The organism is Rhizobium sp. Leaf311, assembly GCF_001423445.1.
Classification (GTDB): Bacteria; Pseudomonadota; Alphaproteobacteria; order Rhizobiales; family Rhizobiaceae; genus Agrobacterium.
The window spans coordinates 347,760-434,291 of sequence record NZ_LMNZ01000008.1; the positions used below are offsets into that span (position 1 = coordinate 347,760).

The 86,532-nt window shown below is 57.0% G+C and carries 76 protein-coding genes and 1 pseudogene (1 of these 77 cut by a window edge); 43 read left to right on the top strand and 34 right to left on the bottom strand.

Annotated elements, in window-relative coordinates:
• A protein-coding gene (locus ASF69_RS13460) for a DNA-3-methyladenine glycosylase (protein WP_062588250.1) crosses the window boundary here: on the top strand, positions 1–120 show its 3' end. Its footprint begins 441 nt before the window's first position; only the last 120 of its 561 coding nucleotides appear in the window; the start codon falls outside the window, past its left edge; the stop codon is at positions 118–120.
• 146 nt (positions 121–266) lie between these two features.
• Here the strand turns inward: ASF69_RS13460 and ASF69_RS13465 are convergent, their stop codons facing one another.
• From ASF69_RS13465 to tkt, 3 genes are all read right to left on the bottom strand, one after another.
• Positions 267–2,174, bottom strand: a complete 1,908-nt coding sequence (locus tag ASF69_RS13465) for a HAMP domain-containing methyl-accepting chemotaxis protein (protein ID WP_062588251.1) — start codon at positions 2,172–2,174, stop codon at positions 267–269.
• A 255-nt stretch (positions 2,175–2,429) separates the two neighbouring features.
• Complete coding sequence (locus ASF69_RS13470; protein WP_062588253.1) at positions 2,430–3,197, bottom strand: helix-turn-helix transcriptional regulator; 768 nt, start codon at positions 3,195–3,197, stop codon at positions 2,430–2,432.
• 256 nt (positions 3,198–3,453) lie between these two features.
• Complete coding sequence (gene tkt / locus ASF69_RS13475; protein ID WP_062588442.1) at positions 3,454–5,511, bottom strand: transketolase; 2,058 nt, start codon at positions 5,509–5,511, stop codon at positions 3,454–3,456.
• A 288-nt stretch (positions 5,512–5,799) separates the two neighbouring features.
• Here tkt and gnd point away from each other — a divergent pair, with 288 nt between their 5' ends.
• Both gnd and zwf read left to right on the top strand, forming a co-directional pair.
• Positions 5,800–6,816, top strand: a complete 1,017-nt coding sequence (gene gnd, locus ASF69_RS13480; protein ID WP_062588255.1) for a phosphogluconate dehydrogenase (NAD(+)-dependent, decarboxylating) — start codon at positions 5,800–5,802, stop codon at positions 6,814–6,816.
• Positions 6,817–6,834: 18 nt separating this feature from the next.
• Positions 6,835–8,212 (top strand): annotated as a pseudogene (gene zwf, locus ASF69_RS13485) (glucose-6-phosphate dehydrogenase).
• Positions 8,213–8,222: 10 nt separating this feature from the next.
• Here zwf and ASF69_RS13490 read toward each other — a convergent pair.
• From ASF69_RS13490 to ASF69_RS13525, 8 genes are all read right to left on the bottom strand, one after another.
• Positions 8,223–9,347 (bottom strand): acyltransferase, encoded by a 1,125-nt coding sequence (locus ASF69_RS13490; RefSeq protein ID WP_062588257.1) that lies wholly within the window; start codon positions 9,345–9,347, stop codon positions 8,223–8,225.
• 106 nt (positions 9,348–9,453) lie between these two features.
• On the bottom strand, positions 9,454–11,574 hold the full coding sequence (locus ASF69_RS13495; protein ID WP_062588259.1) for a carboxy terminal-processing peptidase: 2,121 nt from the start codon (positions 11,572–11,574) through the stop codon (positions 9,454–9,456).
• A gap of 150 nt (positions 11,575–11,724) precedes the next feature.
• Positions 11,725–12,033 (bottom strand): hypothetical protein, encoded by a 309-nt coding sequence (locus tag ASF69_RS13500; RefSeq protein ID WP_062588261.1) that lies wholly within the window; start codon positions 12,031–12,033, stop codon positions 11,725–11,727.
• A gap of 88 nt (positions 12,034–12,121) precedes the next feature.
• Positions 12,122–12,532: a TIGR02588 family protein gene (locus ASF69_RS13505; RefSeq protein ID WP_062588263.1), complete on the bottom strand. Its 411-nt coding sequence runs from the start codon at positions 12,530–12,532 to the stop codon at positions 12,122–12,124.
• Positions 12,533–12,539: 7 nt separating this feature from the next.
• Entirely contained in the window at positions 12,540–13,388 is an 849-nt protein-coding gene (locus tag ASF69_RS13510) for a TIGR02587 family membrane protein (protein ID WP_062588265.1), read from the bottom strand.
• Between the two features lie 43 nt (positions 13,389–13,431).
• Complete coding sequence (locus tag ASF69_RS13515; RefSeq protein WP_062588267.1) at positions 13,432–14,250, bottom strand: DUF1206 domain-containing protein; 819 nt, start codon at positions 14,248–14,250, stop codon at positions 13,432–13,434.
• A 91-nt stretch (positions 14,251–14,341) separates the two neighbouring features.
• The gene (locus ASF69_RS13520) at positions 14,342–14,539 is read right to left on the bottom strand and encodes a hypothetical protein (protein WP_062588269.1); all 198 of its coding nucleotides are present in this window, start codon (positions 14,537–14,539) and stop codon (positions 14,342–14,344) included.
• A 128-nt stretch (positions 14,540–14,667) separates the two neighbouring features.
• Entirely contained in the window at positions 14,668–15,333 is a 666-nt protein-coding gene (locus ASF69_RS13525; protein ID WP_200939081.1) for a TetR/AcrR family transcriptional regulator, read from the bottom strand.
• 429 nt (positions 15,334–15,762) lie between these two features.
• Here ASF69_RS13525 and ASF69_RS13530 point away from each other — a divergent pair, with 429 nt between their 5' ends.
• Genes ASF69_RS13530 through ASF69_RS13570 form a run of 9 tightly spaced genes read left to right on the top strand, consistent with a single transcriptional unit; the run spans position 15,763 to position 24,448 of the window.
• Positions 15,763–17,424 carry a bifunctional 3-(3-hydroxy-phenyl)propionate/3-hydroxycinnamic acid hydroxylase gene (locus ASF69_RS13530; RefSeq protein ID WP_062588271.1) on the top strand — a complete coding sequence of 554 codons (1,662 nt, stop codon included), beginning with the start codon at positions 15,763–15,765 and terminating at the stop codon, positions 17,422–17,424.
• 29 nt (positions 17,425–17,453) lie between these two features.
• A complete protein-coding gene (locus ASF69_RS13535) occupies positions 17,454–18,512 on the top strand; it encodes a maleylacetate reductase (protein ID WP_062588446.1) in 1,059 nt (352 codons plus the stop codon).
• Between the two features lie 31 nt (positions 18,513–18,543).
• Positions 18,544–19,806 (top strand): ABC transporter substrate-binding protein, encoded by a 1,263-nt coding sequence (locus tag ASF69_RS13540; RefSeq protein WP_062588273.1) that lies wholly within the window; start codon positions 18,544–18,546, stop codon positions 19,804–19,806.
• A gap of 59 nt (positions 19,807–19,865) precedes the next feature.
• Entirely contained in the window at positions 19,866–20,585 is a 720-nt protein-coding gene (locus ASF69_RS13545; RefSeq protein WP_062588275.1) for an ABC transporter ATP-binding protein, read from the top strand.
• On the top strand, positions 20,582–21,295 hold the full coding sequence (locus ASF69_RS13550) for an ABC transporter ATP-binding protein (RefSeq protein ID WP_062588276.1): 714 nt from the start codon (positions 20,582–20,584) through the stop codon (positions 21,293–21,295). The genes ASF69_RS13545 and ASF69_RS13550 overlap by 4 nt, the downstream gene beginning before the upstream one ends.
• Positions 21,292–22,155 carry a branched-chain amino acid ABC transporter permease gene (locus tag ASF69_RS13555; RefSeq protein ID WP_062588278.1) on the top strand — a complete coding sequence of 288 codons (864 nt, stop codon included), beginning with the start codon at positions 21,292–21,294 and terminating at the stop codon, positions 22,153–22,155. Before ASF69_RS13550 ends, ASF69_RS13555 begins: the two co-directional genes overlap by 4 nt.
• 8 nt (positions 22,156–22,163) lie before the next feature.
• Positions 22,164–23,240, top strand: a complete 1,077-nt coding sequence (locus ASF69_RS13560; protein WP_062588280.1) for a branched-chain amino acid ABC transporter permease — start codon at positions 22,164–22,166, stop codon at positions 23,238–23,240.
• A 26-nt stretch (positions 23,241–23,266) separates the two neighbouring features.
• Positions 23,267–24,106 carry an intradiol ring-cleavage dioxygenase gene (locus tag ASF69_RS13565; protein WP_062588281.1) on the top strand — a complete coding sequence of 280 codons (840 nt, stop codon included), beginning with the start codon at positions 23,267–23,269 and terminating at the stop codon, positions 24,104–24,106.
• A gap of 9 nt (positions 24,107–24,115) precedes the next feature.
• On the top strand, positions 24,116–24,448 hold the full coding sequence (locus ASF69_RS13570; protein ID WP_062588283.1) for a hypothetical protein: 333 nt from the start codon (positions 24,116–24,118) through the stop codon (positions 24,446–24,448).
• A gap of 117 nt (positions 24,449–24,565) precedes the next feature.
• Here ASF69_RS13570 and ASF69_RS13575 read toward each other — a convergent pair whose 3' ends face one another.
• On the bottom strand, positions 24,566–25,039 hold the full coding sequence (locus ASF69_RS13575) for a MarR family transcriptional regulator (protein ID WP_162238078.1): 474 nt from the start codon (positions 25,037–25,039) through the stop codon (positions 24,566–24,568).
• A 443-nt stretch (positions 25,040–25,482) separates the two neighbouring features.
• Here ASF69_RS13575 and ASF69_RS13580 point away from each other — a divergent pair, with 443 nt between their 5' ends.
• From ASF69_RS13580 to ASF69_RS13605, 6 genes are all read left to right on the top strand, one after another.
• A complete protein-coding gene (locus ASF69_RS13580; protein ID WP_062588285.1) occupies positions 25,483–26,322 on the top strand; it encodes a p-hydroxycinnamoyl CoA hydratase/lyase in 840 nt (279 codons plus the stop codon).
• Positions 26,323–26,332: 10 nt separating this feature from the next.
• The gene (locus tag ASF69_RS13585; protein ID WP_062588286.1) at positions 26,333–28,474 is read left to right on the top strand and encodes an acetate--CoA ligase family protein; all 2,142 of its coding nucleotides are present in this window, start codon (positions 26,333–26,335) and stop codon (positions 28,472–28,474) included.
• Between the two features lie 71 nt (positions 28,475–28,545).
• A complete protein-coding gene (locus tag ASF69_RS13590) occupies positions 28,546–29,991 on the top strand; it encodes an aldehyde dehydrogenase (protein WP_062588288.1) in 1,446 nt (481 codons plus the stop codon).
• Positions 29,992–30,199: 208 nt separating this feature from the next.
• A complete protein-coding gene (locus ASF69_RS13595) occupies positions 30,200–30,634 on the top strand; it encodes a pyridoxamine 5'-phosphate oxidase family protein (RefSeq protein WP_062588290.1) in 435 nt (144 codons plus the stop codon).
• A gap of 12 nt (positions 30,635–30,646) precedes the next feature.
• Positions 30,647–31,162, top strand: a complete 516-nt coding sequence (locus ASF69_RS13600) for a DUF1810 domain-containing protein (protein WP_244475473.1) — start codon at positions 30,647–30,649, stop codon at positions 31,160–31,162.
• Between the two features lie 89 nt (positions 31,163–31,251).
• Positions 31,252–31,884 (top strand): hypothetical protein, encoded by a 633-nt coding sequence (locus ASF69_RS13605; protein WP_062588293.1) that lies wholly within the window; start codon positions 31,252–31,254, stop codon positions 31,882–31,884.
• Between the two features lie 10 nt (positions 31,885–31,894).
• On the opposite strand, the gene ASF69_RS13610 is transcribed toward ASF69_RS13605, so the two are convergent.
• The 3 genes from ASF69_RS13610 to ASF69_RS13620 form a co-directional block, all read right to left on the bottom strand.
• Positions 31,895–32,179, bottom strand: coding sequence for a hypothetical protein (locus ASF69_RS13610; RefSeq protein ID WP_062588295.1), 285 nt, complete (start codon positions 32,177–32,179; stop codon positions 31,895–31,897).
• 2 nt (positions 32,180–32,181) lie between these two features.
• Entirely contained in the window at positions 32,182–35,526 is a 3,345-nt protein-coding gene (locus tag ASF69_RS13615) for a PAS domain S-box protein (RefSeq protein WP_062588297.1), read from the bottom strand.
• A 128-nt stretch (positions 35,527–35,654) separates the two neighbouring features.
• Positions 35,655–36,581, bottom strand: a complete 927-nt coding sequence (locus ASF69_RS13620; protein ID WP_062588299.1) for a LysR substrate-binding domain-containing protein — start codon at positions 36,579–36,581, stop codon at positions 35,655–35,657.
• A 125-nt stretch (positions 36,582–36,706) separates the two neighbouring features.
• Here ASF69_RS13620 and ASF69_RS13625 point away from each other — a divergent pair, with 125 nt between their 5' ends.
• The 7 genes from ASF69_RS13625 (at position 36,707) to ASF69_RS13655 (ending at position 44,903) form a co-directional block, all read left to right on the top strand.
• Positions 36,707–37,627 (top strand): ABC transporter permease, encoded by a 921-nt coding sequence (locus ASF69_RS13625; RefSeq protein ID WP_062588301.1) that lies wholly within the window; start codon positions 36,707–36,709, stop codon positions 37,625–37,627.
• Positions 37,628–37,637: 10 nt separating this feature from the next.
• Positions 37,638–38,477 (top strand): ABC transporter permease, encoded by an 840-nt coding sequence (locus tag ASF69_RS13630; protein WP_062588303.1) that lies wholly within the window; start codon positions 37,638–37,640, stop codon positions 38,475–38,477.
• Positions 38,478–38,506: 29 nt separating this feature from the next.
• Positions 38,507–40,084, top strand: a complete 1,578-nt coding sequence (locus ASF69_RS13635; protein ID WP_062588305.1) for an ABC transporter substrate-binding protein — start codon at positions 38,507–38,509, stop codon at positions 40,082–40,084.
• A gap of 63 nt (positions 40,085–40,147) precedes the next feature.
• A complete protein-coding gene (locus tag ASF69_RS13640; RefSeq protein WP_062588307.1) occupies positions 40,148–41,791 on the top strand; it encodes an ABC transporter ATP-binding protein in 1,644 nt (547 codons plus the stop codon).
• Positions 41,788–42,465, top strand: a complete 678-nt coding sequence (locus ASF69_RS13645) for a 4-hydroxy-4-methyl-2-oxoglutarate aldolase (protein WP_062588309.1) — start codon at positions 41,788–41,790, stop codon at positions 42,463–42,465. The genes ASF69_RS13640 and ASF69_RS13645 overlap by 4 nt, the downstream gene beginning before the upstream one ends.
• Positions 42,465–44,012 (top strand): gamma-glutamyltransferase, encoded by a 1,548-nt coding sequence (locus tag ASF69_RS13650; RefSeq protein ID WP_062588311.1) that lies wholly within the window; start codon positions 42,465–42,467, stop codon positions 44,010–44,012. Before ASF69_RS13645 ends, ASF69_RS13650 begins: the two co-directional genes overlap by 1 nt.
• Positions 44,013–44,024: 12 nt before the next feature.
• Entirely contained in the window at positions 44,025–44,903 is an 879-nt protein-coding gene (locus ASF69_RS13655) for an N-formylglutamate amidohydrolase (RefSeq protein ID WP_062588312.1), read from the top strand.
• A 166-nt stretch (positions 44,904–45,069) separates the two neighbouring features.
• On the opposite strand, the gene ASF69_RS13660 is transcribed toward ASF69_RS13655, so the two are convergent.
• Positions 45,070–45,579 carry a sigma-70 family RNA polymerase sigma factor gene (locus ASF69_RS13660; protein ID WP_062588314.1) on the bottom strand — a complete coding sequence of 170 codons (510 nt, stop codon included), beginning with the start codon at positions 45,577–45,579 and terminating at the stop codon, positions 45,070–45,072.
• Positions 45,580–45,794: 215 nt separating this feature from the next.
• The gene (locus ASF69_RS13665; RefSeq protein WP_062588316.1) at positions 45,795–46,031 is read right to left on the bottom strand and encodes a hypothetical protein; all 237 of its coding nucleotides are present in this window, start codon (positions 46,029–46,031) and stop codon (positions 45,795–45,797) included.
• 144 nt (positions 46,032–46,175) lie between these two features.
• Between ASF69_RS13665 and ASF69_RS13670 the strand changes: the two genes are divergently transcribed.
• Entirely contained in the window at positions 46,176–46,877 is a 702-nt protein-coding gene (locus ASF69_RS13670; RefSeq protein WP_062588318.1) for a Crp/Fnr family transcriptional regulator, read from the top strand.
• A gap of 10 nt (positions 46,878–46,887) precedes the next feature.
• Here ASF69_RS13670 and ASF69_RS13675 read toward each other — a convergent pair whose 3' ends face one another.
• The 4 genes from ASF69_RS13675 to ASF69_RS13690 form a co-directional block, all read right to left on the bottom strand.
• Positions 46,888–47,964 carry a lipocalin-like domain-containing protein gene (locus ASF69_RS13675; RefSeq protein ID WP_062588320.1) on the bottom strand — a complete coding sequence of 359 codons (1,077 nt, stop codon included), beginning with the start codon at positions 47,962–47,964 and terminating at the stop codon, positions 46,888–46,890.
• A complete protein-coding gene (locus ASF69_RS13680) occupies positions 47,954–50,362 on the bottom strand; it encodes an ABC transporter permease (protein WP_062588322.1) in 2,409 nt (802 codons plus the stop codon). Before ASF69_RS13680 ends, ASF69_RS13675 begins: the two co-directional genes overlap by 11 nt.
• Positions 50,359–51,018 carry an ABC transporter ATP-binding protein gene (locus ASF69_RS13685; RefSeq protein WP_062588324.1) on the bottom strand — a complete coding sequence of 220 codons (660 nt, stop codon included), beginning with the start codon at positions 51,016–51,018 and terminating at the stop codon, positions 50,359–50,361. The genes ASF69_RS13680 and ASF69_RS13685 overlap by 4 nt, the downstream gene beginning before the upstream one ends.
• Before the next feature lie 120 nt (positions 51,019–51,138).
• Positions 51,139–51,390: a DUF2188 domain-containing protein gene (locus tag ASF69_RS13690; RefSeq protein WP_062588326.1), complete on the bottom strand. Its 252-nt coding sequence runs from the start codon at positions 51,388–51,390 to the stop codon at positions 51,139–51,141.
• Positions 51,391–51,521: 131 nt separating this feature from the next.
• Between ASF69_RS13690 and ASF69_RS13695 the strand changes: the two genes are divergently transcribed.
• Complete coding sequence (locus ASF69_RS13695) at positions 51,522–51,941, top strand: DUF4174 domain-containing protein (protein WP_062588327.1); 420 nt, start codon at positions 51,522–51,524, stop codon at positions 51,939–51,941.
• Between the two features lie 44 nt (positions 51,942–51,985).
• Entirely contained in the window at positions 51,986–52,504 is a 519-nt protein-coding gene (locus tag ASF69_RS13700) for a 2'-5' RNA ligase family protein (protein ID WP_062588329.1), read from the top strand.
• Positions 52,505–52,961: 457 nt separating this feature from the next.
• On the opposite strand, the gene ASF69_RS13705 is transcribed toward ASF69_RS13700, so the two are convergent.
• The 4 genes from ASF69_RS13705 to katG all read right to left on the bottom strand — a co-directional run bounded on the left by ASF69_RS13705 (position 52,962) and on the right by katG (position 58,685).
• Positions 52,962–53,657, bottom strand: a complete 696-nt coding sequence (locus ASF69_RS13705; RefSeq protein WP_062588331.1) for an FkbM family methyltransferase — start codon at positions 53,655–53,657, stop codon at positions 52,962–52,964.
• A 32-nt stretch (positions 53,658–53,689) separates the two neighbouring features.
• Positions 53,690–55,633: an EAL domain-containing protein gene (locus ASF69_RS13710; RefSeq protein ID WP_062588333.1), complete on the bottom strand. Its 1,944-nt coding sequence runs from the start codon at positions 55,631–55,633 to the stop codon at positions 53,690–53,692.
• Between the two features lie 9 nt (positions 55,634–55,642).
• Positions 55,643–56,149 carry an oxidoreductase gene (locus tag ASF69_RS13715; protein WP_062588335.1) on the bottom strand — a complete coding sequence of 169 codons (507 nt, stop codon included), beginning with the start codon at positions 56,147–56,149 and terminating at the stop codon, positions 55,643–55,645.
• 346 nt (positions 56,150–56,495) lie between these two features.
• Positions 56,496–58,685: a catalase/peroxidase HPI gene (katG, locus tag ASF69_RS13720; protein WP_062588337.1), complete on the bottom strand. Its 2,190-nt coding sequence runs from the start codon at positions 58,683–58,685 to the stop codon at positions 56,496–56,498.
• A 200-nt stretch (positions 58,686–58,885) separates the two neighbouring features.
• Between katG and ASF69_RS13725 the strand changes: the two genes are divergently transcribed.
• The 4 genes from ASF69_RS13725 (at position 58,886) to ASF69_RS13740 (ending at position 64,834) form a co-directional block, all read left to right on the top strand.
• The gene (locus tag ASF69_RS13725) at positions 58,886–59,836 is read left to right on the top strand and encodes a hydrogen peroxide-inducible genes activator (RefSeq protein WP_062588339.1); all 951 of its coding nucleotides are present in this window, start codon (positions 58,886–58,888) and stop codon (positions 59,834–59,836) included.
• 82 nt (positions 59,837–59,918) lie between these two features.
• Positions 59,919–60,476 carry a TetR/AcrR family transcriptional regulator gene (locus ASF69_RS13730; protein ID WP_062588340.1) on the top strand — a complete coding sequence of 186 codons (558 nt, stop codon included), beginning with the start codon at positions 59,919–59,921 and terminating at the stop codon, positions 60,474–60,476.
• A gap of 29 nt (positions 60,477–60,505) precedes the next feature.
• Complete coding sequence (locus tag ASF69_RS13735; protein WP_062588342.1) at positions 60,506–61,687, top strand: efflux RND transporter periplasmic adaptor subunit; 1,182 nt, start codon at positions 60,506–60,508, stop codon at positions 61,685–61,687.
• Positions 61,688–61,696: 9 nt separating this feature from the next.
• Positions 61,697–64,834, top strand: coding sequence for an efflux RND transporter permease subunit (locus ASF69_RS13740; protein ID WP_062588343.1), 3,138 nt, complete (start codon positions 61,697–61,699; stop codon positions 64,832–64,834).
• 67 nt (positions 64,835–64,901) lie between these two features.
• On the opposite strand, the gene ASF69_RS13745 is transcribed toward ASF69_RS13740, so the two are convergent.
• From ASF69_RS13745 to ASF69_RS13765, 5 genes are all read right to left on the bottom strand, one after another.
• The gene (locus ASF69_RS13745) at positions 64,902–65,222 is read right to left on the bottom strand and encodes a hypothetical protein (RefSeq protein WP_062588344.1); all 321 of its coding nucleotides are present in this window, start codon (positions 65,220–65,222) and stop codon (positions 64,902–64,904) included.
• 132 nt (positions 65,223–65,354) lie between these two features.
• Positions 65,355–65,780 carry an 8-oxo-dGTP diphosphatase MutT gene (gene mutT / locus ASF69_RS13750; RefSeq protein WP_062588345.1) on the bottom strand — a complete coding sequence of 142 codons (426 nt, stop codon included), beginning with the start codon at positions 65,778–65,780 and terminating at the stop codon, positions 65,355–65,357.
• Positions 65,780–66,550 (bottom strand): GNAT family N-acetyltransferase, encoded by a 771-nt coding sequence (locus ASF69_RS13755; protein ID WP_062588346.1) that lies wholly within the window; start codon positions 66,548–66,550, stop codon positions 65,780–65,782. Before ASF69_RS13755 ends, mutT begins: the two co-directional genes overlap by 1 nt.
• Before the next feature lie 18 nt (positions 66,551–66,568).
• Positions 66,569–67,810 carry a bifunctional glutamate N-acetyltransferase/amino-acid acetyltransferase ArgJ gene (gene argJ, locus ASF69_RS13760; protein ID WP_062588348.1) on the bottom strand — a complete coding sequence of 414 codons (1,242 nt, stop codon included), beginning with the start codon at positions 67,808–67,810 and terminating at the stop codon, positions 66,569–66,571.
• 85 nt (positions 67,811–67,895) lie between these two features.
• On the bottom strand, positions 67,896–68,762 hold the full coding sequence (locus tag ASF69_RS13765) for a peptidylprolyl isomerase (protein WP_082469724.1): 867 nt from the start codon (positions 68,760–68,762) through the stop codon (positions 67,896–67,898).
• A 242-nt stretch (positions 68,763–69,004) separates the two neighbouring features.
• Here ASF69_RS13765 and secA point away from each other — a divergent pair, with 242 nt between their 5' ends.
• The 4 genes from secA to ASF69_RS13785 all read left to right on the top strand — a co-directional run bounded on the left by secA (position 69,005) and on the right by ASF69_RS13785 (position 74,768).
• Entirely contained in the window at positions 69,005–71,719 is a 2,715-nt protein-coding gene (gene secA / locus ASF69_RS13770) for a preprotein translocase subunit SecA (RefSeq protein ID WP_062588352.1), read from the top strand.
• Positions 71,720–71,910: 191 nt separating this feature from the next.
• Positions 71,911–72,231 (top strand): hypothetical protein, encoded by a 321-nt coding sequence (locus tag ASF69_RS13775; protein WP_244475476.1) that lies wholly within the window; start codon positions 71,911–71,913, stop codon positions 72,229–72,231.
• A gap of 172 nt (positions 72,232–72,403) precedes the next feature.
• Positions 72,404–73,318, top strand: coding sequence for a DMT family transporter (locus ASF69_RS13780; RefSeq protein ID WP_062588354.1), 915 nt, complete (start codon positions 72,404–72,406; stop codon positions 73,316–73,318).
• Between the two features lie 184 nt (positions 73,319–73,502).
• The gene (locus ASF69_RS13785; RefSeq protein WP_062588355.1) at positions 73,503–74,768 is read left to right on the top strand and encodes a GNAT family N-acetyltransferase; all 1,266 of its coding nucleotides are present in this window, start codon (positions 73,503–73,505) and stop codon (positions 74,766–74,768) included.
• 37 nt (positions 74,769–74,805) lie between these two features.
• On the opposite strand, the gene ASF69_RS13790 is transcribed toward ASF69_RS13785, so the two are convergent.
• Positions 74,806–75,423: a hypothetical protein gene (locus tag ASF69_RS13790; RefSeq protein WP_062588357.1), complete on the bottom strand. Its 618-nt coding sequence runs from the start codon at positions 75,421–75,423 to the stop codon at positions 74,806–74,808.
• A gap of 392 nt (positions 75,424–75,815) precedes the next feature.
• On the opposite strand from ASF69_RS13790, the gene ASF69_RS13795 reads away from it, so the two are divergent.
• Positions 75,816–75,998, top strand: coding sequence for a hypothetical protein (locus tag ASF69_RS13795; RefSeq protein ID WP_062588359.1), 183 nt, complete (start codon positions 75,816–75,818; stop codon positions 75,996–75,998).
• A gap of 147 nt (positions 75,999–76,145) precedes the next feature.
• Here ASF69_RS13795 and ASF69_RS13800 read toward each other — a convergent pair whose 3' ends face one another.
• The 3 genes from ASF69_RS13800 to ASF69_RS13810 form a co-directional block, all read right to left on the bottom strand.
• Positions 76,146–77,333, bottom strand: coding sequence for a Gfo/Idh/MocA family oxidoreductase (locus ASF69_RS13800; protein ID WP_062588361.1), 1,188 nt, complete (start codon positions 77,331–77,333; stop codon positions 76,146–76,148).
• Between the two features lie 16 nt (positions 77,334–77,349).
• Entirely contained in the window at positions 77,350–78,405 is a 1,056-nt protein-coding gene (locus ASF69_RS13805; protein ID WP_062588363.1) for a sugar phosphate isomerase/epimerase, read from the bottom strand.
• A 101-nt stretch (positions 78,406–78,506) separates the two neighbouring features.
• Positions 78,507–79,571: an NAD(P)-dependent alcohol dehydrogenase gene (locus ASF69_RS13810; protein WP_062588364.1), complete on the bottom strand. Its 1,065-nt coding sequence runs from the start codon at positions 79,569–79,571 to the stop codon at positions 78,507–78,509.
• A gap of 147 nt (positions 79,572–79,718) precedes the next feature.
• On the opposite strand from ASF69_RS13810, the gene ASF69_RS13815 reads away from it, so the two are divergent.
• The 6 genes from ASF69_RS13815 (at position 79,719) to ASF69_RS13840 (ending at position 86,075) form a co-directional block, all read left to right on the top strand.
• A complete protein-coding gene (locus ASF69_RS13815; protein WP_062588366.1) occupies positions 79,719–80,411 on the top strand; it encodes a superoxide dismutase in 693 nt (230 codons plus the stop codon).
• Positions 80,412–80,703: 292 nt separating this feature from the next.
• Positions 80,704–82,302 (top strand): ABC transporter substrate-binding protein, encoded by a 1,599-nt coding sequence (locus tag ASF69_RS13820; protein WP_062588369.1) that lies wholly within the window; start codon positions 80,704–80,706, stop codon positions 82,300–82,302.
• Positions 82,303–82,445: 143 nt separating this feature from the next.
• A complete protein-coding gene (locus ASF69_RS13825) occupies positions 82,446–83,450 on the top strand; it encodes an ABC transporter permease subunit (RefSeq protein WP_062588370.1) in 1,005 nt (334 codons plus the stop codon).
• 15 nt (positions 83,451–83,465) lie between these two features.
• Positions 83,466–84,374, top strand: a complete 909-nt coding sequence (locus ASF69_RS13830) for an ABC transporter permease subunit (protein WP_062588372.1) — start codon at positions 83,466–83,468, stop codon at positions 84,372–84,374.
• Position 84,375: 1 nt separating this feature from the next.
• Positions 84,376–85,233, top strand: a complete 858-nt coding sequence (locus ASF69_RS13835) for an ABC transporter ATP-binding protein (RefSeq protein WP_082469725.1) — start codon at positions 84,376–84,378, stop codon at positions 85,231–85,233.
• Positions 85,230–86,075: a dipeptide ABC transporter ATP-binding protein gene (locus ASF69_RS13840; protein WP_062588373.1), complete on the top strand. Its 846-nt coding sequence runs from the start codon at positions 85,230–85,232 to the stop codon at positions 86,073–86,075. The genes ASF69_RS13835 and ASF69_RS13840 overlap by 4 nt, the downstream gene beginning before the upstream one ends.
• Positions 86,076–86,532: the final 457 nt, after the last annotated feature.

Below are 86,532 nucleotides of genomic sequence, written 5' to 3' on the forward strand. Positions count from 1 at the left end.
ACAGGCGTTTCTGTGATCACCGGTCCGCGTATCGGCATATCGAAGGCTGCCGATTATCCCTGGCGTTTCGGCCTTCTTGGTTCACGCTTCCTCAGCCGGAGGTTTAAGACCTTACCCTGAACTATCAGGAATAACATTCCTGGGCATATTCCGAATGCTGAAATGGCAAACTCGACGAGACCTGCCCCCACAGGTCCCGCCGAGCTGCCCCGTCCGGTCGAAACCAGACGGAAACTTTAAACCTTCACCTGGTCACCCCTCGGCAATCAGAACTCTTCCCAGTCTGCCTTGAGTGCTGCATTTCCTGAGAAGGCCGTTGCCAACTTGCGACCCAAGGCGCGGGCGGGCGACGGTGCGGCTGGTTTTGCCGAGCTTGCTACGGCTTTCTGTTCCGACAGTTTGAATTGCGCCAGAAGATGATTGAGTGCAGCTACTTCGCCGGCCAATGTGTGGCTGGCCGCTGTCGACTCCTCGACCATCGCCGCATTCTTCTGCGTATCCTGGTCCATCTGATTGACAGCCGTATTGATCTGCTGAAGGCCTGATGACTGTTCCTGAGCGGCTTCAACGATGGCCGACACGTGACGATTTATTTCCTGGACCTCGCTGACGATCATTTCCAGGGCCTCGCCCGTTTCACCGACGAGCTCAACACCTTCCTGAACCTGTTCATTGGAGGTCGTGATCAGCGCCTTGATTTCTTTGGCAGCCTTTGCCGATCTCTGCGCGAGCTCGCGCACTTCCTGGGCCACGACCGCAAAGCCCTTTCCTGCTTCACCCGCACGCGCTGCTTCAACGCCTGCGTTCAATGCCAGCAGGTTGGTCTGGAATGCGATTTCATCGATAACGCCGATGATATTGGCGATCTCTGCCGATGACCTTTCGATCTTCTCCATCGCCATCACTGCCCGACGGACGACCTCACCGGATTTTTCGGCACCGGATTTGGCACGCGAGACAAGGTCACCCGCTTCATGTGCCCGCTTTGTGGAGTCGCGAACCGTCGTCGTTATTTCTTCCAATGCCGCAGCGGTCTGCTCAACGGCAGCAGCCTGCTGTTCCGTCCTCTTGGCGAGATCATCGGCAGCCGAGCGGATTTCGTTTGCACCAGCATCAATCGCGCGGGCATTTTCAGAGACCTGGCCGAGAGCGACCTGCAGTTTTTCAGCCGAATTGTTGAAATCCTGTCTTACGGTGTCCAGTGCAGCGACAAAGGGCTGTTGGATGCGATAGGAAACATCGCCCTCGGACAGTTTTGCAAGGCCTTCGGCGAGATTGTCGACTGCAAATTTCACGTCCGAGGCGTCTTTCGCAGCTTGAGCCTCACGCGCGGCACGTTCTTTTTCGCTCATGCTGCGATTGTCTTCCGTTTCACGCTCAAGACGCTGACGCTCCTGCGCGTTTTCACGGAACACCTGCACAGCAGCAGCCATTCGCCCGATCTCATCCCTGCGTTCCACGCCATCGATCGGGTCTTCTGTTTCGCCTGATGCCAGCGAAGCCATTCTGTTCAGCAAACTTGCAATGGGCGTCGTTACCCCTTTGGCAACCACGAAAAGCGCGACGATGATTCCGAGTAAGAAGACGATACCGACCGTCGTCAGTGTGAACAGAATTGTCGCATTCACTTGTTCGCCAAGCTTTTTGTTCTCTGCCGCCAATAGAGCTGCACGACGTTCGTTAAACGCCACAAGCTTATCTCCCAGCGGAACGATTTTGGCATCTGCGAGGGCGAGCTGTGCAAGGGCGCTCTTGTTGTCATCCTTGCTGCCAAATTCGACTGCCTTTTCCGTAATGGCGATTATTTCTTCGGCTTCGTTCGATACGGCACTGACAAAAGCTGCCTCCGAAGGAATTTTTCCAGCAGCTTCAGCGAGGCGACGGCGTAAGGCTTTTTTCGAACTGTCGTAAAGCTTGGTGGCCGCTTCAAAACCGTCTGTGCCAACCTCATAGGCCATGATCTGATAGGCGGCATAAGCGGTGGAAGAGAGGTTTCGACTCGCGCGGGCCATATCGACCGACGCCGTCGTATCAACTTCGATGAAGTCGGAGTAAACGTATCCAACATCCTTCATCTGCTTCGAGACGTAAGATGTCGAGGCGAGACCAGCAAGGCACAGGGGAACAACGACAGCAAGGATCTTGGTTCTTATGGCAAGATTGTCGAGAAGCATTCTGCGATTTCCGTATCTTACGCGCCCTGTTTTGGGGCGTCATTCCATATTGCATCTGCGAGGCCGCACCCATTCATTGGATGCCGAAAGCACACATGTCAGCGGAGTGAACCCTTGGCCATCTGGGCCCGCTAAAGCCTGTGCAGCATTTAATTCAAATTTATTCGAAAAGATGCGATGGTGAACTAACCAGTTAATCAGTTTTCAACACACTGATTTTAAGGTAAAACTAGCGAAGAGCCGTGCCTTCGCCAATCAAGCGTTCTTGGCCCTCAGCGCGGCATCATTCTGACGCGCAATGATCGCAACGGCCTGCGTTCTGCTGGCAACGCCAAGCTTCGAAATAATTGCCCGGAAATGGTAGTCAACGCCAGCCTTGCTGAGCCCCATGATGACAGCGATCGTCGAGTTGGACTTTCCCTCACCGGCCCATTTCAATATTTCAATCTGCTGCGCCGTCAGAAGATCAAGTCTTTCTTCCTTGTCGGCAAGTTCGCAGGGTACGGACCGCAAAAGCTCCAGCTTCATCATGGCGGCACGCGCCAGAATTGCCAACTTATTAAGGATATCAGTGCGTTGAACGTCTGTTCGGGACGCTGTCGCAATCATGCTGCTGGAGCAGCCTTTCTTTGCTGGCAGAGGAACATGTACTGCCGAATGGATATTATGCGACAGAAGAAAATGGCTTAACTCACGAACAAAGGGCTCAGGATGATTCACATCTACCGTCGCCCATTTGGGCGTGCCGCTGGACAGGCATCGCTTGAGATATTGATCGTTCTCGAAGAGTCTCCGCTTCTGATATATGCCGATGAACGGCTCCGGTCTGCTGCAGATATCGGGCGTCAATGTCGAATCATACGGATTTCGTTTGTTGACGGCAATGGCAAGGTCATCAAAACCGAGCCACCTGATTGCTCCGGTCAACACCTCTACCAGCTCACAAATATCAGAGGCTGTATGAATTTTGACAACTTGCTCATCAAGCTGCGCCAACTCTTCGACTGGCACTTCGACAGTCATACCAGATTTTCCCTAAGCTTTTCGACTCAATTGATTTAAGAAACTACTCGAATCAGAAAAGCCACATTCAATACAACTAAATTATATATTTCTGTATCAAGATATAGAAACAGCGAATCCGCAAATATATATATCCTCTGCTGAATAATGTAGCAATTATTAATTCTTATATTCTTCGTGGGAAGGTTGTATTTCCGTTCATTTTTTATGAAAAAAGTCGCAGGATCATCTCGCGGAAATCCTGCGACTTGCCGATTTATAGAGTTTTAGAGCTTTTTGCGGCAAGAATGGATTCACGCGCGGCGGAGATGACCGCCTCGGTCGTTATCCCGAATTTCTTGTAGACGTCATCGATTTTGCCGGACGCGCCGAACCGATGCATCCCGACAAACTTGCCATCGAGACCGAGATATCGGTCCCAGGAGTCACGAACACCCGCTTCTACGGCGACACGCGCCCGCGTCTTGCCAACCACGGCGTTTTGATAGGCAATATCCTGCTTCTCAAACAGCATTCTGCACGGCAGCGAGACTACCGCCGTCGGTATGCCTTCCGCCTGCAAGGTGTCGCGGGCTTTTACCGCAAGCTGCAACTCTGATCCCGCGGCGAAGATCGTCATCTCACGCTCTCCGCCCTCCGCTTCCAGAAGGACATAGCCGCCTTTGGCAGAGAGATTGTCGCTATCGGTGCCGCGCCTCAGCTGCGGCATCGGCTGGCGAGACAAGGCGATGAGGGCAGCCTGTCGCGGTGTATCGAGGATAGACTCCCAGCATTCCGCGGTTTCGATAGAGTCGCCGGGCCGGTAGACCGCGAGTTGCGGTATGGCACGAAGCGCGCTCAGATGCTCGATCGGCTGGTGCGTGGGTCCATCTTCACCAAGCCCGATGGAATCATGCGTCATCACAAAGATCGTGCGGATTTCCATCATAGCGGCCAGCCGGATCGCGGGACGGCAATAGTCCGAGAATGTCAGGAAGGTGCCGCCATAGGGTATCAACCCACCATGCAAGGCAATTCCATTCATTATGGCACCCATGCCATGCTCGCGGACGCCGTAATGAACGTAGGACCCCGAAAACTCTCCAGCCGCAATCTCGGTCTGGTTCTTGGCTTTCGTGTTGTTTGATGGCGTCAGATCAGCTGATCCGCCAAGCAATTCCGGAATGGCATCATAGAGGTGATTGAGAACGATGCCGCTCGACTGACGCGTCGCAAGGTCTTTCTCGCTTTTCGAGAGTTCTTCTTTCGCGCTGGTAATTGCCTCGCGCCAGCCTTCAGGCAATTCTCCGTCCATTCTACGCTTGAAGCTTTCGCCCGTCTCGCCGGTGCTCTCTTCCACGCGCTTTAGCCAAGCCATTCTTTTGTCCTGGCCGCGCTTGCCAATCTCCCGCCAGGCATCAAGAAGCTCCTGCGGGATTTCGAAGGGTGGGTATGGCCAATCGAGCAATCGACGGGCACCTTCAATTTCCTGCGCGCCCGGCGCATCGCTGTGCGCTTTCTGCGTTCCGGCCCTTGTCGGGAAGCCGAAACCGATGATCGTGCGACACGAAATCAATGTTGGCTTGTCGGTCACCTTCTGCGCTTCGATGATGGCATCCCGGATCGCATCCGTGTCATGGCCATCGATTTCGATGACATGCCAGTTGGATGCACGAAACCGCGCGGTTTGATCATCTGATTCAGCCAGGCTCGTCGCGCCGTCGATGGAAATGGAGTTGTTGTCAAAGAAGGCAATCAGCCTTCCCAGCTTGCGATGCCCGGCAAACGAGATCGCCTCCTGGCTGATCCCTTCCATGAGGCAACCGTCACCCAGAAAAACGTAAGTGAAGTGGTCCACCAGCTCATCACCGTAGGACGCATTCATGATTCTCTCGGCGAAAGCGAAGCCAACGGAATTGGCCAGTCCCTGCCCAAGCGGGCCAGTCGTCGTTTCGATCCCTGTCGCATGGTGATATTCGGGGTGCCCGGCTGTGCGGCTTTCGATTTGCCGAAAGTTCCGGATTTCGTCCAGCGTCATGTCTTCGTAACCGGTGAGGTACAACAGGCTGTATAGCAGCATTGAGCCATGCCCATTCGAAATCAGAAAACGATCCCGATCAAACCAGTAGGGATCCTGGGGATCGAAGGTCAGGAATTCTGAGAATAGCACCGTGGCGATATCAGCCATGCCCATGGGCATACCGGGGTGCCCACTCTTTGCCTGTTCGACAGCATCCATCGACAGGAAGCGAATACAATTGGCCAGCTCTCTCAGGTGAGGATCGCGGGCAGGTGGAACAGCCTTTTCGGCCGTGGTGGTGGTTTGATCGTTCATGGGAAAGCTCCTCGACATGTGCGCAGTTGCGACGTCGTCATGGGGAAAGCCCTTTGCGCCAGCAAATGTTCCAAGGGGGACAGGTTTCACGTCGATGTGAATCTCCTGGCCGAGCGTAAAAACATCGATATGTCGCAATTGCCGACGAGCTTGGACCACGACATTTCAGTCATACCGGAACCACCACAAGGATATCCGGTTAAAGCAAATCCAGCGTGCTCTACACCACATCCCACCTCGCCTAGACGCACGCTCTCACCGCAAAGTCACGACGCAAAGGATGATCACATGCAGATCGGAATGATGGGACTGGGCCGAATGGGCGCCAATATGGTTCGTCGCCTGCTGAAAGGCGGCCACGAATGCGTGGTCTACGATATCAATCCGGCAAGCGTCTCGGCCCTGGTATCGGAAGGCGCCACGGGTGCGAGCTCGATTGACGATTTCGTTTCGAAACTTCAAAAGCCAGCCTGTGCCTGGCTGATGTTGCCAGCAGCCATCACCGGCGCCAATGTTGACAAGGTCGCAGCCCTGATGGCGCCGGGCGACATCATCATTGATGGCGGCAACTCCTTTTACCACGACGATGTCGACAAGGCGGAAGAGTTGCGTGCGCTCGGCATCGAATATGTCGATGTCGGCACCAGTGGGGGCGTCTGGGGTGCGGAGCGGGGCTACTGCCTCATGATTGGCGGGTCAGAGGAGGCCGTGCGCCATCTCGATCCGATTTTCGCCACGCTGGCGCCAGGAGCATCAACGAGCGCCGATGCCACAAGCGAAGGATTGCGAACCGCGCAACTCGGATATCTGCATTGCGGCCCAACCGGTGCCGGGCATTTCGTCAAAATGGTCCATAACGGTATCGAGTATGGCATGATGGCGGCCTATGCCGAGGGCATGAACATCCTGAAAGCTGCCAATGCCGGCAAAAAGTCGCGGGATGTCGATGCGGAAACCAGCCCGTTACAGACACCGCAATATTACCAGTTCGATATCGACATGGCGGCTGTGTCAGAGGTGTGGCGCCATGGCAGTGTCATCAGTTCCTGGCTGCTGGACCTGACGGCGGATGCGCTGAGGCAAGATCCTGAGCTTTCCGCATATGGCGGCAGGGTTTCGGACTCCGGAGAAGGCCGATGGACGCTCAAAGCCGCGATAGACACGGGCGTCCCGACACCGGTCCTGTCTTCCGCTCTGTTTCAGCGCTTCACCTCGCAGGGTGAGTCCCTCTATGCGGACAAGATGCTCTCAGCCATGCGGTTCGCCTTTGGCGGGCACCATGAAAAGCCGGTTTCCGACAAGTAGAAAGCGAGGGCTGTCACCATGACCGAAATACGCTCTGATACGCTGGTCCTCTTTGGAGCCACAGGCGATCTCGCTTACAAGAAGATATTTCCGGCGCTTTACGCGCTGGTGCAGAGAGGCATGTTGAATGAGCCGATAATCGGTATCGCATTCGACGACTGGGATATCGAAAAACTCACCGCGCGTGCAAGGGAAGGCATTAGCCGGGCGGTTGGCACCGTCGATGAGGCGGTGTTCGCCAGGCTGGCATCCCTTTTGCGCTATGTGAGCGGCGATTACCGGGATCAGTCGACCTTCGACAAATTGAAGGAAGCCATCGGTGATGGCAGGCATCCGCTCTACTATCTCGCCATTCCGCCCAGCATGTTCGAGCCCGTCATCCAAGGGTCTTGAGCAATCCGGCGGTGCTGCGGGCGCGCGGCTGATGGTGGAAAAGCCATTCGGCCGCGATTTGCAATCCGCCCGCTGGCTGAACCGGGTGTTGCACATCGTCTTTGAGGAGAAGTCGATATTCCGGATCGATCATTATCTCGGCAAGGAGGCGATCCAGAACCTGCTGTATTTCCGCTTTGCCAATTCGTTTCTCGAACCGATCTGGAACCGCGACCATGTCGAGAGTGTCCAGATAACCATGGCGGAAGACTTTGGTGTTCAGGGCCGCGGACGCTTCTACGACGAAGTCGGATGCATCCGCGACGTCATTCAGAACCACCTTCTAAACATCCTGTTGCTGCTGGCGATGGAGCCGCCCTCGGGACGCTCCGCAGACGACCTTATCGATGAAAAGGTTCAGGTGCTGAAAGCAGTCCGCACATTGAAGGACGAGGACGTGGTCCGGGGGCAATTCGAGGGCTATCTGTCAGAGCCGGGCGTAGCGCCAGAATCATCGGTGGAAACATTTGCTGCGGTACGATTTTACGTCGATACATGGCGCTGGAAGGATGTTCCGTTTTTCATCCGCGCGGGAAAGAACCTTCCGGTTCATGCAACGGAAGTGGTCGTCCGCCTGAAGCCGCCGCCGCTTAACGTGTTCGATGACATTGCGCCGCAGGACGCCAACTATATCCGCTTTCGTATCGCGCCAGAAGTTTCCGTCGCAATCGGAGCACGGCGCAAAGCGGCAGGCGATGCCATGACGGGTGAAAAGATCGAACTTTGCGCCGTCGATGATGATCAAGGAGATATGGAGCCCTATGAGCGCCTGATCAGCGACGCCATGAACGGCAATACCCAACTCTTCACACGCCAAGATGCAAGCGAGATTGCCTGGCGCATTGTAGAGCCCGTTCTGGACAACAAGTCTGCTCCCGCTTCTTATGCACCCGGCACATGGGGACCGGGCGACGAAATGGCTGGCTTTGGTCCACCAAATGGCTGGATCAATCCGGAAACATAGTCGCGATCTCTTATGCGCCTTCAGGAAGGCTGGAGGCCTTAGTTTTGTTGCCACTTGCTCCAGCCTTCAGCCAGCGCTTCAGCCGCTTTTGAACAGGCTGATCGAAATAGACCGTGAGACTCCAGGACAGCAGAACAGTGACAACGATAAAGACCAGACCGGCATAGATCGCAAATTCTGGCTCTGTGAGCGCAGGAAAGAGGAAAACGGTCCAGGCGAGAAGCGGAATATGAAGCACGTAAACGGCATAGGATGCCGTGCCCAGAAAATCCGATAGTCTGGCGACCCATGGCCCCGGCGCAATTGCGCAGCAGATGGAAAGCAGGAGCGGCCAGCCCAGAAGAACGAAGAGCAGATCATAGTAGGGCCGAATGTCGTCTTCGATGGGGACGGAAAGCACGCAAGCGACAATGATAAGGCAAAGCGTAGCGAGGAGTGGTCGTACCTCCATCGCCACCTTTCTGTAGCGGTAGATCAGGACACCGGCAAAAAACGAGAAAAACACCCGTCCCATTCCCGCATACATCTCGTGCCAGCGAAATCCGAGATGAAGCTTGCCAGAGTGAAATGCGGCAAAGATCAAAACGACAGCGCTGGCCGCCAAAACAACTGCGATGCCTTTCGTACCGGCACGCGCGCCCTTGATCGCATAGGCAAGATTGACCACCAGTTCGTTAAAGAGAGACCAAGCGGGACTGATGAGGAACAAGGCGCCATTCAGCGTCAGCGTGAACGGAGCAGGCAGGAAAATAACGCCCGTCAATAGTGCGAAAGCCAGCTCCGCGAGGCTGATCTTGCGATGCAGGTCGTCAATGGGCGTTGGCAGATCCAGATAATTGAGTGTCGCGAAAAACAGCGCCATAGATAGTAGCGCGATAGCATAGAGCGGATAAAGCCGCAGAAACCGCGCCTTCATGAAGGCGAACGGCGTAACACTGCGCCCGGCAAGTTTTTCGCCATAGGCGTGGGCAAGCACAAAGCCGCTGAGTGCGAAGAAAAGATCGACGGCCAGATAGCTTGACGCCTCCGGCCGACCGAAAAACGCTTCGGCGTGGCGGTGGACGATGGCCACCGCAGCGATGCCCCTGACGCCATCAAGTAGGACAAAACGTTGCGGGGCGTCGATCTGGGTCATCTCACATCCTGTAGGCAGAAAGTCAGTGCCTGAAACGCATTCAGGCACTCCCGGTTCACATTACAGGTAAGATGGCGTCAACGCACTTGCCGAGCGTGGCATGGAGCTAGTTCTGCCCATCAGATTTTGTCTGCTGGCCTTTTGCGTCCGCCTTCATGTTTTTCATCGTGGCAACGTCGGCCACAACAGCTGCCGACTCGGTCTGCAGAACGTCCTTTGCATTTTTCCGGGCGTTTTCGATGGCGAGGTTGGCGCTGATGCTACGTTCGTTGGCCTGCAACCCATCGTCCTGCTCCGGCACAGTACCCGCGCCATCTTGCTGACGGGCTTTCAAACGTGCCGCAGTGGCCTCCATCTCGCTTCGACGCTTGGCTTCATTGAGAGAGATTGTCCGCTTCTCCCGTTGTGCCTTCAGATCTGCGACATCCTCGACGAAGCGCTGGAAGTCGCGATCATTTTTGGTACGCGCCTCATGCAGGCTTCTAAGCTGCGGCAGAAACTCGGCTATGTGGCCATCATGGACGAATTTCGCAGGCTTGATCTGTGTCCATGGCAAGGCGTTGTCGTAGCTTGATTCACCGAGGGCCTTGGGGTCGGAGAAACCTGGCAGGCTAATATCCGGCGTTACGCCACGCAGCTGTGTGGTGCCGCCATCAACCCGGAAAAACTGTGCGATCGTCAACTTCAGCTGCCCGAGTTCCGGTTTGTTGTTACCTGCCGCGCGATCAAGATCGACAACTGTCTGGACGGTGCCCTTGCCGAAGCTCGGTTCGCCCAGGACAACACCGCGACCATAGTCCTGAATTGCCGCTGCAAAGATTTCCGAGGCAGATGCCGAGCCCCGATTGATGAGCACTCCAACCGGACCCTTCCACACGGGCGCCGACAGATCGTCGCTTTCCACCTTGATCGTGCCTTGAGCATCGCGTTGCTGGACAACAGGGCCTTTCCCGATAAACAGGCCGGTCAACTCGATCGCTTCGGAGAGCGATCCACCGCCATTGTCGCGCAGGTCGATCAGGACACCATCAACCTTGTCCTGCTTGAGTTCGCCAAGAAGTTTGGAAACATCGCGGCTGGCGCTTCGGTAATCCTTGTCACCCTTACGTCGCGCGTCGAAATCCTCGTAGAAGGTTGGCAGCGTGATGACGCCAATCTTGCGAGTAACATCGCCTTCCGTCACAGGCACGACGGTCTTTTTCGCAGCCTGTTTTTCCAGGCTGACCTTGTCGCGGACAAGACTGATGACGCGGTGACCGGTGCTGTCGCCAGCGTCGGCAGGCAGGATGTCGAGACGAACGACGGAACCCGTCGCACCACGGATCAATTGCACCACTTCGTCCAGTCGCGTTCCAACGACTTCCTTGATGGCGCCATCTTCACCCTGACCGACACCGATGATGCGGTCGCCCACGGCAAGCTTGCCGGAGAGTTGTGCCGGGCCACCGCCGACCAGTTCGCGAATGGTCGTATAGCCATCACGTTCCTGCAGCACGGCACCGATCCCGACGAGCGAGAGTTTCATCGAAATATCGAATTCCGCCGATGCCGATACGCCGAAATAATCCGTATGCGGATCCACTGCCGTCGTGTAGGCGGCCATGAAAGACTGGAAGACGTCATCGCTCTTGTAAGGATATACGCGGTCCAGAATATTCTTGTACCGCTTGTCTAATGTCTCGCGGATGGATGCATCGGCCTGACCGGCCAATTTCAGACGCAGCCAGTCATTCTTCACGCGCTTGCGCCAAAGCTCATGGCTTTGCTGCTCGGTCTGTGCCCATGGCGCGTCTTCCCGCGTAATCGGGTAATCCTCATCCACGGTGAAGTCGAAATTCTCTTTCAGGAGGCTTCGCGCATAGCTCATGCGCTCCACAACTCGCTTTGTGTAGACGTTGAAAATGTCGAACGGGATTTCCAGGTCTTCGCTGGCAATCGCATCGTCGATATTGGTGCTGTCTTTCATGAAATTGTCGATGTCGGCCTGCATGAACAACATGCGGTCGGGATCCAGCGATTTAATGAATTTGTTCATGACAGTGGCTGACAGCGCATCATCCAGCGCCACCGGCTTGTAGGCGTATCGTTCCAGAAACTGCGCGCTGAGATTGGCCGCTTGCGCCTGACTTGGCACGGGCTCCAGCTTAGGTGGAGGCGCGGCCTCCTGAGAATAGGCGGGTAGTGCAACAGATAAGAGCAGACCGAAAACAAAATACTTAACGCGCATCCCGCATTATTCCCAATTATTGTGCTTTGAAGCTCTTAACCCATTTGAGTAGGGAATTGCGATCTTTTAAGAACCCAATCCCCAGATCGTGATTTGATGAAGCAAAAACGGTGCTGCTGGCAGCACCGTTTTGAGTAGGCTCAATGCTGGTCAGTGCTTGGAAATATCCGAAGCTCCAGCATCGGTAAGCGCTTTCTCGACGTCAGCCAGCTGGCGCTCACTCACGTCGACGGACACCTCGACATCGCCCTCCAGAGCGGCATCGTCACGCGCTACCAACCCTTGAGAAACATCGCCACCCGCCGCCTGCGTACCGGCGGTGTTCATCGCGTTCGCAGACTGGATGAAAACGTCGGCCCGAGGGATGTCGTGCTGTTGAACGAGATGCTCCACCGCAAGTTCAACAGCTTCACGTGTAGAGAACCGCGCGCGAACGCTGATTGTCTTGTCGTCTTCCATGCTTCTCTCCTGTGTAGGTTCACAAGAAGAACTCACAAGTCCAGGCGATGTTGCGGAAGGTGTACTATTTCTTTGAAGGACTGACTGCCTATGGCTCGTTGAAAGCTGACACACGCAAGGCAACGGTCTTGCCTGAAATGTCGGACCTGAAGACCATGCCGCCCTTGGCATGGGAACGCCCGGGGACATAATCCAGAACGGTTTCTGCAGTTTCCACGACCGCATCACCCTCTTTCAGCTCGCCTAAAACCCTGACCTGTGAAGCGGTGACGCTTGCCTTGTTGGTGATGTCAAATGCGATTTGATAGCCGCCGCTGCGCTGTTCCATTCCTGTTACGGCTGCAGAGAGATCCGGTACGAGATCTTTGTCCGTAAAGGCATCCTTGGCGATTATTCCGATGAGAACAACGACAAGAATGGCCGAAATCATCCCTGTCAGCCATTCTATCCAATGGGGATTCTTCGCCTCTATATTCTTGCCGTCAGCGTTTTTGGTCATGATGTCCTCATAATATGAGACGCGCGGCGGCAGCGCCCACGGCACCGGGAAAGCCCAGAATGACAACTGCCATCAGCGCCTGGGTCACTCCGAGGTCATCAATGCGATGGAAGGTCCATAGACAATAGGCGCTGATCAACGCAGCAATGACATAACCCGGAAGCGTGAAACGCACCAGGGCGTGCCAGCCCGGCGTCCCCTCCGCAAGGTCGTGGCTTCCGCGAAACGACAGCGCGTAGACAAATCCGTGCATGACAGCCAGAGACGCCAGTACGATAAAAATGCCATGCCATGGTGTCATCTTGACGGACACAAGCAGCATTTCTTCCGTGGGCGCCACGTTGAGACCGAGAAACAAAGCGCCGACTGCCATCAGGAACAATTCGGAAAAGTAGCTGCTCTCGCTTTTCTGAACAGGATCCTGATCTTCATTTTCACTATCATCGTCCTGGCTTTGACCGCCCAACTGGCTTCTCCCGAGCATGGCGCCGATGCTTGCCGGCACCGCTTGCAGAGCGACCATTCCCGCGATTTCATGTAGGGACTGATCATAACGCAGCACGCCCATGCCCGCCAAGATGAGCGCGCTGGAAACAACGCCGAGCGCATAGGCGATGGCCGCGTCGCGCACGGCATCGCGCCAGGTAGAGGTCTTCTCGAAGCCGACCTTATGCGCAAGCAATATCAAGAGCGGTATATTGAGGGTGAGGAGCAGGAGAAGGCGGCTTCTCGACATGTAGAAGCCCAGCTCCCACATTTCCATCGTCATCAGCATTGGCAGCGCGAACAAAAGAGCGCCGCCCGCACCCCGCGCGATGCCGATCAAGAACTTCCGCCTGTCGAAAGACCCATCCATGTCCACACGCCCCCTCCCGTGGTTGGCCCAATCCGTGGCTGGATTAGCCGCGCACCTTTGGCAACTCGGCACGTATGCTGTTCAAGTCGGGAGTTTGTACCTGTCGGTAGCGGGCCTCAACGAAATTGTACACGCCAAAAGCAGCGAGTCCGATTGCGACAATAAGATAGAGAACTCCGCCCATGGGAAGGCCGCGGACCCACGTCAAAGCGTCGCTCATACTACCTGCCTGATCTGGATTTACGGTGAATGCAGCGTAGCAGAAGAAAACGCCGACAATCGCAAACACGACGCCGCGTGAAACCAGACCGTACACGCAGACGAGCGTCAGGGCGTGGCTCTGGCCAACATTGAGATATTTCTCGAAGCGGCGCGTTACACCTTTGAAAGCCGTAACAGCACCGCCCACAACGAAGCCAAGACCAATCGCGCCGGCGAGGTACCGTCCGAAAGGCTGAGACATTGCCCAAGCCGCAAGGCTGGCCTCTCCGCCGCCGCTGCCCTGCCCTGTGCTATAACCGAGAGCGTGTGATACTGCATATAGGGCCAGACCCGCATAGGTCACGGCGCTTCCAAAAAGAGCCGCCCTGATAATGTAACCCTTGGCGTCAGGTTTCTGATTGTCTGCATTACCAATCGATTGGGCAAGACGCCAGAAAACGAACCCCGCGAGCCCGAGCCCAACCAGCACCAGCCATATCTGTCCAAACGGCTGGTTGAGGATCGTATCGAGAGCAGATTTCGAATCTGTGCTCCCGCCACCAAGACCGGAAAAAAGAGCAAGGCCCGCAATGAGAATGAAAACAATCCCACGCGCGCCATAGCCAGCCCTTGCGAGCAATTCAAACTTGTCGGACCCCATGCGTCTCTCCCTTTCGCCTTCAAACGAGTTGTGACGAAAAGGGTTCCGAGCGAACACTTAGCGGTCCTTTATTCGCCTTGGTCGCGGCCTGTCAGGCCGCACCGGCCGGATCGCCAATTGGCAGAAGCGCAGGGTTGAGGGTAGGATCATTAGGGTTCTTGGTATCGCCGGGGTCATTAATCGGCGGAACAGGTGGCTTTTCCTGTACGCGATCTGGGATGCCTGGGGTGCCGGTTGGGCCGCGCGGTGTTTCAGCAGGGTTGCCGGGCTGTGGATTGATAATGGACATTGTCATCTCCTCTGTATCGAAGGGCAAACGACTGAGCACCCGGGCGGTTCCCGTTTTGCTCGATACAGGCGGAACTCTTTACTGCGCTCTTGGCCATTGGCTGCGCATGCAGCCGCAACACGGCCGTATCAGATCCGTGCGGCGTGCTTGCGCTCTGCTTCGGCCTCCGGTGCGAGCGGAGGGGATGGACGGCTTGCCAGTTCGCGGGAATCGGCCTCACTCATGCCAGCCATGCACAGAAGCCGCACCAGCGCCTCATCTATCGCTTTCGGTGGAAGATCGCCCTTCGTGATGGCGAGAGAGACACCGACGATGCTGAAGCAGGACATGCGCCAGGTAAGCTCAGGGTCGGGGTTGGAGAAACGCCCCGCAGCCGTCGCATTTCGCAGGTCACGGATCGCGAAAGGACCCATTCGTTGGAATGTGGCGTTCGCGATCACCTCGGAGCGATGCAACAATTGGCGCCATCTCATATCGCCTGTCGCGGTTTCCAGTACAGTCCGCATACCATAGGCATAGACCTGAGCCGGATCGGAAAAGCCGTTTGTAACCTCTTCAATCCGCCGTGCGAGCTGTTCCATCACGAGCTCGAGAACCGCGATTGCGAGTTCTTCTTTCGATTTGAAATAGTTGTAGATTGTGCCTGAAGCGACGTCCGCACGCTCGGAAATCTCCAGCATGGTCGCGGCGTCGATACCTTTTTCCGATATCACCTCATGACCGGCCTTCAACAGGGCGTCTCGGTTTCGGCGCTGGCGACGGGCAACCCGCCCTTCAGTGTCTGTGGTCTTCACGTGAGTCTCCATGGCAGGGGACTTTATATAAGGCTGAAGAGCATTCAACCGTGAAATAGTCTCAAGCCTGAATTTTGCAAGAGATATGCTGCTTTGCCCTGCCAGGCAGAGGTTTTAACCGCATCACTCATATAAGCCAAAACTTAATAATGAGAGCAAAGCATGAATGAGATATTTTCTTTATTGAACGTCATTCATTTTTGACGTAATGTCATTTTGCTTTTGTCAAGCAAGGAGAGAGGCTTGGCAATCTGGCAGATGACGAGGGAGCGTTGTCGGGGGGACGTGCAGATAACATGAGGAATTCAGGGAAGTGATGAGCTTGCCTCGCGGCGCTCGGCGTCCTGATTTCCACGGTTACACTGTCAACACATCCGATCATCGAGCCGAAGTCCTATTGCCAGTTGCCGCGTCATAGCAGGAGGGATCATGACGTCTCGGAACAATTCACATCAACACGGCTCGGACAATTTCGATGCGGACGTCGCAATCGTCGGCGGCGGCCCCGTCGGGACGTTTCTCGCCATCCTGCTGGGCAAGGCTGGCAAGAAAGTTACGCTGGTGGAACGCTGGAGCCAGGCCTATGGCCGCCCGCGCGCGGTAACCTATGACCACGAAATTGCGCGAATTCTGGCAAGCCTTGGCATCGATTCCGAGAATGACGAGGCCATCAATTATCACGACGAACTCTATTACTGGAAAAACGCGGAGCGCGAGAACATTCACATTGTTGACTGGCAGAGCCTGTCGGCATCCGGATGGCGCGTTCGCTACTGGTTCAACCAGCCAGAACTCGAAACGCGATTGACCAATATCGCGGCTCAGTATCCTTCCATCACGAGGATTTCGGGCTTTGAGGCCATCGAGCTTCAGCAGGACAGTGACTCCGTTACACTCTCAATCAAGCGCAACCCGCTGGAAGACGACCAAAGCACGGAAAGCCGCCAGATCCGCGCGCGCTACCTTGTTGGAGCCGACGGCGCAAACAGCATGGTGCGTCAGTCGCTCGGCATCGAGAATGAGGACAAGGGCTACTTCTTCGACTGGCTCATTCTCGACATGTTGCCGAAGTTTGACTACGTAGCCTCTCGCCCGGGCGAACCGGCGCAGTGGCAGCTCTGCGATCCGAAGCGGCCGACAACTGTCGTGCCGGGCGGTCCCGGTCCTGTCCCCGGTGGTCCAAGACGGCGTCGATGGGAATATATGGTCCTTCCGAACGAGGACCCCACCGAACTCGCAAAGCCCGACAATGCCTGGGAGCTGTTGAAGCCTTGGGGCCTGACACCGGAAAATGCCGAGCTGGAGCGCAGCGCGGTCTATCGTTTCCAGGCCCGCTGGGCAACGGTCTGGAACAAGGGACGCTGTGCGCTCGCAGGTGACGCTGCGCATCTGATGCCGCCTTTTGCTGGCGAAGGCCTGTGTGCGGGCATTCGCGACGCGCTTGCGCTCGGCTGGCGCCTGAACGCCATTCTGGAAGGCCGTGTCCAGCCGGACATCCTCGACAGCTATTCGTCTGAGCGTATCGAGCACGCCAAATACTACATCAATTTCAGCCAGGAACTGGGCAGCATTATCTGCATCGCCGATCCTGCGCAGGCTGCAGAACGCGATGAGCGCATGAAGCGTGACCTCGTGGAGCGCAATGGAAAGCCGGTGGCCACTGACGTATGCCAGCTGGGGCCAGGCATCTGGTGTCCCGAAACGGCCCATGCGGGAGAGCTTTCCGTACAAGGCGTTGTCGAGGCAAACGGCAAGCGTGATCGGTTCGACCAGGCCGTCGGCTTCGGCTGGATGGTGGTTGGCCTCGATGCCGATCCGGCTCACGCGCTTTCCCTCGAGCAAAAGCGGTCTCTCGACCTTATCGCCGGGCACACGGTTCGTATCGGCTCGATGGGAACAGACAGCGAGGTCGTTGACGTCGAGGGAACCTACGCCCGCTGGCTGAACAGCATCGGCGCAACCTACGTGATCCTGCGGCCCGATTTCTATGTCGCTGCGACAGCAAGTTCGCCGGAAGATCTTCGTCGTCGCTTTGACGAGGTGGTTTCCCATCTTCACCTGACGGAATTGTCCGAACAGGCTGCGGCCTGAACGGCCAGAAACGAGTACCCTTGATGGATATGTCATCCTTCATCTACTCTGCCAGCCCTGCCCGCATCCTTTTTGGGTGCGGGAGCCGCACCAAACTGGCAGACGAAATTTCGAGACTGGGGCGACGCCGCGCCCTCGTGCTGGCGACGCCATTTCAGAAAGCAGATGCCGAGAAACTGGCATCTTCGCTTGGAGATCTTTCGGCAGGCGTTTTTGCAAAAGCCGTGATGCACACGCCGGTCGATGTGACGGCGCAGGCTTTGCTGGCCTATGAAACCTCCGGGGCTGATTGCGTCGTTTCGCTCGGCGGGGGATCGACGATCGGGCTCGGCAAGGCGATTGCGCGTCGCAATGGCAGCGACCAGATTGTCATCGCAACCACATATGCCGGTTCGGAAGTGACCAACATCGTCGGTGAGACCGAGAATGGCCTCAAAACCACGGTGCGCGGCCCGGAAATACTGCCAGAAACGGTCATATACGATCCGGAGCTGACCTGCGGCCTGCCCGTTGCGATGAGCGTTACCAGTGGCCTCAATGCCATGGCTCATGCGGTAGAAGCTCTCTATGCGCCGGATCGCAACCCGGTGACGAGCATGATGGCGATGGAAGGCATCAGGGCCCTGAATAGCGCCCTTCCCGACATCGTAAAAACACCGGATAATCTCGATGCGCGCTCAAAAGCACTTTATGGCTCCTGGCTGTGCGGCAGCGTTCTGGGCATGGTCTCAATGGCCCTGCACCACAAGCTTTGCCACACGATTGGCGGCAGCTTCGACATGCCCCATGCCGAGACCCATTCCGTCCTTTTGCCACACACCACCGCTTATACGGAGCAGGCAGCGCCGGAGCTTTTGAAGCCAGTTGCCGACCTTTTCGGCAAGCCATCGGCCGGTGTCGGGCTTTACGACTTTGCCGCCAGCCTCGGTGCACCGCTCAGCCTTTCCAGCCTTGGCTTTTCCGAGGCCAACATTGAAAAGGCTGCGGAATTGGCACTGGTGAACACCTATTACAATCCACGGCCAATCGAGCTGAACGGCATCAAGACCTTGATCCGCACGGCTTGGGAGGGGACCAGGCCGCTATAATTTCATCATCTATTCTGTGGGAGGAAACGAGATGCTGACCAGACGTACTCTATTGCAGGCGACGGCCGCAACAGCCGCCAGTTTTGCCATGCCCGCCCGGGCAAGCAACACGACAATCAAGATCGGCTATGTGTCGCCACAAAGCGGCCCGCTCTCGGCCTTTTCGCAGGCCGATGCGTACATGGTCTCGCGTTTTCTGGAGTCGACCAAAGCGTCCGGCCTCGATATCGAGGTCGTGGTCAAGGATAGCCAGTCCAACCCCAACCGCGCAGCGGAAGTGGCAAAGGAACTGATCAGCCGTGACGAGGTCAATCTGATCCTTGTCGCCTCGACGCCTGAGACGACCAATCCGGTCTGCAGCGTGGCTGAATCGGAAGAAATTCCCGTCATTTCGTCCGTCGCGCCTTGGCAGCCATGGTTCATCGGTCAGCAGGGAAATCCGCTCGATGCCAGTGGCTGGAAACCGTTCGATTTCGTCTATCATTTCTTCTGGGGGCTTGAAGACAATGTCTCCGTGTTCCTGAACATGTGGGAAAGCTTGAACACCAACAAGCAGGTCGGTGCGCTTTGGCCAAATGACGGCGATGGCAATGCCTGGGCTTCGGATGTGGGAATGCCGCCAGCTCTCGGCAAACCCGGCTACAAGCTGACCGATACCGGCCGCTACCAGAACCTGACGGACGATTTCTCCGCGCAGATTAATGCTTTCAAGCAAGCCAATTGCGAGATCGTGACGGGTATTCCCATTCCTCCGGACTTCACCACCTTCTGGACGCAGGCCGCTCAGCAGGGATACAAGCCAAAGATCGCCTCCATTGCCAAAGCCCTGCTTTTCCCGGAAAGCATTGTCGCCCTTGGTGATCGCGGTCACAACCTGTCGGCGGAGGTCTACTGGTCGCCCAAGTTCCCGTTCAAGTCATCGTTGACGGGAGAAAGCTGTGACGACCTAGCAGCAGCGTTTTCCGCAGCTTCAAAGCGGCAGTGGACCCAGCCGGTCGGCTTTACGCATGCCCTTTTCGAGATCGCTGCCGATGTGCTGAAGAGGGCCTCTGACCCCACTGACAGCGAGGCTTTGGTCCAGGCAATCGGCGCTACAAATCTCAACACCGTGGTTGGCAATATCGGCTGGGGCAAGGACAACGTGCCGCCTTTCGCCCGGAAGAATGTCGCAAAGACACCACTGGTGGGAGGCCAATGGCGCCGCCAGACAGACGGCACCTTCGATCTCGTCATCGTCGACAATTCAAGGGCACCGGAAATCCCGAAAGACGGCAAGCTTGAAGCACTGAACTGAACCGACGGCGTCCGGGCCTCGCCCGGAATGCCAAACCTTAAACCACGACGGACAATGTCATGCCGATACTCTCGCTCAACGCGGTGTCGAAGTCCTTTGGCGCGCTCAAGGTCACAGATAATGTTTCCTTCGAACTCGCCAAGGGCGAAGCTCTCGGCGTCATTGGCCCGAACGGGGCCGGGAAATCGACGCTCTTTAATTTGATTACCGGTAACATTGCGGCCGACAGCGGTCAAATCCTGCTGGAAGGCCGCAACATCACCGCCACATCGGCGATGGATCGCTGCAAGGCAGGCATTGGCCGCTCCTTTCAGATTCCGCAGCCTTTCAGCGGATTGTCCGTGTTCGAAAACCTTCTGGTCGCCGCCCGCTTTGGTGGCGCCATGACGGCTGCGGACGCTGCGGATTTCTGCATGGAGCTTCTGTCTCGCACCGGATTGGAGCCTCAGGCAGATTGTCTTGCGGGCAGCCTTCCGCTGCTGAGCAGAAAGCGGTTGGAACTTGCCCGCGCCATGGCCACGCGACCCAAAATTCTTCTGCTCGATGAGATTGCGGGTGGCCTGACGGAAGGCGAGTGCGACGAACTCGTGAAGACTATCAAGGACATAAACCAGCAAGGCGCATCGATCATATGGATCGAGCACGTGCTGCACGCCTTGACACATGTCGTCAGCCGCCTTGTCGTTCTCAACTTTGGTCAGGTCCTGATGGTTGGAGAGCCTGACCGGGTGATGGCATCGCCGCAGGTGCGGGAGATCTATCTGGGGATCGAAGCATGACCCAGGCCCTGCTTTCGATTTCAGCCCTGACGGCGGGTTACGGCGACTTTCAGGCGCTTTTCGGTGTCGACCTTGCTCTTAATTCCGGGGAGACTGTGGCCATTATCGGCGCGAATGGCGCAGGCAAGACCACGCTGATGCGAACCGTCACCGGCATTGTCAGGGCATCCGCCGGGGCGATTGTTCTGGACGGAGCACCGGTCCACACGAAAGCGGCGCCCGATATTCTCGAAATGGGAATCGCAACGGTGCCGGAGGGACGCAAGCTCTTTCCCTCTCTTTCCGTGGAGGAAAATCTGCTGATAGGCGCGCATGTGCGTAAGGTGAAGGGGCCATGGTCGCTGGAGGCGATCTATGAATTGTTCCCGATCCTGAAGGAACGGCGCCATCAACCCGGCACAGCGCTTTCCGGTGGGCAACAGCAGATGGTGGCCGTGGGACGGGCACTGATGAGCAATCCGCGCGTCCTGCTCTGTGACGAGCTGTCACTTGGTCTGGCACCGGTCGTCATCCGCGATATCTACGCCGCTCTCCCAAAGATCAAGGCATCGGGTGCGTCGATCATCATCGTCGAGCAGGACATAGGGCAGGCCCTCAAAGTCGCGGATCGAATCTACTGCATGATGGAAGGCCGCATCACGCTCGAAGGCACGCCAGAAAGCCTTTCTCGATCCGCCATCCACGACGCCTACTTCGGAGTAAGAGCATGATATGGCTGGATACGATCATGCAGGGCATTCTGCTCGGTGGCCTTTATGCCCTGTTTGCGGCGGGGCTAAGCCTTGTCTTTGGCATCATGCGGCTCGTCAATCTTGCTCATGGCGATCTCATCGTTCTCGCCGCTTATCTTGTCTTGGTGATCGCAACGGCCCTCGGCCTCAACCCCTTTGCTGCGGCGCTAATCGCACTGCCGATCATGTTTGCCATCGGCTGGTTGCTGCAAAGCCTGCTTTTCAACCGCGTTCTGGATGATGGCATATTGCCGCCTTTGCTGGTGACTTTCGGTCTCTCCGTCGTCATTCAGAACGGGTTGCTCGAAAGCTTTTCCGCCGATAGCCGCAAACTTTCCGCAGGCACCATAGAAGCCAGTTCCGTATCCGTGGGTCCGGTATCGCTCGGCATAACACCGTTGATGACGTTGGGTTCGGCGATCATCATCATATGGCTGCTGAACCAGCTATTCTACCGGACGGCGCTGGGGCGCGCATTTCGTGCGACATCCGACGATGCCGTAACGGTTCAGTTGATGGGCATTCGTCCAAAGAAGATTTTCGCCATTGCAACTGGCATTGCCATGGTCGTTGCGACAATTGCCGCTTTGTATCTCGGTATTCGCGCCAATTTCGATCCGTCGATCGGACCGGCACGACTGCTTTATGCGTTCGAAGCGGTCATCATTGGTGGTCTTGGAAGTCTCTGGGGAACGCTGATCGGCGGCATCGTAATCGGGCTTGCCCAATCATTCGGCGCGGCGGTCAATCCGGAGTGGCAAATTCTAGCCGGCCACATCGCCTTTGCCGTCATTCTCATTTTCCGTCCACGCGGCCTGTTTCCAAGGGCGACAGATTAAGGTTCATCATGCTTCCGTCCCCAAAATCCGTTGGTCGCTTCACCCTCTGTCTGGCTGCAATCGCCATGGGTTTGGCATTGGTGGCAGCACCGTTCTTTACATCGCGCGCCATTATTCAGGACATGTTCGGATTATTGACACTGCTGATCCTGGCGATGAACTGGAACATGCTGGCTGGTTTCGCGGGTCTTGTTTCAGTGGGGCAGCAAGCCTTTGTGGGTGTGGGCGCCTATGTGATGTTCGCTGCCATCATCCTGTTCGATCTCGATCCATTGCTCGCCATCGGCATCGGCGGGCTGGGCGCGATGGCTCTTTCCGTCCCCATGGCATTTTTCGCCTTCCGGCTGAACGGCGCGTATTTTGCGATCGGCACCTGGGTTGTCGCCGATATCGCGAGACTGGTCGCAGGACAGATCAAGGCGCTGGGTGGCGGCACGGGAACCTCGCTGCCCAAGGGAACTTCGAAGGACATGATCGGTGTCGACCACATCCAGGCATTGATGAAGATTTCCGGCGCGGCGGCAGCAGATGCGCTGGTCTACTGGCTGGCGCTGGCGTTGGCGGCATGCACGTTGTTCGCATCCTATCTTTTCCTGCGCTCGCGTATGGGGCTTGGACTGCAGGCCATCCGCGACAACAGCGCCGCGGCGCGGTCAGTCGGCGTTGATCCCTTGCGCCTGCAACTGGCTGTCTTCGTCCTTTGCGCGCTTGGCACGGGAATCTGCGGCGGCCTCATGTTTCTTCAGATTACCCGTATCACGCCGGATGCCGCCTTCTCCGTCATCGATTGGACGGCCTTCGTTATCTTCATCGTGGTCATTGGCGGTTTGGGCACCCTTCCAGGCCCCATCGTGGGTGCCGTCATTTTCTACGCGCTGCAGCGGGCATTTGCCGATTACGGCACTGTCTACCTCATCCTGCTTGGCGCAGTCGGCATCGGAACAATGCTGTTTGCTCGAAAGGGCGTGTGGGGCACGCTCGCCAGCCGCTTCGGTATCGACATACTACCGTTGCGACACCGTGCGCCCAAACGGACGGCAGCGTCCCCGCGCCCGCTAGCGACCTCTGTCACCGCTTCCCACTGAATTTGTAATCAAGAAAGGATTGCTGCATGTCCCAGTATTTCTCCGAGGAAAACTCCGTCGAGACCGTCAATGCCCGCATGGGCCCCTCGACCGACCCACGTGTCGCTGAAGTCATGACCTGTCTGGTAAGGCATCTCCATGCCTTCGCCAAGGAAATCAACCTGACGCAAGCCGAGTGGGAGTTCGGCATCGATTTTCTGACCAAGGTCGGGAAGATTTGCTCGGACGAGCGGCAGGAGTTCATCCTTCTTTCTGACACACTTGGCTTGTCCATGCTTGTGGACGCCATCAACAATCGCCGCCCTTCTGGCGCAACGGAAAATACGGTTCTTGGGCCCTTCCATGTTGCCAACGCGCCGGTAAGGCAAATGGGCGACGTCATCACGCTGGATGGAAAGGGTGAAACATGCCTGTTTGAAGGCATGGTGACCGACCTTGACGGAAATCCCGTTGCAGGCGCGACCATTGATGTGTGGTCTGACAATGCCGATGGTTTCTACGATGTTCAGCAACCCGGCATTCAGCCAAAATGGAACAATCGCGGCATCTTCGTCACAGGTGAGGACGGACGCTACTCCTTCATCGGCATCAAGCCAGTTTCCTATCCCATTCCAGACGACGGACCCGTGGGCAAAATGCTGGAACACCTTGGTCGTCATCCATACCGCCCGGCACATATGCATTACATCGTCACAGCACCCGGCTTTCAGACGGTCGTTACGCACACATTCGTCGGTGATGACCAATACATCTCCTCCGACGCCGTTTTTGGCGTGAAGGACACTCTGGTTGCACCCTTTGAGAAAGCGACCAATGGCCCCGCAGTCTGGCGCTCCCCGTTCAACTTCAAACTCAATGCTGCGTAAGGTGCATTCATGCCAATCTTGAAAATTCACATCGACTTCGACCGGCATCCAAAGGCGACCGCTGCGATCCGTGGCGCGCTGGAGCCTCTCCGCGCCACGCTGTGTCGTGAACTGGCTGTCGATATCTCCGCCTGCCAGATTTCGATCATCAATGTTTTCGGGCTGGACGACCAGCCTCAGGTCAATACGGAAATGTTCCTGCTGCCACGCCCCGAGCGGACACGGGAAAGGATTACCGAGGTCTGCACGCTGATCCAGAAAACCATGTCTGAAACCACGGGGCTGCATGTTGCCGTACGCTCTAACATGCTGGACCCGCAGACCTATGTGGCGGTGAAGTAAGACGCAGCCCGGCTCCGGGGCGATATCGCTCTCACGCCCCCGCTAATGATAAGACGCAACGACCCATCTCGTGCAACAACCCCGCGGGAAGCCTGTTCCCGCGGGGCTTTTCGTGTCTTACGACTTGCCCTGGTAAATTTTGCGCAGAATTTTCAGAAGCGCTGTCGTATCGGCAGCTGTCAGGCTCGAAAAAACATCCTTTTCATGCTGCTTGATCAGCCTGCTGGCCTCGGCATGGTTCTGCAGCCCAAGCGGTGTGAGGGTCAGCTTCTGGCGCCTCTTGTCATCGGAGGACTGTCGGCGCTCGATGAAGCCTCGCTGATCCAGCTTTTCCACAAGCGCCATCATCGTCGCCCTGTCGGTGTCCAGTGCCTGCGCAATATCGATCTGGGAAACATCGGGGTTGCTGTAAATGATCTCAAGGACCGAGAACTGCTTCTGCGTAATCTCAAGCTCTGCAAGCGCCTTGCTGAAGTCCCTGTAGACCGCCAGCTGAGCCAGCGTGATGTGGAAACCGATGAGATCGTTGAGACTTCCCAGATCAACGCCTTCACCGCTTCTGGTGCTTTCGATGTTCGAGGCTCTGGCCACTATCTTCATTCCTTCCATCGTCACCGGAGAACGCCCGGTGCGCTTTGATACAGTCAAAGCTAATGGAATCAAACCGCTTGATTCCTTGAAAATAATTAGTACGTATTGCATACATTATTTGTACGTGCTACGTACTATTATCTGAGGAAATTGTTTGTCGACCTTGAGGAGGGATCTGCAAACCCAGCTTTATATAATCCACTTTACAGCCGCCCAGGCAGACGCCAGAGCGACGCGAGCGCATCGAATGAGCGCCGCGGTCGTCACGTGCCTTTCCCTTCGGCTTTGATTTCAATGTGCCCCACCAAGATTTGGGGCGGCCTTATTGTACCGGATCTGCCCTCCCACTGATTTTGCCTGCACTCAACAGATGCCGGCATTGCGCCAGACCCGGATGCCGTAACGGCCAGAATTTCAAGAACATTCAACAGCAGGATACAACAATGGTAACCGAACGCTCCGAAAAAGATACCGTCGCATTTTCCGTCGAAAACGGTATCGCCTGGGTCAGCTTTAACCGCCCGGAAAAGCGCAACTGCATGAGCCCGAAGCTCAATCGCCGCATGATGGAGGTTCTGGACGAGCTTGAGCATCGCGAGGACGTGGGCGTTCTGGTTCTCACGGGTGAAGGCACCGCATGGTCTGCCGGTATGGATCTGAAGGAGTACTTCAGAGAGACCGAAGCACAGGGGTTGCAGGGCACGCGCAAGGCCCAGCGGGAGAGCTACGGTTGGTGGCGTCGTCTGCGCTGGTACCAGAAGCCAACCATTGCGATGGTGAACGGCTGGTGCTTCGGTGGCGGCTACGGTCCTCTCTTTGCCTGCGATCTCGCATTTTCGGCAGACGAGGCACAGTTCGGCCTGAGTGAAATCAACTGGGGCATTCTCCCCGGCGGCGGCGCTGCAAAGGTCGCGGTTGAACTCACATCATTCCGCAACGCCATGTACCATGCGCTCATGGGTGAAAACGTCGATGGCAAGACCGCAGCAAGCTGGGGCTTTGTGAACGAGTCTGTGCCGCTCGCCCAATTGCGGACACGCGTGACCGAGGTTGCCAATGTTCTCCTCAAGAAGAACACACACGCCTTGAAGGCGACAAAGGATGCGATCCGTCGCGTGCGCGAAATGACCTACGACAATGCCGAGGATTACCTGATCCGCGCGCAGGAGGCAGCCAACAGCTTCGACAATGAAGGGCGCAAGGAAGGCATCAAGCAGTTCATTGATGACAAGACCTACAAGCCGGGTCTCGGCGCTTACGACAAATCGAAGCACGGCGGCTGAGGAGAGGCCCATGACACGCCAGAATCATGCTGACGTCCGGTCACGGGCGGCCATGGAACGCTTGTTGCGTCCGGGATCTGTCGCCATTGTCGGCGCTTCCGACAAGCCGGGCGCACTCGGCGCCTCGGTCCTCACAAATCTTGAGCGCAATGGGTTCAAGGGAGACATCCATCTCATCAACCCCAAACGGGCCGAGATTGGCGGCAGGCCGTGCCTGCCATCCATCGATGATCTGCCTGAAGGCGTCGATGCCGCCGTCCTCGCCATTCCACGCGGCGCGGTTCTGGAATCCGTGACGGCGCTCGCGCGCCGTCGTGTCGGCTCGGTCGTCATCTTCTCCGCCGGTTTTGCCGAAGGTGGTGAAGAGGGGCTTGCCGAGCAGCGCGAGATCAGCCGGATCGCCGCTGAGGTCGGCATGGTGGTTGAAGGACCGAATTGCCTGGGAATGGTCAATCATATCGATCACATTCCCCTCACCTTCATCGAAACGCAGACCAAGTCTCTCGATGGCCGGGCGGGCGTCGCAATCGTGTCTCAAAGCGGCGCCATGGCAGCCGTGCTCGGCGTGACATTTGCAAGCCGCGATCTTGGCATTTCCTACTCGGTTTCGACAGGCAATGAAGCCGGCAGCGGCGTCGAAGATTATGTCGAGTATCTTCTCGAAGACCCATCGACATCGGTGATGGCGCTGATTGTCGAGCAGTTCCGTCAGCCGTCGCGCTTCCTTGCAGCCGCACGCAAGGCCCGTGAAAAGGGCAAGCGGATCGTTCTCCTTCATCCCGGCAAGAGCAGCGCTGCGCGTGAGTCTGCTGCGACCCATACGGGCGCGATGACGGGCGACTACCAGGTCATGCGCGTTCACGTCGAGCGGGCGGGCGTCATCTTTGCAGAAACCCTGGAAGAGCTTGGCGATACCACCGAAATCCTGCTTCGCTGCAAGCAGATGCCGTCCGAAGGGCCGGCAATCATGGGCGAGTCCGGTGCGTTCAAGGCGCTGATGCTCGATCATTGCGAGGAAATTGGCCTTGCCTTGCCAGCCATCGATGACACCAATGCGCCCGAGCTGCGCGCTACCCTGCCAGCCTTTGTCGGCGTCAGCAACCCGCTCGATATTACCGCACAGGGCCTTGTCGAACCGGACCTCTACGAGAGAACACTCACGTCTCTCCTGCACGACGACCGGTTTGGCAGCGTTGTCGCCTGCATCATTCAGACGGACCCTGTCACATCTGGCATCAAGCTGCCGCCCATCCTCAAAGCCGTCGAAAACAGCACTTCGCAGAAACCGCTCATCTTTGCCGGTCTGGATGAAGGCGCCCCCTTCCCAGCAGAATATATTGAACGTTTGCGGGCGCATGGCATACCCTATTTCCCATCGACAGAGCGCGCCTTCAGGGCTTTGAAGCGGATTGGCGATTTCGCGAAGCGGGATTTCACACCGGCAAGCGGTCAGCAATTGACGGATATCGGCATCTCGACTGTCGAAGGTGTGATCCCCGAATACCGGGCCAAAGAGCTTCTCGCGCCCTGCGGCATTCCCTTCCCCAAAGGGCGTTTCGTGACCTCGCTCGATGAAGCCCTTGCTGTGGCACAGGAGGTCGGTTACCCGCTGGTCCTCAAGGCCCAGTCTGCGGATCTCAGCCACAAGAGCGATGCCGGCGGCGTCATTCTCAAACTGGCGGATGCGGAGGCTCTGAAAGAGGGCTGGCAACGTCTGCAAGGCAACATTGCCCATCATCGCCCGGGCCTGGTGCTGGATGGCGTGCTGCTGGAGCACATGGGAAAATCCGGCGTCGAACTCATTGTCGGCGCTCGCAACGACCCGGATTGGGGACCCGTCATCCTCGCAGGCTTTGGCGGCGTAACGGCGGAAATCCATCAGGATGTTCGCCTGCTGCCTCCCGATCTGACAGTCGATGCCATCATCGCGGAGTTGAACCAGTTGAAGGCGGCAGATCTGCTGCATGGTTTCCGGGGGGCGCCAGCACTGGATATAAAGGCGGCGGCAGACATCATCTCGCATGTTGGCGGGCTGCTTCTGGCCAATCCTTCCATCTCGGAAATCGACCTCAATCCGGTCGTGCTTTATCCCGAGGGCGAGGGAGCAGTCGCGCTCGACGCGCTCATATTCAACAGTCCGTCACATCAATAACAAACCATTCGAAGGCAACGGAATATTACTATAATCAACTGTTGCCGGGGTGAGGAAAAGAGGAGACCGTTATGAATATTTCCCTTCTGATTAATGGCGTTTCACGCGCTGCCGCAAGCGGTCGGACCTATGACAGGCTGGACCCCTTTACGCAGAAGCTGGCCACACGTGCCGCAGCGGCTGGCATCGAGGATGTCAACGCCGCGGTAGAAGCAGCCTCCGCAGCGTTTCCAGAGTGGTCCAAGACAGGCCCCTTGCAGCGCCGCGCGCTGTTGTTGAAGGCCGCCGACATTCTGGCCTCCAAGGTCGCGGAATTTACGACCCTCATGATCGAGGAAACCGGCGCAACCGGGCCTTGGGCCGGTTTCAACGTCATGCTCGCCGCCAATGTTCTGCGTGAAGCGGCTTCCATGACAACCCAGATCACGGGTGAAGTCATTCCGTCCGACAAGCCTGGCACGCTGGCCATGGGCATTCGCCAGGCAGCGGGCGTCTGCCTTGCGATTGCGCCGTGGAATGCACCGGTCATTCTCGCCACACGCGCGATTGCAATGCCCATCGCCTGCGGTAACACCGTCATCCTCAAGGCATCAGAGCAGTGCCCCGGAACCCATAGTCTGATCGGCGCAGCGCTGGTCGAAGCGGGCCTTCCTGCTGGCGTGATCAACGTCATCACCAATGCGCCGGAAGATGCGGGCGATATTGTCGCTGCCCTGATTGCCCATCCGGCAGTGCGCCGCGTCAACTTCACCGGTTCGACAAAGGTCGGCAAGATCATTGCAAAGCTGTGCGGCGAGCATATCAAGCCCGCACTTCTGGAACTGGGCGGCAAGGCACCATTGATCGTGCTTGACGATGCCGACATCGACGGTGCCGTCAATGCTGCGATTTTCGGAGCCTTCATGCATCAGGGACAGATCTGCATGTCGACCGAGCGGATCATCGTGCAGGACGCGATTGCCGATGAGTTCGTGGCAAAGCTCGCTGCACGCGCCTCGCAACTCCCAGCTGGCGATCCTCGCGGCCATGTCGTGCTGGGCTCTCTCATCAGCACCGAAGCTGCTGACAGAATGGAAAGCCTCATTGCGGACGCGACTGCGAAAGGTGCCAAGCTTGTTGCTGGCGGAAAACGCACCGGCACCGTGGTAGAGGCAACGCTTCTCGATCACGTCAAGCCCGACATGAAGGTCTATTCGGACGAGTCCTTCGGCCCTGTAAAGCCAATCATTCGTGTTTCCAACGACGAGGAAGCTTTGCGGGTCGCCAATGACACCGAATACGGCCTCTCGTCTGCCATCTTCAGCCAGAACATCAAGCGGGCGATGGAGCTGTCAGCGCGCATCGAGTCGGGCATTTGCCATATCAATGGCCCGACCCTGCACGACGAAGCGCAAATGCCATTCGGCGGCGTAAAGCAAAGTGGCTATGGCCGTTTCGGCGGCAAGGCAGCGATTGCAGAATTTACCGACCTGCGTTGGATCACGGTTGAGGATCCAGGCCAGCACTACCCATTCTAAGCGTTCTCCCCACCCGCAAGGGTGTTTCCACGAAAGACACTTGGGCGATCGCCTGAGTGTCTTTTGCGTTTCAGCCCGGGCTTCGACACTTTTTCAGCGAGCAGGTGCCGGATGACCGCCTTCCATCGGAAACGCGGATTGCTGCCTCGGAACCATTGGTTCTGCCAGCAGTTGGACAGACTTCATCCTCGCAACATGCGGAGCGCATATGTCTGACCTCAGTCTGAAAGACCTTTCCAAGAAAATGGCGAAGCTCGACTTCGCGATGTTGAACACAAGATCGTCCGTAAACGGGCTGACTGCACGGCCGATGAGCAACAATGGCGATGTTGAATATGATGGCGACAGCTATTTCTTCGCCTATGGATCATCAAACAAAGTTAGCGAAATCAGGTCTGATAACAACGTAAGCCTCACCTATACCGGAGCGGTTGGCATGCTGGGCGGGTCACCGCTTTTCATCACGGTCGAGGGCAATGCCTCTCTCATTGATGACAAGTCGCAGTTCGAAGAGCACTGGACAAAGGATCTTGACCGTTATTTCCCGGAAGGCATCGATACGCCCGACATCGTCATGATTGCCGTCAGGGCTAAAAACATACGCTATTGGGATGGCGCAGACGAGGGTTCCATTTCGCTCTGACCGGGCAGATGCATGGCTTATCAGTCCGGGCCGATGTTCGACACATCGGCTCGGTGTCGTTCTACACAAATGTTCTCCTTGGAGGAACGCCGGGTGGTAAAAGATAACGCAGCATTTGATTTACACCGGTTTACCCAGGCGCAGGACGCTGTCTTTGAAACAGTGCTGCAGGAGCTGAAAGACGGAAAGAAAAGAACGCACTGGATGTGGTTCATCTTCCCCCAGATTGCCGGGCTCGGTTCCTCGTCGATGGCACAAATCTACTCCATCGGTTCTGAAGCCGAAGCGCGCTCCTACCTAAACCACCAGGTTCTGGGTGAGCGGCTAAAGAAATGCGTCAGCATCGTGCTGGGTCACAAAGACAAGACGGCGCACGATATCTTCGGGTCGCCCGATGATTTGAAGTTTCGCTCCTGTCTTACGCTCTTTGAAGCCATCAGCCCTGAGGGCAACCTGTTCGAAGAGGCATTGAAGAGCTTCTATGATGGTCACCCGGATGAAAAGAGCCTGTCCTTGTTGAATAGGTGATATCGGGCGCCATCGTATTCCGGTCCGATCAAGCAAAGCTCCGTGGCCTTTATTGACACGCAGCCACGCGCCACCCATGTGTTCAAGCGATGCCGAAACAAAAGAAAAACGATCACGTCGAGATCATCAAGACCTGGCAGCTTCCTGCATCGGCGACGCTTGGCTCAGCGGTACGAGCGCACGGCCTGCTGCTGGAGCTTAGGGCGCAGGTGCCACTCGCCTATAAAAAATTACTGACCAGCGATGGCACGACGCTGAGCCTCATCATGCCGGAAGCGGAAAAAGCGGCTTTCAATGCCGTGTCCTCAATCGTCTCGAAATGCCTCGAAAAGATCGACGACCTGCCGGTTATCCCTAGAGAGATACAGGATATTCTGACAATCTCGGCAACCGAAAGGCACCGCTGGCTTGCCGATGGCAGATTGCCAAGTGCCGGTACGCGGACAGTAAAATTGCGCGGAAGGGCAAAGAAGATAACCTTCCATGTCTTCGATCCGAAAATGGTGGTGGGCTTGCTCGATAGCGGCGTGATTGAAGACTGGCGCGAGGACGATGCCGCCGCTGCGAAGGAAAACAGGAGACGCGCTGCCTACAAGGCAAAGCTGACGCGCTCGCTCAAAAGCGCCAAGACAAAGGCCAAGTCAAAGGAAGCTTCCGCAGACAAGCCAGACGCAGATCTGCGCGGCTGGGAAGATTTCAGCGCGGAAGGCTTTTTGCGCTGATGCCTTGAGCCTAATCGGCGACAAAACCGAGCATGAATGCCACAATCTTTTCGGAAGACATTTCGCAGGGCTTTAGCACACTTGCTCCAGAGTTCAACCGATAGATATTGAAGCTCACAATATCCGTGCCAGCCAGATCCTCCGCAAACAACCAGATACGTCTGCCATCATCGGAACGCCTGACTGTAACGCCCCAGACCGAACCCTCAAAGGTTCCGCGTCTGTAGCCGCCCGGAAAGCGAGACAGCGCTTGCAGCACCTCCCAAGCAGCCTTGTCTCCGGATGCGTCCGGCATGGCTACGCAGTGGCCTTGGCAATCGCTGCGGCTAGGTCATCCTTGTTGTAGGGCTTGATCAACGAAACTGCACCTGGCTGCGCATGCGAGCGGATTGCGTGACCGGTCGCGAAAATGATCTTGAGATCGGGCTTGATGCCCGCCAGTTGACCCGCAAGATCCTCGCCACTCACATCCGGCAGACCAATGTCCGTAACCAGAATGTCCAGATCGCCATCTGCCGCCTGCCGCAAAGCCTCAGCGCCCGTTTCCGCCTCCATGACTTCATGGCCGAGTTCAATGAGCAATTCGGCCGTATTTGCTCGAATGAGCGGATCATCCTCCACGAGCAGAATGCGTTTGCTGACGGTGACTTCAACGGCAGGAACCGCTTGCGCACGCTTTGGTGCAGAGCGGTCCTTTGCCTCAATACGCTGTGCCCGATTTGCCAGCACGTGCCGGATTTTCTTGGCCAACGCCTCACGCGTATAGGGCTTGGACAAAAGCTCCACGCCGGGATCCAGCCGCCCGTCATGCACAATGGAGTTTTCCGTGTAGCCGGACGTATAGAGCACCGCGATATCAGGCAGACGCTCTTTTGCACGGCGGGCAAGCTCGGGGCTTTTCATCGTTCCCGGCATGACAACATCCGTAAACAGCAGGTCGATGGGCACACCGGCCTCAATCACAACCAGTGCCGCATCGGCATTCGGCGCCTTGACAACCCGATATCCGAGATCGGTCAATGTTTCGACGACGGTGCCGCGAACCTCATCGTCATCTTCGGCAACAAGAATAGTCTCGTTCCCGCCGATAACAGGGCCCGAAAGGTTGACGGTCTCACGGTCTTCAGACGCGTTTGCCCTTGGCAGATACATTCGCACGGTCGTGCCGTGGCCAACTTCCGAGTAGATTTTGACATGTCCACCGGATTGTTTGACGAAGCCGAACACCATGGAAAGGCCAAGGCCAGTTCCCTTCCCTTCCGGCTTGGTCGAGAAGAAGGGTTCGAACACCTGATCGAGCATTTCGGGTGAAATGCCTGAACCGGTGTCGGTTACCGATATCATCACATATTGGCCAGTGCTGACATCCTCGTGCTTTTCCGCATATTGGTCGTCCAGATATGCGTTGCCCACTTCGATCGTCAGCTTCCCCTGCCCGCTCATGGCGTCACGGGCGTTGATTGCCAGATTGAGAATGGCATTCTCGACCTGCGTAGGGTCGGCCAGACAGTTCCATAGACCACCGCCAATGATCGTTTCGATCTCGACGGCTTCCCCGATAGATCGGCGCAACATGTCATCCATGTCCCGCAGGAACCTGCCGACATTGATCACCTTCGGATCGAGCGGTTGCCGCCGTCCGAAAGCGAGCAATTGACTTGCAAGCTTGGCGCCGCGACTGACGCCCGCCATGGCATTGGTAACCCTGCGCTCGGCGCGCTCGTTTCCGGCGACATCCTTCTGCAACAATTGCAAATTGCCTGCGACAACCTGCAGAAGGTTGTTGAAGTCGTGCGCAACGCCGCCCGTCAACTTGCCAATCGTTTCAAGCTTCTGGCTTTGCTTCAGCCGTTCTTCGGATTTGCGCAGCTCTTCGGTCCGCCGCGCAACCTGCTCCTCGAGATTATCGGTCAGCTGGCGCAGATCGTTTTCGGCGCGACGCCTTTCCACCGAGTTGCGAATGCGTCCGGCCATATCCTTCAGGAACGTCAGTTCCTCTGCGCTCCATTCCGTGGTGTTGCGATTGTTCACGAACAACACCGCAACCAGCCCGTTTCTTTCCCGCAGCGGAACGCTCACGCTCGACCTAGCGGAAATCGCGTCGAAATTGTCCTGCTGATCACGGGTTCGCCCATCAAGACGAGCGTCCGTAATGACAACCACTTCCCCGCGCTTCAAACCTTCAATGAGCTGTCCATAATCACGAAGCTTATGCAGAGGAGACAAGGGGGGCATCCCTTCAACGGTCCAATCGTGACTGATATGAACCGTCTCAGTCTTCTCGTCGATTGTCCCGTAGCCAGCGCGGCCGACTTTCATCGTCGTGACCACGGCCTCCAGTCCGGCCTTGATGATTGCATCCGGGTCGTGCAGCCGTGCCGCTACTTCGTCGAATGCCACAATGGCACTGCGGCTCAACTCGGCAGATTTTAGCTCGTGGACGTCGGTACAGGTGCCGTACCAGCGTGTAATCTTACCATCGGCATTCGTGATCGGCTTGGCGCGCCCGATCACCCACCGATATTGCCCTGAGTGATGCCGCAACCTGTATTCGATATGATAAGGCTTGCCCGTGTCAAGCGACTCGCGCCAGACAGCCCAAGCCCGGTCCCTGTCCTCGGGATGAAACAGGTCGTTCCAGCCCGCACCATCGGTCGAGCCCCGCTCGACTCCGGTAAAATCATACCATCGCGTGTTATAAAAATCGTGGAAGCCGTCCGGGCGCGTGGACCAGACCATCTGGTCGATGGAATTTGTGAGCGCACGAAGCCCGTTTTCGCTCTCCCACAGCTTCTGCTCTATCTCGTGACGCTCGTCGATATCGATGACGGAGCCGATATAGCCAAGAAAATTGCCATCTGGCGAAAAACGCGGCTCGGCTGCATCGATTGCCCAGCGATAGACACCGTCCCGACGCCGTAGGCGGTACTCGAGCCTGAAACTCTCCTGCTTCGCCAGGGCCTCAAGAAAAGCCTCCGTCGCCCGCGCCTTATCGTCAGGGTGCGTGGCATCAAGCCAACCATAACCTTCAGCCTGTTCGGGCGTCTGTCCCGTATATTGATACCAGCGGCTGTTCAGGTAGGTGCAGTAGCCGCTCTCGTTCACCACCCACATCATCACCGGAGCGTGGTCCGCCATGTTGCGGAAGCGCGCCTCGCTTTCGGTTAGCCGTTGTTCCGCACGGGTGCGCTCGGTCGTTTCGCTGACGATGCAAAGCACGCCGGCGATTTGTCCCGTGTCATCGGGAACGGCCGAATAAGCGATGTCGAATGTAACGGTTTCCGGCTCGCCATGGCGCTCGATGTAGAAGGGTCGGTCCTTGATATAGACGGGCTCGCCCTTGTTCCTTACCTGATCGAGCAGGGGTTCGAGGTCGTCCCAGAGCTCCGCCCAATATTCGCAGGCACGACTGCCGAAGGCGGCGGGATGTTTCAGGCCGATTGTGGGCGCATAGGCTTCATTATAGATGGCCAGATATTCCGGGCCCCAGAATAGTATGACCTGATGGGGAGAAGCAGCAACCGTACCGAACATGGTCTTGAGCGTTGCAGGCCACGCGTCATATGCCCCTACAGGCTTGGCAGCCAGATTATCCAGAATAGTCTTGATCCACTGCGTCTGGTTGCCAGCCGAAACATTCATTCTCATTCATCCCGATATATTCGCGATCCTGCCTACAATCGATTGGCATAACAGTAAAGCAATGGCTTATAAAACTAGCGTGTTGCCGCTGCCCCGCGCGGAAAAGGCTCCCCCCGCCCCTATTGCATTCAACGCCCCACCATAGACCGCAGCCGGTTGCGGCCAGCACATGTGTTCTTTGCGATCTCGATGAAATCCAGAATAACTTTCGACGTTTCATTGGCCTGCCAGCCAATGATCAGTTCGACCTCGTCAGGTATTTCATCCAGAGGACGGTAGACCAGATGGGGGCTGAGATTGTGGGCGAGCCATGATGGCGCGATTGCAATGCCCACGCCCGCCGCAACCAGTGTGGCGATGGCGAGCGTGTGGGACACTTCCTGGACGATCATCGGATAGATCGCTGCACGACGGAACGCGTCCATGATGGCATGGTGATAGCTCGCACCAATCGTCGGCGCGTAGGTTATGATCGGCTCCCCGGCAAAATCCCGAACACCAATGTCATCCCGCTCAGCCAGGCGGTGGTGCTTGGGCAAAACAGCGACGAAACCTTCCTTCAACAGGTGATCGGTCTTCAGGAAGCCCGCGGGATTGGTCGGGCGAATGAAGGCGACCTGTACCTTGCCACTCTGGAGCATCTCCAGCTGGCTTGCCGTTCCCAACAGCTGCACATCCACCTGGATATTGGGATACTTCCTGTGAAACTCGGCGATCACCTCCGGCAGGATGTGCGACAACGCAACATGAACCCCGCTGACGTAAATCTTTCCACCATCGTCTCCGGAAATGGAACGGGTGTGCGTGACGGCCCGGTCGATGCCGCCTAGAATTTCCATCGCATGTCTCAGGAATATCTCACCAGCCGGAGTCAGCTTCACGCTTCGTGTCGTGCGCAGGAACAGGCGTGTGCCGATACGTTCCTCAAGCTGGCGGATCTGCTGGCTGAGCGGAGCCTGTGCCATGCCCAACTTGTCAGCCGCGCGGCTGAAATGCAGCTCCTCTGCAACGCAGGCGAAATAGTGAAGGTGACGAAACTCTATGCCGTATTTCATACGCTACACATATCAATCCCATGGTTATTTTGTAATAGATAATAATCTATTCCCATGGTTATCTCTTAAAAAAATATAGAAATAACGGGAATAGCTGAACCATCGGTTCCAGAAAACGGAGCACCATGACACGATTCTGGTCGCTAAAAATCTTGCGCACAGTTCTGACGCTGTGGTTTGTCATTACGTTCACATTCGTCGTGCTGAGAACGTCGGGAGATCCGGTTGTGGCCCTTGTGGGGGCCGACGCGACACCCCAGGAAATCGAGCAGTTCCGCGCGCTCTGGCGTCTGGACGATAGTCTGTGGGTGCAGTATCTGCGCTATATCGGCCAGATGGCAACAGGCCAGTTCGGTATTTCCTATCGCGATGGCCGCGAGGTCATCGACATCATCGCCGAGCGCGTGCCATGGACCATCATGCTCGGCCTCGTTGCCTATGCGGGTGCCATCGTCATCGGCGTTCCCGCAGGCATCTTTGCCGCCATCAAGCGCGGTTCGCCCTTCGACAACCTCATCATGGCAACTGCCGTCTTTGGCTTTGCCATTCCGAACTTCTTCCTCGGCATTCTGCTCATCCTGCTGTTTTCCTTGGCCCTTCAGTGGCTTCCGAGTTCGGGCACGGGTACGATATGGCATTTCATCATGCCCGCCCTGACGCTCGCGACCTTTACCGCAGGGACCCTGGCGCGCTTCACCCGGTCTGCCATGCTGGAGGTGCTGGACAAGCTCTATATTCGTGCGGCAGCCGCAAAAGGCGTGAGTTACTGGAAGCGAATTGTTTTCCATGCACTGCCCAATGCCGGAATTCCGATCGTTACCATCATAGGTCTCAATCTGGGTGAGCTCATCGGCGGTGCGATTGTCGTCGAAACGGTATTTGCCTGGCCAGGCGTCGGGCGGCTGCTGGTCACCGCCGTCTCGTCGCGGGATCTTGCGGTGGTGCAGGCTCTGGTGCTCGTCATGGCCATGACAATGGTTATCGCCAATTTGATCGTGGACCTGCTTTACGGTCTGCTAGATCCGCGCATTCGCGTCTCGAATTAGGATTGCAACGATGAAGCGCCGCTCTCCCATTCTCATCTTTGCCATCATTGTGCTCGCTCTGGCAGTCTTCGTCGCCATCGTCGGCAACATTTTTACGCCGCATGGTGTGACGCAGCAGAACCTTCTGGCGCGCCTGAAGCCCCCGGCGTTTCTCACCGGCGGCAACCCGAATTTTCCGCTGGGCACCGACCGCATTGGTCGTGACATGGTTGCCCGACTTATCGCGGCCCTGCAGATGTCGTTGACGGTGGCTCTGGCGGGCACAATCATAGGCGCTGTTTTCGGTTCGCTGATCGGCTTTATCGCGGCGCATTTCCGTGGCTTTGTCGATGAAGCACTGATGATGCTGGTGGATTTCCAGGCTTCGCTGCCCTTCATTCTCATCACGCTTACGCTGCTGGCCTTCTTCGGCAACAGCCTCGTTCTCTTCATTCTGCTGATGGGTCTGTTCGGCTGGGAAAAATATGCCCGCCTGTCCCGCGGCGTGGTCCTTTCAGCGATCAACCAACCTTACGCCAAGGCCATTGTTGCTTTGGGTGCGGGCAACGGACGCCTTTACCTGAAACACGTACTTCCCAACGTCGCAAGCGCACTCATCGTTCAGGTCACCTTGACCTTTCCGCAGATCATACTGCTGGAAACATCGCTGAGCTTTCTGGGCCTTGGCATTCAGGCACCGCAGACCAGCCTTGGCCAGATCCTGGGTGACGGACGCGATTATCTTTCGACAGCATGGTGGATATCGGTCGTGCCCGGCACGGTCATTTTCCTCGTGACACTTTCCATGAGCATCGTCGGCGACTGGCTGCGTGACCGGCTGGATCCGATGCTGCAGGGCCGTAACGCATAAACAGAACAAGACCAGGAGAGGTAAGAACAATGTTTACCAGACGTGAAGTTGGAAGTCTTATTCTTGCAGCAGGCGCAGCCAGTCTGGCCGCACGCGTGCCCGTTGCTTACGCCCAGCAGCGGCCAACCTTGAACATCGCCGTCGACAATCTCTGGGCAACGATGGCGCCGATCAACGGCATCTCCACCACCTCACGCCGGATTTTTCCGAACTTCTACGATACGCTTGTCGAACGCGATTACATCAATGACGAGAACGGCCTGATTTTTGCGCCCAAGCTGGCGACGAAATGGGAGCAAAACGGAAACGTCTGGACTTTCACCCTGCGTGAAGGCGTGAAATTCCACGATGGCAGTGAAATGACCGCAGAGGATGCAGTCTTCTCGCTCTCTGCCGAACGTCTGTGGGGCGAAAAACCCTTTGAGCCACGTGGCAAGACATTTGCGGCTGGCTTCAAGCGCGTCGAAGCCACAGGCAAATACACATTCGAGCTGGAGACGGTCAATCCGGACCCCAACATTCCCAGCAAGCTGACCGGCTATATCGGCTTTGTCGTGCCGAAGAAATATTATCTCGACGTTGGTGTAGATGCCTTCGGACAGAAGCCCATCGGTACGGGTCCTTACAAGGTCACGACGTTCCGCTCCGGTGAGGTTATGGTTCTTGACGCCTTTGACGACTATTGGGCTGGCCCGCCACCGGCACAGAAGATCAACTGGAAGATCGTTCCAGAATTCGCAGCGCGCATGGCAGGGCTTGTTTCCAAGGAGTTCGATTTCATCGTCAATATTCCGACCGATCAGGAGGCCACACTTGAGGGCTATGACGGCGTGACGCTGAAGCGTGTTCTCGCGGACAATTATCCGGCGGTTGCCTTCAATACCCGTGCAGACCCTGTCGACAACCCTCTTGTCGATCCGAACCTTCGCTATGCCATGGTCCAGGCCATCGATATGAACGCCATCGTCCAGGCGCTGTTCAACGGCACGACCGAACACCCCGCTGTCCCTTTCAACTTCAAGGAATACGGCAAGTTCTACGATCCAAACCTGCCGGTGAAGCTACCCTATGATGTGGAAGCCGCAAAGGCTCTCGTGGCGAAGACGAAATACAAGGGCGAAACCCTCATCTGGCACATCACCCGCCAGTTCTATCCCAACTACGAAGCTGCCGCAGAGATCATGATCGAGCAGTGGCGCGAAATCGGCGTGAATGTTCAGGCACAGGTTCTGGACAATTTCGAACTTGTCTATCGCCGCCCATACCACATGATGAACATGTCCATGAGCTCGGACTTCATTCCCGGCGACCCCTATCAGCCTCTCTGGCTCGATTGGGGCCCAACCGCCTCCCGCTCGACTGCGACGTGGAAGACGTGGGATCCGACGCCCGAATTCCTTGAACTCGGCAAGAAATTCGAAGCCGCCACAGACTTCGAAGAACGCAAGAAGGCTTACCTCGCATTGTCGGATGAATGGCAACGCGTCACGCCCGGCTATTACATGTGGAAGAGCGTCTATAACTGCGCCCATCGGGAAGGCATCGAATTCCGGCTGAAGCCGAACGGTGAAATGCGCATCTACGGCGACTACTTCAAGCTCGTCTGATGAGCGGTTCGGTGCTTGGGAGACGCAAATGGCGTCTCCCGGAATTCACAAGGCGGGATACCAATGACTGACATGCGGCTGTCCATCTCTCATCTCAGCGTTCCCTTGCCGCAGGGCGCCGATCGCGGCTTTGCTGTCGAGGATCTGTCGCTCTCTATCGGCAAGGGAGAGATCCTGTGCATCGTTGGCGAATCCGGCTCCGGCAAATCCTTGACGGCGCTGGCGACGATGGGTCTTTTGCCGCGCAACCTCGGCGCGCCACGCGGCGAGGTGATGTTCGAAAACAAGAACCTGCTGACAATCGACGATGCGACGAGACGCGGCATCACAGGCCGCAGCATCGCCATGATCTTTCAGGAGCCGACGGCTGCGCTCAATCCCATTTTCCGGATTGGCGAACAGGTCTCCGAAGCCTTCAAAGTCCACACGTCCCTGTCGCAGGCGCAGATCAAGGAACGTGTCATCAAGCTGTTTCAGGAAGTCCACCTCCCAAATCCCGAAGAGATCTTCCATTCCTACCCCCACCAACTGTCGGGTGGACAATGCCAGCGCGTCATGATCGCCACAGCTCTTGCGCTTGATCCGGCGGTCCTGATTGCTGACGAACCAACCACCGCACTGGATGTCACGACGCAGGCGCAGATCCTCAAGCTCATGCTTGAACTGCGCGAACGGCACGGCACCGGCATCATCTTCATCACCCATGATTTCGGCGTTGTCGCAGAAATTGCCGACCGCGTCGCGGTCATGCAGAAAGGCAGGCTGGTCGAAATCGGCACAAAGGACGAGGTGCTCAACCACCCCCGTGAAGATTATACGAAACGCTTGCTGGCAGCGGTACCGACACTGACGCCCAGAAAGGAGCGGGATGGCCTTGGGGCACCGGTTCTGATTGCGAAAAACATCATCAAGACGTTTTCGCTCAAAGGCGTATTCGGAACTGGCCGAACGGTGAAAGCCGTCGATAATGTCGACCTCACCATCCGCAGAGGTGAAACGCTGGGTCTTGTCGGCGAGTCCGGCTCGGGGAAATCGACGCTGGCGCAATGCGTCATCCGCCTCGTGCAGCCGGAAAGCGGCGATATCTTCATCGCCGATGGGAATTTTGCCGGCCTTCGTGGCAAAGCGTTGAGGGAGGCCCGCCGCAAGGTTCAGATCGTCTTTCAGGACCCCTATACGGCTCTCGACCCGCGTCAGCGTATAGGCGACGCAATCGCGGAAGGACCTATTGTCCACGGCCTTAACTCGAAAGAAGCCATGGCCCGCGCGCTCGATCTGCTTGAGGCTTGCGGACTGGACCGTGCCTCCGCCACGCGGTTTCCGCACGAATTTTCTGGCGGCCAAAGGCAGCGCATCTGCATTGCGCGGGCGCTTGCGGTCGAACCCGAACTGCTGATTGCCGATGAATCCGTTTCCGCACTGGATGTCTCGGTGCAGGCACAGGTCCTCGAGCTTTTGGCAAGGATGCAGGAGCGGCTGGGCTTCGGCATCCTGTTCATTACCCACGACCTGCGCGTCGCAAGCCAGATATGCGACAATATCGCGGTCATGCGTCGCGGGCGCATCGTTGAGCGCGGCGATCCGGCGACCCTCTTCGGTGCTCCCAAACACGATTACACGAAGGAATTGCTGGCCGCCGTCCCGGGCAAGGGATGGCAGCATAAGCCCGTCCAGGACGCACCGACATTCTCAAAGGAAATCCCATGAAGAAATATCATATTGGCGCTCAGCCTGCGCAAATCGATCCTGAACTGCGGGCAAGATTTGAACGCGTCGAAGTCGCCACAATAGGGCATTTCCGTCATCGCGGCTTCGTCCGCCATTCCATCTCACCCGTTGTCGACATCAAGCAGACCCTGGTCGGGACCGCCGTGACGCTGGCCATTCCGGCCACGGACTCGACCCTTCTGCATCATGCCGTTTCCTTCATCCGTCCCGGCGACTTACTATTCGTAGACCGGCTAGGCGATGATCGGCATGCCTGTATCGGTGGTGGCGTTGCCTTCGCGATCAAAACAGCAGGCGCAGTCGGCGTCGTCATCGATGGCCCGTGCACGGATGTGGAAGAAATAGTCGAGCTTGGGATGCCCCTGTGGGCGCGCGGCGTTTCCGGCATAACGACCCGCCTGAATGATCTGGGCGGTTCGCTCAACCTGCCCATTTCCTGCGGAAACGTGCCCGTCATGCCGGGCGATATCGTTGTCGCAGATGCAAGCGGCATTCTCGTCATTCCCGCAGATGAAGCTCTCGACGTTCTGATTGAGGCTGAAGCCCGTCAGGCACGGGCGGGCCGCCACAAGGGCAAAATCGAAGCAGGTGAAAAGCTTGGTGATCTCTCAGGCGCAAGCAGAATGGTGGCCGAAGCCATGGAGGCGAGCTGATGGAGAACCCGCAGTTTGACCACCTTCGCGTTGAACGCAGCGTCACCCGCAAGGTGGCAGGCGTCAGTTCACGCGGTGTCGTTACGTCGCAGCATTATGTGGCCGCAGAAGCAGGTGCCGCCGTGCTGCGGGCCGGTGGCAATGCTGTCGATGCGGCAGTAACAGCGGCCTTCACCCTGCAAACCGTCGAACCGTGGATGACAAGCCTTGCAGCCTGCGGCTACATGCTGATTGCGCAGCCCGATGGCACGGTCGAAACGATCGAGTTTACGGGTCGTGTCCCGTCTTCCTTCGATATTGACTTTTACAGGCCAGATCCAGGCATCAAGACGTTCATCGGCCATCCGGCATCCGTTGAAAACAGAAATGTCGATGGCTTTACCGCGGCAGTCGTTCCCGGCTGTGTTCGCGGCTTTGCCCAGGCATTGAAACGGCACGGAACAATCGGCTTCGCAGACGCATTGGCCCCGGCCATAGCGCGGGCGAAACAAGGCTTGGTGGTGGACTGGCACACCACGCTTGCCATCGCCATCGCCGCCTCCGGTCTTGCTCACGATGAGGGTGCACGCACCGTGTTTCTGCCCGGCGGCCATCCACCAGAGCCCGGCAGCGTGCTGCCGACACCAGCACTTTTCGACACGCTTCAGACGCTGGCGACTGAGGGACCTGACGCGCTGTATGGCGGCTCCATCGGTCAGCGCCTCATTGCCGATTTGCAGGCTGGCGGCAGTTTCATGACGCTGGACGATCTTGCCGATTACGAAGCCTTGATCTACCCGGCGCGCAGCATGGCCTTGCAGGACAAGATCGTCCATGTGCCAGGAGAGACCAGCGCCGGACAGCGTTTGTTCGATGCGCTTTCGTTTTTTGATGAAAAGCGAGGTCCAGGGGCCGTCGATGGCGATTTCTTCGCCACCATGTCGCAGGCACTGTGGGAGTCTTTCGGCGCGCATCGCCGCAGGCTCAACCCCGCAGAAACCACCAACAAGACCAGCACCACTCAGGTCAACGCCGTGGATGGCGAGGGCCGAATGGTGGCGATCACCTTCACCCTGCTCAACCGCTTCGGTGCACGCGCCTTGTCACCTTCGACAGGCATTCTCTTGAACAACGGCATGTCGTGGTTCGATCCTACACCCGAGCGGGCGAACTCGCTTGTGCCGAAAGCCTATGCTCCAAGCAATATGTGCCCCGTCATCCTGACGGATAAGAACGGCACTTTTGCCGCTTACGGCGCAGCCGGAGGCAACCAGATTGTCCCGGCGCTGACGCAACTGACGGGCATGATCGTCCACGCCGGAATGGATGTGGAAGACGCGATGAACACGCCACGCATGACGACAGGGCCCCACAACGACATCATCGTCAATGTGGACATGCCTGCAGACCATGTGGAGGCGCTGGCGCGCATCGGCAAAATCAGACCCGCAGCACAAACGGTTTTCCCCAGGCCCTTCGCCGCGCCGGGCATGATCGGCCGCCGCAACGGCGAATTCGTTGGAATGCCCGACACCACCTACCCCGCCGCCTTCGCAGCCACGGCATAGCAGGAACCTCCAATGACTGACCATTTCGCAAAGCCCCTCGACATCGAGGGCGTGCTATCGATCATTCCGGCGAGTGCGCCAGGCATCCCGATGGTCTTCGACTCTCCACATAGCGGGCTGACAATCCCTGATGATTTTGAGCGCGTGGTATCGGATGACATGGTCCTTCAGGCTTCCGACACATATGTCGATGACCTCTTCAGTTTCGCTCCGTCAATCGGCGCCCCGCTGTTGAGCGCGCAATTTCCCCGCAGTTTTCTGGATCTCAACCGATCCCTTGAAGATGTCGATCTGGATCTCGTTGAAGGGCTGTGGCCACACCCGGTTCGCGACAGTGCGTCTGCCAGACGCGGCATGGGTCTGGTCTGGCGTTACGCGTGGGGAGACCAACCCATGTACGGGCGCAAACTGACCGTAAAGGAACTTGAGCACCGCATCGACACCTATTGGCGTCCCTACCACCGTGAGCTCGTACGACTGCTGGACAGCACCCATGAGCGGTTCGGGAAGGTCTACCACGTCAATTGCCATTCCATGCCCGCTATCGGCCACGCGCTATCCCCGGATCCCGCAGGAACCGTTCGCAAGGACATGGTGATTGGTGATTACGATGGGGCAAGCGCCGAGCCGGAATTGGTGCGAATGGTCTGTGAAACGCTCAAGAGCTTCGGCTATTCGGTTTCTCTCAACGTGCCATTTCGCGGCGCCGAACTCGTCTCCGCCTATAGCGCCCCGGAAAACAACCGCCACAGCATCCAGATCGAGATTAACAGAAAACTCTATATGGATGAAACCACCCGCCGGAAAAGCTCAGGCTACTCCGAACTGAAGGAAAATCTCGCAAGGCTTGGCGAGGCTTGCAGGGATTTTGTACAGAGCTCCAAGATTTAAGGGTTTTGCCCTCTCCCGTCTGGATGTCTTTGCCCCTTCCCTCGCGCATACTCTTTCCAGAGTTGCGGGAATCAATGCGACGCTAGAGGTTACGCCACGTTCCTAGCGGCGACCGCGCGCCGATAGTGTATCGTCATTATGGCCACTTCTCGATGGCCGCGCCCAATCATATGGACGCGACGTTTGCCATTGTGTCGCCCATGCGGTCGGCGAGGAAGTGTTTGGCGCGATTGACGCGGCTTTTAACGGTGCCAACGGAGATACGGCATTTGCTTGCCGCTGCGTCGTAGGCCTGGCCGTCTTCTACGACAAGATGGAATACTTCTCTATAGATGACCGGCATTGCCGCCACCGCCCTGTCGTATTCTTTTTTTCTCATAGCCCATTCCTGCGGAGATTCCGCTGCCGGCATCAGAAATTCGAGATTTTCCGTTCCCACTGTAATGCGCTTGGCCTTTTGATAGGCTGTGTGGTGTGCATTACGCATGATCGTAAACAGCCAGGATTTAAGGTTTGTACCTGGCGTGAAGGAGGGAAGAGCTTTCAGGGCCTTGAGAAGCGTATCCTGAACAAGGTCATCGGCATCTGTCGTGCTTCGGTGAAACCGGGACGCGAATCTGCGGAGCGCGGGGATGAGAGCGACCAGTTCCTGCTGAATGCTGAATTCTGCTGCCATGCTTAATCTCCTCCTTAGGTAGAGGTAGATGAAGTCTTAGGCGCCCGCATCGTTCCGACCGGAAGGCAGTGGGTACGTTAACGTACGCTCTATAAGTTACACTTGAATAATGGGAAAAGCTGAGGAAAAGACTGCTGGAGCCTTGGGATTTCAGGGCACCAAAATAGCAACTTTGGCAAATTCATACGTGTAGCAGGTGAAAGTGAGAGTGAGTTTCATTCATCAAATCGCACCGTTTCTCTGAAGGGAATTGTTCGAATGATTTCGCCAGCCTCATTGGTTAGTTCGAACACCTCGCCATCAATCACTTCACCCCGGATCATTCTCTCTGCCAGTATTTCACGGGCTGCGCACAGAGCTTCGTTGCATGCGTCTTCCAGCGTTTCAAACTCGGCACCTTCCGGGTCTCTCTGCAATTCTGAGTGCCTTCGGACGTGAAAATAATATCTCATTGCGATTCTCCCCTGTTGGACCCGAACCTTTGGCGTCCAGTAAAGTTTCATCGGAGTGAAATTCGTGACATATAAGGGAAGCGTTTTATTTGGTCCAAAACGCTTTCGCCCGCATCGCCTTTGGACCGAAGAAAAGGGCACCGCGTGACTTGGACAAATAACGGTCTGTTGAGAACACTTCCCGAGAAGGACGCCGCGCTGGTAAGGTCGCGCGCCGAGCTCGTGACACTCGATCAGGACCAAACCCTGTTTGAGAGCAAAAAGCCGATTACCAACGTCTATTTTTTCGAGAGCGGCTTGTCGTCTGAGGTCGTTTTCGCAACGAAATCAATCGAAGTTGGCTGCATCGGCCACGAGGGCTGTTCCGGCGTACCGGTGCTGCTCGGGGTCGATTCAAGCCCTCACAAGGCGTTCATGCAGGCTGGCGGAACCGCCTTGCGCATTGCATCAGCAGACCTCACGGAGTTGATAGACACCAATCGTGCGATCAGGGAGTTGCTGCTGCGTTATGCCCATGTGTTCATGATACAGATCGCTGCCACTGCCTTGGCAGATGGTCGCTACGATATCGAACAACGCCTCGCGCGATGGCTTCTCATGTGCCAGGACCGTCTGGGTGACGAGCTTCCGCTGACGCACGACTTTTTGTCAGTCATGCTCGGCGTCAGGCGGCCCAGCGTCACAGACGCGCTGCACAAGCTGGAAGGCAACAGGGCAATTCGCGCTGAACGTGCACTTATCACCGTCCGAGACCGTGCCGCGCTCGAAGAAAAGGCCGGCGACTCCTACGGCATTCCAGAGGCCGAATACCGTCGACTGATCTCTCATCGGGAAAACGCTCAGTAAGGCTAGCCCTTCAGTAACCGGTCATTTCGAGATACCCGACACCGGATGTGCTGCCATCAATGGTGATCGGTCCTTCCCAATATGGCGTGGAGGTCGTCATCCACGCCTGTTCGTTTAGCGCACGTAGCTTGATGTCCAGACCTTTGCCATCAATTTTGATGCGCCACTCAACCGGGACGTCGCGGTCATTGACCCTCGCGGTGCGAATGGGCTCCAGCACCACATCGGCGGATGAAAGTGGGGTCGTTTTACCATCCGCGGAAATCCAGTTCGCAGAAATATAGCCATCCGCGGAATCCCGCAGTCGAAAAGCCATCACCTTCTCGCCAGATGCCAGGTGGAGCGAGAACCAGTCCCAACCTGTCTGATCGGATGCGAGCGGCTGGGAAGACCATTCCCGGTCCAGCCACGCCTTTCCGCTGACCTTCACCAGAGAACCGTCCAGCATCACCGATCCGCTCACCTCATAAAAAGGTTGGGAATAGTAGTAGCTCGCCTGCCCGGCCAAAGATTTGACGGAGTAGCCCTTATCTCCCTGCAAGACCAGCGGACCGCGAGCGTCGAGATTGAGCGTGTATTCAAAGTCTTTGCCTGCCGCTCGCAGTTTCACGTGGTCAAGCTCGTCGGTTCCGGCGGAGGAGGTTTTCATGGTCCAGTCATCGATCCACGCTTCAAAAGGCGCAGGGTTGACGCCTGCTTGTTCAACGCCGCCACGGGCCAATCGCTCTGCGACATGATGTTTTTCAGCGGTCGTTACGGCAGCATGGCCGATCCATATCTGCTTGCTCGCCCAGCTCTTCTGGTCTTCCGGTGCAAGAGCCGAGCGAAACAGCGTCCATTGCGCGCCGAGCTTTCGTCCATCCGCCGTTTCCAGATTGGCCGTGATGTACCACCATTCTATCCGGAAATCCGGGTGCGGGCCGTGATCGCTTGGAAAGGCAAGCTGTTTTCCGGCCTCAGGTACTGTGAAGCCTTCAGCCGTAGACCCAAGCCCGGCAAAACCCTGGGCTTGAGACCTGATGGGCGTGAATGACAGCGCCAGAACCGCAATGGCGAGGCTCGCTATGGCGAGTTGCTTAACGTTCATTGGCAAACACCCTTACGAGATCGGCAGGCTTACTGTTCGCTAGCCGAAGCACCGGAAGCAACACGGATAAGATCGCGGCGATAAAGGCGATAGCACCAAGCTTTGCCCACTCTAATGGGAAGACCATGACTGGCAAGCGCCAGCCGAAGGCTTCCACATTCACAATAACCAGCAACACCCAGGCCAGTGCCAGGCCGACGGGGATGGCCGCGAGAAATGTCACGAACCACAGCGCCACAGTCTTGAATACCTCCATCATCGCCAGATCGCGGCGGCGAACACCCATGGCCCAAACCGGCGCAAGCTGTGCGATCCGTATGCCGGACAGGGTCAGCAGACTGGCAAACATGGCAAAGGCAGCAACGGCCAGAGTGAGAACGTTGAGCGCACCGGTAACAACGAAAGTCTGCTCGAAAATTGCTCTGGATTGCTGTTTGAGCGCCGACTGGTCGATAATGTTGGCTCTTGGCAGGCCAAACTCGCTTGTCAGTTGACCGGCCAGTGCCGGGGCCTGCGCGGGGTCTATGCGGACGCCATAGCGCAATATGGGTACATCCGGAAAATGCGTCTTCATCGGCTCTGCGCCGATCATCAACTGGCCCTCGGGATTTCCATAATCCGAATAGATGCCCACGATCTTGACCGTCCATCCACCCGGCAAGGCGAGATCCTGTCCGATCTTCACGCCGTTTCGACGCCAGAACTGTTCGTTGACAAGCGCCCCACGTCCTTGTGAAACGGCATCCCACGCATCCGGCGTCGATTGAAGAAGCGGCCAATGTTCACGATATGTGGGATGATCTGCAACGCCTGAAAGTTGAACATCCGAACCGAGAACCTTTGCTGACATGCTCATGATCGGCAACATCGCGTCTGCGCGCGGTTTCAACCATTCAGCCAGCCGCGCCGCCTCGGTCTCGTCGCGCGCAGTCACATAGAGTTCGGAGACCAGACGCTGATCCAGCCATCCAAGGAATGTGTAGCGAAAACTGGAGACCATGGTACCGACGCCAATATTGGCCGATAGGGCAAGCAGCAGCGCCATCAATGCCAGTGATAGGCCGGGAAGCTGCATGCGCGTATCTGCCCAGAACCAGAATGTCAGGGCTCGGCCGGATAGACACTGCGCAAGTGTAAGCCCTGCCGAAAGGAATACCGGCAGGATAAGGGCTGAACCCAGAAGCAGCGCAGCAAGCACCGCGAAGCCTGCCACCAGACCGGACCCCGCTATGGCAAGACCGAGCGCCAGCACCAGAAGAATTGCGCCGATGCCTGCCTGTACCCTCAGGCCTTTGCCTGACGCCCGCATCCATGCGCGCGGTTGGGATGAGGCGAGGATGGGCATTTTGCGAACACGCCACAGGCTTTGAAGCGCCGAAAGCAAGGTTCCGGCAACGGCCATGCCAAGACCCGCCAGCCACCATTCCGGGCGCAAGGCAAGGCCGCCGGAAATGCTCGCGCCATAGAGTCCGCGCAGCGTTGCTGCAACACCTGGCAAAAGCAGGGAGGCCATGAAATAGCCGATCACGATGCCCAGCAACCCCGACAGCACGCCAAGTGCGAGGATCTCGATGAGAAGCATCGATGTCAAAGCACGAAGGGATAGGCCGAGACTTCTCACCGTGCGGAACGTCGCCCTGCGCTGCTCATAGGACAATCCCGTGGCGGAATAGACGATAAAGAGACCAACGACGAAGGCGAGAAAACCGAATGCAGTCAGGTTAAGATGAAAACTGTCGGTAAGGCGGGCCAGATCCGGCTGCTCACCCGCCGCCTTTATTCTGAGGTCCGGCGCAATCCTCTCAAGCGCTGTAAGATCGACACGCTGATCGGGTGCCACAACAAGTCTCGTCAGCGCCCCGCCCCGCTTCAAAAGCCGGTCGGCCACGGCGATATCGGTAAATGCGGCATCATCAGGAATGACATCGGATACGCGCGGGCGAAGGTTCTTCTCTCCCTCAAGTCGTTTTGCCGTAGCGGGTGAAACGACCAGAACATCCATGCCGCCGATGAAGTCTGCAAGATCCGACGAACCGGAGATTGACACCACCCGGCCCTCGGGCGGCATTGTCAGGGGATCAATCCCAATCAGCCGCAGCCGCTGTCCTCCCAACCGGTAGTCGCCTTCAATGACGGGGGAGACGTTCCAGCCTGCGCGTCGCAGCGCGGCATAGGTTTTCAAGGCAATGGTGTCGGCGTCCTTGGCCACCAGTTGCTCAAGTCCGCTCTGCTCCAATATGGCTGCAGACCGCGCGTAGCTTGCCCTTGCTTCCGCATTGATGGCCTGAACACCGGACCACAAGGCCGTCGCCAGAGCTATCCCGAGCACAAGTGTTGCAAGCTGTATTGGCCGATGGCGCCAGTGCGAGAGCAAAACGAAAAAAGCGGCCACGTTCATGTGGCAATTCTTCCCTGCCGCAACAGGACTTTTCGATCCAGCTTCGCCGCCAATCGTTCGGAATGGGTCACAAGAAGCAGCGAGCAACCGGCGCTCCTGCTCAGCGTCAGCATAAGGTCCAGCACCGCGTCACCCGTCGCTTCATCCAGATTTCCGGTTGGTTCGTCCGCCAGGATCATGCCGGGCCGCGCGGCAAGCGTGCGCGCAATAGCAACGCGCTGCTGCTGACCGCCAGACAGCTGCTCGGGATATCGCCTTGAAAGAGCGGAAAGGCCCAGCTTCTCCATCAGTTCGGCCTGCCATTTGGCATCATGCCTGTCGGCCAGTTTTGCGTGGAAAGAGATGTTCGCGGCCACATCGAGGGAAGGCACCAGATTGAACTGCTGAAACACGAGCCCAACTTCCTTGCGCCGATACTGCGCCAAATCACCCTCATCCAGGCGCGATATGTCACGGCCATTGGCCATGACCTTGCCGCTGTCTGCCGCATCCAGCCCAGCGGCAAGGTGCAAAAGAGTACTCTTGCCGCTGCCGGATTCCCCCGTCAGAGCCACGCTCTCTCCGGCGATGACCATGAGGTCGATCCCCCTTAGCACTTCGACCGGGCCTTCCGGCGTCGCGTAGGATTTGGTGACATTTTCGATGGATAGTTGCATGGAATCGGCGTCGCATTTCGGCTTTGCAAAGCTTATTCCCGGAACACATAAATATCCATTGCTCCGGCCCGCCAAGATTGCGTTTAAAAAATTTGGGGGCGTCATCCGCCCCCTTTGTCCCTACTTCACTTCCGTGTCGTCAACGACATCGGTCTCCGGCCTGTCGCCGCCGTGAACGTGTTGGGATTGCCACTGGCCGTCAGCCAGCTGGAAGGAAATATCCACTTCCTCGCCCCCAATCTGTTGCCTGCGCGCCGCATCCTTGGCCGCTTCAAGAGCTGAATCGTGATCGGGAAATGTCTCTGACCATACATCTCCAAGCCGGTAGGCATATCCGCCGTCGTGCTCGCCTACATGATAAGTAACTGCCATCGTCAACTCCTTTTGAACAGGCTTAAAACGCCGCCGACTGGCAGATGTTCCGGCCATATGTCAGTCTCAAGCTGGCCGCCAATGAACCGAGTGGACGAAACGGCGTTAAGACCTGCAGGAGGAGAACGAATATGAAGCAGATCCTTATCGTCATCTCCCTGTTGATAGCCTCAACCACGAATGGGTTCGCAATGGATAGTCTGGCAGAATTGAAGTGGAACAAGCGGATACTGGTGCTTTTCGCCGAGGACGGAAGTTCCCGGTTGAAGCAACAGGTCGACCTTCTGAAAAGCCGTGCCCCTGAAATGGAAGAGCGGGACATGCTGGTGCTGCAAGTCAGCGAAACGGACGTCAAATCGGTCTACGGGGAGGCACCCCGGCTTGATGCCGCAGCGCTCCGCGCCGAAGCCGGCATAGCCGGATCGGACTTCACGGCCGTTCTCATCGGGAAGGACGGAGGCGAAAAGCTGAGGAGCAAAGACGTTTTGAAAGAGAAAGATCTATTCGATCTCATCGACAGTATGCCTATGCGCCGGGCGGGCCAGAAATAATTGCGAGCCAGAATTCTACCGTCCGTGAAGAGGTTTCTCAGAAGTTGAAGACATCCGAACCGCTCATTGTCACGGCACAGATACTGGAGCAGGATCTCCAACCATTCGATACGCTCCGGAAACAGCATGTCCCGGCAGACAAAAATTTCCTTCGCGCGCACGTCACGCTGTTCCACAGGCTTCCCGGCGAGTACCTAGGCGAGGTGCAGCACCGCCTTACTCAGGTCGCTTCAGAACATTCAGCGATCAGGGCCGAGATCGACGGTCTGCGCCACCTCGGGGCCGGGGTCGCCTTCACCATATCCAGTCCGCAACTGCAGCAGGTTCATGCCAGCCTGAAGCTTTTGTTCCGACAATGGCTTGGCGGGCAAGATATGCAGAAGTGGCAGCCCCATATCACGGTGCAGAACAAGGTCGCAAAACCGGCTGCGGACGCGCTTTACAAGGACCTTGATCAATCCTTCCAGAAAAGCTCCATATGTGTAACGGGTCTGGACCTCTGGCGTTACCTTGGCGGACCATGGCAGCATTGCCTGTCCGTTCCCTTCACGGCATCGCCCTAACGAGAAGTCTTTAACGGCAACAAAGCCCGATTATCCGACTGACGCATTGGATTCTGCGTGGCTGCGGCGTCCCGCGGCGCACCTTGTCCATCATCCTGCGCGGGGGCTTCATCGACGACACCGTCGTTTAGAAACAGACGCTGCGTCGACAATCACAAAATCGATTTTTATTGGACCCCAAAAGACGAAAAGCCTGCCGCGGGAGGAGGTGCGGCAGGCTTTCGAAATATTGAACAGCGACTGGGAGGAGGAGTGTCACTGTTCCAACAGACGTCCCTTGGGAGGAGGATAGGTTCGTCTGATTGCGAAGGGATGCGGGAGGAGTGCATCGCTTTCGATGTCCCCAACATACCATTTTTCGCTGCTCGTTAAATAGCCAAATCCACAGCCCTGCCATGCAAAAACGATGGCAGTCGCCCGTCACCCATGCCTCGTCCCTGGGGGGATGATTGGACCGTCAATCGACTTCGGGGTCGTATTCTCTGGGTGTGTCGTCCTTGCTGAACAGAACACATGGCCCCCGTGATCCCCGAGGATCATAGGAATATCCTTTTAGCGCCAAGGCCTGCGTAATGTCGCGAATGCCTGCGAGATGGTAGAGATGATCGTGCAGTTCCACGAATATCCTCTCTACACCGACAAGCTCAGCGTTTTGCAGGAGATCGTGCTCTGCCCCTTCGATGTCCATGACCAAGGCATTGATACGATGACGATTGATGAATTCGTCGATATTCTCCGAGGGAATTTCGATACGCTTTTCGTAAGGCCCCTGGTTTTCATCCATGGAAGACATCCACAGATCCTTGCGAACATAAAACGGATGCAGATGTGGTGCGTGCGCTGTCAGTAGCCCTTGGGAAAAGACGACATTGTCAGCACAATTTGCCTTGATGACCCGCGTCGCAAGAGCGGCTGTGCCGGGGTTGGCTTCGAACGCCCAGACGGACACATCCTTGATGCCGGCAATGATGGAAGTGATGATACCGATGCCGGAGCCCAGTTCCAGAACACGGTCGCCCGGCTTGATCGCCTTGAGAATGCTGCGGGCTTCCTTGGCTTCGTAACTGCCATCCTCAAGCGCCTTCCAGATCACCGGAGAGACTTCCTCGCGCGCCAAATCGAGCCGGACACCGTGCACGTCAAGCCGTTCCATTCACATTTCCCTTAAAAACTGTCTCGAAGTGATCATGATAGTCTTTCGACCGCGCGCTTGAAGACGTCAAGCTTCTCGGCCGGAGCGGGTCGCCCGATCAGATAGCCCTGCATCTGATCGCATCCGAGCCGGGTCAGACAATCGAACTGCTCCTGGGTCTCGATACCCTCGGCAATCGTCGTCATTCTCAGGCTTCTGGCCATGCCGACGACGAATTCGACGATAGCCATAGCATCCGTATCGGTCGCCACATCACGAAGGAAAGACTGGTCGATCTTGATCTTGTCAAACGGCACGCCGCGGAGATTTCCAAGCGACGAATAGCCGGTGCCGAAGTCGTCCATGGCGATCTTGATGCCGACATCCTTCAGTTTTGCCAATGTCTCCAGCGTCTGCTCGCTTCTGTTGAGCAAGACCGACTCGGTAATTTCAAGCTCCAGCCTGTGCGCATCCAGACCGCTTTTCTCCAAGGCATTGACGACATTCTGGATAAGCGTCGTGCTGTGGAACTGGACGGGCGACAGATTGATCGCAACCTTGAGGTCTCCCTTCCACGACTTTGCCTCCTGACAGGCCGTATCCATCGCCCACTTCCCAAGGGAATGGATGAGACCGGTTCGCTCGGCAACGGGTATGAAGTCGGAGGGTGGTACGCGACCACGCACGGGGTGGGTCCATCGCAAAAGCGCCTCGAAACCGCATATTTCGCGCGTTTTCGTCAGCATCTGCGGCTGGTAGTAGACTTCCATTTCGTTATTCTGGAGTGCGAGCTGAAGGTCGGCTTCGAATGACCGTTTCTCGGTCAGTTGCTGCTGCATATGGACCTTGAAGACGCTCGCGCTCCCCGGTCCCATCCGCTTGGCTTCATAGAGCGCCAGATCCGCCCTCTTGAACAACTCGTCAGCATTGGTCGCATCGTCCGACACGACGACGCCAACGCAGGTACCGATCTTGATCTCGAGCTCACCCAGATTGTAGGGCTGGCTGATTTCATCGATGAGGGCGTCGGCAAGCACGACGGCATCTTCCTCACTCATGCCGCTCGATATGACCGCGAATTCATCACCACCGAGGCGGCAGATCATATCGCTTTTCGCCCGCGAGGACGACAAGCGTATCCCGACAGCCTGAAGCAGCGCATCTCCAACATCGTGCCCAAGCGTATCGTTGATATCCTTGAAACCATCCAGGTCCAGCAGAAGGATCGTGGCGGTGCGAGCATCTTTGACGCCCAGACGCTCGTCCAGCTCCTTGCGGAAGAAGGCGCGGTTGGGCAATTCCGTCAACGCGTCGTGATAGGCATCGTGCTCAAGCCGAACGTTGTTGGCTTGCAATTCCAGCGTTGCCGCCTGCAATTCCTCGGTCAGCCCGCGCATGTCCTTCTGTGCGCGATCAAGGAGATTGTTGTGGCGGTTCAGCAGCAGAATAAGGGCAACACCGCAAACGATCAGACCGCCCGCAAGGCCGGTAAAGATGAGATGGAGATTTCGCACCTCCGTATGGACGGAATCGATGAGATCGACGTCATAGGCAACGGAGGATGACGCGAATGTCGTCAGCGGCCCGTCCAGCTCGCTCATTTTTGGCAGAAGCGCTTTTACCTCTGGGGGCTGCAACTGTTCCAGATTTTTATCCAGATCCAGCAGTATCGCATTGAGGGTCGTGACGAGATCCTGCCATTCTGCGCGCGAGGCGATGAATGCTCCGAGTTTGCCCTGCTTGAGAAGCTCCAGTCGCCCAAGCATGATGTCCATTCGCAGGCGAAGGGTGTCGTGGGTGACGCGCTCTGGATCCACAACGAAGCCATAAAGACTGTTCTGGAGACGCAGATATTCGGAAACGGTCTGACTGACGGCCCACGAATCATTGTATCGGGCAAATTTCTGCAACGCAGTTTGCCGCTCGGCGATGACGTAGGCGATATAGCCTGTAGCCAACACGAAGCAGCAGATAATGACCGCCAATACCTTGCGCAATCGGCACCTTTACTCGACTATAAGCTTCGCAACCTGCCAGGCGGAGCGCGTATAGTAAATCTGCGTTTGAAGTTCCGGCGTGCTGTCATAGGGGTAAATGACGAAGAGGGGTCCCTTCTCACGAACTTCCATGTAATTCCCATCCCGCTTCATGGCCAGAACAACGTTGAATTTTTCAAAGTCTGCCATCGGTATAGCTATTGCATAATCATTCAGTGCGACGGCTTTTACAGTCTCGCCCTTGGCCCCCACCGTCTCCATTAATTTTTTGAGCAGCACGCCCTCGAAAACCGTTCGGCCATCATACCATGGATTCGTTGTCTGAACGGTCGTGACCCCAAGCGCCTCGAGCATGTCTCGATCAAATCTTGCGACGCCGTCCGCATTGGTGTTTGAAATTTGCCCCGAGATCGTCAATATGGTCTTCCCGACCGGCTGCGGCAAAGAGCCGGCCTGTGCGGATGAAATCCATGTGATCGCCAAGACGGCGCTTAGAAATGACCGCACAAAACACATCGTTTTTGTCCTTCGATAGACCCCATGGCTCACCATTGGCCGAGCTAATCAATTTCTAAAATCTTATATCAGAATTCGATACAATATTCTTACATAGATTTTTTCTAATATTTCGAGGCTCTGGCTTCTCGCAACGCATCGTCCCGCCCTAGCCTCAGAATGACCATTGCGTGAATTCACGTTACCGCATGTTTTTGACGGAGGTTAGGAAAAACAGCAAGATGTTTTGAGAATGGTTTAAGAATATAAAACACTTAGCCACCGGGCGTGGCAATAACCTCGCCCGGTGCTATCCTCGGTTTGGAAAATCCCTCCAAAGCAAATGGAGGGATAAATGCTGGTCACATCACTTCAGGTCGAACCTGTCGGCGTTCATCACCTTGTTCCAGGCGGCAACAAAGTCCCTGGTGAAGGCATTGCCTGCGTCGGAAGATCCGTAAACTTCCGCAAGAGCCCGCAATTGAGAATGGGAACCAAAAATGAGATCGACTCGCGTGCCGGTCCATTTCGCTTCACCGGTCTTGCGGCTGCGGCCTTCGTAAACGCCATCCTTGCCTGCGACCGGCGACCACTGCAGATCGTTGTCGAGGAGGTTGACGAAGAAGTCGTTGGTCAGAACGCCGGGGCGGTTTGTGAAGACGCCATGTTCCGGCTCTCCAACATTAAGCACACGCAGACCACCCACCAGAATCGTCATCTCCGGCGCAGTCAGCGTCAGAAGCTGCGCGCGATCCACAAGAGCCTCTTCAGGCTTCATGAACTGGCGACGCGTCTTACTGATGAAGTTACGGAAACCATCGGCACGCGGCTCCAGTGCGGCGAAGGAAGCTGCATCGGTCTGCTCCTGCGATGCATCCGTCCGGCCTGGCGTGAATGGCACGACGATGTCGTTGCCGCCTTCTCTTGCAGCCTTTTCGATGCCTGCAGCACCGGCAAGCACGATCAGATCCGCCAGAGAAATCTTCTTGCCCCCGGTCTGAGCGGCGTTGAAGTCACGCTGAATGCCTTCCAACACGCCAAGAACCTTGGTGAGCTGTGCAGGCTGATTGACCTCCCAGTTCTTCTGCGGCTCAAGGCGAATGCGTGCGCCATTGGCACCGCCACGCTTGTCTGAACCACGGAAGGATGATGCCGAAGCCCAGGCTGTCGAGACCAGTTCCTGCACTGTCAGGCCAGAAGCCGCGACCTTTGCCTTCAGGTTGGCGATATCGCTGTCGTCGATGAGAGGGTGGTCAACTGCGGGTACGACATCCTGCCAGATCAGATCTTCTGCTGGAACTTCTGGTCCGAGATACCGCACCTTCGGTCCCATGTCGCGGTGCGTCAGCTTGAACCACGCACGCGCAAAGGCATCGGCAAACTGATCAGGATGCTCAAGGAAGCGACGGGAAATCTTTTCATAGGCCGGGTCGAAGCGCAGAGCCAGATCCGAGGTCAGCATTGTTGGAAGATGCTTTCTCGATGGATCATAGGCATCGGGAATGGAGGGCTCGGCATTTTTGGCGACCCACTGCTTGGCGCCAGCCGGGCTTGTGGTGAGTTCCCATTCGAATCCGAAGAGATTTTCGAAGAAGAAGTTGCTCCACTGCGTCGGCGTCTGTGACCATGTCACCTCCGGGCCGCCCGTGATGGCGTCCTTGCCGATGCCGCTGCCGAACTTGCTTCTCCAGCCGAGGCCCTGATCCTCGATTTCGCCACCTTCCGGCTCGACGCCGATCAGCGATGGATCGCCAGCGCCGTGCGTCTTTCCGAATGTGTGGCCGCCCGCGATCAGTGCGACGGTTTCTTCGTCGTTCATCGCCATGCGGGCAAAGGTCTCGCGGATATCCCGTGCAGAGGCCAATGGATCAGGATTGCCGTTCGGACCTTCAGGGTTGACGTAGATGAGGCCCATCTGCACCGCGCCCAGAGGCTCAGCCAGTTCGCGCTCTCCACTGTAGCGTTCATCGCCAAGCCAGGTGCCTTCTGGACCCCAGAACAGCTCTTCCGGCTCCCACACGTCGGCGCGGCCACCGGCAAAGCCAAATGTCTTGAAGCCCATGGACTCCAGCGCGACGTTACCGGTGAGGATCATGAGATCCGCCCAGGAAATGCGGTTACCATATTTCTGCTTGATCGGCCACAGAAGACGGCGCGCCTTGTCGAGGTTGGCATTGTCTGGCCAGCTATTGAGCGGCGCAAAACGCTGCTGGCCGGCACCGGCTCCGCCGCGGCCATCGGTGATACGGTAAGTTCCTGCGCTGTGCCATGCCATGCGGATAAACAGGCCGCCGTAGTGGCCGAAATCCGCTGGCCACCAGTCCTGCGAATCCGTCATGAGGGCATGAAGATCGCGTTTCACCGCATCAAGATCGAGCTGCTTGAACGCTTCCGCATAGTTGAAGTCTTTGCCCATCGGGTCGGAGAGAGAAGATCCGTGATGCAGGATCTGGATGTCGAGCTGGTTTGGCCACCAGTCACGATTTCCTCTGACAGCTTTGGGAGTCTGGCCGTGGGCTACTGGACATTGAGCCGCGCTATCGGTTTTCTGGTCCATGATATCCTCCAAGTCACATATGTGTGGCGTTAAAAATGAGAGTTCTGAGTCAAAAATCGCAGGATTTGGGTCGTCTTTGAGAGCGAACGCACCATGTCCGTCTGCTCCGAAGAAAAATCTAATCGCTCCAGAAGACCTTTTAACGACTAGTTCCGATAAATTTAAGTTGGATTTACTGATTGCCGCGATAAGATATCCTTATGAAGAATCTGACGCTCAAACAGCTGCGCTATTTCGAAGCTCTCGCACGGCATCGTCGTTTCCGCCTTGCGGCAGATGCCTGCGCCATTTCGCAGCCTGCTCTTTCCATGCAAATCAAGGAACTGGAGGAGGAGGTTGGCCATGAGCTGTTCGAGCGCAGCGCAAAGGACGTGAGGCTCACCGCTTTCGGGCAAACATTCGCCGTTCGCGTGCGAGAAATTCTCCGCAATGTGGATGAACTGGGCGAAATGGCACGAGCCGCGAAACACTCGTTTCTTTCCCGCCTGCGCATCGGCGTCATACCAACGGTCGCCCCCTATCTGCTCCCTGTCATCATCAATGACCTCAATGCCGCCTTCGATGGCATGGAGCTGCAGATACGAGAGACGCAGACTGCAAAATTGATCGAGGAATTGAAGCAGGGCGATCTGGACCTTGCCATCGTGGCCCTGCCAGTGTCGGAGCCCTCATTGAGCGAGATAAAGCTCTTCGATGAGGAATTCGTTCTGGTACGAAGGCATGAGGATGAAGGCAAGCCCGTGCCGGACAGGGGCGCACTTCCACAGATGCGGTTGCTGCTTCTTGAAGAGGGCCATTGTTTCAGAGATCAGGCCTTGGCCTTCTGCCACGTTGGCTCCAGCCAGCCACGCGAGGTCATGGAAGGAAGCTCTCTGTCGACATTGGTACAGATGGTCAGTGCCGGCATCGGCATCACACTCATTCCGGAGATGGCGGTGTCTCTGGAGACCCGCTCGGCGCATGTCTCCATCTCCCATTTCGATGCCCCTGCTCCTGTGCGGTCCATCGGCATGATATGGCGAAACAACACGCCGCTGATCAAGCAGTTGCTGCCCATCTCCGATATCATCCGGCAATCGTCAGCGCGGATTCGCGAAGATTATACGGCGAAAAGGACGTTTTCGGGTTCGCCCAAATCAAGTTTCCGATAATCAACTAATTTTGTATGTTCTTACGCTTGCTTTAAAACACGAACGTTCGTATTTGAATTTCTGTTTTAGATAGTGAGCAAATATGGCCCGTACGCGCAAGATCAGTGCCGATGACATCCTGGATGCCGCAGAACGCGTTATCCTGCGTCTGGGCGCGGTCGGCGTTTCCATCGATGCCGTTGCTCAGGAAGCGGGCGTCAGCAAATCCAGGGTCGTCTACGATCATAAATCGAAAGCGGCTTTGCTGGAAGCATTGATAGAGCGTCGGCTTTTCTCTGAACAGCAGCACATCCGTACCTGCGTCGAAACGTCCAAAGATCAGGCACACCCTGAGCTTTTTGCTCGCATTACCGTGGCCGAAGAAGAGCCTGATGATACCGATAAGGCGGTGTGTCTTGCGTTGAGTGCCGCCATGTCCGGCGAGAAAAAGCTGCACGAAAAAATGCAGGATTGGACCCGCAGGGAGCTTGAAGACATTAGCGGTTGCGAAAAGCCACGGGCGGCTCTGGTTGCGTATCTGGCACTCACCGGCTTTTCCTGCACCGAATATTTCAATTTCTACCAGTGGGATGCGGAAGCCCGGCTGGCAATTCTCGAAGATATCCGCGCCATTTATTTGAATTCCCCCAAAGAAACCTGATCACCCGCGGTGATAAAGAGGACGATATAATGCAAAGCAGAATGTCTCTGCCAAGGCTGTTGCCACTCATCTCGGCCATTGCCCTGACCATCGCTGCCAATGGCGCGAATGCTCAGGAAGGAATGCAGATGCCACCCCCGGCAGTCGGCGTTCTCGAACTGAAGGCCAGATCGGTTCCCGTTATCAATGAGTTGCCCGGAAGAATTGCAGCGACGCGTGTCGCCGAAGTCCGCGCGCGGGTCTCTGGCATCTTGCAGGAGCGCGTGTTCCAGCAGGGAACGCTCGTCAAGAAGGATGACGTTCTCTACCGCATTGATCCGCGACTATTCAAAGTGCGTGTAGCAAGCGCAGAAGCTGCGTTGCAACGCGCAAAGGCCACACAGGACAATGCGCGCCAGCAGTTGGAACGTCAGAAAAATCTGCGCGAACGCAACGTCTCGACCGGCATCGACTATGATACGGCCGCCGTCACGCTTGCCCAGGCAGAGGCAGATGTTGCGCTTCAGCAGGCCGCGTTGGACGAGGCGCGCATCAACCTCGAATATACTGAAGTCCGCGCACCGATTACCGGCATTATCGGCGCCGCACTGGTCACGGAAGGCGCGCTGGTCACCGCTGACGGAACCCAGAATCTTGCCCTCATTCAGCAGATCGATCCCATCTACGCGGATTTCACCCAGTCCGCGCAGGATATGATGGCTTTGAAACGCGCTGTGGAGGAAGGCAAGCTGGCAAGCACCGCGCCTGATCAGGCAAGCGTGCGTCTCGTCTTTGATGATGGCAGCGTCTACTCGGATCCTGGCCGCCTGCTTTTTGCCAGCGCAAGCGTTGATTCCACCACGGGTCAGGTTACGCTGCGCGCCGAATTTCCGAACGCGCGCCGGGATCTGCTGCCCGGCATGTATGTGCGCGTCAGAATTGAACAGGCGGTGCGTGAAAGCGCCATCACCATACCGCAGCGTTCGATTGTCCGTACCGCAGATGGCAAGCCTCTGGTCTATGTTGCCAAGGAAGACAGCACAGCCGAGGCTCGTCCTGTCGTACTCGGTCAGGCCATCGGTTCGGAGTGGGTCATCGAAAACGGCCTGAAGGCTGGCGAGAAAATCGTGGTCGATGGCGCCCAGAAGGTGCAGCCCGGAGGCAAAATCGCGCCGGAACCGTGGCGGCCGGAAAAGCCGGCTGAAGCAACCGCGCAAACACCCAAGCAGTAAGGGTTTCCCATGGCACAACTATTCATCAGACGGCCGATCCTCGCCTGGGTTTTCGCGCTTTTCATTTCCATCGCGGGCGTCATCGCGCTGCCTTTCCTGCCAATCGCGCAGTACCCCAAGGTCGCGCCACCGCAGCTCACCATTTCAACGAGTTACCCGGGCGCATCGCCGCAGGACATCTATCAGGGCGTTACCCGTCTTATCGAAGACGAGTTGAACGGCGTTGAAGGGCTGATGTATTTCGAGTCCACCTCGGATACGTCGGGCCAGGTTTCCATCAACGCCACCTTCCAGGCAGGCACGAACATCAACCAGGCCTCCGTTGATGTGCAAAACGCCATTCGCCGTGTCGAAGCCCGCCTTCCGTCAGCCGTTGCGGCGCAGGGCGTGACGGTGGAAGAAGCTGCCTCCGGCTTCCTCATGTTCATCACGCTGACCTCGACCGACGGAACCATGGACGAGGTGGGCCTTGGTGACTATCTCAACCGAAACGTTCTCGGTGAACTGCGCCGCATCGAAGGCGTTGGCCGTGCACAGCTATTTTCTGCGCAACGTGCTATGCGCGTGTGGATCGACGCCGACAAGCTCGTTGGCCTCAATCTCACCGCCGCCGATATCAACAGCGCCATCACTGCCCAAAATGCTCAGGTTGCTGCCGGGCAGATCGGCGCAGCACCCAATCCGGTCACACAGGATTTGACGGCGACCGTCCTTGTCAAAGGCCAGCTCACAGACACTGAGGAATTCGGCAACATCGTCCTGCGTGCCAATCCCGATGGCAGCAGTGTGCGCCTGAAAGATGTCGCCCGCATCGAACTCGGTGCGGAAACCTACAACTTCTCCAGCCGCTTGAACGGTCAGGCGAGTGCCGCGGTCGGCATTCAGCTTTCGTCCACCGGTAACGCCGTTGCCACGTCCAAGGCTGTTTCCGCCAAGCTGGAGGAGCTTTCCCGCTTCTTCCCCACCGGCGTTGCCTATTCCGTTCCCTACGACACGAGCCCCTTCGTTTCCGCGTCTATCGAGAAGGTGCTTCATACGCTGGTGGAAGCCATCATCCTCGTTTTCGTGGTGATGTTCGTCTTCCTGCAGAACTTCCGCTACACCGTCATTCCGACGCTTGTCGTGCCCGTGGCACTGCTGGGCACCTGCGCCGTCATGTATGCCACCGGATTTTCCATCAACGTTTTGACGATGTTCGCGATGGTGCTTGCCATCGGCATCCTCGTTGATGACGCTATCGTCGTTGTGGAAAATGTCGAACGCATCATGGCCGAGGAAGGCCTGTCGCCCAAGGCCGCCACGCAAAAAGCCATGCGCCAGATCACCGGCGCTATTCTGGGTATTACGCTGGTTCTGGCCTGCGTGTTCATTCCCATGGCCTTCTTCCCTGGCTCGACGGGCATCATCTATCGCCAGTTCAGCTTGACGATGGTCGTATCCATCCTGTTCTCAGCATTTCTGGCGCTGTCACTAACGCCAGCGCTTTGCGCAACATTTCTCAAGCCGATCAAGGCCGGACATCACGAGAAGCGGGGCCCCGGCGGCTGGTTCAACCGCAAATTCGATTCCCTGACCCATGGCTACACCAGGGCGGCAACCGGCGGCGCGCGCCGTGCCGGGCGGATGATGGTCATCTATCTCGCGCTTCTCGCGGGCCTCGGCTATCTGTTCATCAGCTTGCCGAGCGCCTTCGTGCCGGATGAAGACCAGGGCTTCCTGATCGTCGATATCCAGGGTCCGCCAGAGGCAAGCGCCAACCGCACCACTGCCTCCATCGAGCAGATCGAAAAGATCTTTGCGGCGGAGCCGTCGGTCAAGGACGTCGTTGCCATCCAGGGCTTCAGCTTCTCCGGTAACGGTGCAAATGCTGCCCTTGCCTTCATCACGCTCAAGGATTGGTCAGAGCGCGGAGCCGACAATTCCGCCCAGGACATTGCCAACCGCGCCAACATGAAACTTTTTGGTCTGAAGGACGCAACAACCTTTGCGCTTTCGCCTCCCCCCATCGAAGGTTTCGGCACATCCGGCGGCTTTTCCTTCCGCCTTCAGGACCGTAACGGAATAGGTCAGGCCGCCCTGTCGGCTGCCTCTGCCGAGTTGATGCAGAAGGCGGCGCAGAGCCCAATCCTTGCCGGTATGCGCGTGGAAGGTCTTCCCGACGCTGCCCAGATTCTGCTCGTCATCGACCGCGAAAAGGCCAATACCTTCGGCGTCACCTTCGCCGATATCAACAACACCATCACCGCCAACCTCGGTTCGTCCTACATCAACGACTTCCCGAACTCGGGCCGAATGCAGCGCGTCGTCGTACAGGCGCAGGATCGCGACCGCCTTCAGGTCGAAGACCTGCTGAAACTGAATGTCCGCAATTCAAGTGGCGGCATGGTGCCCCTCAGCTCCTTTGCCATCGCGCAATGGCAGAAGGGTTCACCGCAGATCGTTGGCTATAACGGCTATCCGACGATCCGTATTGCCGGCTCTCCCGCTCCGGGAAATTCCACGGGCGCTGCGATTGCGGAAATGGAAAAGCTCGCCTCGGAACTGCCCTCAGGCATCGGCTATGAATGGACGGGACAGGCACTGGAAGAGATCAAATCGGGTTCGCAGGCCCCATTCCTCTTCGGCCTCAGCATCCTTTTCGTGTTCCTGCTGCTTGCCGGACTTTACGAAAGCTGGTCCATTCCGCTTGCCGTGATGTTGGTGGTTCCTCTGGGCGTCATCGGATCGGTACTTGCGGTCATCCTGCGCGACATGCCCAATGACATCTACTTCAAGGTGGGCTTGATCGCCATTATCGGCCTTTCCGCCAAGAACGCGATCCTCATCGTTGAGTTCGCGAAGGACTACTATGCCGAGGGCAAGTCGCTCATGGAATCAGCGGTAGAAGCAGCGCGTGTCCGCTTCCGCCCCATCATCATGACGTCGCTTGCCTTCACACTGGGCGTGGTGCCGCTTGCAATCGCCACAGGCCCAAGTGCTGCCAGCCAGAACGCCATCGGCACGGGCGTGCTTGGCGGTATGGTTTCGGCAACGGTCCTTGCGATCTTCTTCGTCCCGGCCTTCTTCGTTTTCGTCCTCACATTGATGCGCACGAAAAGACCGACGGAAGAGCCGCCTGCGGAAGAAGCCAAGCCCATAGAGGGTTGAACCTGAACGAAAACGCCGCAGAGATGATCTGCGGCGTTGTCGTTTCAAATCAGAGCTTTTGTGAACTTCAGCAGTCGCGGCCGTTGGAATATCCATCGACAATGCAGACCGAGCCGGGCATGGGCTGCGTGATACTGCGGCGAATGCTGTAGGACTTTTTCGGCTGTTCGCTGCGGTTGATCGAGCCTGTGCTGATCATGTCGAAACTATCAGGCACCTGCGCGAAACGGGAAGGCGGTGTCTTGCCAGCCAGCATGGGAGTGACGATGAGCGAAAGGGCGATTGCAACCATACCGAACAGCAGCGCGACATTCAAAACGCCAATTCTGCGCGACTTCTCGGAATAGGATTGGCGATCCTCGACTGTTTTCCAGAAATCTTCGTTCATTTTCGGCCTCGCTACGCGCCATTTACCAATTATTCAGCCTGTGAATCTGCCAGATGGTGCTGAATGAAAGGTTAATGGCGCCCCGTTTTGGTACGCACGAAGCCGTGAAAATCCCTTCTTCACAGGTTTATTTTAAAAAAGGCTTGACAATAAGTCCTGAAGATAAGGGATCAGTGGTTCATCTGCTGGCGGCATGGGGTAATCCCGTAATGCCTGCGGCTTGACCCACTTGATTGCCTGCCCCTCGGCTCCGCGCGGAATGCCTTCATAACGCCTGCACACATAAAGCGGCATCAGCAGGTGGAAGGTGTCGTAGCTGTGGCTGGCAAATGTCAGGGGTGCAAGGCAGGCAACTTTGGTTTTGATCCCAAGCTCCTCTTCCAGTTCCCGGATCAGTGTTTCCTCGGGCGTTTCGCCCGGCTCGACCTTGCCACCGGGAAACTCCCATAGTCCGGCAAGCGATTTACCCTCGGGCCGTTGCGCCAGAAGGATACGACCATCCTGATCCACCAGCGCGCAGGCGGCGACCAGCAATATGCTTCTGCCAGCCTCCGCCATCAGGCAGCATCCTTGCGCCAGTAGCGATAGGTATAGGCCGTCGAAAAGCCGAACTTCTCGTAAAGTGCGATCGCCGGTCGGTTTGTCGAGACAACCTGCAGCCAGGCGGTCTTCGCGCCGCTGATGCGGGCCCAGCGCAGCGCCGATGTGAGGATCTGCGAACCCGTGCCCTGACGTCGGATTGGCTCGGCAACCTCAAGAGAGAGAATGCCAGCAAGATCATTGTCTTGCACGCAAATCACCGTTGCCTGCGGCTCGCCCTCGACCTCTTCCTTCGTGAAAAGGCCGAGTGTCGGCTTGATGGATGTGACGATTTCCGCAATTGCGGATCGAAGCGACGGATCGTCGCCACTGACTTTGAGGCTTGCTTCCACGAACCGCCCGATATCATGGCTTGGAAGATGGGCCATCGTTTCCGGAAGCTCCGCATTGGCGATGTCGCTGGTCATGACATCGACCTCTTCGAATACCGTCCAGCCATCACGTGTAAGATGATCGCGCAATTGCGGCGGCATGAGCGCCGTCTCGCGCACGATCAGCGGCCGTCCGAAATCCTCAAAACGCTTGCGCGCCTTTTCAAGACGAACGTCGCAATGTCCATAGTCGGATGGATCGAGCGGCACGACGCAATTGATCCGCTTGGATGGATGAGACCCGGTCAGGCGGATCTGCCAGCTGCCGTCATAGATGACGGAGGAGGCAGGCCATGCCCGAAAGCTGACGGCTTCCAGCCTGCGGACAAGCGGAAGATTGATTGGCACGCTGCGCATATCAAGAGACCCCACAGATCAGCTCCGATAGTCGCCGTTGATCTCGACATATTCCTTGGTCAAATCGCAGGTCCATACCGTTGCAGTACCATTGCCAAGCCCGATGTCGACTTTGACCGGAATATCCTCGTTTTTCATCACGGCGCTGGCTTCCGCTTCGGAATAATCGGGGTCGCGCTCGCCATTGACGGCAACGCGGACATGTCCGAACCAGATAGCAAGCCGGTCGCGATCCGCGAGTTCCCCTGACTTGCCGACGGCCATGACGACACGGCCCCAATTTGCGTCTTCACCCGCAACGGCGGTCTTGACCAAGGGAGAGTTAGCGATCGAAAGTGCGATCTTCTTTGCCGCAGCGTCGCTTTCAGCACCCGTAACCGTGATTTCCACCATCTTGCGCGCGCCTTCACCGTCACGAACAACCTGCAGCGCAAGGTCTTTGAGCAGTGCGTTCAACGCATCCCGGAAAGAAGCGAGCTCCGGATCATTGGCATCTTCGATGCGCGCCTGTCCGTCCGCAGCGGCGGCACCGGTCGCAAACAGCATCAGCGTATCGGATGTGGATGTGTCGCTATCGACCGTAACCGAATTGAAGGTAGGACCAACGCCAGCCGCCAGAAGGGCCTGCAAGGCCGGTGCGGCGATGTCGGCATCGGTCACGACAAAGGACAACATCGTCGCCATGTCGGGCGCAATCATGCCCGCACCCTTGGCAATGCCGTTGATGGTGACGGTAACGCCACCGATTTCGGCGGTGCGGGTTGCAACTTTTGGATAGGTATCCGTGGTCATGATGGCCTTGGCGGCTTCCTGCCAGAAGTCGCCGGTCGCATCCTTGTTCATCTGTCCGAGAACGCCGGCAAATTTCGTGGCGTCCAGCGGCTCACCGATCACACCGGTTGAAGCAAGAAAAACTTCACTCGCAGCACAGCCAACGGCTTCTGCGGCAGACTTGCCGGTCAGCTCGGTCGCTGCCTTGCCCTTAACGCCGGTGAAGGCATTCGCATTGCCGGAATTGACAACAACGGCGCGGGCAACACCACCAGCCAGGTTCGCACGGCAGAAATCAACAGGAGCAGACGGGCAACGCGACCTGGTGAAAACACCCGCCACACTGGCAGGCTTGTCGAACACCATCAACAGAACATCGGTTCGGTTCTTGTACTTGATGCCGGCAGCAGCCGTTGCCATTCGCACACCTCGCAGGGCGGGCATCTCTGGGAAGGATTTCGGAGCGAGCGGAGAAACGGCAGCGGACATGGAACAGGAACCTGCATAATGGGGATGGAATAAAACCGATAAAGAAACAGGGCGGCTTGTCGCCGCCCCGCAGATAATGTCTGGCTTACTGCTGAGCGGGCTGTTCGGCCTGCTGCTTGCTGGCTTCCTCATAGGCCTTGCGCATGGCCTCATCAGGAATATCGATCTTCTGAGCGGCCTTGGCCTTCTCGATTAGCGCAACATACTTGTCGCGCATGACCAGCTGGCGAACCTGTGCTTCGACCTGATCGAAAGCCGGTGGCGGTGCGACGCGCTTGTCTTCGAGCTTGATGACGTGGAAGCCGAACTGGGACTTTACAGGCTCCTTGGTGTAGGCGCCCTTTTCAAGCTTGAATGCGGCTTCTTCAAATTCAGGAACCATGCGGCCCTTGCCGAACCAGCCCAGATCACCGCCGTCATCCTTGTTGGAATCGGTGGACTTTTCCTTGGCCAGTGCTGCGAAGTCCTTGCCTGCGTCCAGCTGCTTGATGACGTCCTTGGCTTCTTCTTCGGTCGCGACCAGAATATGGGCAGCCTTGACTTCCTCTTCCTGTGGAAGGGCAGCAACTTCCTTGTCGTAGCGCGCCTTCACTTCGGCGTCGGTCACGGCATCCACGACATGCTTGCGGAAGTAGGCGTTGTGCAGCTCACGGTCGGAAATGAAAGCAAGGCGCTTTTTGAAGTCTTCTGTCTTTTCCAGACCTTCGGCCGTCGCGTCCTTGACGAGAAGCTTGACGTCGATCGCGCCGGAGAGAGCCGCTACCTTCTTCTGTTCGTCGGGAAGCTGGGCCAGCTGCGGGTCGAGATTGCTCATGGCAAGATCAAGTTCGGACTGGCGGATTTCCAGATCGCCGACCTTTGCGACCACGGCATCTTCCTGTGCGAAAGCAGGAAACTGAAGCCCAAGCGTAGCTACGATGACAGCAGCCGCAATTCTATTATAGCGCAACATATTAAACCTTTCGGAGACAATGCCGGCTCCAGACGTGGTTTTCCGGCTGAAAAAACTTCCAAACACCGGAATGTGGCCATTCTGTAACGGGCAGAACCGTTGACATCATTTGCCCCCCCTCTTATCTGTCACGCAACCTCGCGTCCAGATACGTTTCAGGGTGAAGTCTGTCATTTGTACTTTATTACGGTGACAGAATGCGCATCCCGGGCAAAAACGGAATTTCAGAAAGGGCCACTAAGATGGTCAGTCTCGGCGGAATAGCCCGCAAGTTGTTCGGATCGGCAAATGAACGCCGTGTCCGCTCTTATCGAAGCAATATCAACGCCATCGGCGCGCTGGAAGAGCAGATGAAGGCTCTTTCGGATGAAGCGCTTGCTGCCAAGACGGTAGAATTCCGCCAGCAGCTTGCCGATGGCAAGACGCTGGACAGCATTCTCGTCCCTGCATTCGCGGTAGCGCGCGAAGCATCCCGGCGCGTTCTGGGAATGCGGCCATTCGACGTCCAGCTGACCGGTGCGATGATTCTCCATTCCGGCGCCATTTCGGAAATGAAGACCGGTGAAGGCAAGACCCTCGTCGCGACGCTTGCGGTTTACCTCAATGCGCTCGAAGGCAAGGGCGTTCACGTTGTTACCGTCAACGACTATCTGGCACAGCGCGACGCCGCCACCATGGCGCGGCTCTACAGCTTTCTCGGCCTGACGACGGGTGTCATCGTGCACGGTCTGGACGACGACCAGCGTCGCGCGGCCTATGCCTGCGATATCACCTATGCCACCAACAACGAGCTTGGCTTCGATTATCTTCGTGACAACATGAAGTATGACAAGGCCCAGATGGTTCAGCGCAGCCACCATTACGCGATCGTCGACGAAGTCGACTCGATCCTCGTCGATGAGGCGCGCACGCCGCTGATCATTTCCGGACCGCTGGATGATCGCTCCGACCTTTACAACACCATCGATGCATTCATTCCGGCCCTGACGCCGGAAGACTACGAAATCGACGAAAAGCAGCGTTCTGCCAACTTCTCCGAAGAAGGCACAGAAAAGCTGGAGAACCTTTTGCGGCAGGCTGGCCTGCTCAAGGGCGAATCGCTTTACGATGTCGAGAATGTCGCCATCGTCCACCACATCAACAACGCGCTGAAGGCCCACAAGCTGTTCCAGCGTGACAAGGACTACATCGTCCGCAATGGCGAAATCGTCATCATCGACGAATTCACCGGCCGCATGATGCCGGGCAGACGCTATTCGGAAGGCCAGCATCAGGCGCTCGAAGCCAAGGAAAAGGTGCAGATCCAGCCTGAGAACCAGACGTTGTCGTCGGTGACCTTCCAGAACTACTTCCGCATGTACAAGAAGCTTGCGGGCATGACTGGTACAGCTTCGACGGAAGCCGAGGAATTTGGCAATATCTACGGCCTCGATGTCATCGAAGTGCCGACGAACCTTCCGATCCAGCGTATCGATGAAGACGACGAAGTCTATCGGACAGGCGAAGAAAAGTTCAAGGCGATCATTGAAGAGATCAAGGCTGCGCATGAGCGCAACCAGCCCGTTCTCGTCGGCACCACCTCGATTGAAAAATCGGAATTGCTGGCGACAATGCTTCGCGAGACCGGCTTTGAAAACTTCCAGGTCCTGAACGCGCGTTACCACGAGCAGGAAGCCTATATCGTCTCTCAGGCAGGTGTTCCCGGCGCCGTGACCATCGCCACCAACATGGCTGGTCGAGGCACCGACATCCAGCTTGGCGGTAACGTCGATATGCGTCTCGAGCGTGAGCTCGAAGGCATGGAGCCAGGCGCGGAGCGCGACGCGAAGGAAAAAGCCATTCGCGAAGAGATCAAGGTTCTCAAGGACAAGGCGCTCGCAGCCGGCGGCCTGTTCGTCATCGCTACCGAGCGTCACGAGAGCCGCCGTATCGATAACCAGTTGCGTGGTCGTTCCGGCCGTCAGGGTGACCCTGGCCGCTCGAAGTTCTACCTGTCGCTTCAGGATGACCTGATGCGCATCTTCGGTTCCGACCGCATGGACTCGATGCTGCAGAAGCTTGGCCTCAAAGAAGGCGAAGCGATTGTCCATCCATGGATCAACAAGGCGCTGGAACGTGCGCAGAAGAAGGTCGAAGCACGCAACTTCGAAACCCGTAAAAACCTTCTGAAATATGACGACGTTCTCAACGACCAGCGTAAGGTCATCTTCGAGCAGCGTCTCGAACTGATGGAAGCAGAGAATATCAGCGAGACGGCATCCGACATGCGCAACGAGGTGATCGAGGTTCTCGTCACCAAGCATGTTCCGGAAAACGCCTATGCTGAACAGTGGGACATGGTGGGCCTGAAGGCTGGCATCGAGCAGTTCCTGAATCTCGATCTGCCAGTCGATGAGTGGGCGAAAGAGGAAGGTATCGCAGAAGACGATATCCTCCAGCGCATCACGGAAGCTGCGGACAAGGCAGTCGCTGAAAAGACAGAGCGTTTCGGCCCAGAAGTCATGACCTATGTAGAGCGTTCCGTCATTCTACAGACAATCGACCACCTGTGGCGCGAACACATCGTCAATCTGGATCACCTTCGCTCGGTTGTGGGCTTCCGCGGCTATGCGCAGCGCGATCCGCTGCAGGAATACAAGGCAGAAGCCTTCGAACTCTTCCAGGCGCTTCTGGCCAACCTGCGCGAAGCCGTGACGGCGCAACTCATGCGCGTCGAGCTGGTGCGTGATCCGCCACAGCCCGAGCTGCCGGAGATGACGCCGCACCATCTCGATCCGGTCACCGGTGAAGATGAGTTTTCCGAAGGCGGTCGCGACTCGGGCGCCATCTACGTCCCGCCGGAACAGCGCGACCCCAACAACCCCGCAACCTGGGGCAAAATCGGGCGCAACGAAGCCTGCCCTTGCGGCTCCGGCAAGAAGTACAAGCATTGCCACGGTATTTTTGAGCAGGCGTAAGCCGCTTTCGAAACGTGCGTTATTGAAATGGCCCACCGATGCGTGGGCCATTTTCGTTTGGAAAGGGCCTTTTGGCCAAAAATGGTCTGGCACAAGGGGTAGCCACCCCCTTTATCGCTGCAGCGGTTTCGGCTTATGAGAAACGGTATCTTCAACCATTTTCAGGCAGTGAAATTGTGAACTCTTTCAAAATCAACGCCCTTGCAGCAATTGCCACATTGACCTTCGCAACGCCAAGTTTTGCCGACGATTTGGTCTTCGTCCTCAAGAACGGCACGAATTCGGTTCTGACCCACTTCTACACCTCCCCCGTGGACGAAGAAGATTGGGAAGGCGATGTTTTCGGGAATCACACCTTGGCCCCCGGCGAGAGCATTAAAATCACGATTGCCGATGGCCGCGATGTCTGTGACTACGACATGCGGTTCGAGTTCCAGGACAGCCCCGATCTGGACACCACCACCGATACGCAAGACCTGTGCGAATTGGGCGAATACACAATCGAAGAGTGAGAACCAAAGCCGCAGGCGGTGAGCGAACTCCCGCCTCGGCATCCTTAGCGCCGCTCACAAAACCGAGCATTCATTATAATTCGTTTGACGGTCCGGACTGGCTCTCGTAGAGCGTTTTCCTGCCGGAAACGCTCTGGCGCTTTCCCTGTTTTCCAAATTCGGACCGACCCCTATGAAGCCCGCAGAATTTGCTGCCTATATGTTTCTTGCGGTGGCCTGGGGTCTTTCGTTTCTCCTCGTTCTTCATGCCGTTGCGGCCTTTGGCTGGGTCGGGGCGGTCACATTGCGCTGCTTCATTGCCAGCCTTACGCTCCTCATCATTGCGCGAGTTGCCAGACGGAAATTGGATTTCAGTGCGGGCTGGAAGGCGTTTGCAGTGGTTGGCGCAACGACAGTCGCCGGCCAGCTGGTCGGTCTCTCATACGCCACGCCCATCATCGGAACGGCGATGGCCGCGATCTTGGTTGCCAGCATCCCCTTGTTTTCCATGCTGATTGGTCAGCTGTGGGGGCTGGAAAGAATTTCTGCACAGAGCCTTATCGGAATGATCCTCGGCTTCAGCGGCATTGTCATTCTGGTTGGTTTTCCCGCCGTCCCCTTCACCGCCGCCTTCGCCCTGGGCTGTAGCGCCTGTCTGCTGGGCTGCATCTGTGCCGCCTTCGGAAGCAATTATGCAAGCCGCCACCTCAGGGGCTCCGGCGCCTGGGAAATCACGATAGGATCCTTCCTTGCAGGCGGCCTGATGACCCTTCCCCTGCTGATCGTGATACCCGTGCCAACCACACCCGGCCTGTCCGATTTTGCCTATCTGTTCAGCCTTGCCATCATCATGAGCGCGCTGACCTACATCACCTATTTCCGGCTCGTTTCCCTGATTGGAGCCACGAAAACGATCAGCGTCGAGTTCGTGGTCACCATCATTGCGGTCATCGTCGGGGCAGTCGCGCTGGACGAGCCATTTTCTGTAATCCAGGCGATCGGAGCGCTCGTTATCATTGCTGGCTGCGCACTCGTTCTCGGACTGTATCCGAAACGCCGGACAGCGCAGCTATTGGCACCGGATATCACATGTGAAAGGGATTTTTAGCAAATCTCAATTTTACCGGTGGAAGATGCTCAACATTGCCTGTGTTTCAATATATGAAATAGTAACCACCTGTCAGTTGAATTGGTGATATGGATACTGTCGTGGTCGTTGATAACAAAAGTATTGGCGCCGGTAAGCTTCACATTGTCGCGGCAACCCATGAGAAGGACGGCATAGCATAGGCATGGCAAGCGACCCGAACGATCCAGATATCAGAGACACTCGGTTCGCGGCACTTCTGGCAAAGCCTTTGCCGGAACGACCAGCCGCAGATAGCAGTGTTCGCGTCGGTCGCTCCGGCCGTGAGTTCTGCATATATCCCGCTCAACTGGGCTATGACCTGCAGGAAGAACTCGATTTCCTGTCCAATCGGGTGCTTGAGCCCAATATTTTCTTTACCGGCAAGCTGATTGCCCCGGCCATGCCACGCGTGGATGACCGGTCCGTTCGCTTTGCCCTGATGCGTGACGAAAACGGCAGTCGCAGCCGGATGCGGTTTCTGATGCCGTTCACGGTCGAAAAGCCGGGCTTTTCCATCGGCCCGACAATCCTTCGTGCCTGGGCCAATCCGTTCGGCCCTCTCGGCACACCCCTTGTCGACGCCGAGGGCGCAGCGGAAACCATCGACAATTTGCTGGACGCTCTTTCCCAACCGGAACTGCGCCTGCCGCACGTCCTCGTCCTGCCCATGCTGAGACTGGACGGGCCGTTCGTGCGGATGGTCAAGGCCATCGCACTCAGCCGCAACCTGCCACTGACCACCGCAGAACCTCACCACCGCGTGATGCTGGAAAGCCAAATCGACGCGCAGGCCTATCTGGAAAACAAGCTCACGCCGGTCGAATTTCAGACAATGGGCAAACACTGGCGCCATATCGAAGGGCGTGGTTCTCTCTCTTACGAGGTCGCGAGACAGCAGCAGGACATACGGTTGCGAACCGAGGAATTCCTTGCCCTGGAGGCCAGCGGTTCAAAGGGACGCAAGCGCTCCGCACTGGTCAGTGATCGTTACAGAGCGGCGTTCGCCCGCGAAGCGATTACCAATCTTGCGGAGATCGATGCGGTCCGTATCCACACCTTGAATCTTGACGGTAAAGCCATCGCCTCTGCGGTCGTCTTCATGACAATGGGTGAAGCCTATTTGTGGAAGATCGCGATCGATGAAACCTATCAGCCATATCAGATAGATCAGTTGCTCATGCAACGCCTGACGGAATGGCATCTTGATGACGCGAACATCATCCGTACCGATAGCTGCGCTGTTGATGAAGATCGGGATTTGTCCGGCTTCTGGGCCGAGACCGCACAAATGGGAACACTCGTCATCGGATTGGCGCAAAACAGCGACCGCGATGTGAGACAGGTTGCCGCCCAGGTTCACATGTACAGAAACACCCGGAATCTCGCCCGCGTTTTGCGCGAACGCATCATGTCGCTGGCCAGGAAATAGAAGTGGAGGAGCAGGAAAGCCCACTCCTCCCTATTTCCTATCGCGATGCCGTCTGGATCATGCGGCAGAGTTTCGTCAAAGCAGCGTCGTAGCCACCATTCAGAATGTCTACGCAACGTTTCGCCAGTTGCACGCGCTCGTTACGCGACATGTTGTTGTAGGAATATATGGCGTCGCGAATGGCTCCCGGAGGTATTGTTCCTGGGCTGATCGTGCCGCCCGGTGTGCCGGGGGTGACTGGGCCGCCAGGCGTTCCCGGTGAGCCTATTCCCACGTCAACGCCGACGCCCGTCGTCGGCCCCACGCCGACATTGACATTGGCATTGAGACCTCTCGATCCGCCGACAGATGCATTCACGTCAGCATTAACGCCGCCCCGCCCGCCCACATTGGCGCTGGTATTCGCGTTCAGTCCACTTGCTCCGCCCACCGAAGCATTGACGTCTGCTCCCAAGCCGCCACCGCTTCGTCCGCCGACATCCGCCCCCGCATTGATGCCGCCGCTTCCCCCGACAGATGCATTGGCGCTGATCCCACCTCGATCATTGCCGCCCACGCTTGCGCTCACTCCGCCTACGCTGACGTCAAGCGCGTTTGCCTGGAATGGCAGGACCAGACAGGCAGTCAAAATCAAAGAAGATGTTATTTTTCTCATATCACTCTCCTCCTCCGCACGGGCTCGTTTGACACAAATACATTCTAAGCCGCCGGAAAACCTAAGATATGAGCATTTGCTAAAATGAAAAGATTTTATTATTAGGTGTAACTAATATGTGATCACAGAGGGAAACCACGCTTCTCTGCTCATCAGCGTAAAGCTGATGAGTTCGAGAGCTGAATTCCCAAACACAAGATTGTACGAGCCGTGGTGAGGACGTCACTGGCGATCGGCCACAAAAAAATCGCGCATATTAGCAAATTTTAGAAATGAAAAACGTCAATTCCCGCGTCGCATTAACAGACTAATTCCCTCAGCAATCTTGACGAAATCGTGGCAACGCGCAAAACTTTACCTGTCGTTAACACATGTGACGAAGAGGAACGAAAATGGTTGCGGGCTTCAACATGCTTTCATTCGATCTGTTCGGACTTGGTCGCAAGGCTCAGGAAGAAAAACTGAAAAGAGACGGCGGCTCCCCACAGGAGCAAAAGGTCAATGACGAGCAGGAAAACCATGATCGCGACAAGGAACATGAGTTGTTTTTCTGGTCGCTCTATCCAGTGATTTAAGATGTGCCTGTGCAAAGGTGACGAATGGATTTCGCCACCTTTGCATTGCAGGTCTGTTCAACAAACTTGAGGCAAAGAGGGACTGATCCGTCCCCTCTTGCACTTCACGCAATCGCGCGCCGCAAGCATTACGGCGCGCCATTGCCATTAAAGCTTTACCCAGCCGCCATTCTGTCTGGAAGACGCGATACATGCCTCGACAAATGCCACGCCTTTCACACCATCATCGATGGTAGGGTAGACCACGGCCTTGTCTGGCTGTGTGCCAGTCCGCCTCGCATCGATGGCATTTGCGGCCTCGGTGTAGATGGTGGCGAAGGCTTCCAGATATCCCTCCGGGTGACCGGACGGAATACGGCTGACACGGGCTGCAGCAGCGCCTGCTCCGGCACCCCCGCGGGTAATCAGTTGCTTTGGCTCTCCCAGCTTTGTGAACCAGAGATAGTTCGGGTCAGCTTGCGTCCACTCGATACCGGCCTTGCTGCCATAGACGCGCACTTTCAGGCCGTTTTCATTGCCCACCGCAACCTGGCTGCACCACAGCAGACCCTTGGCCGGAGCCTTGCCGTCCTTGGGCTTGAAACGCAGCATGACGTGGGCATTGTCGTCCAGACGACGGCCTTCCACAAAGGTGTGCACATCGGCCGCCAGTTCATCGGCCTCCAGTCCGGAAATGAAGCAGCCAAGATTGTAGGCGTGTGTACCGATATCGCCGGTAGAACCGCCCGCCCCTGACTGTGCCGGATCAGTGCGCCACACCGCCTGCTTTGCGCCGGTCTGTTCAACCGGTTCGGCCAGCCAGTCCTGAGGATATTCCATCTGGACCAGTCTTATGTCGCCCAGCGCGCCGCTTTCGACCAGCTCGCGGGCATGACGCGCCATCGGATAACCGGTGTAATTATGCGTCAGCACAAACAGCGCATCCGCCTTCTCGGCAACGGCTTTAAGCTTTTTGGCATCTTCCAGGTTCGACGTTAGCGGCTTGTCGCAGATGACATGGATGCCGCGCTCAAGAAAAGCTTTCGCAGCCGGGTAATGCACATGGTTGGGCGTTACGATTGCCACGGCCTCTATGCCATCGGCACGGGCGGCTTCGCGCTCCGCCATCTCCTCGAATGAGCCATAGCAGCGGTCTTCGTCCAGACCCAGTTCGAGGCCAGAAGCCTTTGATTTTTCCGGCGTGGAAGACAATGCTCCCGCCACAAGCTCAAACCGGTTGTCCAGTCGCGCTGCCATACGGTGCACACCACCGATGAAGGCACCCGCACCGCCACCTACCATGCCCAGGCGAATGCGCTTGTTCGCCCTGTCGGTCGTCTTTCCTTCGATCGTCATGTTGTCTCCTCGGAATTTATGAAAGGCCGAGCATTCGGCGATTGGCGGCATCGTCGGTGCCGCTGGAGGCGAAGTCGTCAAAGGCCTTTTCCGTGACGCGAATGATATGCGCCTTCACGAACTCGGAACCTTCCGCTGCACCGTCTTCAGGATGTTTGAGTGCACATTCCCATTCCACCACAGCCCAGCCGCTGAAATCATTCGCTGCCATTTTCGAAAACACTGCGCCGAAATCCACCTGGCCGTCACCCAGCGAGCGGAAACGTCCAGCCCGTTCGACCCAGCCCTGGTAGCCGCCGTAAACGCCCTGTCGGCCGGTCGGATTGAACTCCGCATCCTTGACGTGGAACATCTTGATGCGGTCTTTGTAGATGTCGATATTGTCGAGATAATCCAGGCATTGCAGCACGTAATGCGAGGGATCGTAGAGCATGTTGGCGCGGCTGTGGTTCTTCACACGCTCCAGGAACATCTCAAACGTCACGCCATCATGCAGGTCTTCGCCGGGATGGATTTCATAGCAGACGTCAACGCCCTGTTCGTCCGCAAAATCAAGGATCGGCGTCCAGCGCTTGGCAAGCTCGTCAAAGGCGGCCTCGACCAGACCGGCGGGCCGCTGCGGCCAGGGATATATGAACGGCCATGCAAGCGCGCCTGAGAATGTCGCATGGGCGTCGATGCCCAGGTTGCGCGATGCCTTGAGCGCCATCTTCACCTGCTCGACAGCCCATTGCTGACGCGCCTTGGGGTTGCCGCGCACCTCCGGTGCTGCAAAACCGTCAAACGCTTCGTCATAAGCCGGATGCACAGCGACAAGCTGACCCTGCAAGTGGGTCGAAAGCTCGGTCACTTCAACGCCGTTCTGACGGGCGACACCGGCAAATTCGTCGCAGTAATCCTTCGATTCAGATGCTTTCTTAAGGTCGATCAGCTGTCCGGCCCAAGTTGGCACCTGCACCCCCAGATAACCCTTCTCAGCCGCCCATTTGGTAATGCCATCCCACGTATTGAACGGTGCGGCATCGCCTGCAAACTGACCGAGAAAAAGTCCCGGTCCCTTGATCGTCTTCATGAATTTCTCCTCCTGCATCGATACAGTTGAACGGTTCCAGCCTCACCGCCCACAACGCGGCATAAGCTAACCGCTGGTAAATTTCGTGCAACCCTCAAACATCAACGAGGCATGAGAATCTGCATCTTCACCTCGCCCGCTGGCGCGGAAGCGGCGATATCGAAGGCTTTGATACTGTCTTCGAAGTCAAAGGTGCGGGTAATCAGCGGCGCAACATCGATAGCGCCGGACGCAAGCATGTCGACGCAGCGACCAAACACGTTTGCATAACGGAAGACATGCTCCACCCGTGCTTCGCGAATCTGTGCTGCCACGACATCATAGGCAACCAGCTTTGTCGGCATCCCCACAAACACGACGGTGCCCGCGGGTCTCAAGGGCTCGAATACATGCGTAATGGCAACCTCTGCACCGGAGCACTCGAAGATGACATCCGCGCCCCAGCCATTGGTGGATTTCAACACCTCTTCGGCAAGGTTGCTTTCGCGCACATTGACCGTCTCGACGGGGCCAAGGCCACGCGCCATATCCAGTTTGACCGGATCGACATCAGACACGATCACCCGCGCACATCCCGCCGCAAGGGCCGCCAGAACCGTTACCAGACCGATGGGACCGGCGCCGATCACGACAGCGATATCACCGGGCTTGACCTTCGCCTGGGTGGCTGCCTGCACACCCACCGCCAGCGGCTCGACCATCGCGCCTGCAGCAAACGACACATTGTCAGGAAGTTTGAATGTATAGGCGGCCGGGTGAACGACGGATGCCCGCAACACGCCATGGACGGGCGGGGTAGCCCAGAAACGCACGGCAGGATCGAGATTATAGTGACCGATCCGGCTCGCACGGCTGATGGGATCGGGGATACCCGGCTCCATGCAGACACGGTCGCCGACCGCAAGTGTGGTCACCTGGGACCCGACCTCGGTAACGGTACCGGAAGCCTCATGCCCGAGAATCATAGGTTCGCGAACCACGAAATTTCCGATGGCACCATGGGTGTAATAGTGCACATCGCTGCCGCAAATGCCGACCGTATGGATGGCGATGCGCACATCGTGGGGGCCGACCTCTTCATTTAGCGGCAAGGCGCGTAGCGACAGCTTGCCTTTTTCCTCCAGCACCAACGCGCGCTCTTCGCCCGATTTACCCTGAGACTGCATCGCGTCCTCCTAGACATCATCATCACTGCAATTGGGATAACAAAATAGAGAGCTCCCGAATAAGCAAGCTCTAAAAGAAACTTTTCCTAGCCGAACCTGTTTGCCATCGACGATAACCCCCAAGCGTCATCCAGAGGAGACAGAAAAATGCTATTGACGAGACGCGCCATCATGGCGGCGACAGCGGCAACCGCTGCGGCATCCGCCCTTTCCGCACCATCGCTTGCACAGGCAGCACTGCCGCTGACGCAGCCACCGCTTCCCTTTGCTGAAGACGCTCTTGCACCCCACATTTCCGCAAAAACCGTCGGCCTGCATTACGGCAAGCACCACAAAGCCTATTTCGACAAGCTGAACACACTGGCAAAGGGCACGCCCTATGCGGATATGGATCTGGAAGCCATCATGAAGGCTTCCGCTTCCAAGGCGGCTGACAAGAAGATCTTCAACAATGCAGCACAAGCCTGGAACCACATCGTCTACTGGGAGCAGTTTACGCCGGGCGGACCGAACAGGCCGGACGGCAAGGCCGCCGATGAACTGAATGCAGCGTTTGGCGACTACGACAAGTTCGTAGAGAAAGCCGTTTCCACGTCCGATGAAGTCTTCGGCACCGGCTGGGTATGGCTGACCCGCGATGACCAGAACAAGCTTGCCCTTGTTGGTTATGAGGACGGCAACAATCCGGTCGCAGTTGGCAGACCCGCATATCTCGGCGTCGATATCTGGGAACATGCCTATTATGTGGATTATGAGAACCGCAAACCGGCGCACATCAAGGCTGTCCTCGAAAATCTCGTGAACTGGCGGATCGTCGGCGACAAGATGACCAAGGCCTGATCGCCTGTCATCAAGATTTCATATCAATGGCGCCTTGAGAATTCGGGGCGCCATTCTTGCCTGAAATAGTGCCAGATAGCGAAGATGCAGCAGATTTTGTCTCATTCTCTAGACAAAGATTCTAATCCTTCCGCCTAAATTAGTATCAAAATCGCGGGAAGTTGAACATTTGGTCAAAAATGACCTGAATCGTTTAAGTTCCCCGCTTGAGTATGTGCAAGGTTTCTTATAACCACATTGCATCGGTAGTCGCGGAATAAGCGAGCCGGATACAAAAATTGGGAGCTCTATTATGAGATACAAAATTGGCCTAATCGCTGCGGCTCTGCTTTCGGCGACGTGCTTTGCGGGTGCCGCAAGCGCAAAAACCTTCGTATATTGCTCAGAAGGTTCCCCGGAAGGGTTCGATCCGGGCCTTTACACCGCAGGCACCACATTCGATGCCTCGGCCCACACTGTCTACAGCCGCCTTCTCGAATTCGAACCCGGCACCACCAAGCCAGTTGCTGGCCTGGCCGAGAGCTGGGAAGTGTCGCAGGACGGCACCGTCTACACCTTCAAGCTGCGCAAGGGCGTGAAGTTCCAGACCACCGAATTCTTCACGCCAACACGTGAATTAAACGCCGACGACGTCGTTTTCTCCATCGAGCGCCAGATCAAGACCGACAATCCATGGCATCAATATGTCACTGGTACGTCCTGGGAATATGCCGAAGGCATGGGCTTCCCCAAGCTGATCAAGTCCGTTGAAAAAGTCGACGACATGACGGTCAAGTTCACCCTGAACCGTCCGGAAGCTCCGTTCCTCGCAAACCTTGCGATGCCGTTCGCTTCGATCGTTTCGAAGGAATACACCGACAAGCTCGCCGCTGAAGGCAAGCAGGCCCAGTTGAACCAGATGCCGGTTGGCACCGGTCCATTCGCCTTCGTCGCCTACCAGCAGGATGCCGTTATCCGCTTCAAGGCCAACAAGGAATATTGGGGCGGCGCGCCAAAGATCGACGATCTCGTATTCGCCATCACCACCGATGCCGCCGTTCGTTTCCAGAAGCTGAAGGCTGGCGAATGCCACCTGATGCCTTACCCGAACGCTGCCGACGTCAAGTCGATGAAGGAAGACAAGTCCCTGACGGTTCTGGAGCAGGAAGGCCTCAACGTTGCCTACCTCGCCTACAACACCACGCAGGCTCCTTTCGACAAGCCGGAAGTCCGTAAGGCGCTGAACAAGGCCATCAACAAGAAGGCTATCGTTGACGCCGTGTTCCAGGGCATGGCAACACCTGCCAAGAACCCGCTGCCACCAACAATGTGGTCCTACAACGACAAGGTCGAAGACGACACATACGATCTGGAAGCAGCAAAGAAGATGCTGACAGATGCTGGCGTCAAGGACCTTTCGATGAAGGTCTGGGCGATGCCTGTTTCGCGTCCTTACATGCTCAACGCCCGCCGCGCTGCCGAAGTCATCCAGGATGATTTCGCCAAGATCGGTGTGAAAGTCGAGATCGTTTCCTACGAATGGGCCGAATATCTCGACCGTTCGAAGGCAAAGGACCGTGACGGCGCAGTCTTCCTCGGCTGGACCGGCGACAATGGCGATCCGGACAACTTCCTTGACACGCTGCTCGGCTGCGACGCGGTTGGCGGCAACAACCGTGCACAATGGTGCGACAAGGACTTCGACGCGCTGGTGAAGAAGGCCAAGATCACCACCGATCAGGCTGAGCGCACCAAGCTTTACGAAGAAGCTCAGGTTGTCTTCAAGAAGCAGGCTCCATGGGCCACCATCGACCACTCCCTGTCCGTCGTTCCGATGCGCAAGGAAGTCACAGGTTTCGTCCAGAGCCCGCTGGGTGACTTCACGTTCGAAAACGTTGATATCGCCGAGTAATACCGGACGCATCTGAAAATGCCGCGTGTCTTGGTTCAAGGCGCGCGGCACTTGCGTTCTGCCCACACAAAACAAGAAGCAGACCGAAAAGGTCGCTACTGCCAGCGCATAGGTTCCCGCGCGGAACAGATCGAAGGTTTTTCATGATTGGCTTTCTCGTGCGGCGTATCGCCGTGCTCATCCCGACCTTCATCGGGGTTTCCATTATTGCGTTCATGTTCATCCGGCTTCTGCCGGGCGACCCTGTCGCTCTTTTGTCCGGCGAACGCGTCATGTCGCCAGAGCGGCACGCGCAGATCAGCGCCGCCCTTGGCATGGACCGCCCCATGGTCATCCAGTATCTGGATTATCTGAAAGGCATCCTGTCGGGTGATTTCGGCACGTCCATCGTGTCCAAGTCGCCGATCATCGACCAGTTCTTTGCCCTCTTTCCGGCAACCGTCGAACTGTCCCTCTGCGCGATCATCCTTGCCATCGTCATCGGGGTTCCCGCCGGCGTGATTGCAGCCATCAAGCGCGGCTCGTTCTTCGACCAGACCATGATGGGCGTCTCGCTGGTCGGCTATTCCATGCCGATCTTCTGGTGGGGCCCGCTGCTGATCATCCTGTTTGCAGGCATTCTGCAATGGACGCCGGTTTCGGGACGCATCTCGCTGATGTTCTTCTTCCCGCCGGTCACCGGCTTCATGCTGATCGACTCGCTGCTGTCTGGCCAGAAGGGTGCTTTCGCCTCCGCCGTCAGCCACCTCATCCTGCCGTCCATCGTGCTGGCCACAATCCCGCTTGCGGTGATTGCCCGCCAGACGCGCTCGGCCATGCTGGAAGTGTTGTCGGACGATTACATCAGAACCGCCCGCGCCAAGGGCCTGTCGCCCTTCCGCGTGGTGGGACTGCATGCGCTGCGCAACGCGCTGATCCCTGTTATCACCACCATCGGCCTGCAGATCGGCGTCATGCTGGCAGGTGCGATCCTGACCGAGACGATCTTCTCCTGGCCGGGCATCGGTAAGTGGATGGTCGATAGCGTCTTCCGTCGCGATTACCCCGTGATTCAAGGTGGCTTGCTGCTGATCGCCGGCATCATCATGTTCGTCAATCTTGTTGTTGACGTGCTCTACGGCCTGATCAACCCGCGCATCCGCCACTAAGAGGTGACTAGTTCCATGGCTGAAACCACTCAGAGCCAGCCGGTCAGCAGCGCGGCGATGCGCCGCCAGATGCTGTCCGAATTCTGGCATTACTTCTCCGAAAACCGCGGCGCCGTCATCGGCCTGTATGTTTTCGCCATCATCGTGATCGTCGCCGTCTTCGCGTCGGTCATCGCCCCACACTCGCCGTTCCAGCAGTACCGCGATACCATCCTTCTGCCTCCGGCATGGATGCAGGGCGGCAACTGGAGCTTCCCGCTCGGAACCGATCCGCTTGGTCGCGACATTCTTTCGCGACTGATCCACGGTGCTCAATATTCACTGTTCATCGGCGTCTTCGTGACGAGCCTTTCGCTGACAACCGGCATCATCATCGGTGTCATCGCGGGTTATTATCGCGGCTGGCTGGACACGGTTATCATGCGGTTGATGGACATCATTCTCGCCTTCCCGTCGCTGCTTCTGGCGCTGGTTCTCGTCGCCATTCTGGGCCCCGGCCTGACGAATGGCATGATTGCCATTGCGCTTGTTCTTCAGCCGCACTTCGTGCGCCTGACGCGCGCCGCCGTGATGACCGAAAAGGAACGCGATTACGTCACCGCCGCCCGTCTGGCCGGCGCTGGCCCCTTGCGGCTGATGTTCAAGACCATTCTGCCCAACTGCATGGGCCCGCTCATCGTTCAGGCCACGCTTTCCTTCTCGAACGCCATTCTCGATGCGGCCGCCCTTGGCTTCCTCGGCATGGGTGCACAACCACCCGCGCCTGAATGGGGCACCATGCTTGCCGAAGCGCGCGAATTCATTCTGCGCGCCTGGTGGGTCGTCACCTTCCCCGGCCTTGCCATCCTGATCACCGTTCTCGCCATCAATCTGGTGGGCGATGGACTGCGGGATGCGCTTGACCCGAAACTGAAGAGGTCCTGACATGGCACTTCTGCAAGTCGATAATCTGACCGTCGAGTTCGAAACCGCCAATGGCTGGTTCCGCGCCGTGGATGGAATTTCCGTCTCCGTCGAAAAGGGCGAAGTCCTCGCCATCGTCGGCGAATCCGGTTCCGGCAAATCCGTCTCGATGCTGGCCGTGATGGGGCTCTTGCCCTGGACCGCCCGCATTACCGCCGACCGTATGCTGTTTCAGGGGAAGGATATCCAGAAGATCAGCGCGTCCGAGCGCCGCACACTGATCGGCAAGGACATTGCCATGATCTTCCAGGAACCGGTGGCCAGTCTCAACCCCTGCTTCACCGTTGGTTTCCAGATCGAGGAAGTCCTGCGCATTCACATGGGCATGGACAAGAAGACGCGCCACGCCCGCGCCATCGAACTGTTCACCCTCGTCGGCCTGCCCGACCCGGAAGAACGGCTGAAGCATTTCCCGCACCAGATGTCCGGTGGCCAGTGCCAGCGCGTGATGATCGCGATTGCCATTGCCTGCAACCCGAAGCTTCTGATCGCCGATGAACCGACAACGGCGCTTGACGTGACCATCCAGAAGCAGATCCTCGATCTGCTGATGAAGCTCCAAGCCGAAAACGGCATGGGCCTCATCATGATTACCCATGACATGGGCGTGGTGGCGGAAACCGCCGACCGCGTGGTGGTGCAGTACAAGGGCAAGAAGATGGAGGAGGCCGATGTGCTTTCCCTGTTTGAGAACCCCAAGAGCAACTATACCAAGGCACTTCTGGCTGCCCTGCCCGAAAACGCGACCGGTGACCGCCTGACGACCGTTTCGCAATTCTTTGACGGCACGCCCACGCCTGCTGCGGGAGAACCAGCATGACCGCCAACAACACCATGCTTGAAATCCGCAACATGAAGCGCGATTACCGCCTGCCCGGCGGCTTCATGAAGCCGGAGAAGATCATTCATGCGGTAAAGGGAGTGTCCTTTGCCCTCGAAACCGGCAAGACGCTGGCAATCGTCGGCGAAAGCGGCTGCGGCAAGTCCACGCTGGCGCGGATGCTGACCTTCATCGACGAGCCGACTTCGGGCGAATTGCTGATCGATGGGCAGAAGGTCGATACCCGCCCCGGCCATCTGACGGCTGAGATGCGCCAGAAGGTGCAGATCGTGTTCCAGAACCCCTATGGTTCGCTGAACCCGCGCCAGAAGATCGGTGACGTCCTTGGCGAGCCGCTGCTGATCAACACCAACATGTCCTCGGCGGAGCGCCGCGAAAAGGCCAATGACATGCTGGTGCGCGTGGGCCTCGGGCCTGAACACTATAACCGCTATCCGCACATGTTCTCCGGCGGCCAGCGCCAGCGTATCGCCATTGCGCGCGCGCTGATGCTGAACCCGAAGCTGCTGGTGCTGGACGAACCGGTGTCGGCGCTCGACCTTTCGGTGCAGGCACAGGTGCTGAACCTTCTGGCTGATCTGCAGGACGAGTTCGGCCTGACCTATGTCTTCATCTCGCATGACCTGTCGGTGGTCAAATACATCGCTGACGAAGTCATGGTGATGTATTTCGGCGAAGCCGTGGAATATGGCACGCGCGAGGAGGTTTTCTCCGACCCGAAACATGCCTATACCCGCACGCTTTTTGCCGCGACACCCAAGGCAGACGTGGAGTCCATCCGCGCCCGCGTGGCCGCCAAGAAACTGGCAAAGGCAGGTTGAAACTGACAAGCCCGGCCCTGCCGGGCTTGAAGCCGCTGGTGTGGCACGTTTGAAGTCTTATGACTTTAACGCCGTGGTACCGCTCAGCCTCGGCGGAGCGTTAGCCTCTTTCGCGATCTTAGAGGCGGATCACACTGGGTATGGCTCCCCTTGGAGCGCAAGTCGCATATGGCTGTACTACTCCGGACAGTCCTCATTGAAGTGACATTCACCTGCAGACTGAGCCCGGAAATTCCGGGCTTTTCCATTTGCGGGTAGCGGCGTGGCTGCTGACGGCGGCAGGCGCTGCTCGGTCCATTCAATCCTGTCAAAAAACCCGGCGACCTCTATTCCAAGCTTCGCCGTTCACGCGGCAGAGGCTGCCCGTGGGATGCTTCATTCTCTGGCCCCACAACCATTTGCGGCCATGGGTATGTCGGACGGGGCGCTGCAAGCTGCCTCGTTGGGTAGTCTATAA

Coding starts and splice junctions, on each gene's coding strand:
- ASF69_RS13465 (WP_062588251.1), bottom strand. CDS start 2,174: ATGCTTCTCGACAATCTTGCCATAAGAACCAAGATCCTTGCTGTCGTT.
- ASF69_RS13470 (WP_062588253.1), bottom strand. CDS start 3,197: ATGACTGTCGAAGTGCCAGTCGAAGAGTTGGCGCAGCTTGATGAGCAA.
- tkt (WP_062588442.1), bottom strand. CDS start 5,511: ATGAACGATCAAACCACCACCACGGCCGAAAAGGCTGTTCCACCTGCC.
- gnd (WP_062588255.1), top strand. CDS start 5,800: ATGCAGATCGGAATGATGGGACTGGGCCGAATGGGCGCCAATATGGTT.
- ASF69_RS13490 (WP_062588257.1), bottom strand. CDS start 9,347: ATGACCCAGATCGACGCCCCGCAACGTTTTGTCCTACTTGATGGCGTC.
- ASF69_RS13495 (WP_062588259.1), bottom strand. CDS start 11,574: ATGCGCGTTAAGTATTTTGTTTTCGGTCTGCTCTTATCTGTTGCACTA.
- ASF69_RS13500 (WP_062588261.1), bottom strand. CDS start 12,033: ATGGAAGACGACAAGACAATCAGCGTTCGCGCGCGGTTCTCTACACGT.
- ASF69_RS13505 (WP_062588263.1), bottom strand. CDS start 12,532: ATGACCAAAAACGCTGACGGCAAGAATATAGAGGCGAAGAATCCCCAT.
- ASF69_RS13510 (WP_062588265.1), bottom strand. CDS start 13,388: ATGGATGGGTCTTTCGACAGGCGGAAGTTCTTGATCGGCATCGCGCGG.
- ASF69_RS13515 (WP_062588267.1), bottom strand. CDS start 14,250: ATGGGGTCCGACAAGTTTGAATTGCTCGCAAGGGCTGGCTATGGCGCG.
- ASF69_RS13520 (WP_062588269.1), bottom strand. CDS start 14,539: ATGTCCATTATCAATCCACAGCCCGGCAACCCTGCTGAAACACCGCGC.
- ASF69_RS13530 (WP_062588271.1), top strand. CDS start 15,763: ATGACGTCTCGGAACAATTCACATCAACACGGCTCGGACAATTTCGAT.
- ASF69_RS13535 (WP_062588446.1), top strand. CDS start 17,454: ATGTCATCCTTCATCTACTCTGCCAGCCCTGCCCGCATCCTTTTTGGG.
- ASF69_RS13540 (WP_062588273.1), top strand. CDS start 18,544: ATGCTGACCAGACGTACTCTATTGCAGGCGACGGCCGCAACAGCCGCC.
- ASF69_RS13545 (WP_062588275.1), top strand. CDS start 19,866: ATGCCGATACTCTCGCTCAACGCGGTGTCGAAGTCCTTTGGCGCGCTC.
- ASF69_RS13550 (WP_062588276.1), top strand. CDS start 20,582: ATGACCCAGGCCCTGCTTTCGATTTCAGCCCTGACGGCGGGTTACGGC.
- ASF69_RS13555 (WP_062588278.1), top strand. CDS start 21,292: ATGATATGGCTGGATACGATCATGCAGGGCATTCTGCTCGGTGGCCTT.
- ASF69_RS13560 (WP_062588280.1), top strand. CDS start 22,164: ATGCTTCCGTCCCCAAAATCCGTTGGTCGCTTCACCCTCTGTCTGGCT.
- ASF69_RS13565 (WP_062588281.1), top strand. CDS start 23,267: ATGTCCCAGTATTTCTCCGAGGAAAACTCCGTCGAGACCGTCAATGCC.
- ASF69_RS13570 (WP_062588283.1), top strand. CDS start 24,116: ATGCCAATCTTGAAAATTCACATCGACTTCGACCGGCATCCAAAGGCG.
- ASF69_RS13580 (WP_062588285.1), top strand. CDS start 25,483: ATGGTAACCGAACGCTCCGAAAAAGATACCGTCGCATTTTCCGTCGAA.
- ASF69_RS13585 (WP_062588286.1), top strand. CDS start 26,333: ATGACACGCCAGAATCATGCTGACGTCCGGTCACGGGCGGCCATGGAA.
- ASF69_RS13590 (WP_062588288.1), top strand. CDS start 28,546: ATGAATATTTCCCTTCTGATTAATGGCGTTTCACGCGCTGCCGCAAGC.
- ASF69_RS13595 (WP_062588290.1), top strand. CDS start 30,200: ATGTCTGACCTCAGTCTGAAAGACCTTTCCAAGAAAATGGCGAAGCTC.
- ASF69_RS13600 (WP_244475473.1), top strand. CDS start 30,647: ATGGCTTATCAGTCCGGGCCGATGTTCGACACATCGGCTCGGTGTCGT.
- ASF69_RS13605 (WP_062588293.1), top strand. CDS start 31,252: ATGCCGAAACAAAAGAAAAACGATCACGTCGAGATCATCAAGACCTGG.
- ASF69_RS13610 (WP_062588295.1), bottom strand. CDS start 32,179: ATGCCGGACGCATCCGGAGACAAGGCTGCTTGGGAGGTGCTGCAAGCG.
- ASF69_RS13615 (WP_062588297.1), bottom strand. CDS start 35,526: ATGAATGTTTCGGCTGGCAACCAGACGCAGTGGATCAAGACTATTCTG.
- ASF69_RS13620 (WP_062588299.1), bottom strand. CDS start 36,581: ATGAAATACGGCATAGAGTTTCGTCACCTTCACTATTTCGCCTGCGTT.
- ASF69_RS13625 (WP_062588301.1), top strand. CDS start 36,707: ATGACACGATTCTGGTCGCTAAAAATCTTGCGCACAGTTCTGACGCTG.
- ASF69_RS13630 (WP_062588303.1), top strand. CDS start 37,638: ATGAAGCGCCGCTCTCCCATTCTCATCTTTGCCATCATTGTGCTCGCT.
- ASF69_RS13635 (WP_062588305.1), top strand. CDS start 38,507: ATGTTTACCAGACGTGAAGTTGGAAGTCTTATTCTTGCAGCAGGCGCA.
- ASF69_RS13640 (WP_062588307.1), top strand. CDS start 40,148: ATGACTGACATGCGGCTGTCCATCTCTCATCTCAGCGTTCCCTTGCCG.
- ASF69_RS13645 (WP_062588309.1), top strand. CDS start 41,788: ATGAAGAAATATCATATTGGCGCTCAGCCTGCGCAAATCGATCCTGAA.
- ASF69_RS13650 (WP_062588311.1), top strand. CDS start 42,465: ATGGAGAACCCGCAGTTTGACCACCTTCGCGTTGAACGCAGCGTCACC.
- ASF69_RS13655 (WP_062588312.1), top strand. CDS start 44,025: ATGACTGACCATTTCGCAAAGCCCCTCGACATCGAGGGCGTGCTATCG.
- ASF69_RS13660 (WP_062588314.1), bottom strand. CDS start 45,579: ATGGCAGCAGAATTCAGCATTCAGCAGGAACTGGTCGCTCTCATCCCC.
- ASF69_RS13665 (WP_062588316.1), bottom strand. CDS start 46,031: ATGAGATATTATTTTCACGTCCGAAGGCACTCAGAATTGCAGAGAGAC.
- ASF69_RS13675 (WP_062588320.1), bottom strand. CDS start 47,964: ATGAACGTTAAGCAACTCGCCATAGCGAGCCTCGCCATTGCGGTTCTG.
- ASF69_RS13680 (WP_062588322.1), bottom strand. CDS start 50,362: ATGAACGTGGCCGCTTTTTTCGTTTTGCTCTCGCACTGGCGCCATCGG.
- ASF69_RS13685 (WP_062588324.1), bottom strand. CDS start 51,018: ATGCAACTATCCATCGAAAATGTCACCAAATCCTACGCGACGCCGGAA.
- ASF69_RS13690 (WP_062588326.1), bottom strand. CDS start 51,390: ATGGCAGTTACTTATCATGTAGGCGAGCACGACGGCGGATATGCCTAC.
- ASF69_RS13695 (WP_062588327.1), top strand. CDS start 51,522: ATGAAGCAGATCCTTATCGTCATCTCCCTGTTGATAGCCTCAACCACG.
- ASF69_RS13705 (WP_062588331.1), bottom strand. CDS start 53,657: ATGGAACGGCTTGACGTGCACGGTGTCCGGCTCGATTTGGCGCGCGAG.
- ASF69_RS13715 (WP_062588335.1), bottom strand. CDS start 56,149: ATGTGTTTTGTGCGGTCATTTCTAAGCGCCGTCTTGGCGATCACATGG.
- katG (WP_062588337.1), bottom strand. CDS start 58,685: ATGGACCAGAAAACCGATAGCGCGGCTCAATGTCCAGTAGCCCACGGC.
- ASF69_RS13725 (WP_062588339.1), top strand. CDS start 58,886: ATGAAGAATCTGACGCTCAAACAGCTGCGCTATTTCGAAGCTCTCGCA.
- ASF69_RS13730 (WP_062588340.1), top strand. CDS start 59,919: ATGGCCCGTACGCGCAAGATCAGTGCCGATGACATCCTGGATGCCGCA.
- ASF69_RS13735 (WP_062588342.1), top strand. CDS start 60,506: ATGCAAAGCAGAATGTCTCTGCCAAGGCTGTTGCCACTCATCTCGGCC.
- ASF69_RS13740 (WP_062588343.1), top strand. CDS start 61,697: ATGGCACAACTATTCATCAGACGGCCGATCCTCGCCTGGGTTTTCGCG.
- ASF69_RS13745 (WP_062588344.1), bottom strand. CDS start 65,222: ATGAACGAAGATTTCTGGAAAACAGTCGAGGATCGCCAATCCTATTCC.
- mutT (WP_062588345.1), bottom strand. CDS start 65,780: ATGGCGGAGGCTGGCAGAAGCATATTGCTGGTCGCCGCCTGCGCGCTG.
- ASF69_RS13755 (WP_062588346.1), bottom strand. CDS start 66,550: ATGCGCAGCGTGCCAATCAATCTTCCGCTTGTCCGCAGGCTGGAAGCC.
- argJ (WP_062588348.1), bottom strand. CDS start 67,810: ATGTCCGCTGCCGTTTCTCCGCTCGCTCCGAAATCCTTCCCAGAGATG.
- ASF69_RS13765 (WP_082469724.1), bottom strand. CDS start 68,762: ATGTTGCGCTATAATAGAATTGCGGCTGCTGTCATCGTAGCTACGCTT.
- secA (WP_062588352.1), top strand. CDS start 69,005: ATGGTCAGTCTCGGCGGAATAGCCCGCAAGTTGTTCGGATCGGCAAAT.
- ASF69_RS13780 (WP_062588354.1), top strand. CDS start 72,404: ATGAAGCCCGCAGAATTTGCTGCCTATATGTTTCTTGCGGTGGCCTGG.
- ASF69_RS13785 (WP_062588355.1), top strand. CDS start 73,503: ATGGCAAGCGACCCGAACGATCCAGATATCAGAGACACTCGGTTCGCG.
- ASF69_RS13790 (WP_062588357.1), bottom strand. CDS start 75,423: ATGAGAAAAATAACATCTTCTTTGATTTTGACTGCCTGTCTGGTCCTG.
- ASF69_RS13795 (WP_062588359.1), top strand. CDS start 75,816: ATGGTTGCGGGCTTCAACATGCTTTCATTCGATCTGTTCGGACTTGGT.
- ASF69_RS13800 (WP_062588361.1), bottom strand. CDS start 77,333: ATGACGATCGAAGGAAAGACGACCGACAGGGCGAACAAGCGCATTCGC.
- ASF69_RS13805 (WP_062588363.1), bottom strand. CDS start 78,405: ATGAAGACGATCAAGGGACCGGGACTTTTTCTCGGTCAGTTTGCAGGC.
- ASF69_RS13810 (WP_062588364.1), bottom strand. CDS start 79,571: ATGCAGTCTCAGGGTAAATCGGGCGAAGAGCGCGCGTTGGTGCTGGAG.
- ASF69_RS13815 (WP_062588366.1), top strand. CDS start 79,719: ATGCTATTGACGAGACGCGCCATCATGGCGGCGACAGCGGCAACCGCT.
- ASF69_RS13820 (WP_062588369.1), top strand. CDS start 80,704: ATGAGATACAAAATTGGCCTAATCGCTGCGGCTCTGCTTTCGGCGACG.
- ASF69_RS13825 (WP_062588370.1), top strand. CDS start 82,446: ATGATTGGCTTTCTCGTGCGGCGTATCGCCGTGCTCATCCCGACCTTC.
- ASF69_RS13830 (WP_062588372.1), top strand. CDS start 83,466: ATGGCTGAAACCACTCAGAGCCAGCCGGTCAGCAGCGCGGCGATGCGC.
- ASF69_RS13835 (WP_082469725.1), top strand. CDS start 84,376: ATGGCACTTCTGCAAGTCGATAATCTGACCGTCGAGTTCGAAACCGCC.
- ASF69_RS13840 (WP_062588373.1), top strand. CDS start 85,230: ATGACCGCCAACAACACCATGCTTGAAATCCGCAACATGAAGCGCGAT.